Source organism: Acinetobacter sp. YH12138 (assembly GCF_015218525.1).
GTDB classification, from domain to species: domain Bacteria; phylum Pseudomonadota; class Gammaproteobacteria; order Pseudomonadales; family Moraxellaceae; genus Acinetobacter; species Acinetobacter amyesii.
Window position 1 is genome coordinate 115,344 of sequence record NZ_CP048671.1, and the last position, 92,106, is coordinate 207,449.

The 92,106-nt window shown below is 36.6% G+C and carries 75 protein-coding genes, 24 pseudogenes and 1 other annotated feature (1 of these 100 cut by a window edge); of the genes and pseudogenes, 35 read left to right on the forward strand and 64 right to left on the reverse strand.

Annotation, left to right across the window (positions count from 1 at the left end):
* The 7 genes and pseudogenes from G0029_RS16705 to G0029_RS18360 all read right to left on the reverse strand — a co-directional run.
* Nucleotides 1-263: the 5' portion of a hypothetical protein gene (locus tag G0029_RS16705; protein WP_180109938.1), read on the reverse strand. Its footprint begins 40 nt before the window's first position; the window shows 263 of its 303 coding nt (coding positions 1-263); it begins with the start codon at nucleotides 261-263; the stop codon falls past the left edge of the window.
* A gap of 844 nt (nucleotides 264-1,107) precedes the next feature.
* Nucleotides 1,108-2,171: pseudogene (locus G0029_RS16710) on the reverse strand (IS3 family transposase); the annotation flags it as partial.
* Nucleotides 1,924-2,041, reverse strand: a sequence feature (AL1L pseudoknot). It overlaps the preceding pseudogene by 118 nt.
* 226 nt (nucleotides 2,172-2,397) lie before the next feature.
* Nucleotides 2,398-3,762, reverse strand: a complete 1,365-nt coding sequence (locus tag G0029_RS16715) for an NAD(P)-binding domain-containing protein (protein WP_180036244.1) — start codon at nucleotides 3,760-3,762, stop codon at nucleotides 2,398-2,400.
* Between the two features lie 512 nt (nucleotides 3,763-4,274).
* The gene (locus G0029_RS16720) at nucleotides 4,275-4,760 is read right to left on the reverse strand and encodes a tetratricopeptide repeat protein (RefSeq protein WP_180109939.1); all 486 of its coding nucleotides are present in this window, start codon (nucleotides 4,758-4,760) and stop codon (nucleotides 4,275-4,277) included.
* 121 nt (nucleotides 4,761-4,881) lie between these two features.
* Nucleotides 4,882-5,886, reverse strand: a complete 1,005-nt coding sequence (locus G0029_RS16725) for a hypothetical protein (protein WP_180109981.1) — start codon at nucleotides 5,884-5,886, stop codon at nucleotides 4,882-4,884.
* Nucleotides 5,867-6,886, reverse strand: coding sequence for a DUF6708 domain-containing protein (locus G0029_RS16730; protein ID WP_180109940.1), 1,020 nt, complete (start codon nucleotides 6,884-6,886; stop codon nucleotides 5,867-5,869). The genes G0029_RS16725 and G0029_RS16730 overlap by 20 nt, the downstream gene beginning before the upstream one ends.
* A 13-nt stretch (nucleotides 6,887-6,899) precedes the next feature.
* Nucleotides 6,900-7,208 (reverse strand): hypothetical protein, encoded by a 309-nt coding sequence (locus G0029_RS18360; protein ID WP_227591933.1) that lies wholly within the window; start codon nucleotides 7,206-7,208, stop codon nucleotides 6,900-6,902.
* A gap of 615 nt (nucleotides 7,209-7,823) precedes the next feature.
* Here G0029_RS18360 and G0029_RS16740 point away from each other — a divergent pair.
* Nucleotides 7,824-8,774, forward strand: a complete 951-nt coding sequence (locus G0029_RS16740; protein ID WP_218948105.1) for a formylglycine-generating enzyme family protein — start codon at nucleotides 7,824-7,826, stop codon at nucleotides 8,772-8,774.
* 20 nt (nucleotides 8,775-8,794) lie between these two features.
* On the opposite strand, the gene G0029_RS16745 is transcribed toward G0029_RS16740, so the two are convergent.
* A complete protein-coding gene (locus tag G0029_RS16745) occupies nucleotides 8,795-9,181 on the reverse strand; it encodes a hypothetical protein (RefSeq protein WP_180109941.1) in 387 nt (128 codons plus the stop codon).
* Between the two features lie 317 nt (nucleotides 9,182-9,498).
* Between G0029_RS16745 and G0029_RS16750 the strand changes: the two are divergent.
* Nucleotides 9,499-9,867 (forward strand): annotated as a pseudogene (locus G0029_RS16750) (SUMF1/EgtB/PvdO family nonheme iron enzyme); the annotation flags it as partial.
* Between the two features lie 175 nt (nucleotides 9,868-10,042).
* Here the strand turns inward: G0029_RS16750 and G0029_RS16755 are convergent.
* The 14 genes and pseudogenes from G0029_RS16755 to G0029_RS16820 form a co-directional block, all read right to left on the reverse strand.
* Nucleotides 10,043-10,970: pseudogene (locus G0029_RS16755) on the reverse strand (IS5 family transposase).
* 374 nt (nucleotides 10,971-11,344) lie between these two features.
* Nucleotides 11,345-11,785: a hypothetical protein gene (locus G0029_RS16760; protein ID WP_180109942.1), complete on the reverse strand. Its 441-nt coding sequence runs from the start codon at nucleotides 11,783-11,785 to the stop codon at nucleotides 11,345-11,347.
* The gene (locus G0029_RS16765) at nucleotides 11,769-12,209 is read right to left on the reverse strand and encodes a hypothetical protein (protein ID WP_180109943.1); all 441 of its coding nucleotides are present in this window, start codon (nucleotides 12,207-12,209) and stop codon (nucleotides 11,769-11,771) included. Before G0029_RS16765 ends, G0029_RS16760 begins: the two co-directional genes overlap by 17 nt.
* Nucleotides 12,206-12,652, reverse strand: coding sequence for a hypothetical protein (locus tag G0029_RS16770; protein WP_001031991.1), 447 nt, complete (start codon nucleotides 12,650-12,652; stop codon nucleotides 12,206-12,208). The genes G0029_RS16765 and G0029_RS16770 overlap by 4 nt, the downstream gene beginning before the upstream one ends.
* Nucleotides 12,645-13,028, reverse strand: a complete 384-nt coding sequence (locus G0029_RS16775) for a hypothetical protein (RefSeq protein ID WP_180109944.1) — start codon at nucleotides 13,026-13,028, stop codon at nucleotides 12,645-12,647. Before G0029_RS16775 ends, G0029_RS16770 begins: the two co-directional genes overlap by 8 nt.
* A 40-nt stretch (nucleotides 13,029-13,068) precedes the next feature.
* Nucleotides 13,069-13,452 (reverse strand): hypothetical protein, encoded by a 384-nt coding sequence (locus G0029_RS16780; protein ID WP_373685878.1) that lies wholly within the window; start codon nucleotides 13,450-13,452, stop codon nucleotides 13,069-13,071.
* A gap of 40 nt (nucleotides 13,453-13,492) precedes the next feature.
* Nucleotides 13,493-13,924 (reverse strand): hypothetical protein, encoded by a 432-nt coding sequence (locus tag G0029_RS16785; protein WP_180036255.1) that lies wholly within the window; start codon nucleotides 13,922-13,924, stop codon nucleotides 13,493-13,495.
* A gap of 2 nt (nucleotides 13,925-13,926) precedes the next feature.
* Entirely contained in the window at nucleotides 13,927-14,823 is an 897-nt protein-coding gene (locus G0029_RS16790) for an RHS repeat-associated core domain-containing protein (RefSeq protein WP_373685879.1), read from the reverse strand.
* Nucleotides 14,803-14,880, reverse strand: a pseudogene (locus G0029_RS18590) (RHS domain-containing protein); the annotation flags it as partial. The gene G0029_RS16790 and the pseudogene G0029_RS18590, both read right to left, overlap by 21 nt.
* A gap of 136 nt (nucleotides 14,881-15,016) precedes the next feature.
* A complete protein-coding gene (locus tag G0029_RS16795) occupies nucleotides 15,017-15,274 on the reverse strand; it encodes a hypothetical protein (protein ID WP_180036256.1) in 258 nt (85 codons plus the stop codon).
* A 90-nt stretch (nucleotides 15,275-15,364) separates the two neighbouring features.
* A complete protein-coding gene (locus G0029_RS16800; RefSeq protein ID WP_180036257.1) occupies nucleotides 15,365-15,697 on the reverse strand; it encodes a hypothetical protein in 333 nt (110 codons plus the stop codon).
* Between the two features lie 369 nt (nucleotides 15,698-16,066).
* Nucleotides 16,067-17,189 (reverse strand): annotated as a pseudogene (locus tag G0029_RS16810) (RHS repeat domain-containing protein); the annotation flags it as partial.
* Between the two features lie 60 nt (nucleotides 17,190-17,249).
* Complete coding sequence (locus G0029_RS16815) at nucleotides 17,250-18,074, reverse strand: tetratricopeptide repeat protein (RefSeq protein ID WP_180109946.1); 825 nt, start codon at nucleotides 18,072-18,074, stop codon at nucleotides 17,250-17,252.
* Between the two features lie 100 nt (nucleotides 18,075-18,174).
* The gene (locus tag G0029_RS16820; RefSeq protein WP_180036260.1) at nucleotides 18,175-19,122 is read right to left on the reverse strand and encodes an IS5 family transposase; all 948 of its coding nucleotides are present in this window, start codon (nucleotides 19,120-19,122) and stop codon (nucleotides 18,175-18,177) included.
* Nucleotides 19,123-19,134: 12 nt separating this feature from the next.
* On the opposite strand from G0029_RS16820, the gene G0029_RS16825 reads away from it, so the two are divergent.
* Nucleotides 19,135-19,725, forward strand: coding sequence for a formylglycine-generating enzyme family protein (locus G0029_RS16825; protein ID WP_306669724.1), 591 nt, complete (start codon nucleotides 19,135-19,137; stop codon nucleotides 19,723-19,725).
* A 467-nt stretch (nucleotides 19,726-20,192) separates the two neighbouring features.
* Here G0029_RS16825 and G0029_RS16830 read toward each other — a convergent pair whose 3' ends face one another.
* Nucleotides 20,193-20,636 (reverse strand): hypothetical protein, encoded by a 444-nt coding sequence (locus G0029_RS16830; RefSeq protein WP_180109947.1) that lies wholly within the window; start codon nucleotides 20,634-20,636, stop codon nucleotides 20,193-20,195.
* 53 nt (nucleotides 20,637-20,689) lie between these two features.
* Nucleotides 20,690-21,115, reverse strand: a complete 426-nt coding sequence (locus G0029_RS16835; protein WP_180036304.1) for a hypothetical protein — start codon at nucleotides 21,113-21,115, stop codon at nucleotides 20,690-20,692.
* A gap of 253 nt (nucleotides 21,116-21,368) precedes the next feature.
* Between G0029_RS16835 and G0029_RS16840 the strand changes: the two are divergent.
* Nucleotides 21,369-22,315: pseudogene (locus G0029_RS16840) on the forward strand (IS5 family transposase).
* A gap of 857 nt (nucleotides 22,316-23,172) precedes the next feature.
* Nucleotides 23,173-24,120: pseudogene (locus tag G0029_RS16845) on the forward strand (IS5 family transposase).
* A 149-nt stretch (nucleotides 24,121-24,269) separates the two neighbouring features.
* Here G0029_RS16845 and G0029_RS16850 read toward each other — a convergent pair.
* Nucleotides 24,270-24,725, reverse strand: a complete 456-nt coding sequence (locus G0029_RS16850) for a hypothetical protein (RefSeq protein ID WP_180036300.1) — start codon at nucleotides 24,723-24,725, stop codon at nucleotides 24,270-24,272.
* A gap of 7 nt (nucleotides 24,726-24,732) precedes the next feature.
* Nucleotides 24,733-25,113, reverse strand: coding sequence for a hypothetical protein (locus tag G0029_RS16855; RefSeq protein WP_180036299.1), 381 nt, complete (start codon nucleotides 25,111-25,113; stop codon nucleotides 24,733-24,735).
* A 41-nt stretch (nucleotides 25,114-25,154) separates the two neighbouring features.
* On the opposite strand from G0029_RS16855, the pseudogene G0029_RS16860 reads away from it, so the two are divergent.
* Nucleotides 25,155-26,103: pseudogene (locus tag G0029_RS16860) on the forward strand (IS5 family transposase).
* Here the strand turns inward: G0029_RS16860 and G0029_RS16865 are convergent.
* The 3 genes and pseudogenes from G0029_RS16865 to G0029_RS18515 form a co-directional block, all read right to left on the reverse strand.
* Nucleotides 26,053-26,313 (reverse strand): hypothetical protein, encoded by a 261-nt coding sequence (locus G0029_RS16865; protein WP_180109948.1) that lies wholly within the window; start codon nucleotides 26,311-26,313, stop codon nucleotides 26,053-26,055. The pseudogene G0029_RS16860 and the gene G0029_RS16865 sit on opposite strands and share 51 nt — an antisense overlap.
* A gap of 338 nt (nucleotides 26,314-26,651) precedes the next feature.
* A complete protein-coding gene (locus G0029_RS16870) occupies nucleotides 26,652-26,990 on the reverse strand; it encodes a hypothetical protein (RefSeq protein ID WP_180036296.1) in 339 nt (112 codons plus the stop codon).
* A 492-nt stretch (nucleotides 26,991-27,482) separates the two neighbouring features.
* Nucleotides 27,483-27,698: pseudogene (locus tag G0029_RS18515) on the reverse strand (RHS repeat-associated core domain-containing protein); the annotation flags it as partial.
* A 513-nt stretch (nucleotides 27,699-28,211) separates the two neighbouring features.
* Between G0029_RS18515 and G0029_RS16880 the strand changes: the two are divergent.
* Nucleotides 28,212-29,160: pseudogene (locus G0029_RS16880) on the forward strand (IS5 family transposase).
* Nucleotides 29,161-29,226: 66 nt separating this feature from the next.
* On the opposite strand, the gene G0029_RS16885 reads toward G0029_RS16880, so the two are convergent.
* The 4 genes and pseudogenes from G0029_RS16885 to G0029_RS18365 all read right to left on the reverse strand — a co-directional run.
* Nucleotides 29,227-29,730, reverse strand: a complete 504-nt coding sequence (locus G0029_RS16885) for a tetratricopeptide repeat protein (RefSeq protein WP_180036306.1) — start codon at nucleotides 29,728-29,730, stop codon at nucleotides 29,227-29,229.
* A gap of 604 nt (nucleotides 29,731-30,334) precedes the next feature.
* Nucleotides 30,335-31,078 (reverse strand): tetratricopeptide repeat protein, encoded by a 744-nt coding sequence (locus tag G0029_RS16890; protein WP_180109949.1) that lies wholly within the window; start codon nucleotides 31,076-31,078, stop codon nucleotides 30,335-30,337.
* 43 nt (nucleotides 31,079-31,121) lie between these two features.
* Nucleotides 31,122-32,000, reverse strand: a complete 879-nt coding sequence (locus G0029_RS16895) for a tetratricopeptide repeat protein (protein WP_163146125.1) — start codon at nucleotides 31,998-32,000, stop codon at nucleotides 31,122-31,124.
* Between the two features lie 606 nt (nucleotides 32,001-32,606).
* Nucleotides 32,607-33,317, reverse strand: a pseudogene (locus tag G0029_RS18365) (RHS repeat domain-containing protein); the annotation flags it as partial.
* Nucleotides 33,318-33,328: 11 nt separating this feature from the next.
* On the opposite strand from G0029_RS18365, the pseudogene G0029_RS16905 reads away from it, so the two are divergent.
* Nucleotides 33,329-33,658, forward strand: a pseudogene (locus tag G0029_RS16905) (transposase); the annotation flags it as partial.
* Nucleotides 33,659-33,718: 60 nt separating this feature from the next.
* Here G0029_RS16905 and G0029_RS16910 read toward each other — a convergent pair.
* From G0029_RS16910 to G0029_RS16945, 9 genes and pseudogenes are all read right to left on the reverse strand, one after another.
* Nucleotides 33,719-34,180: a hypothetical protein gene (locus G0029_RS16910; protein WP_180036286.1), complete on the reverse strand. Its 462-nt coding sequence runs from the start codon at nucleotides 34,178-34,180 to the stop codon at nucleotides 33,719-33,721.
* Nucleotides 34,180-34,704, reverse strand: coding sequence for a tlde1 domain-containing protein (locus tag G0029_RS18370; RefSeq protein WP_227591947.1), 525 nt, complete (start codon nucleotides 34,702-34,704; stop codon nucleotides 34,180-34,182). Before G0029_RS18370 ends, G0029_RS16910 begins: the two co-directional genes overlap by 1 nt.
* Nucleotides 34,696-36,633 (reverse strand): annotated as a pseudogene (locus tag G0029_RS18375) (RHS repeat-associated core domain-containing protein); the annotation flags it as partial. The gene G0029_RS18370 and the pseudogene G0029_RS18375, both read right to left, overlap by 9 nt.
* 101 nt (nucleotides 36,634-36,734) lie before the next feature.
* On the reverse strand, nucleotides 36,735-37,583 hold the full coding sequence (locus G0029_RS16920) for a tetratricopeptide repeat protein (protein ID WP_180036288.1): 849 nt from the start codon (nucleotides 37,581-37,583) through the stop codon (nucleotides 36,735-36,737).
* 652 nt (nucleotides 37,584-38,235) lie between these two features.
* Nucleotides 38,236-38,996: pseudogene (locus tag G0029_RS16925) on the reverse strand (RHS repeat domain-containing protein); the annotation flags it as partial.
* A 46-nt stretch (nucleotides 38,997-39,042) separates the two neighbouring features.
* Nucleotides 39,043-39,321: a hypothetical protein gene (locus G0029_RS16930; RefSeq protein ID WP_180036263.1), complete on the reverse strand. Its 279-nt coding sequence runs from the start codon at nucleotides 39,319-39,321 to the stop codon at nucleotides 39,043-39,045.
* Nucleotides 39,322-39,339: 18 nt separating this feature from the next.
* Nucleotides 39,340-43,020: pseudogene (locus tag G0029_RS16935) on the reverse strand (RHS repeat-associated core domain-containing protein); the annotation flags it as partial.
* 77 nt (nucleotides 43,021-43,097) lie between these two features.
* Nucleotides 43,098-44,321 (reverse strand): WD40/YVTN/BNR-like repeat-containing protein, encoded by a 1,224-nt coding sequence (locus G0029_RS16940; protein ID WP_180109951.1) that lies wholly within the window; start codon nucleotides 44,319-44,321, stop codon nucleotides 43,098-43,100.
* 66 nt (nucleotides 44,322-44,387) lie between these two features.
* Nucleotides 44,388-45,284, reverse strand: a complete 897-nt coding sequence (locus G0029_RS16945) for a hypothetical protein (protein ID WP_180109952.1) — start codon at nucleotides 45,282-45,284, stop codon at nucleotides 44,388-44,390.
* A 251-nt stretch (nucleotides 45,285-45,535) separates the two neighbouring features.
* On the opposite strand from G0029_RS16945, the pseudogene G0029_RS16950 reads away from it, so the two are divergent.
* Nucleotides 45,536-46,051 (forward strand): annotated as a pseudogene (locus G0029_RS16950) (transposase); the annotation flags it as partial.
* A 241-nt stretch (nucleotides 46,052-46,292) separates the two neighbouring features.
* Here G0029_RS16950 and G0029_RS16955 read toward each other — a convergent pair.
* From G0029_RS16955 to G0029_RS16980, 6 genes and pseudogenes are all read right to left on the reverse strand, one after another.
* On the reverse strand, nucleotides 46,293-47,783 hold the full coding sequence (locus tag G0029_RS16955) for a hypothetical protein (protein ID WP_180109953.1): 1,491 nt from the start codon (nucleotides 47,781-47,783) through the stop codon (nucleotides 46,293-46,295).
* Between the two features lie 8 nt (nucleotides 47,784-47,791).
* Nucleotides 47,792-48,115 (reverse strand): hypothetical protein, encoded by a 324-nt coding sequence (locus tag G0029_RS18520; RefSeq protein WP_180109954.1) that lies wholly within the window; start codon nucleotides 48,113-48,115, stop codon nucleotides 47,792-47,794.
* The gene (locus tag G0029_RS16965) at nucleotides 48,096-50,210 is read right to left on the reverse strand and encodes a type VI secretion system Vgr family protein (RefSeq protein WP_320109248.1); all 2,115 of its coding nucleotides are present in this window, start codon (nucleotides 50,208-50,210) and stop codon (nucleotides 48,096-48,098) included. The genes G0029_RS18520 and G0029_RS16965 overlap by 20 nt, the downstream gene beginning before the upstream one ends.
* A gap of 30 nt (nucleotides 50,211-50,240) precedes the next feature.
* Nucleotides 50,241-50,453 (reverse strand): annotated as a pseudogene (locus tag G0029_RS16970) (IS5/IS1182 family transposase); the annotation flags it as partial.
* Between the two features lie 233 nt (nucleotides 50,454-50,686).
* Nucleotides 50,687-51,598, reverse strand: a complete 912-nt coding sequence (locus G0029_RS16975; RefSeq protein WP_180109956.1) for a ParB/RepB/Spo0J family partition protein — start codon at nucleotides 51,596-51,598, stop codon at nucleotides 50,687-50,689.
* Nucleotides 51,599-51,609: 11 nt separating this feature from the next.
* Complete coding sequence (locus G0029_RS16980; RefSeq protein WP_130075507.1) at nucleotides 51,610-52,386, reverse strand: ParA family protein; 777 nt, start codon at nucleotides 52,384-52,386, stop codon at nucleotides 51,610-51,612.
* 942 nt (nucleotides 52,387-53,328) lie between these two features.
* On the opposite strand from G0029_RS16980, the gene G0029_RS16985 reads away from it, so the two are divergent.
* Nucleotides 53,329-54,507 (forward strand): replication initiation protein, encoded by a 1,179-nt coding sequence (locus G0029_RS16985; RefSeq protein ID WP_104442428.1) that lies wholly within the window; start codon nucleotides 53,329-53,331, stop codon nucleotides 54,505-54,507.
* 481 nt (nucleotides 54,508-54,988) lie between these two features.
* Here the strand turns inward: G0029_RS16985 and G0029_RS16990 are convergent.
* Nucleotides 54,989-56,159, reverse strand: a pseudogene (locus G0029_RS16990) (IS3 family transposase).
* A 252-nt stretch (nucleotides 56,160-56,411) separates the two neighbouring features.
* Here G0029_RS16990 and G0029_RS16995 point away from each other — a divergent pair.
* The 7 genes and pseudogenes from G0029_RS16995 to G0029_RS18595 all read left to right on the forward strand — a co-directional run bounded on the left by G0029_RS16995 (nucleotide 56,412) and on the right by G0029_RS18595 (nucleotide 63,659).
* Nucleotides 56,412-56,708, forward strand: a complete 297-nt coding sequence (locus G0029_RS16995) for a hypothetical protein (protein WP_180109957.1) — start codon at nucleotides 56,412-56,414, stop codon at nucleotides 56,706-56,708.
* A complete protein-coding gene (locus G0029_RS17000) occupies nucleotides 56,708-56,884 on the forward strand; it encodes a hypothetical protein (protein ID WP_180109958.1) in 177 nt (58 codons plus the stop codon). The genes G0029_RS16995 and G0029_RS17000 overlap by 1 nt, the downstream gene beginning before the upstream one ends.
* 138 nt (nucleotides 56,885-57,022) lie before the next feature.
* Complete coding sequence (locus tag G0029_RS17005) at nucleotides 57,023-57,481, forward strand: hypothetical protein (protein ID WP_019383657.1); 459 nt, start codon at nucleotides 57,023-57,025, stop codon at nucleotides 57,479-57,481.
* A gap of 4 nt (nucleotides 57,482-57,485) precedes the next feature.
* On the forward strand, nucleotides 57,486-59,831 hold the full coding sequence (locus G0029_RS17010) for a hypothetical protein (protein WP_227591935.1): 2,346 nt from the start codon (nucleotides 57,486-57,488) through the stop codon (nucleotides 59,829-59,831).
* Complete coding sequence (locus G0029_RS17015; protein ID WP_180109960.1) at nucleotides 59,828-62,995, forward strand: site-specific integrase; 3,168 nt, start codon at nucleotides 59,828-59,830, stop codon at nucleotides 62,993-62,995. The genes G0029_RS17010 and G0029_RS17015 overlap by 4 nt, the downstream gene beginning before the upstream one ends.
* Nucleotides 62,996-63,156: 161 nt before the next feature.
* A pseudogene (locus G0029_RS17020) lies at nucleotides 63,157-63,490 on the forward strand (class I SAM-dependent methyltransferase); the annotation flags it as partial.
* On the forward strand, nucleotides 63,432-63,659 hold the full coding sequence (locus tag G0029_RS18595; RefSeq protein ID WP_373685880.1) for a hypothetical protein: 228 nt from the start codon (nucleotides 63,432-63,434) through the stop codon (nucleotides 63,657-63,659). The pseudogene G0029_RS17020 and the gene G0029_RS18595, both read left to right, overlap by 59 nt.
* On the opposite strand, the gene G0029_RS17025 is transcribed toward G0029_RS18595, so the two are convergent.
* The 3 genes from G0029_RS17025 to G0029_RS17035 all read right to left on the reverse strand — a co-directional run bounded on the left by G0029_RS17025 (nucleotide 63,656) and on the right by G0029_RS17035 (nucleotide 65,806).
* Nucleotides 63,656-64,144, reverse strand: a complete 489-nt coding sequence (locus tag G0029_RS17025; RefSeq protein WP_180109961.1) for a GNAT family N-acetyltransferase — start codon at nucleotides 64,142-64,144, stop codon at nucleotides 63,656-63,658. The two genes, G0029_RS18595 and G0029_RS17025, sit on opposite strands and share 4 nt — an antisense overlap.
* Nucleotides 64,134-64,400, reverse strand: a complete 267-nt coding sequence (locus G0029_RS17030; protein WP_026094019.1) for a DUF1778 domain-containing protein — start codon at nucleotides 64,398-64,400, stop codon at nucleotides 64,134-64,136. Before G0029_RS17030 ends, G0029_RS17025 begins: the two co-directional genes overlap by 11 nt.
* A 188-nt stretch (nucleotides 64,401-64,588) precedes the next feature.
* The gene (locus G0029_RS17035) at nucleotides 64,589-65,806 is read right to left on the reverse strand and encodes an RNA-guided endonuclease TnpB family protein (protein ID WP_180109962.1); all 1,218 of its coding nucleotides are present in this window, start codon (nucleotides 65,804-65,806) and stop codon (nucleotides 64,589-64,591) included.
* 39 nt (nucleotides 65,807-65,845) lie between these two features.
* On the opposite strand from G0029_RS17035, the gene tnpA reads away from it, so the two are divergent.
* Nucleotides 65,846-66,244 (forward strand): IS200/IS605 family transposase, encoded by a 399-nt coding sequence (tnpA, locus tag G0029_RS17040; protein ID WP_152873595.1) that lies wholly within the window; start codon nucleotides 65,846-65,848, stop codon nucleotides 66,242-66,244.
* 115 nt (nucleotides 66,245-66,359) lie between these two features.
* Here tnpA and G0029_RS17045 read toward each other — a convergent pair whose 3' ends face one another.
* Nucleotides 66,360-67,109, reverse strand: coding sequence for a metallophosphoesterase family protein (locus tag G0029_RS17045; RefSeq protein ID WP_019383650.1), 750 nt, complete (start codon nucleotides 67,107-67,109; stop codon nucleotides 66,360-66,362).
* Between the two features lie 581 nt (nucleotides 67,110-67,690).
* Here G0029_RS17045 and G0029_RS17050 point away from each other — a divergent pair.
* The 4 genes from G0029_RS17050 (at nucleotide 67,691) to G0029_RS17065 (ending at nucleotide 72,020) form a co-directional block, all read left to right on the forward strand.
* Entirely contained in the window at nucleotides 67,691-69,325 is a 1,635-nt protein-coding gene (locus G0029_RS17050) for an HNH endonuclease (protein ID WP_180109963.1), read from the forward strand.
* A gap of 79 nt (nucleotides 69,326-69,404) precedes the next feature.
* Nucleotides 69,405-69,989 (forward strand): class I SAM-dependent DNA methyltransferase, encoded by a 585-nt coding sequence (locus G0029_RS17055; protein ID WP_180109964.1) that lies wholly within the window; start codon nucleotides 69,405-69,407, stop codon nucleotides 69,987-69,989.
* Nucleotides 69,982-70,989, forward strand: coding sequence for an HNH endonuclease domain-containing protein (locus tag G0029_RS17060; protein WP_180109965.1), 1,008 nt, complete (start codon nucleotides 69,982-69,984; stop codon nucleotides 70,987-70,989). The genes G0029_RS17055 and G0029_RS17060 overlap by 8 nt, the downstream gene beginning before the upstream one ends.
* 17 nt (nucleotides 70,990-71,006) lie before the next feature.
* Nucleotides 71,007-72,020: a competence protein CoiA family protein gene (locus G0029_RS17065; RefSeq protein WP_180109966.1), complete on the forward strand. Its 1,014-nt coding sequence runs from the start codon at nucleotides 71,007-71,009 to the stop codon at nucleotides 72,018-72,020.
* 330 nt (nucleotides 72,021-72,350) lie between these two features.
* On the opposite strand, the pseudogene G0029_RS17070 reads toward G0029_RS17065, so the two are convergent.
* The 8 genes and pseudogenes from G0029_RS17070 to G0029_RS17115 form a co-directional block, all read right to left on the reverse strand.
* Nucleotides 72,351-73,282: pseudogene (locus tag G0029_RS17070) on the reverse strand (IS5 family transposase).
* 49 nt (nucleotides 73,283-73,331) lie between these two features.
* Nucleotides 73,332-74,552: pseudogene (locus G0029_RS18380) on the reverse strand (IS3 family transposase); the annotation flags it as partial.
* 15 nt (nucleotides 74,553-74,567) lie between these two features.
* The gene (locus G0029_RS17090; RefSeq protein WP_180037005.1) at nucleotides 74,568-75,221 is read right to left on the reverse strand and encodes a 3-oxoacid CoA-transferase subunit B; all 654 of its coding nucleotides are present in this window, start codon (nucleotides 75,219-75,221) and stop codon (nucleotides 74,568-74,570) included.
* 21 nt (nucleotides 75,222-75,242) lie between these two features.
* Entirely contained in the window at nucleotides 75,243-75,911 is a 669-nt protein-coding gene (locus G0029_RS17095; RefSeq protein WP_180102730.1) for a 3-oxoacid CoA-transferase subunit A, read from the reverse strand.
* Nucleotides 75,912-76,050: 139 nt separating this feature from the next.
* Nucleotides 76,051-76,971: a catechol 1,2-dioxygenase gene (catA, locus tag G0029_RS17100; protein WP_180109969.1), complete on the reverse strand. Its 921-nt coding sequence runs from the start codon at nucleotides 76,969-76,971 to the stop codon at nucleotides 76,051-76,053.
* Nucleotides 76,972-77,096: 125 nt separating this feature from the next.
* The gene (gene catC, locus G0029_RS17105) at nucleotides 77,097-77,387 is read right to left on the reverse strand and encodes a muconolactone Delta-isomerase (protein WP_180079175.1); all 291 of its coding nucleotides are present in this window, start codon (nucleotides 77,385-77,387) and stop codon (nucleotides 77,097-77,099) included.
* A gap of 30 nt (nucleotides 77,388-77,417) precedes the next feature.
* Nucleotides 77,418-78,527: a muconate/chloromuconate family cycloisomerase gene (locus G0029_RS17110; RefSeq protein ID WP_180037009.1), complete on the reverse strand. Its 1,110-nt coding sequence runs from the start codon at nucleotides 78,525-78,527 to the stop codon at nucleotides 77,418-77,420.
* A gap of 260 nt (nucleotides 78,528-78,787) precedes the next feature.
* Nucleotides 78,788-78,883 (reverse strand): annotated as a pseudogene (locus G0029_RS17115) (IS5/IS1182 family transposase); the annotation flags it as partial.
* Nucleotides 78,884-78,924: 41 nt separating this feature from the next.
* Between G0029_RS17115 and G0029_RS17120 the strand changes: the two are divergent.
* Complete coding sequence (locus tag G0029_RS17120; protein WP_180109970.1) at nucleotides 78,925-79,089, forward strand: hypothetical protein; 165 nt, start codon at nucleotides 78,925-78,927, stop codon at nucleotides 79,087-79,089.
* Nucleotides 79,086-79,391 (forward strand): hypothetical protein, encoded by a 306-nt coding sequence (locus G0029_RS17125; protein WP_218948106.1) that lies wholly within the window; start codon nucleotides 79,086-79,088, stop codon nucleotides 79,389-79,391. The genes G0029_RS17120 and G0029_RS17125 overlap by 4 nt, the downstream gene beginning before the upstream one ends.
* 77 nt (nucleotides 79,392-79,468) lie before the next feature.
* Here the strand turns inward: G0029_RS17125 and G0029_RS17130 are convergent.
* Nucleotides 79,469-80,400, reverse strand: a pseudogene (locus tag G0029_RS17130) (IS5 family transposase).
* Between the two features lie 468 nt (nucleotides 80,401-80,868).
* On the opposite strand from G0029_RS17130, the gene G0029_RS17135 reads away from it, so the two are divergent.
* The 10 genes from G0029_RS17135 to G0029_RS17180 all read left to right on the forward strand — a co-directional run bounded on the left by G0029_RS17135 (nucleotide 80,869) and on the right by G0029_RS17180 (nucleotide 89,224).
* Nucleotides 80,869-81,753, forward strand: coding sequence for a transporter (locus G0029_RS17135; RefSeq protein ID WP_180109971.1), 885 nt, complete (start codon nucleotides 80,869-80,871; stop codon nucleotides 81,751-81,753).
* Nucleotides 81,754-81,798: 45 nt separating this feature from the next.
* Nucleotides 81,799-83,133, forward strand: a complete 1,335-nt coding sequence (locus G0029_RS17140; RefSeq protein WP_180109972.1) for an acetamidase/formamidase family protein — start codon at nucleotides 81,799-81,801, stop codon at nucleotides 83,131-83,133.
* A 109-nt stretch (nucleotides 83,134-83,242) separates the two neighbouring features.
* Nucleotides 83,243-84,445 (forward strand): aromatic ring-hydroxylating oxygenase subunit alpha, encoded by a 1,203-nt coding sequence (locus G0029_RS17145; RefSeq protein ID WP_180095325.1) that lies wholly within the window; start codon nucleotides 83,243-83,245, stop codon nucleotides 84,443-84,445.
* Between the two features lie 11 nt (nucleotides 84,446-84,456).
* Nucleotides 84,457-84,810 (forward strand): hypothetical protein, encoded by a 354-nt coding sequence (locus tag G0029_RS17150; RefSeq protein ID WP_180095328.1) that lies wholly within the window; start codon nucleotides 84,457-84,459, stop codon nucleotides 84,808-84,810.
* A gap of 11 nt (nucleotides 84,811-84,821) precedes the next feature.
* Nucleotides 84,822-85,313 (forward strand): nuclear transport factor 2 family protein, encoded by a 492-nt coding sequence (locus tag G0029_RS17155; RefSeq protein ID WP_180109973.1) that lies wholly within the window; start codon nucleotides 84,822-84,824, stop codon nucleotides 85,311-85,313.
* A 34-nt stretch (nucleotides 85,314-85,347) separates the two neighbouring features.
* Nucleotides 85,348-86,619, forward strand: a complete 1,272-nt coding sequence (locus G0029_RS17160) for a styrene monooxygenase/indole monooxygenase family protein (RefSeq protein ID WP_180109974.1) — start codon at nucleotides 85,348-85,350, stop codon at nucleotides 86,617-86,619.
* Entirely contained in the window at nucleotides 86,606-87,130 is a 525-nt protein-coding gene (locus G0029_RS17165; RefSeq protein ID WP_180024911.1) for a flavin reductase family protein, read from the forward strand. Before G0029_RS17160 ends, G0029_RS17165 begins: the two co-directional genes overlap by 14 nt.
* Nucleotides 87,127-87,897 (forward strand): SDR family oxidoreductase, encoded by a 771-nt coding sequence (locus G0029_RS17170; protein ID WP_180109975.1) that lies wholly within the window; start codon nucleotides 87,127-87,129, stop codon nucleotides 87,895-87,897. Before G0029_RS17165 ends, G0029_RS17170 begins: the two co-directional genes overlap by 4 nt.
* Nucleotides 87,894-88,226, forward strand: coding sequence for a non-heme iron oxygenase ferredoxin subunit (locus G0029_RS17175; protein WP_180109976.1), 333 nt, complete (start codon nucleotides 87,894-87,896; stop codon nucleotides 88,224-88,226). Before G0029_RS17170 ends, G0029_RS17175 begins: the two co-directional genes overlap by 4 nt.
* Before the next feature lie 5 nt (nucleotides 88,227-88,231).
* Nucleotides 88,232-89,224, forward strand: coding sequence for a 2Fe-2S iron-sulfur cluster-binding protein (locus tag G0029_RS17180; RefSeq protein ID WP_180109977.1), 993 nt, complete (start codon nucleotides 88,232-88,234; stop codon nucleotides 89,222-89,224).
* 34 nt (nucleotides 89,225-89,258) lie between these two features.
* Here the strand turns inward: G0029_RS17180 and G0029_RS17185 are convergent, their stop codons facing one another.
* Entirely contained in the window at nucleotides 89,259-89,906 is a 648-nt protein-coding gene (locus G0029_RS17185; protein WP_180079184.1) for a response regulator transcription factor, read from the reverse strand.
* On the reverse strand, nucleotides 89,897-91,378 hold the full coding sequence (locus tag G0029_RS17190; RefSeq protein WP_180109978.1) for a PAS domain S-box protein: 1,482 nt from the start codon (nucleotides 91,376-91,378) through the stop codon (nucleotides 89,897-89,899). Before G0029_RS17190 ends, G0029_RS17185 begins: the two co-directional genes overlap by 10 nt.
* 363 nt (nucleotides 91,379-91,741) lie before the next feature.
* Between G0029_RS17190 and G0029_RS18600 the strand changes: the two are divergent.
* A pseudogene (locus tag G0029_RS18600) lies at nucleotides 91,742-91,904 on the forward strand (ISNCY family transposase); the annotation flags it as partial.
* Nucleotides 91,905-92,106: the final 202 nt, after the last annotated feature.

Genomic DNA, 92,106 nt, shown 5'->3' on the forward strand with positions numbered 1-92,106 from the left:
CCTATAGCAGCAGCTACGCTATACGTAATATAAAATTGAGTTTGAAAAAGAGCTTCTCTTGTTATTATCCAGATAATAAAAATTATTAAACTCGTAGAGATTATTGCAAGGCTAAAATTTTTATAAGGAGCTAATTTATATGATAAAAAACCATATCCTAATAAGCCAAAAATATTTAAGTAGTCTTTCCCATCTAGCAAATATACATCCATTACAACATTGACGATTAAAAACAATAAAGGAAAAAAAAGAAATTTAAACATGAATATAAAAACCTATATTTTTAAGATAGTTACAATTGGCAATTGTAGTTTAAATGAATGACATGCATTTTATAATTATCATTATTTCTTTATTTGAATTTGAGTATAGTTCTGGATTTTGTACTTCACCATCATATTTGGTTAAATATTCTCTAAAATTAACATAATACACACTATACAAAGCTCTATAAATAACATTAACCTAATGATTTAAAATAGTTTTTCAATAAAAAAGCCCGACATCCTGTCGGGCTTTTTCGTATTGGTTCGCTTGGCATAACTCCTGTCGTGCCGCCGATCCTTGTGCAATTATTTATTTTTATTCTGCGGAACGTCCTGTTCTCTTATGACTTCATGATATTGAATACAAGGGGTTATGAATATCCGCAAAATCCCTAAATTCATGTGCGCTCAGGCGTACAAAATTGGTGGATTTTTATCCCAAGAGTTGTCCGCAGAAATTGGGGATTATTTCTAAACTGTGACCCTTGAGAAATCAGGAAAAAACGCAAAAAAGAATATTTTTTGATCAATTTTATTGGCTAAAAGTATCAAAATTGCTTAAAAAGAAACCGACTTGTTTCCAAGTCGGTTTTTTGTTGTTTTTCAGGGGGATGAAAATTTTTTAACTATATGAAAAACAAGGATATTTTAAAAAGCATTTCGTATAACCTCTATTATGTTAAATTAAGTATACTTGAATATTAGCGTTAGTGTATCAAGCATTAAAATTTAGCGCCTACATTCAAAGGCGCTTTTTTATTAAAACTTAATTTTTTTTCACTATAGAGGCTTTCATTAAATTTGAAGCGTACCGGGTTTGTCGGAGACATTTTTATTTAAGTTAGGCCACCTGACCTAACGGGTTAATCTTATCATAGTACATTGCTTCAAACTCAAAAGGAGGTACATAACCCAATGCGCTGTGTACACGCTTTTTGTTAAACCAATCTACCCAATTTAATGTCGCAAGTTGTACATCCGCTAAACCTTGCCAGTCTGCTTTTAAATATTCAATCACCTCTGTTTTGTATAACCCATTCACTGTTTCAGCCAAAGCGTTATCGTATGAATCACCATTTGTACCGACTGACGCTCGTAAATTTGCTGCTTCTAGACGATTGGTATAGCGACTGGAAAGATATTGCACACTTCTATCGGAATGATGAATCACATTCTTTGGCATCCCTCGATCATGCAATGCTTGCTCAAGTGCATCGAGCACCATATCTGTATTCATCCGTGTAGATACTTTCCATCCAACAATTGCTCGTGAGAACACATCAATAATAAAGGCGGTATAGACCCAGCCCGAATGAGTTTGAATATACGTAAAGTCACTCACCTGAGATACCGTCTTGGTAGTCAATCAGGTTTTGAGATTATTCGACCAATAAATAATCTCTTTGATAGGCAGTCAGATGTTTTAAAACGCCATAACACCTTGTATACCTAGCTTCTGTATCAATCGAGCAACTGTACAACGTGCGATAACATAACCTTCACGTTTCAATTGTTGCCAGACCTTAAGCACACCATATCGGCCTGAACTTTCTTTCCAAATTCGTTTAATTTGTTCAGCATGATGCTCATCATGTAGATCTCGTTTCGCTCGATGTTCTGGATTGTCAGCGAGATCTAAAGTTCGTTAATAGGTTGAAGCTGAGATCGGTAAAATCCTACAAATCGCATCAACACCGTATAACACTTTATTATTATGGATGAAATCCATCATTATTTGTGTGGGCGGTCGAGCTCCGCCTGGGCGAAAGCACGCTTTAATTCTTTAATTTCACGTTCCATTTGCTTCATTTTTTCTTGATCAGATATCTGTTGTACTTTAATAGGATTTTGCTGATCTAAATGCTTTTGATGCCAGGCACGAAGTGTTTCAGGAGTACAACCAATCTAACGGATGGCTCTAGTCCTCCTATTTTTCAAGTCAATTTCTTATCCGCGATTCGAGTTATATAGAAACTTTTTAGATGAATATTCAATCTTCTAATATTTTATTAGCAATTTTCAAATGTGATTCTGTACCTTTTAGATAAACTTACTCGTGTATATGAATTTTATCGTATAAAAATGGGAGCAAAGCTCCCATTTGACTTCTAGCTACTTTTCTAAATTTTGGCTAAATAAAATTTTTCTCTTTAGCACCTTCTGAATCTAAATAGTTCTCTAAAGAATCATCGAGAGCTTCTAACCAAGGCGTATGATGTGGTCTTGCCATTTTTCCAGTCATAACTGAACGATACGTTTTATCTCTAAATTCCATAATATTTTCTTTCTTGTGCTTTTTCCACTGCATGAAAATATTATGCACCCCATCAACGTCAAAATTAGGGTAATCTGTTTCACTAATTAAATATTTCACATATTCACCTTGGAAACGTGCTTTCTTTTCATCTGTACTTAGAGCTTTCTCTTCTAAATGCTTCTTCTCAGTATGATGTTGCATTTCCATGATATTTGGCAAAGAAATTTTACCTAATATGATATCTCTAACATACCAAGCTTGGGCATCAAACATATTGAAGGTATACCATTGATCTTGCATACCTAGATAAAATAAACGGGGATTTTTTTCCCATACCACACCTTGGTAAAGATCTAGTGGATATAAACAATTGTGTGTTCTTAAACGCAATTTATCTTCGATAAATGGGAAATGATGAAGATAACCAGTACACAAAATAATCGCATCAACTTTTGCCGAAGTACCATCTCCAAAATAAGCTTTACGTTCATCTACACGTATTAGCTGTTTTTTCTCAGACCAATTTTTCGGCCATCTAAAATCCATCGGTTTGTTACGATAACAACTATAGATTTGCTTCGCGCCATATTTGTAGCATTGTGAACCGATGTCTTCAGCCGAATAGCTACTGCCCACAAGCAGTACCGTTTTATCTGCAAATTCACGGGCATCACGAAAATCATGGGCATGTAAAATACGACCATGAAAACGATCAAAGCCTTTATATACGGGTACTTTTGGTGTCGAAAAGTGCCCTGAGGCTACAATCACATAGTCAAACTCTTCCACATAGTGTCTTTGGTTCTTGTAATCTTCTACTTCAACAGTAAATTTCTTTTTATGTTCATCGTAGCAGACATGCTGCACCGCGGTATTGAATCTGACCAAATGTTTGATCTTGGCTTTTTCCGCACGACCCTTAATATAATCCCACAACACTTCTCTTGGTGGGTAAGAGGCGATGGGCTTTTTAAAATGTTCGTCAAACGTATAATCCGCAAACTCTAATGCTTCTTTTGGCCCATTAGACCACAAGTAACGGTACATACTACTATGAACGGGCTCTCCATTTTCATCTACACCTGTACGCCAAGTATAGTTCCATTGCCCACCCCAATCACTTTGTTTTTCAAAACATATAATTTCGGGAATTTCTAGACCTTTGGCCTTTGCTGATTGGAATGCTCTTAATTGTGCCATGCCACTAGGACCTGAACCAATAATTGCTATTCTAGTCATCGCTATCTCCATTAGTTTTAATAGCTTCGCCTATCTCCAATTTTGATTTTATTTAGGATCGTAAGAATAGTTTATGTACAAACCTAAATTTATAGATTAAGGATAATCCACTCAAAATAGGATGCGAAGTAAAAAAAAATATTGTAGGCTACATTTATATTGGATATATAACATACAGAAAAGAATAAAAACTATATCATAAAAACTCATATAAAAATATAATATAAATAATAATATTAAATATAACAATTTAACTTCTAAATTTTTTTAATTTAATTTTGAATAACCTGAAGATCAGTGTAAAAAATCCTTACAATATAAAGCTTTAATGCAGAAGATTATCAAACAACGTTTCATATCCTAGAATTTTAATCGTATATTTAACATAAAATCTCTTATGCGAAATTAAAATTGTAACTCCAAAAGGCTTTGTTGCATAAATATGTAAGCATCTGATTTAAATAAATTTAATTTTGGATCAAAAAATAATCAAAACTTTTAAAATCATATAGTTATGAAATCTTTGTGCAACAAAGCCTTCCTAAAGTAAACTGAGCTTCTGAAAGTTCTTTTTTTGACGACTCCTCAAAATATTTTAATGCTTGTACATCATCCTGCTTTACGTACTTACCTTCTTTATACATAACTCCGAGGTTATACAAACCTATTTCATCATTTTTCTTCGCTGCTTTTTCAAACCAATAAAATGCTTTTTCATAATTTTGATTCACCCCTACCCCATCATAATACATACGAGCAACTTCAGTTTGAGCTTTTGAATGGCCTAGCTCAGCTGACTGCATCAGTAATGAAAAAGCTTTTTTATAATTTTTTTCCTTACCATTAAGACCTAGGTAGTAATCACCAGCTTCAACATACAACTGCTCTGAACTTTTATTATCTACATGTGTACCTTTTTGAAAATTACTTTCTTTAGTACAAGCGGCAAAAAATAGACACATTATTGTACAAAATAATATCAATCCAATTTCTTTCATACTCTTAACCTAACCTTTAATCTGCACCAGATGGGTGATTTTCTAATCCAGGATCTTTTTCAGTAGCAGTCCGATTCAGCAGTCGCCTTAAGTTCTTTATAAAAAGCCCGGGTGGGCTTTTTTATTTATCCATCATTTTAAACATCGTAAATTCAAAATTATCTTTTGCGCTGACTTCCTCTGGGCGCTCTAAATCCATTTTGTTTTTTCGTACTACATCTTCATGCCAAACGGGCAATGGTTTGATATGCAATAAAATTCTTCGTGCAACAAAGTTACACACATCAAATGGATAAGCAAATAAAGCTGGAACCCAATTATAATGATAAATGATTCGAAATGATTTCCATGTATCTCTCCAACTTTCTTTTGCACCCACGACCTTTTGACAATAGGTTAGTTGGGTAAACGGATCGATGGTACCGTACATAGGATGCGGTTTGGGGTAAAGCTCCTCTGGTCCTTTCATCATAAAATGACAAATAAAAGTCCATAAACCTTGAGTACGAAATATTCCAATCATTGGAAAGCCAATCACAAAGGTATGTTTTAGGATGCCGTCTTCGATGATATGTGCCCGAAGCTCTCGTAATGGAATGCCAGACAACCCAAAACTACTGCCCATAATATAAACTACATCTGTCCATTTCTTTTCTATATATTCTTGATCATTAATATAGAAAAAAACTTTACCTGTTTTTCTATTAAAAAGAACAGGCTTACAAATAGGTTGTTTATGATCATATTTAAAGTAAGGACGTAGAAATGCAACACAAGGAAGTCCTATTACAAAAAGTACAGCTATAAGGAAAAAAAAAGCCTCTCCTACACTAGAATTATCAAGAAAAGAAAGAATACCAATGTAGTAAAATAAAAATAAAAATAAAAATAATGGAAACATTGGAATTAATAAACTTATTCCTTTTCCTAACCTTGCATAAGATTGATCAATCAATTCAATATAGTCATCATTCAATCTGATAAATGACCAATTATGATTACGTTTATATTTGGTCGTATCGTCAGGTTTGAGTAAAACATCACCTTCTTCCAACTTGGAAAAGGGAATGTTCTGTTCAAAAATATCATAACCAAAGATATGTTTTTTAATTTTCAATATCTGGATCTTTTATATACACTTTTCTTGACTTCGCATCGTAATGAAAATGCCTATTGATGTCAGCATTAACGATATAAGGATCATCCTTATCAATCGTACAATCGTTTAAAATTGATTCTGGCCACATTGGCACTTTGCAATCCCACATAGCATACACTCTTCCCCACTTCCAGAATACAGACTCTAAGATAAGGAAACGTAAATAGTAAAAGAACTTCGAACCAAAACTATTAATATCCACACGGTAATAACTAAATTCACGAGATTCTTTTTTTCCGACAATGTCATTACAAAATGTGACTTTAGAAAAAATCTTATATTCATCATTTTCTAGTGATTTTATATCTTTGGGATAAAGCTTTTCTGGCCCCTCTGCCATATAGATACAAATCATCCCCCAGAAAGACTCTAACAATTCTATTGAAGGTACAGGTGGACCAATCGCTACAGTATGTTCAATGAGTTGAGATTCTTTATTTAATATAAAACCCCAAATTTCATAATCACCTTGGAATGAATTTGGTTGAACAATACAAAATTTCATATCTTGCCAATTTCCAGATTGAAATTTTCCCTGCATATCTAAAAAATAAACACGTTGATTTTTACGATTAAAGCGAATAGGGAAATGTGTAAAGTTATTATTATCAGGTTTGTAGTTAAAAAATAAAGGATATATAACAAAAAAAATGGAACCACCGAGAAAAGCTGAAAAATAATAAATAATATTAAATCTTTCAACTGATATTTGATATATTAAAATCAAAATCATAGAAATGAGAAAGAAAAAAAGAAAATAAAGATTTTGTGCATTGAAATGCCCTTTATGTGTATAAAATTTATTTTCGACATCTAAAAAAGTACTGTTCATTTGAGTAATTGCAAACAAATGATTACAGTGTTCAGCATCAATCCTAGGACTTTGTTGTAAATTTTTTTCAGGGTTTAATTTATTTATTAGGATATTTTTTCGATATTTAGGCCATTGACCTACTGATGTTGGCATAACTCATCAACTCTTATGAAAACACTTTAGAAAAATCTTTTTGTTGCTGTGCATAGGATGTATATGGAACGCCTTTTAACCCTTCTTTATTACCAACGAAAGATAATCGAAGCCACTGCTGAAGGCTACTTTCTTTAATTTTAGCATTCCAATATAAACCACCGCGAGCAATTCTCGTGGCCCAACCTTTTAAATATCTTAATTTTGCTGATTCACCAACCTGCAATACTTTCATTTGAAGCTGACGGTCTAACACATCCGCAACGTTGCCAAATGTTGCCGCAATTACACCTATAAAATTAGTTCCCGTTTGTAAATTCACTCCTGTAACCATGCCTTACGTAGTGCTAAACCATCTAGATGGCCAAACACTACAAATGGGAGAGCGCTTAACCGTACGGCATAGTCATGCTCACCCAGTACAACCAATAGATTTTCCTGAAAGATTTAAAGGGGTAATTAATCCAAACTTTGACAACTCTGTCCGCTGAGTAGTAAACCACACTAAAAAAATTATGTAGTCTCACCCAATACAGCTATATCATGCTTGATGGAGTTGTATTTCCTGATTTTCAAATAATGCACACGTTAAATGACATTCATTCATTCCCGAGTCGAGACACAGGTTTTAAATATATTAATAATGGCATTTTACATGTTACAAAATACTTGATCTTTACGTCCAAACCACTCATGCTAATTGTCATATCAAACAAACAAGCAGTTCGAGTTGTCCAGTGTAATCCCCTTATAGATCAATATCCCCTTGGTTTCGAGTTAAGTCGAGTTTGAGATAATGCTTGCATGACCTTGATGTAAACTTAAGCTGTTAGACCTATTCAGAGTGGCTCAATAAATAACAAAAACTCTCTTTTTGAGATATTAAATTTTCTTTATTCTTTGGCAATATTTTAACAACTCTATAATTTTTAAGAATATGATCAATCAAAACCTAGCCATTATTTTACTATCAACCTTTGCTTTAAGTGCTTGTGCAAAAACCACCAACGAGACTCAAGCTCCTTCTACTCATCAAAAAAATGTTTCTCCCGAATTACAAGCACAAATTCAAAAATTGCTAGAAAAAACCAAGAAGAATATGATTTTTGTGGAAGGTGGTACTTTTATGATGGGAGATTTTGATCATTACGACAGCAAGATTGATAGCAAACCTGTTCACAAAGTAACTCTAGATAGCTTTAGCATGTCTGCTTATAAAGCCACCTATGCAGATTTAGACATATACAGTGCTGCAACCAATACACCCAAAGTGGTCTCAACTGAATCCTTATCTTCAAAAGCAAGATATCCTAACTCGTCTGCTGGTGTCTCTTGGCAAGAGGGACGAAATTATTGCCAGTGGTTAGGTATACAGCTAAAACTTGACATAGACCTCCCGACCGAAGCCCAATGGGAATATGCTGCTCGTAATAGAGGTCAAAAAATTCATTTTCCAACCAATACAGGAAAAATTGAGAATGGTGTAAATGTATGGAGTTTTGAGCAACGTATACAGTTACGTAAAAAATATAAAGCACCTAAGTCACTTATCTCTGAAGTAGGACAATACCCACCTTCAGCTCTAGGTTTTTACGACTTAATGACTGACAACTATGAATGGATGCTCGACTGGTATGCAGCAGATTATTATCAATACTCCCCAGAAAAAAATCCGCAAGGCCCTAAAGCAGGAACCAAGAAAGTTCTACGTAGCGCTAAACCTCTAGATGGCCAAACACTACAAATGGGAGAGGGTCTAACCGTACGACGTAGTCATGCTCACCCTAATCAGCCCCTCGATTTTGACGAAGAATTTAAAGGGGTAATCAATCCAAATTTTGAAAATTCTGTACGCTGTGTAGTAAACCAAACTAAAAAAATTATGTAGCCTCACCCAATACAACTCTATCAAGTTTGATAGAGTTGTATTTCCTGATCTTCAAATGGCGCTAGAATATCTAAATTTGACGCTAAAATTGCTTCATTTCCTACGTAGCCGTCCATATAATCCAATTGCTTGAATTGAATATCATCTTGATTTTTTTCAATTAAATGATTCAAAGGATAGCCTTGTATCGGTTTTGCCTGCTTACGGTATTTCAGGAAATCTTTTAACCATTGGTTCTCTCGACCACCTGCATAGTCTTGCCGCGAATTGAGCGCAATAATAATATCTTCAGCAATACTGACATATTCACCATAGTTTAAAAAGCGAATAATCTCCCCTTCAATCTTTCTCATCGCTTCTGGTGTGTGCTTATCTCCATCAGGGCTAACATGTTGAAGCACATTCATCCATTCCCCGAGTCAAGACACATGTTTTAAATATATTAATAATGGCATTTTACATGTTACAAAATACTTGATCTTTACGTCCAAACCACTCATGCTAATTGTCATATCAAACAAACAAGCAGATCGAGTTGTCCAGTGTAATCCCCCTATAGATCAATATCCCCTTGGTTTCGAGTTAAGTCGAGTTTGAGATAATGCTTGCATGACCTTATTTTACTATCTACTTTTGCTTTAAATGCTTGTGCAAAAAGTGCGAATGAGCCACAAACTCCTTCAATGGCAAGTATGAAACAGGTCGTAATGTCTGGAGTGATGAGCAAAGAGATCAAGTCAGTAAAAGTTTAAATTTTAGTGCTACTGTTCCTTTGCTAGGTCATTTCCCACCAACACCTTTGGGGTTCTACGATATGGCAACCGATAACTATGAATGGATGTCCGATTGGTTTGATCCACAGTATTATAAAAACTCACCTGAACTCAATCCACAGGGTCCTAAGTCGGGTAAATTAAAATCCGTAAGGAGTACACGTCAAGAAGGAGCAGCACAAAGTTTAGCTACGGGAGGCAGTGTTACTACGATTTATAGGGATGGAATGGAACCAAATCCTCAATCAACTAGCCCCAATATAAATCAAAATAATAGTACATCTGTGCGCTGCGCTTCCAATTCAACGAAACCTTTTTAAAGCAATAAATTTAAATTTTCCAACATCGGATGGCTTATGCCATCCGAGTTTTATCAACATCTTTGTGACTATACATAGCCACATCCAAATCCTCAATTGGTTTTGGTGCTTGTACTAAAAAACGGCTTTGTTGCACAAAGATTTGAAATGCAAAGCGCCCCTAATGGAGCCAAATTTAAGGCGTAACTTGGGTAAGTGGTCGACCTAATTCCGTAAATCTGTTAAGGACTGCTACACGTGCATGGATCTCATTCACTTGGCTATCAAAACTCCTTGCACAGAGTTTATCTCCTAATAATTTGATGCAATGCATCTTAGTTTCAACCAAACTTCGCCGATGATAGCCTGACCATTTTTTCCATAGTGTCCTGCCTAAACGTTTAATTGCTCGAAGTAATTCATTTCGCTCTAGCGAGCTACTCTTTGTATCTTTCCATGGTTTCGCATTTTTTCTAGGTGGAATCACCGCATGCCCTTGCCGATCTGCAATGACCTGGCGGCATTGCTTGGTGTCATAAGCTCCATCAGTATAAACAGAGTCAATTCGTTCATCTAAGTGAATTTGAGAAATTAAATCACCGAGCACTTGCGAATCATTCACATTGTTTGTAGTGAGTTATGTTGCACATATTTGCAGGGTTTCAGCATCGATACCAATATGCAGCTTACGCCATTGGCGACGATATTCAGGTCCATGTTTCTTGCGTTTCCATTCGCCCTCACCTATAAACTTCATGCCTGTAGAGTCTATGAGTAGTGCAGCCCATCGCTACTTTTTTGGTAGCTGATTACAATATCAATATGCTTTTGTCTTTTACAAAGCGTGGTGTAATCTGGAGCTATCCAATTTAATCCGCAATAATCAGACTTTGCACAAAGCCAGTGACCATACGTAAAGACAGACGGAATAAGGATTTAATCATTAAGCAGCATTGGATGGCTGCGTCGGAGTAGGTTTGATTTCGCCCTTGTTTGCCTTTTGATGGCGCATACCATTGCGTAGCAGGATCAAACCAAATGGCAATATTTCCGCGACTCATGAGCGCTCGGTTATATGCGGGCCAATTGGTTGTACGGTAGATTTTGTGTGCAGGCTTCTTCATTTGAAAATTATATCGCTGAAAAACCCTTTACAGATAGGTTTGTGCAACAAAGCCTTTACGCCTATACAATAGGTTTCAGAACCTATTCCAGCTCCTTTATAAGTCCAACCATCTTTTCTCAATAATTCAATAATTCAATAATTCAACAATTTTAGAGGTCTTATCTGACTTTAATGGCAATTCCAAATAAGCTAATTGAGCCTCCGCACGGTTTAACGAATTAACAATTTTTACATCATTACCTACTACTTGTTTCATTTTAATCAAGAACATATATTTGTCAGCATCTTCTTTATGAGTTCGTTTATAACAACCAACTTGCAATATAAAAAAAAAGCAGAACTAGCACTGAAAATATTTTTTTCATTAGGAATTTATTCACACATATCTATTCCCCATTTATCATACATGTAAGACACACCATTCATATTATAGCCCGTTATATTTAATTCTCTTCCTTTATAGTCATAAACATTATTTGATATAGGAACAACAATATTCATTTTATTATGTAAGCCTAAACAGTAAGTATCTATGCCTTGACCATGTCCTTTTAGTACCCAACCATCCTTTTTTAACTGACTAACTACTTCATCTATCTGATTAGTATTTTTTGGTAAATCAAAAGAAGAAATTTGAACTTCTACTTTACTCAATGAGTTCACAATTTTAAGATTATCACCTAATAAAGCTTTCATTTTTACTTCAAATGGATACTTATCTGAAGGCTGCTCATATATTCTATTAGAACAACCTATTTGAATTAATAAGGAAGAAATTAATATAATTTTCAAAAAATCATTCACACAAATCATCCCCCCACTTATAGTAACGATACAAAACCGTATTAACATTATAGTTAGTTATTTTTAACTCCCCACCTTTATAATCTTTAATTTCTCCAAAAATTGGATTAACTATATTAATTTTATTATTTAGACCTAAACAATATGTATCAACTCCTTGTCCCTTCCCCTTTAATACCCATCCATCTTTCTCTAAATACTTGACTATTTTATCTAATTTTCTAGAGTCTTTAGTAAATTCAAAATAAGAAACTTGTGCTTCATATTTATTTATAGAATCTATAATTTCAAGATTATTCCCTAATAATACTTTCATTTTTTCTTCAAATGGATATTTATTAGAAGGTTGCTCATGTACTCCATTAGAACAACCTATTGGTATTAACAAAGAAAATGAAGATATTAATTTTAATAAATTTCTCATATAAATCATTTACATATATCCAAACCCGATTTATTATAACTATAAGAGACTATATCTTTATTATAATCAGTCATATATAAATCACCGCCTTTAAATGTAGTCACAGTTTTAGAAGTAGGGCTAACAATATTTATACTATTATTTACGCCTATACAATAGGTTTCAGAACCTATTCCAGCTCCTTTATAAGTCCAACCATCTTTTTTTAATAATTCAACAATTTTAGAGGTCTTATCTGACTTTAATGGCAATTCCAAATAAGCTAATTGAGCCTCCGCACGGTTTAACGAATTAACAATTTTTACATCATTACCTACTACTTGTTTCATTTTAATCAAGAACATATATTTGTCAGCATCTTCTTTATGAGTTCGTTTATAACAACCTACTTGCAATATTAAAAAAAGCAGAACTAGCACTGAAAATATTTTTTTCATTAGGAATTTATTCACACATATCATCTCCCCATTTATCATAGGAATATAAAACAGCATTCACAGAGTAATCTATTCGTTTTAATTTCCCACCTTTAAAATCATAAAGTCCACCAGAAGTTGGTATAACAACATTAATTCTATTATTTCTCCCTAAGCAATAAGTATCAACGCCCCGCCCTTTTCCTTTCAATATCCATCCATCTGTTTTTAACAGACTAATTACTTTGTCTATTTGATTAGTTTCTTGGGGTAAATCAAAAGAAGAAATTTGAACTTCTGCTTTACTCAATGAGTTCACAATTTTAAGATTATCACCTAATAAAGCTTTCATTTTTACTTCAAATGGATACTTATCTGAAGGTTGTTCATATATTTGATTAGAACAACCCATTTATATTAATGAAAAAAATATAAATATAATTTTCCAAAAATCATTCACACAAATCCTCACCCCATTTATTATAACTATAAGATATAGCATCAGAATTATAATAAGTTATATTTAGTTTACCCCCTTGATAGTCATAAACACCAATTGCAGTAGGACTAACAATATTAATACTATTATTAGCTCCTAAACAGTATGTATCTACCCCTTGTCCATGCCCCTTTAATACCCAACCATCTTTTTCCAATTGATTAATTACTTTTTTCAATTTATTAGGATCTTTTTCAAATCTAAAAGAAGAAATTTGAACTTCTGCTTTACTTAATGAGTTCACAATTTCAATATTATCGCCTAATAAAGCTTTCATTTTTACTTCAAATGGATACTTATCTGAAGGTTGTTCATATATTTGATTAGAACAACCCATTTGTATTAATGAAAAAAATATAAATATAAATTTCCACAAATCATTCACACATATCATCTCCCCATTTATCATTGGAATATAAAACAGCATTCACAGAGTAATCTGTTCGTTTTAATTTTCCACCTTTAAAATCATAAAGTCCACCAGAAGTTGGTATAACAACATTAATTCTATTATTTCTCCCTAAGCAATAAGTATCAACGCCCTGCCCTTTTCCTTTCAATACCCATCCATCTTTTTCTAATAAACTTACTATACTTTCAATTTTGTTATTATTCTTAGGTAATTCAAAATATGAAATTTGTACCTCAGCCTTTTTCAATGAATTTATAATTTCTATTTGATTACCGAGTAATTCTTTCATTTTATTTTCAAATGGATATTTATCTGAAGGTGGTTCATAAACACTACTACTACATCCGACTAATAGTAAAATAGTAACAATTCCAAAACTCAATTTATTTAATTTCATATTTAGTCCTTAATCGTTCCCGTAATAGTTCTGCCTTGCGCCTCAACACCATATCCAAAATTAAAATCTGCACCAGGTGTACCTATACCAACCTCGAAACCTTTCATAGTCTTTGAGGTAAAATATGCTTTTATCTTATCACTTACAGAACCAGAGTCTGTATCAATAGGGAGTACAACACCCACTCGCACTCCCCAAATCCCTCCACTAGCACTTCCAGCTAATCCACTTAAGAATCTATCAGTACTATTAACATCTGTATCATCAACAGGTTTATTAAAAATATAACCCGCCATACAACTTGCTGAAAATTTACCTTTTAACTTGGAAAGATCAGAAGCACCTAATTTTCGGCTACCATCAATTATCGAAATCGCGTTACGACCAATTGCTTTCGCTCCTTTTGCATCTGGCGTCGAAGCAGCGCCTACTTGAAAGACTTTACCATTATGTAAGTTCGTGATTTCTGCATACGCCAAAGGCCCCACGCCACCCGAACAATAAACATAGTCAAACAAAGGAGCAGCTTGAAGCCTACACGTTTCACCTGTTTTTAACCAACAGTCATAATTGCGATAGGCTTCATACTCTAAATTGGATGCAGCTTGCGGACTTAAACCTATGAATTGTCCACCATAAGTCGGATATAGACCAAGTGCATCCACCCATAAAGTAGGGTTCAATACGTAGGCATGATGGTTTAAACCTGCATATAAATCGATTGGGTCTTTAGTTATATATCTCGCACTATGTGGTTCATAATAACGATAGCGGTTATAGTGCAATCCTGTTTCCTGATCATAATATTGCCCTTGAAAACGTAAATTATTTTGTTCAAATGGATTATCTTGATTTACTGCTTTAATTTCTAATGCCGTTCCCCATGTGTCTTGCTTAATTTCCCATATACATTCACCTAACTCATTTGTTAAAGTCTGCGGTGTTCCAATTTGGTCACAGTGATAAAAGGAATCAGCTAAAGTTTAGCTCTATTTTTACAAGTAACTGTAGATCAAATTTATGTCTTTTGTGCAGTTAATCGGTTCCTTTATGCTTTTAAAACCGTCACACCAAGCGTTTATGTTATTAGTATTATTTTTTAGTGAACCAAGTAAAAAACATAAAAAATAGCCCTCCTATTATTCCTATACCAATGCAAGTAATGAAATATAATATTATCAAATATGTTTCCATAACTTTATCATTAATAACATCAATCAACATCCCCAAGAGGAAAGCTGATATACCTAAAACTATTCCCTTTATAAAACCTACTAGATAAGGATAATTTTCAGATTCATAATTGGATATAAAAAATGATAAAATTACTTCAACTAGAATTGTTAACATTTTATTTATCCTGCTTCTTATCATCAGAGGTGCTACTATTAATTGCTCTAGATGATGTTTGTTGTAATGCAAATTGATTTGCCCAAATTACTAATCCACCAGTATTTTTCCAGCAATGGCTGTAGGCACACCCGTTGTACCAACAAATGGAACTTTAGCTGTTTGTGCCATCGCCTCCCCCCAAGCTCCAAAAGCAGCTCCCGTACCTACGGCAACTAAAGATCTAGATCCATCCCATTGTAAACATTTACATTTATACATATCTTTTGCTTGTAAACTACTATCCACCAGTACACTACCACCAGTTGTTTTTACCACAGCCTGTCCCACTGGCGTTGCCGATATATTTTTCGCATTTTGTAAAACCGCTTTCGATAAACTCGGTATACTTTTTATTCCTTCTCGACCTACTTTTAAAACCACTGGTGCTGCCTCTTTTCCACCTACAATAGCATAAGGGGCATAACCCGCTCGGCTACTGCTCCTAGGTTATTTATTTCTCATAGCACCTTGAGCCTTTAAATCCTGAGCGAATTGCGGATCTTTAGCCAAAGGTGACATAGTATTTGGAAGTAATTTTGCTAATACTCCACCGTTACTGCTAACTCTACTATTATTGATTACAGGAAAATCATTCCTTTGACTTTCTGTAGAACTTACAGCAGGCATCTTTGCTCTTAAAATCCTCCCTCTTTCTCCATCACTTTGTATTAATTCTAGTTGAGTTTTATTATTTGATTTTTTTCTAGATTGCTGCACCATATTCTTAATTTGATTGTTGCCTTCCTCGCTGGCAGAATCAGTTAACCAAAATAATCCATTATCTTTCCCACCCATCAACCCCATCGGATCTACCCACTGATTCGGATCACTTACCTAACTACTGTTATTTTCTCCCCCAAACAAGCCTATTGGATCCTTACTCAAATACCTTGCACTATATGGCTCATAATAACGATAACGGTTATAGTGCAATCCTGTTTCACTATCGTAATATTGTCCTTGGAATCGGATATTGGTTTGTTCAAGTGAGTTTTCACTCGCTTTGATCTCTAAATAAATGCCCCATGTATCCTGTTTGATTTCCCAAACGCACTCACCTAACTCATTACTGAGTGTTTGTGGTGTACCCACTTAATCACAATGATAAAACATAACGCGTTCTAACTCTGCTTTATTCTTTCTCGTTTCTACTTTCCATACAGGGTCTTTATAGATGGAATAAGGTTCTGTTTGGAACCTTGAGTAGTCTGGTGTTTCAATTAATTTAATAAATCCTGTATAACCCGTTTGCAGCAGCGGTACAAAACTCTGCGGTTCATAGACATAATGCTTAGTGTAGTTTTCTTCAACGTCATTAGATTGCTGTGACTCCCAAATCATCAGGTCTCCGTCCCAGCCGAATAAGGTCAGGGTTTGCGCATTTTGATTTTTCTTGTATAAACGCCTTCCAAATACATCATAACCATATTCAGTCGCCTGACCATTAAGCTCACTTTGGATCAAACGGTTCAGGTTATCCCACGTCAGTTTTAATGTTTTACCTGCATGGCTGCTTTCAATCACATTGCCTTGCGCTATGCACACTTTGACTCTGTATCAAACGGCCAACCGCATCATATTGATAATTCAGCTTGCATAAATGGCTGTCGTCCACCTGCGTGAGTAGATAATTTTGATCATAATGATACTGCCGTTCCGCCTGATGCTGTACTCGCCCTAGAGTCTCTTGCTCTGGCTGAATCAACTGCGAACTGAGTAAGCCTACATCATTATAATTCTTGACTTGAATTAAACCATTTGCCAGTATCTGCGCCGTTTCACGGTGTAAATCATCACGATGGAATGCCATCATATCTTGTTGATTAAAAGTAATTCCATAGCTATGTCTTGAACTAATAATAAGGTTGGTTTTGATTTTTCAACGGGAAGAATAAGGATACTTAAGCCATCCTAACTCCTCCCATTCATAATTTTAATATTTTTCTAGTTCTGAATAGTAATTACTTTTATTCAGATCTCGATACTTATGATCACCTTTGTAAAAATCGGCTATAATTTCATATTTTCTCGGATCATCTATAAGAAGAATTATAAGATCAATATATTTTTTTGCCAAATCTATATCGTAAAATTCTGAATCTTCATATTTTGAATATAAATTTACACATCCATCATAATACTCTAATAAATAACCATATTTCTTTAATTTTTCAAAATCATTCTTAGCTTCATAAAAATTACCTTCACGTAAATTAATTTCTCCCAACCCATAATAACCATTCATAAACCCCAAGCTCACAGCCTTTTTAAAGTTAAATCTAGCAGTTGATAAACTCACAAAACCATCTTCAAATAAATATATTTCCCCTAGATTAATATAAGAACTCAAATATCCAGCTTCAATTGATAAATTGAAATATTTTATTGCCAGCTCAACATCTTTTTCGTCTTCATTATAATTATAAAAATAACCAAGCCGATAAAAAGCCTCGGGATTCCCAGCCAAAGATGCATCCTCAAAATACGATTTTGACAACTTATAATATCCATTTGAATATAATATTGCTCCCACTCCAACTTTTTCATCTACATTAAACTTATGTGAATAACTAGAAATCAAATAAAAAGCCTCTTTGGTTTTTTTTGCATGAAATAAATCATTTATTTCATATACAATTGATTCATTTTTTTTAAAATTATACATTCTAGCCTCCTCATCCAAGATATTATTTTCACCTTTAGCACCAGAAAATAATGGAATAATTAAAATAATAAAAATCAACTTAAATAAATTCATATCAATTAACCTTTCATTTGTTTTTTTTTCTTTTCTTCATCTTTCATCGGCTTTGTTGCACAAAGATGTAAAAATTAAGATTGCCCATATCTACTCAAATTTAAGGCATAACTTGGGTATGTGGTTGACCTAACTCGGTAAATTTATTTAACACGGCTATACGTGCATGGATCTCATTGACTTGGCTATTAAAGTTCCTTGCACTGAGTTTATCGCCTAATAATTTGATGCAGTGCATCTTGGTTTCCACCAAACTTCGGCGATGATAGCCTGACCATTTTTTCCATAGTGTCCTGCCTGAGAAGCACTGCTTCGCAAGATTAACAGTACGAAGTAATTCATTTCGCGCTAGCGAGCTGATCTTTGTATCTTTCCATGGTTTCGCATTTTTTCTAGGTGGAATCACCGCATGCGCTTGCCGATCTGCAATGACCTGACGACATTGTTTGGTGTCATAAGCACCATCTGTATAAACAGAGTCAATCTGCTCATCTAAGGAAATTTGATCGAGTAAATCACCAAGTACCTGTGAATCACTTACATTGTTAGTTGTAAGCTGAACTGCACGTATTTGGAGAGTTTTAGCATCTATACCAATATGTAATTTACGCCATTGACGACGATATTCAGGCTGATGTTTCTTCCTTTTCCATTCACCTTCACCTAAAAACTTTAGACCAGTAGAGTCTACGAGTAGATGGAGACCACCACTACTTTTTTGATAACTAATCGCAATATCAATATGTTTTTGTCTTCTGTAAAGCGTACTGTAATCTGGTGTGGTCCAATTTAATCCACAAAGTTTAATCAGACTTTGCACAAAGCCAGTGACCATACGTAAAGATAGACGGAATAAGGATTTAATCATTAAGCAGCATTGAATAGCAGTATCGGAGTAAGTTTGATTTCGTCCATGTTTGTCTTGTGATTGTGCATACCACTGGGTCTTAGTGTCAAACCAAATTGAAATATTTCCTCGATTTATTAATGCTCGATTATAAGAAGACCAATTGGTGGTACGATAAATTTTAGGTGCAGGCTTGTTCATTTGGAAATTATATTGTGGAATAAGCCCTTAACGATAGGTTTGTGCAACAAAGCCGATTATTGTCAATGGTTAGGTAAGCAAGTCGGCATTCCTATGAATTTACCTACTGAAGCCCAATGGGAGTATGCTGCTCGAAATAAAGGACAATATATAATTTCCACCACAGATAATGGGAAGTATGAAGTGGGTCGTAATGTTTGGAGTGATGAGCAAAGAGATCAAGTCAGTAAAAGTTTAAATTTTAGTGCTATTGTTCCTTTGCTAGGTCATTTCCCAACAACACCCTTAGGGTTCTACGATATGGCAACTGATAACCATGAATGGATGTCTAATTGGTTTGACCCACAGTATTACAAAAATTCACCTGAACTCAATCCACAGGGGCCAAAGTCTGGATTATTAAAATCCGTAAGGAGTACACATCAAGAAGGAGCAGCACAAAGTTTAGCATTAGGAGGTGCAGCAACCACTATTTATAGAAGAGGAAAGGAACCAAATCCTCAATACGAAAAAGGTGATGACAGTATAGATTATATTAACATTAATAACAGCACATCCGTGCGCTGTGCTTCAAACTCACCGAAACCTTTTCCTAAGCCATAAGTTTAGATTTTCGAATGTTGGATGGCTTATGCCATCCAAGTTTGATTAACATCTTCGTGACTTATACATATCCAAATCTAACTCTTCGATTGGTTTTGGTGCTTGTACTAAAAAACTTTCAGGTTTTTCTAAGCCTTCAGCTATTTGTATTTGTCTAAACTCAGGCGAGTCAATACAATGCTTATGACTTTAATGCAGGCTTGGGTGGTAGTCCGATTCAGCAGTTGTCTTGATTTATATTAAAAAAGCCATGAGGGGCTTTTTATTTCATTCTTTATCAAATTTGTAATTAAGACCACTAAAAAAATAAAATCTTTTCAATGTAAATTCCCAGAATATTAATACCATCAAGATTATGGCATATATCGAAAGATTTGACTTAATACCAGACATCATTTCACCAGCATAAAATTCAAATGGTGAATTAATGACTATAAAATACGGTCCAATAAAAAGCATATATGAAACTATAGCCATTTGTGAAAAAAGACTACCCCCCAAACTTTTCCATTTTTTTCTTCAAAATCAGCAGAATAACCATCTAAATTACCATCCACAACAAAATTATCATTTTTATATTTTTTCTGCATTTTTTTTATCTTACTTAAACTTAATAATATATCCAGTATAAAAAACAAGAACATATATTTTAAAATGGCTACCCAACCATTATTTAAAGTTAAATATACAGCACCTAGCATTAACAATGAAATCATAAAAATAATTAAATATAGAAAAATAAAATATTTATTATTGTAATTTAAATGACCAAAAAACCAAAAAACACAAATAGTTAAAATGCCTAGAAAAAGAATCCAAAAATAACCATAATAAAGATAAGACCAAAATGGCAACAGAAGGAATGCTACGGTTGCTAAAAGGGATTTATTAATTAATTCAAATTTTTTCATTACAATCTTAATTCAAAATAAAACCAAAATTATACCTTTCAAAAAAAACATAATTAAATATCACATATCTTTTTATTAAATGGAATTGTAATCAATTCCTTGTTTTTTAAATTAACATATTTATACTCATACACAATATCCAAATTAGATAAGATAGCAATTGATTCACAAATTTCATCTATCTTTGGCTTAGAATAATAATATTTCCTCATATCAGCCGCCTGATAATCACTAATACTTTCAAATGAAACCATGTAAATATAGGTTAATTTATTATCAGAAAATTTAAAATCCACCCATCTAGTATAATTATCTACATTCACAGGTAGTTTATTCTTCTGTTCACCAACATACTCTCTTACTAACTTTAACTCATTTTGTACCTCTTTTCGATCAACATCAACACCGTTCACAACCTTATTTTCAACACACGCGCTAAATTGAAGACCAATAAGAATAAGCATTATTACTTTATTCACAACATTTAAACCTTTTGAATTTTTTCCCAAACACACCATCTTTAATAAAACCTAATAAACACCAATTCAAAATATAATATGCCCCAGATATAGAAAATAAAAAACAATTCCTTTTAACAACCCATTAAGTGTAAAATATATCCTCAAACTTAATCATGCAATCAACTCCCTTAAATTTCTTAATTTTTTATGTTACTATGGCTTTGTTGCACAAACCTATCGTTAAGGGCTTATTCCACAATATAATTTCCAAATGAACAAGCCTGCACCTAAAATTTATCGTACCACCAATTGGTCTTCTTATAATCGAGCATTAATAAATCGAGGAAATATTTCAATTTGGTTTGACACTAAGACTCAATGGTATGCTCCATCAAAAGGCAAACAAGGGCGAAATCAAACCTACTCCGACGCAGCTATCCAATGCTGCTTAATGATTAAATCCTTATTCCGTCTATCTTTACGTATGGTCACTGGCTTTGTGCAAAGTCTGATTAAACTTTGTGGATTAAATTGGACCGCACCAGATTACAGTACGCTTTGCAGAAGACAAAAACATATTGATATTGCGATTAATTATCAAAAAAGCAGTGGTGGGCTTAACTTGCTGGTAGACTCTACCGGTCTAAATTTTTTAGGTGAAGGTGAATGGAAAAGGAAGAAACATGGACCTGAATATCGTCGCCAATGGCGTAAACTTCATATTGGTATAGATGATGAAACCCTTCAAATACGCGCCATTCAACTCACTACAAATAATGTGAGTGATTCACAAGTGCTTGGTGATTTACTCGATCAGATTCCACAAGATGAGCAGATTGACTCTGTTTATACCGATGGCGCTTATGACACCAAGCAATGCCGTCAGGTCATTGCAGATCGGCAAGCGCATGCGGTATTCCACCTAGAAAAAATGCGAAACCATGGAAAGATACAAAGATCAGCTCGCTAGCGCGAAATGAATTACTTCGTACTGTTAATCTTGCGAAGCAGTGCTTCTCAGGCAGGACATTATGGAAAAAATGGTCCGGCTATCATTGCCGAAGTTTGGTCGAAACTAAGATGCATTGCATCAAATTATTGGGGGATAAACTCAGTGCAAGAAAATTTGATAACCAAGTCAATGAAATTCATACACGTGTAGCAGTCCTCAACAGATTTACGGAATTAGGTCGACCACTTACCCAAGTTACGCCTTAAATTTGGCTTAATTAGGGGCGCTTTACCTTTCAAATCTTTGTGCAATAAATCCTATGCACCATCATAATTATTATTCTTTAAAAGCTCACAATATTTAGAAAATTTTTTATATTTTTTAAATATACCTATAGATAGAATTTAACGTAGACACTCCAAATTCAAATCTAAGAAATAAAAAAACGATAAAAAAAATCCATTTATACTGCAATTAACCCCAAAATATAATTAATCAAAAAACAAGTATGTAAGAGAAATTAAAAACAATAAGACACTCGAAACAAAAATAATAAAGTTAGATTTTATAAAACTGTAATTTTTTTCTAAGAAAAAAATTATCTCGCCTTTATTAAAACCCTCTAGCAAAAGACTATCCTCAACCAATGGAAGTGATTGATTTTTTTATACTTTAAATTATATTGAACAAATAAAGCATAAAAAAAGGCCTGAATTTCAAATAATTCATAAATATCATATTCATTATTTTTCGGAGGGAAAATTTTCTCAATAAAACAATTCTTTTTAATAAATTTTAAAAAATTTATATAACTAAATATAAAAAACAATACAAACTTTAAAAAAATACCAAGATATATAAAATTCATTTACACAACCCCATTCCTTTATATAAAGCTTTATCGACTAGAAGAGATCCACCTACTGCTCCTCCCATGCCTAAAACTGTCATTAATACCTGCCCCGCTCTAGCATATGGATTTATGCTAACGGCCATATAAAGGACTCTACCTGTAAATGTCCCAGCAGCTCCACCAACAAGTGCGGCTTCAACTTTAGCAGTTTCTACAGGCTTTGTTGCACAAACCTATCTGTAAAGGCTTTTTCAGCGATATAATTTTCAAATGAAGAAGCCTACACACAAAATCTATCGCACAACCAATTGGCCCGCATATAACCGAGCACTCATGAGTCGCGGAAATATTGCCATTTGGTTTGATCCTGCTACGCAATGGTATGCTCCATCAAAAGGCAAACAAGGGCGAAATCAAACCTACTCCGACGCAGCTATCCAATGCTGCTTAATGATTAAATCCTTATTCCGTCTATCTTTACGTATGGTCACTGGCTTTGTGCAAAGTCTGATTAAACTTTGTGGATTAAATTAGACCGCACCAGATTACAGTACGCTTTGTAGAAGACAAAAGCATATTGATATTGCAATCAGCTACCAAAAAAGTAGCGATGGGCTGCATCTACTCATAGACTCTACAGGCATGAAGTTTCTAGGTGAGGGCGAATGGAAACGCAAGAAACATGGACCTGAATATCGTCGCCAATGGCGTAAACTTCATATTGGTATAGATGCTGAAACCCTTCAAATACGCGCCATTCAACTCACTACAAATAATGTGAGTGATTCACAAGTGCTTGGTGATTTACTCGATCAGATTCCACAAGATGAGCAGATTGACTCTGTTTATACCGATGGCGCTTATGACACCAAGCAATGCCGTCAGGTCATTGCAGATCGGCAAGCGCATGCGGTGATTCCTCCTAGAAAAAATGCGAAACCATGGAAAGATACAAAGATCAGCTCGCTAGCGCGAAATGAATTACTTCGAACGGTTAATCTTGCGAAGCAGTGCTTCTCAGGCAGGACATTATGGAAAAAATGGTCCGGCTATCATTGCCGAAGTTTGGTCGAAACTAAGATGCATTGCATCAAATTATTGGGGGATAAACTCAGTGCAAGAAAATTTGATAGCCAAGTCAATGAAATTCATGCACGTGTAGCAGTCCTCAACAGATTTACGGAATTAGGTCGACCACTTACCCAAGTTACGCCTTAAATTTGGCTCAATTAGGGGGCTTTGTATTTCAAATCTTTGTGCAACAAAGCCAGTGTAAAATATATCCTCAAACTTAATCATGCAATCAACTCCCTTAAATTTCTTAATTTTTTATGTTACTATTAAAAAACCATTAGCTAAAATTAAAATCAATCAATTGGACAACCAGTTAATTGCTTATTTCTATCAACATCTTTATAGAAAGCAACCCAAACATACACCCTATTATTATCTAAATCATCCCGGAAATAATTACCCTCCCTATCTTTTAATACCTGTTGGTTGGGATATAAAACTCTTATAGATTCATTTTTACCCCTACAAAAAACCCAATATTTATTATCTATTATGTAGTTTAAATACCATCCATTATTTAAAATTTTTTTTATTGTTTTATCAAACCTTTCATTTGAAAAATTTTTCTTTTCCAAACTTAAGGTAACCATATTATAGTATGAATTACCACTATATGATTCAACAACATAGCCATCATTAAAATTTTCTTTTAAATCTTTAGAAAACCTACCATTATATTCTTTTTCATTGGTAATGCATCCTACCTGCAGAACACTACAGAATAATATAAAAATTAATAATAATTTCATTTTAACCTCAAAAAGATTTATGCCATTGATCAAGAACATTCCCTATACTAGCCCCTTCAGGTGCCTTATTAAGAATACGTTCTATTTCTTTTGCTTCCACTTCTCTATTTATTTTTTTCAAATAGTCTACAGGAGATAAGTTTTTGTCACTTACTCCTCCGAAACTTAGATCCCATCCTGGTGTACCAATACCTAACTCAAATGCAAATGGTTGTTTTCCATTTATAGTATTCGCTACCATATCTTTATTTACAACGGTACTTCCCCCAAACTTAATTAATGCACCAGCATTTCCAGATAAAGATGCTCCTTGAATAAAGTTATCTGTAATTTCTGTGTAATTTGAGCCTTGACCATTAAATATACGCCCCATCAGGCTTTGTTGCACAAACCTATCTGTAAAGGCTTTTTCAGCGATATAATTTTTAAATGAAGAAGCCTACACACAAAATCTATCGCACAACCAATTGGCCCGCATATAACCGAGCACTCATGAGTCGCGGAAATATTGCCATTTGGTTTGATCCTGCTACGCAATGGTATGCTCCATCAAAAGGCAAACAAGGGCGAAATCAAACCTACTCCGACGCAGCTATCCAATGCTGTCTGATGATTAAATCTCTATTCCGTCTGTCTTTACGTATGGTCAGAGGCTTTGTTCAAAGTCTCATTCATCTTTATAGATTAGATTGGACAGCCCCAGATTATTCCACTATTTGTAGAAGACAAAAGCATATTGATATTGCAATTAACTATCAAAAAAGCAGTAATGGTCTCCATCTACTCGTTGATTCTACTGGCTTAAAGTTTTTAGGTGAAGGCGAATGGAAACGTAAAAAACATCAGCCTGAATATCGTCGCCAATGGGGTAAATTACATATTGGTATCGATGCTGAAACCCTTCAAATACGCGCTATTTAGCTCACAACCAACAATGTGAGTGATTCACAGGTGCTTGGTGATTTACGGGATCAGATTCCACAAGAAGAACAGATTGACTCCGTCTATACAGATGGGGCTTATGACACCAAGCAATGCCGCCAGGTAATCGCAGACCGACAAGCGCATGCGGTGATTCCACCAAGAAAAAATGCGAAACCTTGGAAAGATACAAAGACCAGCTCGCTAGAGCGAAATGAATTACTTCGAACAGTTAAACGTTTAGGCAGGACACTATGGAAAAAATGGTCAGGCTATCATCGCCGAAGTTTGGTAGAAACCAAGATGCATTGCATCAAATCTTACGAAGCAGTGCTTCTCAGGTGATTGGCTTAGTACAAGGAATTTCAAAAGCCAAGTCAATGACATGCATGCACGTGTGGCAGTATTAAATAAATTTACGGAGTTGGGCGGACCTCACACCCAAGTTGTCACTTAAATTTAGATAACTTGGGGAAAGTTTAGCTTTTGAATGTTTGTGCAACAAAGCAATTATAATCTGAAAAATTAAGCTCATTTCATTCAAATATAATGCTTCGCTTTTATTCACTTCATTTTTCAACTGACTTAAGATCTGCCCTCTTTCTATTTTATTCTTTTCACAACTACATAAGAAAAAAATTACTGTAATCATTAAGAATAATTTCATATTATAGCCCTCCAAAAGAGCGCATTAATCTAATTGCATAAAGCTCGGTATCTTTAGTATTTCCTATTAATTTACTGTGTGAAAAGTCAAAATACGTTAAACTAGGTGTGGATATAAGCTCCTGTATTTACTTGAACTTCACCACTCGAAACAGGCACATCAGCACCGACAGCAACTCCACAAGGAAAACCAAATGAATTTCCATCTAAAGTTTGATCTGTTAGATATTCTCTATTCACCTTGGAATCTAACTCAAGTTATTTTTAGCGACAGAACCAGTGAGCTAGCAGCCTAAAATTTCCTAAGTGGAAGTCTCCTGTTATTTCAGCACGCATCAATCATTTAAAATACCCCAAAGCTTTTAACTTAGGAACAAATTTTTTATTAAAATAAATTATTGAAAAACTACAAACTAATGCAAAAGAAATCAAAGTAAAAGCAAAATAAATATTGTTTTGATCAAAATATATATGGAAATCATCTACAAACTCATGAATATGAAAAAAAGGAAAAATAAAAGCAATAGCAAACAGTAAATATAATAAAGAACTAAATACCACTTTAAAAAAATGACCAAGTATACTTACTTTAATTAAAGCTTTAGCATAAAAATTTAAAATTAAAATCATATAAATCATATATAACAAGAAAAACATAGCCGTTTTAAACCAAATCATTAACTATCTCACTAATTATTTTGCACAAGATGGCAAGGTTATTTTCCCAGTACCCATTAATTCACCAGCACCTGTTATTTTACCCTCTAGTAATGCTCCTGCTAGTTTGCCTGGAGTTCGATTAATTCCAGAAGTACCCAATGGTTTATTCATCAAATCTACTCTCATATATGGAGCCCTTTGAATTACTGCCTTATTCACAGATCCTCCAATGCCACCACCAACCATAGCTCCTACTACAGCACCAGCATCATAATTACACATATTCGCAACTTCCTTCTTCGCAGCAAATAATCCCACACCTTGACCCAGCACTGAAGAAACTCCTGCACCTCCTGCTGCACCTACAGCATGTGATGCCCAAGGATTTACAGCCCCCACTGCACCTCCTGCAACACACCCAATTGCAGCACCTTTCCACTCTCCTGTTGTATAACCACCAACAGCACCAGCTATGCAGCCATATGCAGCACCAGCAGCATTTAAGGGAGTTAATCCCAATTGATCGACCCACAGATTCGGATCACTGACATAAGCAGAATTATTTAATCCACCAAATAGTCCAATCGGATCTTTACTCACATACCTTGCACTAAACGGCTCATAATAACGGTAACGGTTATAATGTAATCCAGTTTCACTATCGTAATATTGCCCTTGAAAACGAATACTTGTTTGCTCTAATAAATTGTCACTAGTCTTAATCTCTAGCGAATGGTGCAAGTGGTATTAGTAAGCTTATTGCAGCAACAATTGCGCAGAAAAAAGCTGTCGATAACAAAATTTTACTCCATCCAGCAATTAATCCCCCCATTAATGTGCATATATCAGTATCATCACCTGCTATGTACTCCATAATTTCACCCAAAGTCACACAAACTATTCCTACAACTGATGCTTTAGCCAATTTAGCAAAGTTTTTAAGTGTGCCAAGTGATTGTTTTACACCTAGCTGCGATACTCTCTGACCTAAAGCTTATTAATGATGTATTAAGTAAAAGTTTTAACCCTAGCATGTGCTAAAAGGCCTATAAGCTTATGTCCATTAATTGTTTGTTGTACTACTATTTTAATTTCATCTTTCACGATCCCACTTAAACTAAAAAATGGAATTATTATAGTTTGGACTAGGGTCTTTGCATGAATTTCATCATTTATATATCCAACGGCTTTGTTGCACAAACCTATCTGTAAAGGCTTTTTCAGCGATATAATTTTCAAATGAAGAAGCCTACACACAAAATCTACCGCACAACCAATTGGCCCGCATATAACCGAGCACTCATGAGTCGCGGAAATATTGCCATTTGGTTTGATCCTGCTACGCAATGGTATGCTCCATCAAAAGGCAAACAAGGGCGAAATCAAACCTACTCCGACGCAGCTATCCAATGCTGCTTAATGATTAAATCCTTATTCCGTCTATCTTTACGTATGGTCACTGGCTTTGTGCAAAGTCTGATTAAACTTTGTGGATTAAATTGGACCGCACCAGATTACAGTACACTTTGCAGAAGACAAAAACATATTGATATTGCGATTAATTATCAAAAAAGCAGTGGTGGGCTTAACTTGCTGGTAGACTCTACCGGTCTAAATTTTTTAGGTGAAGGTGAATGGAAAAGGAAGAAACATGGACCTGAATATCGTCGCCAATGGCGTAAACTTCATATTGGTATAGATGCTGAAACCCTTCAAATACGCGCCATTCAACTCACTACAAATAATGTGAGTGATTCACAAGTGCTTGGTGATTTACTCTATCAGATTCCACAAGATGAGCAGATTGACTCTGTTTATACCGATGGCGCTTATGACACCAAACAATGTCGTCAGGTCATTGCAGATCGGCAAGCGCATGCGGTGATTCCACCTAGAAAAAATGCGAAACCATGGAAAGATACAAAGATCAGCTCGCTAGCGCGAAATGAATTACTTCGAACGGTTAATCTTGCGAAGCAGTGCTTCTCAGGCAGGACATTATGGAAAAAAATGGTCCGGCTATCATTGCCGAAGTTTGGTGGAAACCAAGATGCATTGCATCAAATTATTAGGCGATAAATTAATGGCAAGAAGCTTTCCTAGTCAGGTGAATGAGATTCATGCACGTGTAGCAGTCCTCAACAGATTTACGGAATTAGGTCGACCACTTACTCAAGTTACGCCTTAAATTTGGCTCAATTAAGGGCGCTTTGCATTTCAAATCTTTGTGCAACAAAGCCGTAAATAGACCAAACTACTTATCACTCTCCATAAGAAGTTTTGTATCATCTGGTATTTCATTATTTTTTATTTTCTGTAAATAACTTTTAGCAATTTCTTCATTATTACTTGCAGCAAGTGTTAGCCACTTTTCTGCTTTTACCAAATCTTGAGTTACTCCATTAGTTCCAAAAAAATAGGCTGTACCTAAATTAAGTTGAGCAAGTGAAGACCCCTTAGATGCAGCTAACTCTGACCAATAAATAAATTTCTCTCCACTTTTTGGTACGCCCTCACCAAATGCATATAATCCAGCCAATTCATTTTGGGCAATTACATCCCCACTTTCAGCAGACGTTTCTAAAAGTTTTAAATAATTTTCCTTATCGCCAGCTTCAGAATATTTCTGTATTTTTTGATATGAATCTTGCTCCGTTGATGTAATCTTTTCTGAATCAGGAAGTGTATTCGTTGATGTACCATTACTACAACCACTTACCATCAATAGGCTGAAAAAGATAGAATAAGAATATTTCATTTACTAACTCCAAAAATTAAAAACTTGACGGAAACCATTGAGAACTCGGAGGTACATTTAAATACACAGGATTTTCTTCTTGATATCTTTTCCCCAGTTCTTGTAATCGCTTCATTTCAGTACATTTGCCACTTGAGTTGCATTAGGCATAACTAATGCAGCGGTCTTTTGCTTCATCCAATAATGTAGATGCGCCGACAGGACTTGTATTAGTATAGACTACCCACCCATCGAAAATGCTTATGGTGAGGCAGGTAAACTATAATTAGCTAATGCTGGTACTGCTACTCAGCATGCTGAGTTATATTTTCTTGCACACTGCTTTTTTGGTCATTATCACTACACCCAGTTAACCCCAATAAAATTGCTAGTAAAAGTATTTCTTTCATTTATTTCTCCTTATTTTCAGTTATTTTACTTTTTAATAAATGACTATAATTGGTAAGAAATAAAAAAACCTGCTAATACTTTTCTCTTTAGTTACAAAAACAAGAAAATAATTTTATTTAAAAAACCTATCAAACAGTATCTTTTCATATAACCCCGGAAAATAAAGCTTCATTATTATAAAAATGATTACATAATGAAGCCTTTCCATTTATTTTTATCTAAGAATATTTAAATTATTAATTGCGTTCAAATGTCCTTGCTTAGCTGCTTTTTCATACCAAAACTCAGCTTGCTTTTTATCTTTTTTTACATACACGCCTTGCTCAAAGAAAACCCCTAAATTATATTGTGCTTCAGGATTACCTAGTTCAGCAGCTTTTCCAGAGAAACTAAATGCCTTTTCATAGTTTTCCTGATCCAAGTACATTTTTGATAACCCCTCATATGCCCGTGAAGGATTATCTTGGACTCCTAATAAATACCAACGCTCTGCTTTTTCAAAATCTGGTGATCGACCAAAATCTTTAACTCTATATAGTTCTGCCAAGTTCAATTTAGCATCTTTGTTACCATACCTATTTGCTTCTAAAAAACATTCTTCAGCCTTTTGAAAATCCTTATCTTTTCCTAACCCAGCAAAATAAATCATACCTAATGAATTTATAGCTTCATGGTTATTAGCTTTTGCAGCCTTTTCAAACCAATAGTAAGCTTTATCATAATTAGGTTTGATATTATCTAACCCATTTAGATAGACCCATCCCATTAGATTCTCTTTTTCATCTAAGGATAAATCTTTTAAATTAAGAATTTCACACTGCTTACTACTACTTCCTGCTAATTTACACTCTTCCTCGAGCGTAGGGAACTTGTCCTGTTTATTCAAATTTGTACAAGCAATTAAGCTACATATAACAATGCTTATAGCGGAAATAAACAGAACTTTATTTTTGAGCATTATTATGCTATCTCTTATAAATTACAGAAAATTATTTGAATACTTACTGTTTTATCTTTTCTTTAGCACTTGAGATGCCTTGCTCATATGCTTTATTAAAGTAAAATTGAGATAAACTTTCATTTAACTTATTATAATCTGGAGATGAATATATGACCCCTAAGTTATAAGATGCTTGTCCTTTACTCATTTTACTAGCTAATTCAAAATACTTAATAGCTCGATCCACATCTTTAGTGATACCATTACTATTTATCAAATTAATACCCAAATTTAAAGCAGCCTCAGCATTATTTAATGATGCAGATTTTTCCCAGTAATTATTACAAATTTTATAGTCTTGTTTAACAACCACACCTTCGCAATATATCAACCCTAACTCAAATAATGAAAGAGCATCATTTTTTTCGGCTGCACTTTTTAAATAATTTAACCCTTCTTCAATATTTCCTTCTTCAATATAAATAGAGCCTATAGAGCCCATTGCATCAACATCATTCAACTTAGCAGCTTTAAGATAATATTTTTTTGCATTTTCTATACTTTTTTGAACTCCAGTTCCAGTGTAGTACTTAAAACCAGTATTATACATAGCGGAGACATTTCCATTATCTGCCGATTTTTTTGTCCACTCAAATGATTTTTTAGTATCATAAGTTCCACTCAGCGCTTTAAAATAAATATCTGCCAATATTAGTTGAGCATCACTATTACCCTCTTTTGCCAAGTTTTCATAAATAGGTTCGAGTCTTTTATAATATTCTTTCTTTTCATCAGAGTTTGATGGTGCAGCTTCTGCTTGTGATCTTAACTGCTCAGCTTGTTCAAATGTCATATTTAAATCAGATGATGTATTTGAAGCATTACAAGCAGTAATACATATACTTACAGCTAGACTCACTAATAATTTCTTTTTCAGCATTTTGTACATAACCTCTTAAAAACTCATTTTGTTAAAAATGTCATTAATGTTGACATTATTTGGCGGAATATGTGCATGAGAGCGAGGATCATACTCAGGAATGGTTTTGGGATCGATATATGATCGAGGCTTTGGTTTAGGTACACTTTTTTCACATCTACCATTTCGACCATTACAAATGGGCCCACGTGGGTCATTTGTAAAACAAGCTTCAACCTTATAGCTAGATAAACTAGGTATAACATGTCCACTTGAAACTCCAGCACTAGCAGCGACTCCTCTATCATATGTCGACATTAAGCCATCACTAGATGCTTCACCTAAACCAGTTTTACCAAAACCTATACCTCTAAATAATACAACACTAGCACTTACATCTCCCCACCCACCATTCAATGCGTCTTTATAAACACCATCATATGGGTCATGAAAAGTTACTGATCTACTTCCTGCCGCTCCTAAAGTGCCCCCCCGCCCATATGAGCCACCACCAACAACTATTGATGCGACACCTCTTTCATTATTTAGGCATTGGGATCTTAAATCATATTTAATTCCTGTTCCGGCAAGAACACTAACTTGATAACTTGAACCAGTCCATTCAGTTAACCCCATCGGATCAACCCACTGATTCGGATCACTCACATACGAAGAGTTATTCAACCCACCAAACAATCCAATCGGGTCTTTACTTACATATCTTGCACTATACGGCTCATAATAACGGTAACGGTTATAATGTAAGCCAGTTTCGTCATCGTAATATTGGCCTTGGAAACGAATATTAGTGTCTTCAAGCAATGCATTAGTGGCTTTTATTTCTATAGCTTCACCCCATGCATCCTGTTTTATTTCCCAAACACACTCACCTAACTCATTAGTCAATTTTTGTGGCGTACCCACTTGGTCACAGTGATAAAAAGCAACTCGTTCCAACTCAGCTTTATTCTTTCGGGTTTCTGTTTTCCAAATCGGATCTTTATAAACCGAATAATCCTGATGCTGAAATTGGGCATAGTCAGGCGTTTCTAAAAGCTTGATAAACCCTGTATAGCTTGTTTGCAGTAGTAGTACAAAACTCTGTGGTTCATAGACATAATGCTTAGTGTAGTTTTCGTCTAATTTATTAGATTGCTGTGACTCCCAAATCATCAAGTCACCATCCCAGCCAAATATAGTCAGGGTTTGCGCATTTTGGTTTTTCTTAAATACGCGTCGTCCAAATACATCATAACCATATTCAGTCACCTGACCCTGATGATCACTGCAAATCAATCTATTCAGGTTATCTCATGTCAGTTTTAATGTTTTGCCTGCAGGGCTGCTTTCAATGCAGACAAGTCATTTTAGATCGAGATGCACATGCGATCATTCCACCTAGGAAGAATGCAAAGCCGTGGAAAGATCAGCAAGCGAAGTCAGTAGCGCGGAACGAGTTATTAAAAACAGTCAAACAGCTAGGTAGATCGCTTTGGAAAAAATGGTCAGGCTATCATCGGCGAAGTTTGGTTGAAACTAAGATGTACTGCATTAAATTATTAGGCGATAAACTCAGTGCTAAGAACTTTCAAAGCCAAGTCAATGAAGTACATGCCCGTATAGCCATTTTAAATAAATTTACAGACTTAGGCAGATCACATACCCGAGTTGTCACTTAAATTTGAGTTGCTTAAGGGAGTTTTACTTTTTAAATCTTTGTGCAACAAAGTCATTACTTACTAATTACCTTGTAAAATAGCTTTTATGTAGCTTAGTTTCTCTAGATCTTCCAAACTTTTGGTTTTCATATAAGTGCTATTTTTCATAAATTCTTCTATTTTTTTTTCAACTTCTGACTTTTGCACTGTACTTAAATTATCAAGAATAATTGAAAATTCAGGTCTATTATAATAAAAATTCATTACAACCACTGCTATTAATTCAGTAAATGTTTCATCATCTACTTTATACGGTAGTCTATTAATTTTATACATAAAATCATCAGAATCTTCACATACAAAATTATACCCTGTATCTTCAAACACTTTTATTGATTTTTCACTAATATTCAATATTTTACTTTGAACTTTGAATTTTTCAATAGAAATTTCACACTCTTTATCGATAAAATACCCACTACCAATTAAATATATAAATAAAATAGTGCAGCAAAAAATAACAGTTATAAAAAATTTTTTCATTACTCAACATCCAATATTCCATAAAGGTCAACAAAATCTGGCTTGTGTCCAAATTTCCTTTTGCTTTCTAAATCCCCTCCTTTAAAAACAAGCGCTTTATGCTTGTTCGTTTTTTGTATAAAACTAGATAATTTATCCCACTTCACATTTCCATTTTTTGCTCCCATTGAAGAGGGAATAGTCACACAGCCTGTACTATAAGTTCCTGGATGAAGTCTAAAATAGCCTCTCATTTTCTTGTTATTAAAATCATAAGTAAAATCATCTGTATGCATATCGACTGCATAAAGCTTGTACCAATGCTCTTTACCTTCACCCTCATGTGGGATTATCCAATATCTCCCTCTTGGAATAGCTTGCGACTCATCTAGTGATAAATTAGTTACTTGTTGAGTCATATGATCTACACTTGCATATCCACCTGTGAAAACGCCATTTATACCTATTGTTTCTTTTGAATCTAAATCAGAACCTTTAATTGTTCCATTCGATTTGTTAAAAACAATATGTACAATTAGTCCCATAGGATCCACCCACTGATTCGGATCACTGACATAAGCTGAATTATTTAAGCCCCCCATCAACCCAATCGGGTCTTTACTCACATAACGTCCACTGTACGGCTCGTAATAACGATAACGGTTATAGTGCAAGCCTGTCTCAACATCATAGTATTACCCCTGAAAACGGATATTACTTTGTTCTAACAAATTGTCACTGGCTCTGATTTGCTGCGTATTGCCCCACGTATCCTGCACGATCTCCCAGACACATTCACCACGTTCATTACTTAAGGTTTGCGGTGTTCCCACTTGGTCACAATGGTAAAAAGTAATACGTTCAAGCTCAGCTTTATTCTTTCTCGTTTCAGTTTTCCAGACTGGATCTTTATAAACTGAATACGGTTCATTTTGGAATCTTGAATAGTCTGGTGTTTCGATCAGCTTGATAAAACCTGTATAGCCTGTTTGTAGCAAGGGTACAAAGCTATTCGGCTCATAAACATAATGCTTGGTATATTGCGCTTGTTCATTACTGGATTGTTGTGACTCCCAAATCATTAAGTCACTATCCCAGCCAAATAACGTTAAGCTGTTTTCTATCGGGCTATGTTTATATAAGCGTCGCCCAAAAACATCATAGCCATAAGTCGTGACTTGGCCATTATTGTCACTTTGAATCAGGCGATTCAGGTTATCCCAAGTCAGTTTTAGCGTTTTGCCTGCATGAGTCGTTTCAATCACATTGCCCTGTGCATCGTATTTATAGTGTTTGCCTTGATATTGCGTAATCAGGTTATTTTTCACTTGTGATGATTGTGTTGCAATCGGATCAATCAAGTTGCCTGCTGGATCAAAGCTAAAGTTTTCTGTATGTTGTGGGCTTTGGCTTTTGATCAATCGTCCAATTGGGTCATATTGGTAATTGAGTTTACCTAAACGGCTATCTTCTACTTGGGTCAGTAAGTAGTTTTTATCGTATTGATAATGACGTTCTGCCTGATGTTTTGGTTGTTGTATTGGGTTTGGAGTCTCTTGTTCTGGTCGAATGATTTGTGAACTGAGTAAACCAACTTCATTGTAGTTTTTAGTTTGAATCAATCCGTTTGCCAGCATGCGTACTGTTTCACGGTGTAAGTCATCTCGTTGGAATGCCACCATGTCTTGTTGGTTAAAGGCAATTCCATAGATATGCCCTGAACCATAAGTCAGATTGGTTTGAACTTGTCCATCTGGGCGGATAGTCTTGCTTAAGTTGCCCAGCTCATCGTACTCATAACGAAGTACTGCAGTTACCGGTTTCAACTTGGGTACTTTATAGTGCTGATGTTCGCGTACCAACTGCCCGAGCGGATTTCGATAAAAGTTGATTTAGCTTTCTTTGTTTGTCGCTTGGCTGAGTTGGTTATTGATATTGTATTCGAATTCTTCGGTTTGGCTATGTCGTGTTTGTAAATGGGTATAGGTTTTTGAAGCAATTGAACCATCTGCATGATAACCCAATTGGGTCAGGATATTCGGTTGTCGGATTTGGAGCAGTTGTCCATTTTCATTGTAGCTATAATGCTTTTCTTCACCATCAAAGCTTTGTTCATGGATTAGTTGTCCAAAGCAGTTAAACTTGTACGATAGGTAAAATCACCTAAGTCAAAGTAAGTAGATTGCAACATCATAAACATAAACTTGACATAGGAGAGAATGCCATTCTAAGCGAGTTTTAAAAACCCCATCATCCGCCCATTCTGCAATAGCTTTGGTTATGACCTCTGTTGCCCCATAACGAAGATATACCCACGTCCAGCCTGATCTGTAAACGTATCAGTTGTGTACTTGGTTATATTCATAAGTGCGTACATATCCATTTTTATCAATCACTTTCAGCAAGTTACCTTATGCATCATATTCATAATGTGCCAAAGGTTCTGGCTGTTCATCAACAAAGGCTACTATCACTTTAGTTTGGTCATTAAAGGCAAACTAAAGCTGTTGTTTACCACGTTTTAATTGGAAGTCGATTGATTTTAAATAATCGAATTGTTCGAATAAAATATAATTTAAAATAACTTTTTAAGACTCATACAAGCTTTTTCTTCTTTCATTGAACATGACTCTTCCAACCATTTTCTAGATAGCTCATAATTTTTTTCAAAACCAAATTTACCTTCGAAATAATATAAACCTATATTAAGTTTTGCTAAACTATCCCCATTATTTGCGGCATCATTTATTAATTTTCGACCTTCTTTATAATTTTTGTTTACACCTAAACCTAAAAAATACATAGTAGCTAAGTTAGTTTTCGCTTTAATATGCCCAAGGCTAGAAGCTTTCAAAAATAAATTGAAAGCCTTTTCATAGTCTATTTTATCTGAAGTATAGTAAACACCCAAATTAAATAAAGCCTCAGGATTATTTTTTTTAGCAGATAGCTGGTATAGCTCTAGTGCTTTATCAATATTTTTATCCACACCTTTACCTAAATCATACATTACTCCTAAATTATACTGAGCTTCATCATTCCCACTTTCAGCAGCCTTTAAATATAAATTAAAAGCCTTACTATAATCTTGTTTAACATATATACCGGCGTCATACATTTTCCCTAAATTCAAACTTGAATAATAATTCCCTTGTGATGCTGATTTATTATACCAATAAAATGCTTTCTCATAATCTACATTAGCGCCTAACCCATTAAAATACATCACACCTAAATAATATTGAGAATTACTATCTTCTGAATGACTATTAAAATAATTTAGCGCTTTATCGTAATTTAAGCTTTCACTTTGTAAAATTATATTTTGTGCTTTTTCAAAATTTAAAGTCTCAGTATTTGAATTATAGCTACAAGCATTTAATATCAAAATAAAGAAAAAAATAAAAATAAATCGTAAACCCATAATTAACCTCCTCCTAGATAGATAATCTACTTCATTTTCCTTTATTACTAATTTTAACAGGCTTATGGTACAGCTGAGTATCTGCTTTATGATGGGTAAATCCACCACCAACTTCTGTTAAAGGACTAACTCCATAACCAATTTTTTGTTTAGTATTTGAATTTTGGTGAACACGGAAACAAACAATTATTGCACAAGTTTCAGATGTATCAGCTCTACCTGTAAATCCTGAAATATCAGTATCATACCAATCAATACCAGCACCTAAACTTCCACCAGTACCAATTGTTTTACTTCTAGTTCCACTAGAACCAACAAATACTCCATTTTTTTCTTGTGCTAAATAAATACTTGATGATGCTCCATAACCTTTGATTGCACTTGAATCTCCACCAGCAGAAATTGCTATCACTGAAGGTTTAAAAGGCTTATCATTTTCTGGATAAACATACCCTGCAACACCTCTGGAAACAATAACCCTTGATGGAGTCCTAATATTATTTTCCAATTTTTTATATGCTTTATTTTTTTCATCCATATCTCTTTCCATCGCAGCCATTCTTCCCCTTGCATCAGCAATTTTTAATTTGTCTAATTCAGGCTGCAGCCAAGGTGATGAACCTTCAGGAGCTTTATAAATATCTTTTGCCATTAACCCCATCGGATCTACCCACTGATTCGGATCACTTACATAAGCTAGGTTATTAAATCCACCTTCTAGTCCTATTGGATCTTTACTTACATACCTTGCACTATGTGGCTCATAATAACGATAACGGTTGTAGTGTAAGTTTGTTTCTTTATCATAATATTGACCTTGGAATCGAAGGTTGGTTTGTTCAAGTAAGTTTTCGCTCTCATTGATCTCTAAAGCTGTGCCCCATGTATCTTGTTTAATTTCCCAAATACATTCGCCTAACTCATTACTCAATGTTTGCGGTGTGCCGACTTGGTCACAGTGATAAAATGCAACCCGCTCTAACTCAACTTTGTTCTTTCTCGTTTCAGTTTTCCATACAGGGTCTTTATAAACTGAGTACGGTTCTGTTTGGAACTTTGAGTAGTCTGGTGTTTCGATTAATTTAATAAATCCGGCATAGCCTGTTTGTAGCAAGGGTACAAAACTATTTGGTTCAAAAAATAATGCTTGGTGTAACTTGTATGCTGTAAGTTCTCTTGTATTTTATTATTGCTTTGAGTGTAATGTTGCGACTCGAAAATCGTCAAATCACTATCCCAACCAAATAATGTCAGGCTGTGTTCCACTTAATTTTGATTAACTATTTGACTTTGTTCAGATATTCGTCTTCCAAATATATCATAACCATAAATGGTGATTTGACTATTGTGATCACTTTGGATTAAGCGATTAAGGTTTCTGCTTATTTGGCTGGTTTCAATCACATTTTTTTGGTAAATTTAATACACATATTTTTCAAACACCTACACCTAAAATATTTTAAAAGTCTTCGTTTTTTTTATCTGGAAACAAATATTCAATTATAAGAAAAATTACTGAAACTACAATACCTATCGTTTGAGTTATTAAAAAGAAAAACATTAGATCATTAAAAGGCATTATATAATCATCATTAAAATAATTATAAATAACGGCTAAAAAAAATCCTGTCAACCCCAGTAAAACCCCCTTTATAAAACAAAACAAATAGGGATGATTATCTGCTTTCAGATTAGATATAAATGTACCTAACACAATTTCAATAATTATATTGAACATATAAAAGTACTTCCTTTATTATTTACTGTACTGTGGTTCATCTAACTTTAGACTCGGATTCTCTTTAATAGGCTTTGTTGTAATAGATTTTACTGCTGTTTGACCATAAAATATTCTTTTTCCAATAGTATTTGTAGTATTTTTATAGAAATTCATAGCTGTAACATATTCTACTCCATTTGCTTTTGCAAGATTTGCGCCAACTCCTCCTGCTAATGCTCCCACACCAGCTACACCAAGAGTTCGCTTATAATTATAGGCATTGCATTTACATCTAACACTATCAAATGTTTGAAAACCACCGTCTACTGCAGCAGAACCAACAGCACCCATTATTGGTGCCTTTGCACCTGCTCCAAAACCGCCACTAATTACTGTAACTCCATATGGTAAAGTAGCGGCGGCAGCTCCAACTGTACCTACATTTCTCATTCCTTGCTGATTTCTTAAAACATTTGCATCTTGCTTATTTTTCGCAACACTTGACATAGTTCCTGGCAATAATGCACCCAATATTCCAGTACTTGGTCTATTTTGTTGTTTGGATCTTGCATCTTTTATTTTTGAAACTTGCCAAGCAGCTTTTTGTTGAGCGAATCTTTCAGCTGCATGCTTTTCAACTAACGCATTATTCGCAGCAACTTTTTCCCTTTCCCCTTGTGCCATCAACCCCATCGAATCGACCCATTGATTCGGATCGCTCACATAAATTGAATTATTTAACCCACCAAACAACCCAATCGGATCTTTACTCACATACCTTGCACTATGTGGCTCATAATAACGATATCGGTTATAATGCAATCCAGTTTCATGGTCATAATATTGACCTTGGAAACGGATATTGGTTTGCTCTAATAAATTATCACTAGTATTAATCTCTAAAGCACTACCCCATGTATTTTGTTTGATTTCCCAAATACATTCGCCCAGCTCGTTACTCAAAGTTTGTGGCGTCCCCACTTGGTTGCAGTGATAAAACGCTACTCGCTCTAATTCAGCTCTGTTCTTTCTCGTTTCGTTTTTCCATATCGGGTCTTTATAGATTGAATAAGGTTCTGTTTTAAACTTTGAGTAGTCGGGTGTTTCAATTAGTTTAATAAACCCTGCGTAACCTGTTTGCAGCAGCGGTACAAAGCTATTCGGCTCATAAACATAATGTTTGGTGTAGTTTTTATCATGCTGAGAATTGTCTTGATCTTTGTTTGACTGTTGCGACTCCCAGATCATTAAATCACCATCCCAACCAAATAAAGTTAAGCTGTATTCTGGTTTGTTAATCTTAAATAAACGTCTTCCAAACACATCATAACCATAGCTTGTGATTTGACCATTGTGGTCACTTTGAATCAGGCGGTTTAAGTTATCCCATGTCAGCTTTAAAGTTTTACCTGCTTGGGTCGTTTCAACAACATTCCCTTGTGCATCGTATTTATAGTGTTTGCCTTGATATTGGGTGATCAGGTTATTTTTCACTTGTGATGACTGTGTTGCAATCGGGTCAATCAAGTTACCTGCTGGATCAAAGGCAAAGTTCTCAGTTTTTTGTGGGCTTTGGCTTTTGATTAAGCGTCCAATTGGATCATATTGGTAATTCAATTTTCCTAAGCGATTATCATCCACTTGAGTCAGTAAGTAGTTATTGTCATATTGATAATGGCGTTCGGCTTGGTATTTTACTTGTTGCAACTGGTTTGGCGTTTCTTGTTCAGGTCGGATGATCTGCGAACTGAGCAATCCAACTTCATTGTAGTTTTTGGTTTGAATGAGACCATTTGCCAACATCCGTGCCGTTTCACGATGTAAGTCATCGCGCTGGAACGCCACCATGTCTTGTTGGTTAAAGGCGATGCCATAGATATGCCCTGAACCATAGCTGAGATTAGTTTGCACTTGTCCATCGGGGCGGATGGTTTTAGTTAAATTGCCTAACTCATCATATTCATAACGCAGTACTGCAGTCAGCGGCTTTAAATTTGGTACTTTGTAGTGCTGATGTTCACGTATCAATTGCCCCATCGGATTACGATAGAAATCGATCTGACTGACTGCATTTTTGGCTTGGCTTAGTTGGTTATTCAGGTTGTATTCAAATTCTTCAATTTGGCTATGTCCTGTTTGTAAATGAGTATAGGTTTTTGAGGCAATAGAGCCATCTTGGTGATAGCCGAATTGAGTCAAGATATTCGGTTGGCGAATCTGCAATAATTGCCCCTTATCATCATAGCTGTAGTATTTTTCTTCACCATCAAAAGCTTGCTCAAAAGTTAATTGCCCAAAGCTGTTATAAGCAAATAAATATTCTGCGTGGTTTTGATTGATGAGTTTTTGAATCCGACCTTGCTTGTCCCATTGGTAGCCAATTTGATGCCGATTGGCGTCAATCCGTTGTTCTAATAGACCGACTTGATTGTAACGATACTGAGTGATTAAACCTTTGCTATCGGTATGCTTTAGTAAACGTCCTTCTTCATCATGTTCAAACTGTTCTTTTAAACCATCAGGATAGACAATTGCTCTAAGCTGACCTTTGTCTTTACCTTCTGAGCTGTAGATATATTTAATTTGCTGCGCATTAGCAGACTGCTGGGCCGTCAGTGCGCCTTCTTCATCGTATTCCCATGCGCTTTCTTTACCTGAACAATCGCTATATGCGGTCATTTGTCCCAAATCATTGTATTGAATTTTTTTAGCGCCGCCTTTGGCATCAATGATTTCTACAACTTGATTATCGTTGTTGTATTTATATTGCGTGCTATAACCTAAAGGATTAATTTCCTTCGTTACATTACCGTCTGCATCGTATTCTTTTTTCCAAATATGACCTTCTGGATCTTTAGTTTCCGTCAAATTTCCTGCTTCATCATAGGCAAAACGGATGATGCCTCCATTCGGCTGTACAATTTTAATCAGCTGATCTTGCTCGTTATAAACTTGTTCGGTTTCTAGGCCTGCAAAATCAATTTGACGGGTAATACGTTTTTGACTGTCACGCGATAGCCATTTTTCACGGCCATCGGCTAAGCGTGTGCGATAGGTAAAACCATCTAAGTCAAAATAGTAATAGGTCGGCACATCATAAGCATCATATACAGCAACTTGGCGCAGTCTCGGGTGCCACTCCAAACGTGTTTTAAAACTACCATCATCTGCCCATTCTGCGATGGCTTTGGCATTCGCCTCTTTTGATTCATAACGGATATTTTGCCCACGACCAGTACGGTCGGTATAGCGAGTCAGTTGATGCGCATCATTATATTCATAGCTGCGTACATGGCCATTTTGATCTACAGCCTTAATTAAATTGCCTTGCGTATCATATTCATAACGTGACACTGGCTCTGCCTGTTCATCCACAAAAGCAGCGATAACTTTTACTTGATCATTAAAGGCAAACTTGAGCTGGTGTTTGCCTCGCTTCAGTTGAAAATCAATACTTTGCAGATAAGCCTGCTGTTCAAATAGTAAATAACTTAAAGCAACTTTTTCATCTGTTTCTTCATTGAATTGCTGAATCAACTGATAGTGTTTTCCGCCATTAAAGCTGTGAAAATGAAAACTCCATGCTGAACCAAAATTCAGCAGCAAGTCTTCATTTTCTAAAGGTTCTAACCTAAAGCCTTCATAGGGTGCAGTATGGGCCTTATACAAAGTGGGATTAGATAGCTGATATATATAAAAACGATCAATAAATTGATAATTCCCAGTATTTCAATTTTTTAACTTAAAAACTTTATAACCAAATATATATTAATTAGATAGCTTTTAAAAATATATCAAGGCAATAATGAACTAAATTTAGTTAACTCTCTCGATGACACTTTTCCACCTTTAAGTATAAAAACTTTATTAGTTTTATTATCAAAAGTAGAAGCCTGAATCATATTACCTTCTTCATCAATTTGCCAACTTCGACCTTTATCAAAACTAACCGCTGCTATATCTCTTTGATAAGGGTAGCTATTTGAATTTTTAAAACCTGAACTGTATAAAACTCGATTCTGACCTATATATAATTTACTCAACTGTAATGCATTTCCAATTTTTACTTTTTCAAGCCATTGATATTTATTTTGTTCATTTGGTACGGCAACTAAAAAGGTAGTTTCAGTATCTACATGACCATAGGTTTTTTTCTCAAAATCATAAACCATCCCTAAAACGTAAAGTTTTTCCCCTTCACTATTAATATCCACAATATCTGATTTTGGTAGAGTGAGGATAGGTGAATATTGATCTATACGATTATCTTTGGGATCATCACTCCACGGAAACTTATAAACCACACTTTGATATTGGCCTTGATGATCGAATAAATTAGAAAAATAAAAATCTTTGGTTTTCTCATCAAAATGATAGGAGTTAAAAAACTCATCCATTCTAAATTCATATTTCATCGCATTTAATTGGTCAACAATTTGCTTTGGCATATGGATTTGTATCCATGTTTTTCCTGCATCAGAGGTACGCCACAACGTCTTTTGCTCACCTATGGCATATCCATATACACCAGTTTCATCGAAAAGTACTTGTTTAACTTGTCTAAATGGCGGCCAATTTTTAAGTTGAGTAAAAGTTTCTCCACCATCTATCGATTTAAATATTTTATAACGTCGTGCTTTTCTAATTTGATCTTGTTCAGGAATCGTATCGACGAGTACATAATCTAAAAAATAGGTATTAATATAAATCGTGTTAAGATCAGCTGATTGCCACCATTGTCCAGTCTGAGCTGGTTCTTTAAATACTAATTTGTCTGGCTTTCCTTTTCCCCCTGATAACACCTCAACGGTCATACGGTTTAAAACTTGACTATTGTCTCTCATCCATTCTTCTTTATACTTTGAATCTATAAATTCACCTTTCTCATTTAAGATATCAACAAACTCAATTTTTTCTTGATTGATATAAAATAACAATGCTTTGTCTTTGTTTGCGTTAATCGCTAAGATCCCGCCATTAAAATTATTTTTAGCAAACTCAAATTCAGTTGCCCACATTAGACTGCATCCTGTAAAGAAAAAAAGACTGAGGAGAAAGATAAAGTACTTATTTTTGATCATGGCTTAATCCACAAAAATTGATCGTATGCGTTTTATGGTGTTATCAAATAAGAATTTAGCCGTTCCACCTATAAAGGGATAAACCACCTCTGCTACCTGTACCGCTTGATCCCATGTTTCAAAATCCATCCATTCTTGAAGATTCGGCTCAGCAATAATACGAAGTAAATCAGTAAACGGAATTTCTTGAATGCCACCATCTATATATGCTGGAACATGCGAATTAAATGCAAAAGTTTTAAAGTCTTTATCACTAAGTTCAACGGTTTGCTTTTTAAAAGTCATGTTCTGACTGGCTTTCGGTGCTAACTTACAAGGCAATTTAATCACATCGCCTTTATTATTTTGATCTAAACCAAGATCCATATTTTTTTGTAAATATTTTCTGGCATTGACTAACCATCTTTTCCCCTCAGGGCTTTTCATACTTGGGAGTAAATAAGCACCAAAACGTGAACAGTAATAGTATCCATACGCACGATAATAAGTAGGCGGCAGATGCCCGCAAGTGGCTGTATGACGCTTCATAAAGTCAACGTAACGTGACCAGTTTGGATCAGACCCATCTAATTTAAGCAAAGATTCTCTATTTTTGATGACCTTTAATGCAACCTCTAAAGCGAGTTGCCAACGTTCTTGTGTTTTTGTAACATCGATTAATACATCTGCATGATTTAAGAAATATCGGATATTAATTCCATTTTTATTAACGGTTTCGCCTTTTTTTATAGGATCATCTTTATAAGGAACATAGTAATAACCACAATTTCCATAAACATGGTCTAGTGCCATATTCACAACAGTATTGCATTTTTCTTGTGGATTCACATAGACCTTAGCAACACTATTATTTCCAACTGGTGTCAAACTTTGATTTATACTTTTCTTTTGTTCAGACATCTCATTTCCAGAACTAATTATGATCGTCAATAAATTCAATAGAGTTTATTTTTAACTGTTTAGAAGACAAAGCTGTCTCTGTGTAACCCTTGTCGTCAGTAGTCCCCTCTAACTCACTGCCATCACTTAACGTTAAGAGACATTTAGTATTTTTAACTGCAATATTTTTTACTTCATCAAATACCTTAACTTTTAGAGGCTTTGTTGCACAAACCTATCTGTAAAGGCTTTTTCAGCGATATAATTTTCAAATGAAGAAGCCTACATACAAAATCTACCGCACAACCAATTGGCCCGCATATAACAGAGCCCTCATTAATCGTGGGAATATTGCTATTTGGTTCGATCCAAAGACCCAGTGGTATGCACAATCACAAGGCAAACATGGACGAAATCAAACTTACTCCGATACTGCTATTCTTGGTATCGATGCTGAAACCCTTCAAATACGTGCTGTACAACTCACCGCAAATAATGTCAGTGATTCACAGGTACTGGAAGATTTAATTGCTTAAATCCCTTTAGATGAACAAATCGATTGTGCCTATACAGATGGTGCTTATGACACAAAACGATGCCGTCAGGTCATTGCAGATCGGCAAGCACATGCGGTGATTCTACCTAGAAAAAATGCGAAACCATGGAAAGATACAAAGAGTAGCTCGCTAGAGCAAAATGAATTACTTCGAACAGTTACACGTTTAAGCAGGACACTATGGAAAAAATGGTCAGGCTATCATCGGCGAAGTTTGGTTGAAACGGCTTTGTTGCATAAATATGTAAGCATCTGATTTAAATAAATTTAATTTTGGATCAAAAAACAATCAAAACTTTTAAAATCATATAGTTATGAAATCTTTGTGCAACAAAGCAAACCTTCGTTATAATCAAATAAAATACATCTTGAATATTCAGAGTCATCATCCAAATTATCTAAAGAAGCGCTTAGATAAACAAGATTATCAGAGATCACGCATGCACTTTTAAATGTTACTGGAGATATTTCTGTCATAGTTTTTTCCCACCACTTTTCATACTTGTACCAATTTTTCCTAAATGACTTTTATCAATAGTCAATTTACCACTGGGATCAGCGCGTACTTTGAAGTCTCTACTCATACCCATAGATTCGTGATAAATCCGGAGGGTAGCTAACATTTTTGCACGATCACATTTTAAAACTTTTGAAACAGAAACAGCTGCAATATATTCTAATTGCCATAATTCTGTGCCCCCAACAGGATTTGAAGTTTTCCCCATTACCCTTTCTTTTTTATCATAGTATGCATGAACTTGACCGTGTTGTAATTGTTTACCAGCACCGGTTACACATACTACTAATCCATTGTTTTCAGATATTGCTCCTGGAATTCTCTTATTAGTTTCACTTCTTTTTCCATATTTAAAAGCTCTATCTGGTACGACATGATGACCTTTTTTACCGAAATCACCACATGTGTCTGGTCGGTATGGTCTTAATCTACATGGATCATCCTTATCTTTAGATGGTTTTTCTTTATCGGGTGTCTTTTCTTTTTGGGTATGAGTCGTTGAGGTAGATTTACCCGATTGTATATTTACATCATATCTACCGGTGGGAATGTTGGCCCCATTCGCACCAGCCATACCCAATTGAGGTTGAGGTAGTAATTCCTGAAATTTTCTCTGAATTTCATTGCAGAGATCGCTAATGTATTTTTTTATCGCATTCTTTGCATTAGTAATCTCAACTTTGAACTTTTCCAAAGCCGATTTTAAACTACCGCGAACTTTATTGAGGAAACCATTAATAGCTTGAATTAAACGATCAATACATTTGTTTAATGCATTTAATGCTGTTTTTCCCATCTTTTGCCATGGCTTAGACCTGAGCCATGCTTCAGGAGCATTGTTCCATGGGCTTTTTATTTTTAGTTTTTTGAAGGCACTCTCAAAGCCTTCCATCAATTTAAAAATTTTTAATTTATTAGCTTCCTTTGATCTTGCGGCTTTGACAATGGTTTTAACAGCCGAACCAATTTCAGGAATGACTCCAAATGCAGTAAGAGCCAACGCTTTATAGTTATCAGATGATTTACCATTTTCTTTTGAAAGGTCTATTAGATTCGCTATTAGGTCTCTAACATCACAAACCTGATCAACCACAGGAATCATACTGATTAAACCACTAACAATGATTTGTGACATCGTAGGATTCTTATTGAAATCACCCTTTAACATTCCCCAAATCCAGCTACTTTTATCTATTACAGCCACCGCAATATTATGATTTGTCACACTCTCGTTAATCGCAGCTTGACCTTGATAAAACAATATTTTTTCCCACCACGATAGATTCGGATCTGGTTTACTTGTGTCATATTCTCTATATGTAAGATAGTTAGCTGGGCTATCCTGAATATGTTGTGCAAGTTTTTCAGCACCGTACCAAAACTGTTGCTGTATATCAGTAGAACGGTTAGCAATTTTATTCCAAAAAGCTTGATTTTCTGTCGACATTTTATTCACTAATTTTCATTATTATTCGATATTTCTAAGTCTTGTTGAATAAACCAATCATCAATTTCATGAGGAGGAAAGTCATCTTCAGACTGATCTTCTCCATATTGAATTTTGGCTCTACCAGCTGGAACACCTTTAACAACAGCTTTGCCTTTATCGTCTAATTTACCTTTTTTTCGACTTCCATCTGAAAGTAAAACTTCAAATTCAGCATCTTTTACAGGTGAGCCATCACTATGTAAATATTCTAGAACTAAGTCATCCTTTTTGATTTCAGTAAGTGGTAAGTGTGGTAAAACATAATTTGTTTTACTCCCCCCCCCCCACAAACTTATGCTGTCCAGCTTTTACCTCAAACTTGCCACTAGTCGTAGGAAATATACCTGAACCATTAATCTTGAGCTGTGAACCGCCTCCAGTCAGGATGAGTTCTTTCGGACTAGTGATATAAACCGTATCTTCTGTTGAAATAATTTGAATCCCTTTACGGGCAATCAAATCCGCTCCATCCCCCTGAGCTTGTATTTCAATCTCCCCCTTACCAGCAAACAATCTTGCACCTTCGTGAGCTGCAAATAAACTGATTTTACTTTGTGCATGTACAAGTAGACTCTTTTGTGTACTCAAGTTAATACTATCACCAGCGCTATGACTGATTTGACCATCTGCTGATAGATGTACATCTTCATTGGTCGTTAGTGCAATAGAGTTTGGTGAAGTTAATACCATAATGGCTTGTTTAAAGGCTTTTGCTTTAGCCTCACTTTCTTGTTCAATTTGTTCTATAAATTGTTTCAGATTGTCTAATACTTCTAAAGGATCGGTTTGTTGATTTTTGGCTACTTCACTGAGGGCTTTAGAATTATTGAGATTGGATTCCAATTGCGATTTGGTTTCTGCTACATCCAATTGATTGCCTGATGCATTGTCTTGTTTATAGGTAGAAAGGAGTAATCCTTGCTTAGCTCTCAGTGCTCCCCATTGATCTGTTCGCAATTCAAAACCTTCACCACGTCCATCACTCGTGTCTGTCTCTTTCGGATGGCTAAGATTACCTAGATTGAGCTGTGATGCCTCATGACTACTTTGTAGTTGTGTGCTGATCTGTCCAGTCGTATCGTCAAAACGAAGTTGGCCAAAGCCATCGCCTTGGACTTCTTTGGAGCGAATCCCTGAAAGCTTCATGGTATCGGGAAGTTGTCCTTTTTGATCAAACTTAGTTGGACTACGATGTGCTTCATGAATGCGACCAACGACATATGGTTGGTCGATATTGCCATCAAAGAAATTAATCACCACGATCTCACCAATACGCGGTAAGAACCGTGAACCATAACCTTCTCCTGCCCAAGGGGTGAGCACATCTACCCACGCTGAGTCAGTGTCAATATTATTCGCGCCTGAACCATTGTCATGCATATGGTCATCTGTTCGAGTAAACAGAAAACGGATTTTAATCCGTCCCCATTCATCGACATGAATTTCTTCACCCTCGACGCCTACGACTTTGGCACGTTGTGGGTGGGTCTTAGGGCGATCTTCAAGTGGCCTGTAAGGTGGAACAATGTCAATGTTTCGACGTTGTAAAATAAGGTTATTGGCTTGGCGCTCATCTTGATTGTTGGTATGAATTTCGGGCTGTTGCCAATGGCTTTCTTTGAGTAAGGCGGTGACTTGGTCAGATAGATCTTTAGGCAAATTATTTTGGTTATAAAAGGTCTTTGCTGTGATTAGAAACTCTTGATCGGAACCTTCATGTTGATCAATTTCAGGATGTTCTTTTAACTTAAACCAATACCCGACATGTGCATCACGTACTGTTGAAGTCGCACTAAAGTACTTGGCTTGCGAATTGAAGTATTTGCTTAAATTTTCATTCAGTTTTTCAATTTGTTTGTTGCCAGACTGAGTTGCACCATCTTCACCTTTGAGGTCTTGTATCCATGCAGGACTGATGTGAAAGGCTTGTTCTAAGCCTAAACTTACTACATCTTGATTATCTGAATGCTGATGTTTTGTGAGTACCGAGCCTGCACCTTTTTCTTGTGCTAAAGCATCTGCTTGCCATCTTTGAAGGTGTACCGCAGTTGGTTGTAGAGAACGCAATCCTGTGAATGCTGTGATACTGTCTTGTCGTTCTGTAGCACTACTTCGATGAAAACGAATATTGCGACGATCTAATGCTTGAAATTGGGCATTATCATCAATTAAGCGTAGCTTTTGTGGTTTGATCTGTTCAGATGAACTCCATACTTGATGCTGTGCTTCATCAATCAGTGTAGTTACACCTTCAGAAGCTAAAAGTCGTTTAATAAAGTCGTAGTCGGTTTCATTGCTCTGCATGATGAAGGGACGAACATCATAGCTTTTGCTTAATCCGCTTTTATCTACGGTTAAGCTAGAAGCGAGTAATGGGCTTTTCACTTAAACCCAAAACATCAAACAAATCAGATGCACTTTCACATCATGGGTCTTGCTATCATTAATAATAAATTCAGTGGGATTTCCATCCGCATCCACAACTAAATGGATTTTAGAACTATTTCCACCAACGTTATTAGAAATAGCTTGGTCTTTCACTCCGGTCGTATGTTGATGCACTCGCATATGAGATGCATCAATAGAAACCTATTCTAGATTTGCATCATTTGATAATAATTTAAAGACTTAGACCATTGATTATGCGCCAGCATTGTTGTAATACATAACAAGAAGGAATGTGGTTTGTCGATTGAATTTTACTTTCTCACTATTTTTTATACAACAAATGTCAACAGCATCTAACTTTTATAAATATATATTATAAAAAAATTGTTTTTAATTAACATTAATTTTATTACTAGGTATCACCAAGATTATACTATCAGACATATTTTAAAGAAAAGAAGTGTAGCAAGTTGCTACACTTCTTGATTTTTCTCTACCAACTCTTTCAATAGATTTTCTAATTTTTCTAAACTAGCATCATCAAAATGAGAAATTTTTAAAGAAACCTTTAATAACTTATCATTAAATTTAATATTCCCAGCAACTTTCCCAGCATATTCAATTTTTTTTACAAGCGATGTTGATGGAGAATCGTTATTATCTTGAACTAGATATTTCGTAGCTTGTGTAACAGCCTTAGTTTGCTCAAGTTGGCCATTCTTTACTTTTGTCCAAACAGTTAACAAGGCTTTTTCAGCACGTTGTTTTATTTCATCGTGATCTGCAAGAAATTTTTTAAAAGCTGTTGCAGCAGTTCGACCTAATAATTGGGGTTCATTTACCAAATCATTCAAGATGGCTTTAGGCAACTTTTCAAAAGATAAATATTTATACATGTCTTCGCGATTTAAGCCTAAAGACTTCGCTAAACGTTGTTTATTTTTCTTTAAATTTTCATCCAAGCCTACCAGACCAATATAGATTTCGAAGTCTGTTAAATCCTGGCGTTTTAAATTTTCAGCTAGTGTAAGTAGTGAAGCTTCTTCATTATTTGCATCAATAATAATGGCTTCAATGGTCGATTTTTTTAGAATTTCATGCGCACGTAATCGACGTTCACCTGCAATCAGTTCAAATTTTAAATTTTCAAGTTTACGAACAGTGATGGGTTGCAACAAACCAACTTCATCGATCGATTCAGCCAGTTCTTTGATTTCCTGCTCATCAAATTTTCTACGCGGTTGATAAGGACTCCGTGAAATGTCTTCAATAGGGACATTTCGTCTAAATTCCTTTAATTCCTTGATATTATCTTTTTGAGCTAATTGATGCTTTTGAGTATTTTGTTTCAGCTTTTGAGCTAAAAGTTCTTTTGCAGTTGCCATAAAATTCTCAATCAGTTAACTTTAGCCAAAACTTCTTTAGCTAAACTTTCAAAAGCCTTTCGGACCTTTCCACTTTTGTCTAGCTTAAGTAAAGACTGCTGCATAATTGCGGCTTGATTTACTTTTGTACTTTGTGGAATAGTCGTTTCCATAATATAGCCCACTTGCTTAAATGCTTCATCACGAATGAGTTTACAAACATTTTGTCTCTCATCGTGCTTAATAAGTAGTGCACCTAATAATTGTAGCTCCGGATTGATTCGCTTTATTTTTTCTAAATGATTAAGTAAGTCTGTAACACCATATAAACCATATTGTGAGCCAGATTCAATCGGGATAATTACATGTGTTGAAGATGCTAAAGCATTACTCGTCAATAGTTTTAAACTTGGAGGGCAGTCAATTAAAATAAAATCATAAAGATCTTTTAATAGTTCTAATTTTGTAGTGAGTTCTTCTGATGGTCTTGGCGCATCTTCTTTTAATTGGTCCTCAGTTTTTCCTAAATTGAGAGAACCATAAATTAGTGAAACATTATCAAAATTAGTATCTTCTTCTAAAGCGTCAGTAAGTAATGAGACATCACCTACTAATAACTCAGCGGTTGTTACTCCAATTTCACTTGGATGTTTTAAACCAATATGCAAGCTAGCATTTGCTTGAGGATCTAAATCGATTACAAGCACTTTTTTTCCTAAGTTTGCTAGCTCAGAGGCTAAATGAACAACTGTTGTTGTTTTACCACAACCACCCTTGTGATTCGCAACAGCAATAATTTTTGCAGACATACTTGTCAAATCATTCTATATTTACAATTACTATTAATATAAATAACTTTGGGCTAAGTTACTACACCTTTTAAATTTAAAACAGTCATTTGTATAACGCTAAAGCAATTTTAAATTTAAAGTTTTATATAGCTAGCTTATTTAATAATTAATAGTAATTAATAATTAAGTAAATTAATAATTAAGTTGATATTTTTCATTTAAAAACAATAGCATATCAGCTTTAAGGTGGAGGGTTTGTCACCTTAAAGTGGAAGAGTTGTCCTCTATAAGTGGAAAGATGATCACTTAAAAGTGGAATATCTGTCACTGTAAAGTGGAATATTTGTCACTTAAAAGTGGAGTATTTGTCACTATGGTGGAATGTTTTTCACTGTTAATTATAAAATATATGTATTATCATTTAAAATATATATAAAACAATTACTTATAATGTTGATAAGTTAGTGAATTTAAGTGCAAGAGTGGAAAAAAAATCACTTACAAAAATAATATTGTGGATAAAGTTGCAAGGCTTTTTTTTACTACACCATTTTTTGATATATTCATTGATCTAAGAGTGGAAAGAATTTCACGCACTCACCCTAGAATGCAGAAATTTTGTTCTTATGACTAAACTCGATATTTTTTTTCAGTGATCTGCGTTTTTAAAGGTGGAAAACTTGTCATATCGAAATAGGTTAATTGATTATTTAAAATCCATTATGGGTATTTATTCATCAATCCGTATTTCTATAAAGAATCAAAAACATCTAAAAGTGGAGTATTTGTCATCTTGGGGTGGAATTTAAAAATATATTTCCACTTTAATTGATTTTTACCTAAATTTGGTGACAAGTATTCCACCTTAGGTTTTTTAGGTGAAAGTGTTGAATCTTTTTCCACTTTTTTATATAACATGCATAATCAAGTTAAGCACACTTAAAATAGTTAATACACTTTATGTCAGAACTAAGCCATAACAAAGAAGAGCTGGATTCAATCCCGTACTGCATAGGTAATATTCGTCACAATGGGGTTGTAAGTACTAGCAATCGTTTGATACGACCTATTGAATTGTCAGCGAATGAATATAAAGCACTTTTATATGCGATGGCTGTTGCCAATTACGGTGAGAAGAATCATATCGATAAAGAGATTAGTGAACAAACATACATTTATCTGTATAAAGATGATTTAGCTGAATTACTGGGATTAAGTAAGCGAAATTCAATTAATGTAGCCATTGATCGAATTTACAAAGAACTTTCATCCCGTGTGGCGCACTTTGTAATTGAAGAACCTGTAGATGATATAAAGAAAAAGACTAAAAGAGTTCACTCGGTTGTCCCTATTATCCGTGAGTTAAGATGGGAAGATGATTCAAAGAATGCACTTCAAATCAGATTTACCAGTGAAGTATTACCTTACTTTACTCAATTAGCTGGTGGTAATTTTACTACATACCAACTAAAACATTTATTTGCTCTAGATTCAGTTGCAAGTATGAGTCTTTATACCTATTTCATAAAAAACGAATTCAAATTTAAGACTCAAGAAATCTACGAAGTTCCATTATTATTAGAGAATCTCAAAGCTCTAATTGATATAAATGAAACTAAATATGACCGTTGGGTCGATTTTCGACGTTATGTATTAGATAAAATTGTAGCTGAAATTAATGAAAACACTGATCTACAGTTAGAATATGAAACAATTAAAAAAGGACGCCCTATTGTAGGCGTAAAATTTAAACTACATCATCGTGGTTTTGAAAAGCCTGTAATTGAAAATAAAAAGGCCGAAAAATTAAAGATCTACTTAGATGTTCCATTTGAAGATAATGCTGAGGTAAAAGATCTAGGTGCAAAATTCGATACCACTGTACGTTCATGGTATATTTTTAATGATGATGCTAATTATTTACAGCTTGAAAAGTGGTTTAAGACTGTAGGTTGCCTCACAGACTCTCAAGCAAACGTTGTTATCAATGATTCATTATTTCAAATGGATTTTGCTGAAGTTGGAATGAGCTTAAGTGACTTTAAGAGAAAAATGAAAAATAAATTGAAAACTGATAGTAAATTTGTGGAAGACATCAAGGATCGTCTAAATGAAATTTTCGGAAAGGATATTATCTAGGAGTGTAGCAACTTGCTACACTTTTATCGGCTATTCTTAGTTCAAGAAACCACTTATAACTTTAATTAGAAAAACAATTTTACGACATGTTGATCTAATTCATAAACGATCTGTAGGTTAAAGGTGATAAGAGTATTTTTTGAAATAAATATTGAAATTAGATAAAGTGGATTTTATCATCGATATGATTGAATATTAAATTTAAGATGAAAAATGGCGATCTAGTAGTTAATATGTTGAAGGAATTCTATTTAAATCACCATTTTTCTAAAGAATTAATTTATAAATCTTAGATTCTCAAATGAAGTGCAACAGAGATTAAATTATTGTAAAGAAGCAAGATAAGCTAGCATTTTGCTTCCGACCGACCAAAGTCAAAGTTGTATCATGGACTATACTCATCTTACCCAAGAAGAAAGATATCAGATTTCTACATTGTTACGTGAAGGATTTTCTAAACGTTACATTTCTTGGAGTGATCCTAGACAGTATCGTGGACAAAAAATCCCTCTAAATTCTTGAAATATTTCTGTTCAAAGGCTTCTGGGCTTAACCAGCCGTTTGCAGAATGTCTTCTGATCCGATTGTAATAAATCTCAATATAGTCAAACAAGACAGTATTCGCTTCTTTTCGAGTGGCAAACACACTGCCATGGACCACATGACCTTTCAATGTATGAAAGCTTTCGGTCACTGCATTATCCCAACAGTTCCCCCTGCGTGACATACTTTGAATACAGTTATTAGTTAATAATAGCGCCCTAAAATCACGACTACAGTACTGTGAGCCTGAGAAGCACTGCTTCCAAGTGAATGTACCATGACACCCATTGGATACCCCTGACGAGCCATTGCATAATGAAACGCATCACACACCAATTGACGGTCTATTCGATAGCTGGTTTGCCAACCGACAATACGACGGCTGAATAGATCCAGCATCACACATAAATACAGCCAACCTTGCTTAGTACGGATATAGGTAATATCCGTTGTCCAGATCTTATTGGGTTCATTGACCGTAAATTGACGATCCAACAAGTTAGGCGCTGTAGGCAAACGATGTTTTGAATCTGTCGTATGCTTGTATTTACGTGCAATCCTGCGACGTAAACCAAGCTTTTTAAGCATTCTTCCAACGGTTCGTTCGCTCATGCTGTAACCTAAATCATGCATGTCATGTACCAATGAAGGTGCACCCAATCGTGCATGATGCTGCCAATATACGGCTTTTAAATCATTATATTTCTGCGCTGGATTGGCCTGGCGTTTTCGCCAGGCATAATAGCCTGAAGTGCTGACACCCAGGCATTTACAGGCAGAAGATACAGTGACTTTATTCACATCCAGATCTTGAATTACCGTGTACTTTTCTTGGCATGATCTGTCAGAAAGTACACATGCGCTTTTTTTAAGATGTCATTGGCTTCCCTGAGCTGTTTGACTTCTTTCTCTAATTCTAGGATCCGCTGTAGTTCTGGTGAAAGTTGACGTTTGCTTGAACCTGCCGGATTGGTTTCACGAATCCGTTTATCTAATGTTGAATAACCCACACCTAATTTCTGGGAGATTGCAGCTACTGACTCGTGTGAGTTTGAAAGTGCATAATCAATTGCTTGCTGTTTAAATTCAGGACTAAAACGTTTGCCCATTTCTTGTATCTCCAAAGTTAACGTTACGTTATCTTTAGAGGGAAGTACTGTCCATTATTTTGGCTAGGATCAAAAGAGCTTCTAGGCGATTCTAAAGATAAAAATGGTGCAGATAAACAACAGGCAGCTACCTTTGGGGGTACTGGGCGTAGAAACCGAGGTGGTGGATCAACTACTAGTTTAAACTCAGGAGGTGGCATAAAAGATATTAGTGGAGAACGCGGCCGAAACACTGATGGTTATGTTACACAAATGAGTCATAACTGGATCAGAAGTAGGCTTCTCAAAGCTGTTTCACAAAAGCAGTCAGTTTTTTCACAAATAATGCTTCATGGATATTTTAGGCTGGTAGTTTTTTTTAGTATTCCGCAAGTAGTTAGCCACGCATATGTATTGATTGAATATGGAGCAAAAAAAGTTCCAAATGATGCCTTACATACTACACACCAACCTACTCGTATTTGGGGAGACTCTGATATAAGTAAAGTTGTTGATAATGAAGGTGGTTTAACAGGTTCTAATCGAAGTAATTTAGGTAATCGAAGATAATGACTTTACAACAATTTGAACGAAGACAACAATTTCTGACACCTCAAATGTACGAAACTTTAAAGGCGGAAACTCTGAACACTATTGAAACTTTTAAAGTAAATCCTACAGGTGTTGGTGATTCAATAGAAGAAAGAAGGGTATACTCTTATGCTATCTTAGCAGAGAATAACTAAAAACTATAAAAAATTGGAAGAATAAAATTTAAAAAGATATTTTATTACAAATGCTTACTAAATTTATTTTGATTTGTGAAATAAAAAATAAAAAAAGTGTTATAACTATTTGTATTAATATTTTGAGCTAATTTTGTCATGAGTTTTGATCAAACGATAAAAAATACTCTCGTATTTTTTTATCAATTTGTTCTACCCTTATCAACCAAAACAGAAGACTTGGAATACATCAAAGCTAAGCTGAAACAACTAGAAAAAATCAGGCCAGGCAACAACAAGAGTAAGCAGAATAATTTTAAAAAAATTTATGTAAAACTCTGGCATCGTATTTTAGAACTTTTGAAAACAGATAGAGCAGTACGTGCAAATGTCCAATATATTCCGCAGATTCAGCTTATTTGCGATATGGAAAAATATATCGATTCAAAAATGGCATTAGAAATTTTTAATACACGTAAGGAACTCACTACACCATTACTACTTCAATTTTTTGACATACGTAACGATGAAACGAGACAAAAAGTCATGGAGAAATGTTCTAAGAAGCAGCTTGGTATGATCGAGACTTCAACTTTAATCAATGCAGAGCAAGAGTGAACGAATGGAAGTTCAAAAAAAGAGAGAACGGAGACAAGATCTCTTTTTAACACAATACCAAGAGTACAGAACAAAGTTTATTTCGCATGCTGTATTTGATGATTTAGATGAAAGTGATAAGCAGACTTTTAGTGATTTTGGAAAAACTGCGCATAAGGTTTTTCACGAGATAATTAAAGCGCGTAAACTGGGTGAAGAATATCGAGTTGCGGCCTTAAGCTTTTTTGCTTCGGGTGATGTATTAGACCATGCTGGATGGTCATACCTCATTTTGAGAACGAGTTATTTTGTTGAAGCGCTTTATATAAAATTAGCCGTTATCCCAGATTCCCAAGCTAAACAAAAAGAAATTTTTGATTTATTTCGATATATTGCAAAATCAATTCTACAACAAAGTGAAGGAAGTTCTTTAAAAGACGAGAGTCAAAGGCTCTTAGAATACTTTATAGAATATATGTTAGAACTCGAACAGGACAAGGTGACGAGTGACTGGGAGAGTTTCCTTAAGAATAAAATAAATCAAAATTTGCCCGAGTTCACTCAAACTAAGGTGCTAAATTATATAAATGACTTAAAAATTATCTTTAAACGATTAAAACAAGGGAGGATTGTAAAACGCTCGCGTCGTAAAAAAATAAAAATTTCAGATTGGCCGACAAAGAAAAAATTAAGAAGTTTCCAAAAGAAGAGAGAACAAAGACAGCTTATTAAAGGATATCCAGCATATATTCAAGCTCGACAGGAGATCTTTTATGCTGATGATGGAGATGTTGAATTTATAGATGAGGGGATTGCTGTACATACAACATCTAAATCTACAGCTCGTTTTAATACAGTATTGAACAATCATAGTGAACATTTGATGAGGCATCGTCAAAGACGTCTACAACCGTTTGTAACCAACACAAATTACATGAGCAAAGATGTGATTCAACATCTTATCTATATTTTGAAGGGTGAGTTATATAATGCTCCTACTCAAGATTCAGCGATTGCAGCAGCATGCTTATTGAGTTTAGCGACGGGTTTATCACCAAGGCATTTGCTTCAATATAAACAACTGATTGATGAGGGAGTGCTTATTAAAGGTGGTAGTTCTAAAAAGCCGGAGTATCGACTCAGATTACATTTAGATATTACAAAACAAAAAGTTGAAACTTTAAAGATTCACCAACTGAATAAAACAGTGACGCATGATCTCCATGTATCAAGCAGTTGGTTTGAATATCTTATTTTGAATGGATCACAACAGGTACTTACAGTACAAGAGATCAATCAAAGACTCAAAAAATGGACTCAGAATCAGGGGCTAGGTTCAATTACTGTTGAGAAACTCCAAGCCCAGCTGTATTTCTATATTTTTCACCGTACTTTTAATGAATATATTGCCCATGTGCTATCGGGCAAAGATAGCACCCATGAGCTACCGAGTAGTTTCTACAATGGTGTGAGCGCATCGGAATTGAATCAGCATTATTTGATCTACTTAGAGACACTCAGTGTTGAAGAAACGAAAACAGAAATTGAAATGCTTAAAGAGCAGTTTGTTAAACATGAACCTGCGTCTATATCACGTTTTGGTAGCCAATTAGCACTCAATCAAAATTATGTTGGTCAATTTTTTACACGATTACATGCCATTTGCGTTGATAAAATACAGATACATCAACATATAATTGAGCGAATTAATGCCTATAGTGCTTGGATGTGGCATATCAGCTTATTGTGTCTAACACGCCGTCCTCGGGAAAACTTATTAGGGAAGTATAGTGACTACGATTTAAAACTAAAGTTGTTGTATGTAGATGATAAGCAAAACAGTCAATCACGAAAAGATGGTCGCTATATACCGCTCCCAGCATTTTTTATCCAAGCTTTTAAACGTTATACGCAATTTTTAAATACGGTCACTCAGCAGTATGAAGAGCTCCTCCGATTTGTGTTTGGGAAAAAGATTACATTGCAAGATTTGTTTGGCCAAGTGATCCATTACCCGAAATCGTTACCGACCACTGCTGAGGAATGGGCAAGTAAGAAAATTAAGATTGCTGCGCTTAACCGAAGTTGGATTAATGACTATATTGAAGGTCATCAACTCAGCAGTTTATATAATAACTGGCTACGACACTTTGATATGAATATGTTGATGAAGCAAGGTTTGGCTTTTAATGTCATACAAGCAGTTTATGGGCATGATCAGCGTAATCAGGAGCTCTTTTATCGCTATTCATCTGCATCTTTACCACAATATATCAATCAATTTACCCAAAATATTGATCGCATGATTAAGCAATTGCAGATTGAGCATCTGTCATACATTTCAGTACTTCAATCTGAGGGCTTATCATGAGTATAGATGAGTCATTGATTCAAAAAATTCAGGTTCAGGTTGATTCTGTATTTGCCGAAATGAAAAGTCAGATTAAGAGTTTAAGAGACCGACCTGAATTATTAGATAACACACTAAATAGCTTGTGGTACGAGTTTTATGATGAATTTATTTGTTTTTTAGAGCAGAAGAAATTTACTCGGAAAGATGCTCAAAAACCGTATATTCAAGCTATTGAAAAATATTTTTTATCTTTGCGTCAGACCTATTTATCTCAAGCAAAGAATGCGTATCCAATCAAAGTATGGCCTAAAACTACTTTTCTAGAACCTATACCCAGACAACTTCGTAGTACTGAATCACATCTTCGGCAAGGACAAAAACATTATCATATTGCTATAGCCTTAAAATCCTATTGGAATTGTCCATACAAGGATGAAGTTACTCCGGCATGGTTATGGGGGAATTTTTATTTAAGTCTGATGTACTGCTCTGGCTGTACTGATCTAAGTCAATTAACAGCAATTGGTAATACCCTGGTCAACGCTATTGTCAAAGATGAACTCCAAATCTGTACTAAACTTTATCATGCTGGATATAAAACAATCATCCAACCACTCGCACTGCATTATCGAGTACCACAGCGTGCTTATGGTAATCAAATCGAAAATAGACAGGTGTATCAGTGGCGTTATATTTGGCTTAATCCCTATGCACAGTTGTTTATACAAGGGATAAAACAGCATGGCTCTCAAGCCTTGAATCAGCAGATGCCACGATATGTTTTGGAGTCTATCTCTACTGTATTAGGGAAATTACCTAAAGAAATTGATCTGAGTCATCAGTTCGTAGGTCTGAAAAAACTACTACGCCGTAATGATAAACAGTTAGCAGAGCTTCGTTCACTTACACCTTTTGATCATTCAAACTTAGCCATTGAGCTTGACTCTTATTCGGGCTTAGATATGTGCTTAAGCGAGGTTATGCGAGGTCGTCTCAAAACGGTGTCGTTAACACCTATTGATCAGGCGAGAGCATGGTTAGATCACAACATCTTGCAGACGCAGTTAACACATATTGAGCGGTATATACCACTACAGACAGAAAAGGCGGTACCAGACTTAATTACAGCTCACCAGCAACTCAAAGAAATTCCATTTGAATTGATGCTATTTGAAAAAGATCAGACTGAAGTTGATAAGCGTCAGAAACGGCAGCGTAAAAGTGAACGTGTGAAATGGATCAGATGGACAAGCATTCAGAAGCGACTAGAAGAAAAGAAGCCTCACGTTGGCCTGTATGAAAAAAATCTAATAGAAGCACAGCTCAGGCTACTGGGTTGGATTTTTCATCTTAAGTCTCAAAAGATGAAACTCAATAGTATCGAGCGGTATTTAAGTAGTATCGCTAAAGATTACTTATTCCATGTCTATATGTTCCCAGGTGATATAGATAACATGGATCAAGAAGATTGTGAGGAACTGTACGACGCTATCTTAGATAGTATTGATGATCGAGATCAAGCCAAACGTGAGACTGATCCTAAGGCCAATCACGGACGTGCACAGTATGCATTTGGCAGACTTAAAGCATTTCATCAGTTTTGTATGAAACAATACCGTGTCCCTAAGGTCGGTACCTTTCAATACAATGATTATCATCGTGTACAATTTTGTCATGCCAAATTAATTAGCCCAAAATTGTTCAATCAGCTTAAACAGGTACTAAGTTTAAAGATTGAAAAATGTCAAACAACTAAAGAGCAAGCGTATCTTTTTCAGCTACAGCTCATGTATTTACTCGCATTTCGTTTGGGGATGCGATTGAATGAAATTAGGGGACTTACATTGGCAGAGGTCATTTGTCCTGAACTGATTTGGCGTAATGATACGCTGACCAAACCTGTGCAGATCCGTTTTAATTTACGTAACAATGTTTATCGGAAACTCAAAAGCCAAAACGCAAAGCGTCAGCTTGATCTGAACGCCGTCATGCTCGATGAAGAGTTGGCATTGGTACAGCAATATCTAAAACAATGTATTACACATAATCCAGCGAAAACTAATCATGCGGACAAATTGATTTTTGCCCAAGATGGCGAAATTTTAAGTGAAGCTTATATTAGTGAAATGACCCAAGTGATTTTTGATGAGATATTGGGTGAAGGGCATGGTTATACTTTCCATAACTTTAGACATAGTGCCGCGAATCATTTAGCAATCGCTTGGTTAGGCTCAAAAGAGATGATCATGACCTATACGGATTACACTTGGAGCCGGTGTAAAGTCATGCGTCAGCATTTATTTGGAGAAACTGCAATTCAGCATGAAGCTGTCATACAGCATAAGTGGCGGTTACTAGCTGACTGGATGGGGCATGCAAACATAGAGCAAACAGCATCTCACTATCTACATGTGCTGGATTTGTTGGTGATAGATCGAATTTATCATTTGCCTTGTACAATTCATTGGGACACGATCAAACTGATACTTCAAAATGACTTAACAAGTGCTAACACAGAAATTGTGGATCTTAATCATATAATACGAAAAGGCCAGTATTTCGATTTTTATCATGCCACATATGCACTCAAAAAAGTGGATTCAGTTAAACCTGTTCAGCCTAAAATAAGTAAAAATGTATCTGTATCTACCATCATACATGATTACATTAAATATAGAGCCTATGAGGACCATGATTGGGTATTACGCAGTAAAAAGCTCGCTACTAAGTGGATGGCGGTAAAAAAGCCTCAAAATAATGAGGATTTTAGTGAAGATGAACTCATCTCCTTATATGAAAAAGCCTTAAAGAAAGGTTTTGAAGCAAAGCAATGCGTAGAGATTTCAGCACTGCCAAAGCGGGTTCAACATCAGGTTTTAGAAGCCTTGAGTATTTTAATTGAACATGGAAAGCTGAGAAAAAACTTTATTCATTTTCAATATCGTTTTGATAAGCAAAATAGGCCACGTGTCGATTGGTCCATTCAACATCTGATTACGGGACTGAAATATTTACTCCCTGAGGATACGCAGCTAAAAGTTGATAATGATCCACCGGATAAGTCACAAAAAAGTCGTGAAGTGAAATTAAGCTTTATCAATGAAAACAATAAAAATACGACACTTTGTATTGCGTTTATTATGTTGATACATGCGATTCAGCAAGAAAAATTGAGCATTTAAAATGAATTGTTTTAATGTGTCTAAGGCGAGCTGTATTGAATATAAATCAATATAGAAAGGGACGAGCGATATCGTCGCTGAAGTTGTAGGTTAAAATCGTTTCTCAATGATAAGCGAACTCTGATATCGTATATATACATGGCTGAGATGTATCCAACTGAATGAAAACAATAGATTATTACAATAAACAGGCTGATCAATTTATAAAGTCGACCTTGAATGTGGATATGGAAGCACTATACCAACCTTTTTAGAGCAATTAGCACATGATGCCTACATTTTAGATTTAGGTTGTGGCTCAGGTCGGGATACTTTGGCTTTTAGAAAAAAGGGCTATTACGTAGATGCGATTGACTATTCTGAAGAACTTGTAAAAAAAGCGACTGAACTTACAGGGTTGAAAGTACGTTATCAAAGTTTTTATGACTAGCAGAATATGAAACATATGATGGTATTTGGGCATGTGCCTCTTTACTACATTGTGCTCATAATAGACATCTCTGATGTTTTAAAACGTATTCATGCTGCATTAATGAATAGTTCATCTTCATATCAGCATGTTGAAGAGCAAGATCTTGAAAAATTTGCAGATTATTGGATAGGTCTGTCACCAATTCTCATTCATAGTTTACCAGTTACTTGTATTCCTAGTAGACCACTTTAATTAAAATTAGGCATTTCATTCACTGGATATATTAATGTTAATGGATTTGATGTTAAAGAAATGAAGCCAAAACGCTGATAAAATTCCATCGCTTTTTGATCTTTTGCATGTATTACAACAAAATTTACACCAATAATTTGAGCAACTTTTGAAACTTGTTTGAGAGCATGTGCTAAAAGCACTTTTCCAATTCCTTGCCCTTGAGTCACTTTATCAACGGCAAAGCGACCTACAACAACACAAGGGAGTGGATAACGAGGTAAGCGTTTGGTGAGTACGGTATCTACTAAATCGAATCCAATAGAGGTACTAGATAGACAGTAAAACCCTATCACATTTGAAGCATGATCAACAGCAACATACGTTTTACTTGTCCCTGATTTCTGATGTTGGGACGCATATTGTTTAATGAACTTATTTAAGTCATCTTGCCCACAATTAAATGATTTTCTTTGGTGATGAGTTTGTAAAATCTCAATTCTCATCTAATAAACTCATTAATTTCTTCATTTCATCGTTTGCAGGGCGTGGATTTTCAAGCAAATTCATTAACATATCACGATCAGCATTATTTACTTTCAACTCATGGTTAGATTTAAGTAAGTCTTTTGCTCGTTCAAAGGAGGATTGCAGCATAAAAGAACTTACACTGAGGCCTAATAAATTCGCAGCTTGCTCAATCACATTCTTTGCATCTGCTGTTGAACGAACATTAATTCGTTCAGTTGCTAAATTAGCCATTTCTTCACCAATAAGTACATCATTTTGATGTACAAATTATAACATATCAAGATGTAGCATCAAGACTTGACATACTCCCACCACCAAGCTAAGAGCTATGGTGGGGGAATCTTTGCGACCCATGCAATCTTAGAGATTGCACCTTTCGATACCGCACTGCGCTGACAGTATGGCGGTACAGGAACTCTTTATACAGCACTATGTCCTAGTGCATCAGCTAAAGCGAAATTGCGTATATTCAAGCTTGCATTCAAATCACGATCATGCACTGTTTCACAGTCAGGACATTGCCATTCTCTTATGCTTAGTGGCAATTTTGTCATAGTATAACCACAACATGAACATGCTTTAGAACTTGGAACGAATCTTCCAATTTGTAGCACATTCTTACCGAACCATTTTGCCTTGTATTGCAATATCGTAAGAAATTGACCCCAAGCCACATCCGAAATGGACTTGGCTAGTTTTCGATTTCTTACCATATTTTTTATCCCTAAATCTTCTACAGCATACGTGGTCGCTTGGTTTTCACAGATCAAGTAATGCGTGAGTTTGTGATGTAGGTCTAAGCGTTGCAGGCGCACTTTTTCATGGATGAATGCAACACTTAATTTTTGACGTTGATAATTCTTTGATTCTTTCTTCTTTCGAGCAAATATCTTCTGCTGTATGGATAGTCGGTTTTGAGCCTGTCGCAAGTATTTTGGATTTTCAACCTTATTACCATCGGATTGAATGAGCATGTGATTCAAACCCATATCAATTCCGATGGTTTGATCAGCTTGAATTGTTGTTGATGCAACAAGTTCTAACTCTGACTCGACCAAAATCGAAGCATAATACTTACCTGTCGCTGTTTTGCTAATGGTGACAGTTTTGATTTTCCCATTAAATACCCGACTAAATACAGTTTTTATCCCTTTAATTTTAGGTAGATGAAGTAATCCGTTCTCAAAGCTCACTGTTGCGTGCTGAGGGCATTGATAAGACCGTTGCGGTATTTTCTTGGATTTGAGCCGTGGGTAGCCGACAAGATGACTTAATGGGCGTTTTTCATCAGGATTTGGTTTATATCCTTTGATCTTTCTGAATTCAACCTTGCCTTTCTTTAATCGCTGAAAAAAGTTGTTGTAAGCAGTGTGTAGGTGAAGTAACCCACTAAGAAGTGATTGACTATTCACCTCGTTCAACCATTCGAATTCAGGTTGTTTTTTCATGGCAACTAATTGGTCTTGAATATCCTTTTTTGATAATAATTTTTGAGTTTCAGAATGAGCTTTAGTTTGAAGTGCTAAAGCCCAATTGAAAATAAAGCGAGTGCATCCGAAGTGCTTTTCAAATTGCACTTTCTGCTCAGAAGTAGGATAGATGCGATATTTATACGCTTTCAAAAAAGGTTGTTTCATGGTTATAATTTAGCAAATTAATTGCTTAGTGTAAATGTAATGAAGTCACATTATCACTGTGTTTATAAACTTACATATCATTTAGTGTTGGTAACAAAATATCGCAAGAAATGCCTTTCAAATGAGATGATCAATCGGCTTGAAGAAATTGTAAAAAAGAACTGTGCTGATTGGGAGATTGACTTGATTGAGTTCAATGGTGAAGCTGATCATATTCACTTATTGTTAGATATGCACCCGAACATCATGCCAAGTAAATTCATCAATAATCTAAAAACTGTATCAAGCAGACTGATACGCAAGGAGTTCGGTGAAGAACTAAAACCTTATTATTGGAAACCTGTGCTTTGGACGAGGGCATACTGTCTACTTACAACAGGTGGAGCGACAATTGATGTAATTCGAGAATACATCCAAAACCAAGAGAGACCCGACTGAAAAGGCGTGCTATCCATCTCCATCTAAATCACAGATTATAGATGGAGAATTCCGCACATTTAGTTAAAATCGAGTTATCTGACGCTTTAAAAAAGTTTCAGAAAAATATATCTATTTAAACTTCGATGATCAAATTTTCTCTAAACCCATTTTTACCTTGCTCTGGTGGATAACCCAAAGGATTGATCACTAATCTACATCCATCGACTACAGTATCCACTGATGTATGCGTATGTCCTGCAATCCATAACTTAAAGCCTTTTACATCTAGGTCATTAATAAAATAGGGATTGAGGGCTGATGCAACAGGATGCGTACCCCAATATGGATCAAGACAAGCTAAATGAGGTGGAAAATGCGTAATAACAATCACATGATCTTGCCCTCTAAACTGCAAAATATTTTGATGATATTTTTTAAATAGTTTTATGTAGTCATCGGCGGTTATAGGTCTATTTTCATTGCTAATCATGATTTGATCAAAATCATAAATCGATTGTTCAGCATCTTTTTGGGACTGTAAAAGTACCTCAGGAGATGTAAGTGGTGAATTGGAGCGAAAGTTCGTAAACAGCGTGCCACCTACAAATATTTTATCTTGAATTTTGATATGGTTGTCATCAACTAGTGCATTTTTTGGGTAGTTTTCTTTCAAGAAATTCACGACTGAACTATAGTTAGAGCTGTAGTAATCATGATTACCTAAAACAAAGATAAATTTTTTATTCAGAGATTTACATTTTTCGGCAAACTCAATTGTACCACTTAAGCGATTAGAAAAATCGCCAGCGTGAATAATGACATCAGCTTGCTCTGATATTGAATATTTAGAATTGTGAGTATCAGATAAAATTTGCAGTTTCAATCTACTTCCTTTATTAAATCACGCTGCTTAAATATATAGAGTTTCATTGCGATCAGTTTACAGCAACTAAATATAGTAGAAATTATAAGATACTTATCTGTATTCTTAAGCCTCTAAAAATATAGGTAATTATTTTTGAATCAATTGATTAAATATTGATCATAAAATTTGACCAATTGAATTTATGCACATAAGATAAAGATGTTACAGCAAAATCTGTGACCAGGCGTGGAAACCTGTTACTCAACGAACTAAAGAGTCGCTTTTAGTGGCTCTTTTGTGTCTACATGGCGCTTTTATGGTAAGCCAGGTAGGGCAGTCTTTGACTGGCCGTTTCGTTGAGCGGTATTTCCACACCCTATTTGGTTTGCCTCCATCTCGTGGAAAGGATATTGGCAAACGACAATCTATCAACGAGGTTTAAAATGCGTCTTTATATTATTTCTATCTGTTTTTTCTCTAGCAAAAAGATACTTCTGAGTTAATGAGTTTTTAATTCATTTATCACTGATTTTAATTTTAATTACTTCTAATTTCGTAATCTCACGAGATCTAGAGAAGTATTGCCTAGAGAAAATAAAATGGCTCGTACTAAGCTTTTAACCAATATTATTCAAAGAAAAATGATGCTGCTTGACGAAATGTCACACTCAAATCTGCACAATAATTTTGAAATATCACTTTATGACTTCGCCAACCATGAGATTCTAGAAAAACTATATAAGGCAGACAATCAACGCTCCACAGAGTGTTGGAGCCCTGCTGAAATTCAGAAGTTTATTCTAAAATGTTTGAATGATCGTAATGTCAATTTATGCGTTCGCTATTGGAAAGATGCCACTGGCAATATTTATATTATCGATGGTGGGCACAGGATTTCAATCATTTATGCTTGGATCAAAAGATACTTTATTGATGAGCAAGTAGCAGGAGCCCCAAAATTCACGGCACCACAAAAACGAGATATTCGTCAGATTCGTAATCGATTAGGTGGATTAGCTGATTTTCAAGAGTTATGTAGCGATTCTGAGTATCAGCAAAAATTAAAATCAACCAAAATTAATTTTATTAAAGTCATTGGGACACCTGAGGAAGCTCGAAAAGCCTTTTGTTCAATCAATTCGGATACGAAACGATTAGATCCAGATGAAGAATCTCATTTACAAAATAGGGGAAGTGATGCTTTTTATGTGATTTATGCGTGTTGTTATATAAACGATAATAAATCCAACTTGGCTGAACTGAATTACGAGCGGATAAATGAAGTGATTACTTTGGGTGAGCAAATTCATGATCATCTTTTTAAGATAATACTTTTAGAGCCAGATTTAACACACGGTAAAAAAATCGGCTTGGTCAATGAACTCCTGAATATCATGTTTGGTGATACTTGTCAGAATACTGTGAGTATAGACCAAGGTCAGCGTGTAGAAAATTTAATGCTAAAACTTAGAGTTGTGCTGTGTCGTATCGCTACACCACCAATTAGTATTCGGATTCCAAGTTTGGGTCTACACCCAAAACTATATTTTTATAAAGATAATCGTTTTCAAGTGACATCCTTTTTGGCCTGGTTCTCTATCGTCTGTGAAATTGAAAAAGACTGTTTTGAAATACAGAATAAAAAGATAGATTTTATTGGATTTACTCGAGCACGCCGTGGTGTTGAAAGTTTAATTGAAAAAATTCCTGTGGCGATCAAAGAAACTGTAGGTAAGTTTGGTAGCGGGATCAGATCACATGAGCGATTGAAGAACGTGTATCAAGCCTTTATCTGTATTGGACTCAATATGAATTTAGATTTTGAAGATGAAGTTTGTTTGAACACGGTCATTCTTTCGATGAGTCAATCATTTGATTATATTAATTTTAATGATTTTTACCTTGACCGTTTTGGTGGTGATTATGATGAGAGCATTGTGGATGATGTTGTGAGCTTTGTGAAATCAGTAAGACTAACAAAGAAGAAAAAACCTCTAAATTTTTCACTCGCGACCAAAAGAAATCTTTATCAACGTGAGGAAAGGAAAATATGGAGCTATTGCGAAGTATGTGATAGCGCTTTATACCTTGAGTCAACTGAAGTAGATCATCGAGAATCGAAAGCAGAAGGTGGTTACGGTGTTTTAGAAAATGGAGCAATTATTCACCCGATATGTAATCGCTTTAAGTCAGATCGTGCTTTGGAAGAAGTAAGAGCAGATTTATTTGACTAAAAAGATAAGGGAGCAAATGCTCCCTTATTTTTTTGTTTTTTAGTAGACTGGGGGTCAGTGTTTAGCCTAAGCAACCAATATGAAAACAATAGACTATTACAACCAATACGCAGATCAATTTTTACAAGCCACGTTGTATGTGGATATGGAAAGCCTATACCAACCATTTTTAGCTGAGTTACCAGATTCAGCACGCATCCTGGATTTAGGCTGTGGCTCAGGGCGTGACACTTTGGCTTTTAAAAATAAAGGCTATCAGGTAGAAGCGATTGACTATTCAGAAGAGCTGGTCAAAAAGGCAACGATACTGTCGGGTGTTAAAGTGAAACTCCAAAGCTTCTATGATTTAAGTGGGGTTGCTATCTATGATGGAATTTGGGCATGTGCATCTTTGTTGCATTGTGAGCGCAGTCGATTAGTTGAGGTTATTGGAAAATTAATCTCTGTTTTAAAGCCAGGCGGTGTGCTGTATATGTCATTTAAGTATGGCAATAGTGATCGAGAAAAAGAGGGGCGTCAATTTACGGATTTAGATGAGGCTCAAGCAAATGATTTACTTGAGCAGTTTGATAATGTTCAACAGATACAGCAATGGATCACGGTAGATCAGCGACCTGATCGACAAGAAAAATGGCTTAATCTTCTTTGGAAAAAACATGCCTGACTTTATTCCTACTGCGCTGGAACAGCTTAAGTTCCTTAAAAATATTCAGCTGATTTTACAGTCAGGTAGTTTTAGTAGCACTTATAAATTTGCATTGCTAATTAGCCTAAGCCGATTGGCAATTGAAAAAGGTGAAGACTTAGGCGAGAGCTTAGCTCTTGAATATACCGATATTGCTGAAAAATTTATTGAGTTGTATTGGAAGCAGGCTGTGCCATATACCTTTAATGATGAAGGGCAACTCATCTTAAATCAAAATAATGGTAAACAAGCTGCCATTGTGAATCGCATTATACAGCTTCGGCAAAGCTACTCTTCTCTGGGGTTATTAAGACGAGATTCATTGGTGTGGTTGAAGCTAGTTAAAGATGTCGCTCGCACTGTAAAAGACATGCCAGTCCGCTACTTGCAAAACATCAATGGTCAAAATTTTGAGTTTTTATATCAGCTTGATCGGTGTGGAAAGCAGCTCATCCTTTTGCCTCAAGTCATGTTTTGCTTACGACAGTTCAGTGAAATCATCGAAGAGCTTTGCCAGAAACGTTGGATTGACTATATCCGTAAGAACAGCAGCAATGCACCTATTTTGAATCAGTTGCCGAATCTTGAACAATTCATGTTTGAGCCGAGTCGGAACCAATTAAATGCTGTGGCTAATGTGTTGGTCGAGCTACAGAACTGTAAATGCTTCTACTGCAATAAAACGATGCGCAATGGCAATTACGCCGTTGATCATTTCATTCCATGGTCTATGTATCCATCAGATACAGGGCACAACTTTGTACTTGCTGATTCAAGTTGTAATTCTAAGAAAAGTAATTTACTGGCATCAGATGAGTTTTTGCATAAGTGGCTAGAGCGTAATGAAGAACAGGATTTGATTATTGTGGATCGGATATCAGTGCTCGGTTTTTTGACGGATAAAGAGCGGTCGCATAAGGTGGCTGAGTGGGCTTATGCACAAGGAAAAGAAAATAATTATTTGATGTGGACGGGTTAAATTTATAAGGAAGTGAAATGGCACGGTATCAATATGCAAAAAATGAACATGGTGAAATTGTCAAAGCAGTTGATTTAGTCGGACAAGAAGAAAAATCTGAATACATTTGCCTTGGCTGTGACAATCCTTTAATTGCAAAGGTAAATGGAAAAATCAAGAAACCGCATTTTGCCCATAAGACGGTACTCGACTGTAATGGTGAAACGTATTTACACCGTTTGGGAAAGCGTGCTTTTTTTGATACTTATCAAAGATGTTTAACTGAAAACGAACCATTTTATATTACGTTCAACGTGCCCAAGAAATGTCATAAATTTAAAAGATCCATCCGAAAACATTGTGATCTTGGATATGTGGTGAAACGTTTTGATCTCACAAGTTACTTTTCAAAAATACAAGTTGAAAAAAGGCACGATCATTTTATTCCCGATCTATTGTTAACTCGTCAGAATAATGTCGAAGATTGTATTTATATTGAAATTGCTGTGACGCATTTTTTGAGTGAAAAAAAGGAAAACTCAGGCAAGCGAATTATTGAAATACCATTGGACTGTGAAGAGAATGTCGAAAAAATTTATCAGGCAGACTTAAAGCAAAGTGATGCTCTTTTTATTGGGTTCAATCAGGAAAGTGCTCCAATTGTAGATGCTGATTGCAAGTGTATGCATAAGCGGTATTTCTTATTTCTAGTTTGGGATTCAGGTAAGGCTTGGCTGGGTTTGGAATATTTAGCAGATATAAAAGCTAAATTATCGAAGTATCAAGATAAAATTGAATATAGCAATATTATTGAAACTGATTTGGAATTTGAAAACTCAAATGTACTCATGGGCTATGCACATGGAGATATGTTTATCTCGCAGTTAAAACTTGTAGTTGAAAAGAAAATACCTGTGAAGAGTTGTTTTCTGTGTAAATACAGTGGTGATAATTACAACTATACAGAAGGGTTACCTATTTATTGTAAAGCCAAAAAGAAAGCGTGTAATTCAAATCAGGCTGCGGAATGTGATTGGTACCGATTAGCATAAAATATTTTCTTGATTACTTTTTATACTGATTTGAATCGTTTACGGCAAAATTAAAAAAATACTTCTTCCATAATGCCTCGATCAGCTCGATATGAAGCTGAATCTACATGAACTAAGGAGAACATAATGAGTAAAGCAGGCTGGCCAAGTACAACAGGGAATCCTTCTGGCGGTGGTCGCGATAACAATCCACCACGTAAGTAAGGAGTAAAACAGATGCACTTAAGATTACAGGTTTCAGGGCCAAAAGGCGTCAGTCTTTTTTCTCCTGAAACGGCTTTGTTGCACAAAGATTTGAAATGCAAAGCGCCCCCTAATTTTGAGCCAAATTTAAGGCGTAACTTGGGTAAGTGGTCGACCTAATTCCGTAAATCTGTTAAGGACTGCTACACGTGCATGGATCTCATTAACTTGGCTATCAAAACTCCTTGCACTGAGTTTATCTCCTAATAATTTGATGCAATGCATCTTAGTTTCAACCAAACTTCGCCGATGATAGCCTGACCATTTTTTCCATAGTGTCCTGCCTAAACGTTTAATTGTTAGAAGTAATTCATTTCGCTCAAGGGAGCTACTCTTTGTATCTTTCCATGGTTTCGCTTTTTTCTAGGTGGAATCACCGCATGCCCTTGCCGATCTGCAATGACCTGGCGGCATTGCTTGGTGTCATAAGCGCCATCAGTATAAACAGAGTCAATCCGCTCATCTTGTGGAATCTGATTAAGTAAATCACCAAGCACCTGTGAATCACTGACATTATTGGTTGTAAGCTGAACTGCTCGTATTTGTAGGGTTTTAGCATCTATACCAATATGAAGTTTACGCCATTGGCGACGATATTCAGGTCCATGTTTCTTGCGTTTCCATTCGCCCTCACCTAGAAACTTCATGCCTGTAGAGTCTATGAGTAGATGCAGCCCATCGCTACTTTTTTGGTAGCTGATTACAATATCAATATGCTTTTGTCTTCTACAAAGCGTGGTGTAATCTGGAGCTATCCAATTTAATCCGCAAAGTTTAATCAGACTTTGCACAAAGCCAGTAACCATACGTAAAGACAGACGAAATAAGGATTTAATCATTAAGCAGCATTGGATGGCTGCGTCGGAGTAGGTTTGATTTCGCCCTTGTTTGCCTTTTGATGGAGCATACCATTGCGTAGCAGGATCAAACCAAATGGCAATATTTCCGCGACTCATGAGTGCTCGGTTATATGCGGGCCAATTGGTTGTGCGGTAGATTTTGTGTGTAGGTTTCTTCATTTGAAAATTATATTGCTGAAGAAGCCCTCAAGAACAGCTTTGTGCAACAAAGCCGCTGAAAGAAGCTTTCTGCAACAGCATTGTCATGGCAATTGCCTCTACGACTCATACTACTTTCAAGATTATGATGCCTGAGAAATGTCTGCCATTCATGGCTGGTATATTGGCTACCTTAGAAGCATTGCTTCGCAAGAGAATGGATTAGGACTTTGTTCTTTGGATTCCTTCGCCACAAAGCCATCAGTAGTGCATCTAAAACTAGATCTGTTGTGATTCTAGATTTCATTGACCAGCCAACAACAATACGTGAAAACAAGTCAATCACAACTGCCAGATATAACCATCCTTCATGAGTACGGATATCTTGCGAAGCAGTACTTCTCATGTCCGTCACCCATAATTGGTTCGGCTCAGTTGGATTAAACTGTCGATTTAAGCTGTTTGCGGCAATGACAGCCGGAGTACCAGCGTAAGCTCTAGGCTTACGATAACCACGCTGTGATTTAAGACCATCTGCTTTCATCAGCCGATGTACTCGATTAATCCCACAACTTTCGCCAACATCTTTCAAATCACAGTGAATCTTGCGATAGCCGTAAACTCCACCAGATTCCAGCCAGAATTGTTTAATCAATCCTGAAAGCTGTTGCCGTTTCTTGGCAGTTTTACTGGTGGGTTGCTTTAACCATGCGTAATAACCACTGTGATGAACATTTAACGTTGAACATAAACGACGAACAGGCCATATGTGCTGATTGTCCTGAATAAAGGTGTACCTCATTTGGATTGGCTTGCGAAGTACACCGTGGCCTTTTTTAATATGCCCCTTTCTTCAGTAACCCGTTGTAGTTCTTTTTTTAACTTTGCTAATTCTGCGCTTGGATCATTAGATTCTATTATCTTGGGCTGCTGTGGATCATAACGTTTAATTCAGGCATACAGACTATGGGTGAGTGGTTCCTAAACGTGTAGCAATGGCTACCGCATCGAGTGATGAACCGCATAGACGGTTAATCGTAGTTGCCGGTACCTGATAAGGCACACCTGCCAGCAGGGCTGACATACGACCCACGTTGCGGTTATCTTCACCGGCCTGGTTGGCACAGCCATAGATGACGTCATCTACTTTTTTCCAGTTGATACTTGGGTTGCGTTCCATTAAGGCTTTAATCGGGATCGCGCCAAGATCATCAGTACGAACAGGCGCCAGTCCACCCGCATAACGGCCAAAAGGGGTGCGGATAGCATCGATGATATATGCGTTTTTCATATGATCTTTCTTCCCTTAACTTTGTGTCGCATCAATCAGCTTCGCACCTGTCATAGACTGTAATTCTTCAAATGAGAGGCCCTCGACTTTTTCAATGACTTTCATGCCATCAGCAGTGACATCAATCACACATAGGTCGGTATAGATCCGATCGACACATTTCAAACCAGTTGCAGGATATGAAAGCTCAGCCACAATCTTGGGTTCACCTTTTTTGGTCACATGGTCTGTTGTAATGAATACTTTTTTAGCACCTACAGCTAAGTCCATGGCCCCACCAACAGCAGGAATTGCATCCGGTGCACCGGTATGCCAGTTGGCCAGGTCACCATTTGCAGCGACCTGGAAAGCCCCCAAGACTGCGATATCTAAGTGACCACCACGCATCATCGCAAAAGAATCCCCGTGATGGAAAAAAGCACCGCCTTCAAGCATGGTGACGAATTCTTTACCAGCATTGATCAGTTCAGGATCACGGTCTTCTTGAGCAGGGGGTGGACCGAAAGCGAGTAAGCCATTTTCAGAATGCAGGAAGACATCTTTGTCTGAAGGCAGATAACTTGAAATTTTGGTTGGTAAGCCAATGCCTAAATTGACATAAGCCCCATCTGGAATGTCCTGGGCAACACGTTCAGCGATCTGGTCACGGGTTAGTTTGGTATAGCTCATCTTTTATCTCCTAATCCGTGATTATTGTGCAGGCTGTACTTGTACAACGTGTTGAACAAAAATACCCGGGGTAATGATGTGTTCAGGATCGAGTGTACCGAGTTCAACCACTTCAGATACTTGAGCAATGGTCACATCTGCCGCCATCGCCATGATTGGGCCGAAGTTACGGGCAGATTTTCGATAAACAAGATTGCCCCAACGGTCGCCTTTAGAAGCCTTGATCAGTGCAAAGTCTGCCTTGATTGGATTTTCCAGCACATAGTCCTTACCTTCATAGTTTATGGTCGGTTTACCTTCAGCCAGCAAAGTACCAAAACCGGTTGGTGTGTAGATTGGACCTAGGCCCATGCCAGCAGCCTGGATACGACAGGCCAGGTTACCTTGTGGTACTAGTTCCAGTTCGATCTTGCCGGCACGGTATAACTCGTCAAAGACCCAGGAGTCTGACTGACGAGGGAAAGAACAGATAATTTTGCGTACTGCTTCAGCTTTAAGAAGCTTTGCAAGACCATAGTCCCCGTTACCGGCGTTATTATTGACAATGACGAGATCTTTAATGCCCAGCTCAATTAAGCCGTCGATGAGTTCAGCTGGTTGACCTGCTGTACCGAAACCCCCAATCATGATGGTTGAACCATCTTTAATTTGGGAAAGAGCTGCTCGTAATGATGCTGATTTATCAATCATAAAAATTACTCAAACAAATATAACTGTATATTTAAATCACTATTAATCATTATCTTATTAATAGTGATTAGTAATGATTTAATTGAATTAGAGTAGGGGGAAGAATGGATAGTGGAGACTACCCATTCTTGGAGAATGATTAAGCGCTTACGCGGCGACGCTCGATTTCTGTAGTCGGTGCTGATTCAGTTTCTTTCACAAGTTCAACGTTGAATTGGATAAACTTAAACGGTTTATCAACACCACGACGTGCGATTTCTGCTTCATCAGTAACATCAACAGCAGTAGCAACTAAGCCATCACGTGTAGCGAATGCAAAGTCGTCCCAAAGATATTCATCACCTTCAATATTAAATTGAGTTGTTAATTTTCGATATCCAGGTGCAGATACGAAATAATGAACATGAGAAGGGCGATTACCGTGTCGACCTAGTTTATTCAACACAAATTGGGTGGTCCCTTCTGGAGGGCAACCATAACCGACTGGCATAGTCGTTTGAGCGACATATTTACCATCTTGATCAGTAAAAATTGTACGACGGAGATTAAACTCTGATTGAGACTTATCAAAGAAGGAATAATTCCCTAAGCTGTTGGCATGCCATACTTCAACTTTGGCACCTTCAATAATATTTCCCTCAGCATCCGTTACGGTACCTTCAATAAATAAGGTGTCGACTGTATCTAGTTCTGATCCATCGTCCATACGTGCGAAGCCTACAGATTCAGGTGCCCCAGCAACGTATAGAGGACCTTCAATTGTACGTGGTGTACCCCCAGTAATACCGGCTTTTGCATCAGCTTCATCCGCACGAAGGTCTAAGAAATGTTCTAAGCCTAGACCTGCAGCAAGAAGTCCAAGTTCATTGGCTTGGCCAGCATCTGTAAAATATTCAAGACCTTTCCAAACTTCTGATTGAGATAAGTCTAGATCTTCAATTGCTTTAAATAGATCTGAAACCAAACGAACAACAACTTGCTGTACACGTGCATCTACAGATCCAGTTGCAGTGTCTACGTTCATTTTTTTAACTAAAGCATCGATTTCTTGATGGTTCATGCTACTTACTCCTTAAGTATTTTTTGTTAATTAGGACAATTCTTACTTTTGAAAAAATCTTGTCCTAGTCCTTCTTGCTAACTGTTTTTCGTGTTTATAAATTGATCTCAAAATTTTGAAATAAATTAAGTATCATCATCTCGAATTGAAGATGGATGACGATTTAATGCCATGACTTCAATCTTCATAAACGGATAAAGTGGCAAACCTTGTAAAAGGTTATGTAGCTCTTCATTAGTTTCGACATCAAAAATACTGATATTCGAGTACTGACCTGTAACTCGCCAAATATGACGCCATTTGCCTTGGCGTTGCAGCTCTTGTGAGTATACTTTTTCATTAGCTTTAATTTCGTTGACTTGTGCTTCAGGCAAGTCACGAGGAATATTTACATCCATTCGTACATGAAACAGCATATTTCACTCCTTAATCCGTTACAGTGTCGCTTATTTGCGGCGAAGGTTATCGATTTTGTCTTCATCCATTTCAATGCCGAGTCCTGTGCCTTGAGGCAGGTGTAATGCAAAGTCATGGTATTGCAATGGTGTTTTCAGAATTTCTTCAGTGAGCAGTAATGGGCCAAACAGTTCGGTACCAAATGCCAGATTTTCAAAGGTCGAGAACAGGTGAGCAGAAGCAATCGTTCCTACAGAACCTTCTAGCATGGTGCCGCCATACAGGTCGATCCCTGCAAGGTTAGCCACAGTGGCTACATCACGGCCTTCAAGCAAACCACCCGATTGCGCCACTTTGACTGCAAATACCGATGCTGCATTGGTACGTGCCAGTTTATAAGCACTACTTGGCCCCATCAGTGATTCATCGGCCATGATGGCAATATCAAAGCGACGAGTCAGACGTTCCATGGCATCAATATTGTCAATAGCACATGGCTGTTCGATCAGATCGACACCACCGTCTTGCAGCAGGGTAATGCCTTTAATAGCATCCAGTTCTGACCAGGCACGGTTCACATCAACACGAATAGAGACTTCATCGCCGAGAGCTTTTTTGATCGCTAGTACATGTTCAACATCGGCTTCAACCGCACGAGAACCAATTTTTAGCTTGAAGAAGTTATGGCGTTTCGCTGCCAGCATTTTCTGTGCTTCTGCGATATCTTTTTCTGTATCCCCAGAGGCCAGTACCCAAAGCACTGGAACGCTATCACGTAAACGGCCACCGAGTAGTTCAGATAAAGACAAACCTAGACGCTGTGCCTGAATATCTAGCAGGGCTGTCTGAATAGCACATTTTGCAAAACGGTTGCCATTGATGTTCTTTTTTAGAACTTGCATGGTTTGTGCAATATTCTGTTTATTCAGCGACTTCAGTAGTGGGCTAAAATATGTATCAATATTGGTTTTGATACTTTCTGGGCTTTCTTCACCATAGCCTAAGCCACCGATTGTGGTTGCTTCCCCCCAGCCAATCAACCCGTCCTGAGTTTCAATTTTGATCAGCACCAATGTTTGGGTCTGCATTGTGGCTACTGCCATTTTGTGAGGGCGTATGGTTGGGATATCGATAAGCAACGTTTCTATTGATCTGAACATATCGCTATATAATCCATTATTCGATATCACATACCATATTTGAATTTATTTTGCGAAAATAGGCTATAAATAGTATTTTAATATACTTAAAAAGTATTTAATGGGGCGGTTCAATGGAACTGAAAACTTTAAAATATTTTGTAGCGGCTTTGTTGCATAAATATGTAAGCATCTGATTTAAATAAATTTAATTTTGGATCAAAAAATAATCAAAACCTTTAAAATCATATAGTTATGAAATCTTTGTGCAACAAAGCCGTGTCAAACCAAATTGAAATATTTCCTCGATTTATTAATGCTCGATTATAAGAAGACCAATTGGTGGTACGATAAATTTTAGGCGCAGGCTTGTTCATTTGGAAATTATATTGTGGAATAAGCCCTTAACGATAGGTTTGTGCAACAAAGCCTATATGAGTTAAAAGTCGAATGTGGGCGTGCTAAGCAGAACAAATATAATAAAAAAAATTTATTAATCGATGGTAAATGGGTTGCAGAAGATGAATGGTTAATTCCAGGTTACATTCGACCAAGTGAAATAGTAGGAAAGAAAAAAGTATGATTAAGGTGATAAAGACTAAAGATCTTAGTCTAGAGGATATCCCAGATTCCTATCATTGGGATAGCTTTGTTAAACTTGCATTAAGCTTTGATTCATCATTAGAAAAAAAAGATTGGATTCAAAGTGATTACATAGATAGGACAAGACTACCTATATTATCTGATTCTATTATAGGTTTAAGAGAGTATCTATATAGTCTGCAACGAATAAACAATCAATATATTCGAGATGAAAATGAATTAAAAGAGAGAGTAGAGTATGTATACAAAATTTTAAGAAAAAAAATTAGAAAGCTAAGATGAATAAAGAATAATTGTATTAATCATCGGCTTTGTTGCATAAAGATTTTAAAGATAGAGCTTTCATAAGTTGTTCAAATTTAAGTGACAACTTGGGTATGAGGCCGGCCGAGCTCCGCAAACTTATTTAAGATGGCCACACGTGCATGAATCTCGTTGACTTGGCTGTCAAAATTTCGAGCACTGAGTTTATCGCTTAATAATTTGATGCAGTGCATCTTGGTTTCAACCAGACTTCGCTGATGGTAGCCCGACCATTTTTTCATAGTGTCCTGCCTAAACGTTTAACAGTGCGAAGTACTTCATTTCGCTCTAGCGAATGAACTTTTTTATCTTTCCAAGGCTTGGCATTTTTTCTTGGTGGTATCACTGCATGTGCTTGCCGATCTGCAATGACCTGTCGACATTGCTTGGTGTCATAAGCTCCGTCTGTATAGGCTGAATCAATCTGCTCTTCCACCGAGATTTGATCCAGTAAATCACCAAGTACTTGCGAATCACTCACGTTATTGGTTGTAAGCTGAACAGCTCGTATTTGTAGGGTTTTAGCATCTATACCAATATGTAATTTACGCCATTGGCGACGATATTCGGGCTGATGCTTTTTACGTTTCCATTCACCTTCACCTAAAAACTTTAATCCCGTGGAATCGAGAAGTAGATGGAGCCTATCATTACTTTTTTGATAGCTAATTTAAATATCAATATGTTTTTGTCTTCTGCACAGTGTGGAGTAATCTGGCGCTATCCAATCTAATCCACAAAGCTTAATCAGACTTTGGACAAAGCCAGTAACCATACGTAAAGACAGACGAAATAAGGATTTAATTATTAAGCAGCATTGGATGGCTGCGTCGGAGTAGGTTTGATTTCGCCCTTGTTTGCCTTTTGATGGAGCATACCATTGCGTAGCAGGATCAAACCAAATGGCAATATTTCCGCGACTCATGAGTGCTCGGTTATATGCGGGCCAATTGGTTGTGCGGTAGATTTTGTGTGTAGGTTTCTTCATTTGAAAATTATATCGCTGAAAAAGCCTTTACAGATAGGTTTGTGCAACAAAGCCCTTTTGAGTAGTTCATGCAACAAGGATAACCGAATACAGCTTATAGATCGGTACGAAATATAATCACCGAGTTGGTTGTTTTTGATTTATGCAAGATGTCTATTAAAAACTTTATAGGAGTTTTTTTGTTATATCAGGACATTTTATTGGGAGAAATAATTTCCAAAAAATCAGGTGTGGTTCAGTTAGTCATTGCTGATCATAGGTATATCTACCTATACAAATAAGTATTCTTATAGATTCTGTCAGTTTTTTTCTTATCACATTACACGATTTTGACTATTACTCCTTAGCTTTTGCCTGATAAAAGCACAGATTCATCCTTATATTTCCCTGCCATGTTTCAGGTCTAGATTAAGTCATGAGCTTAAAGTCCGATAAACAAAGACTTTAGAAATTAGGGGAATGCTGTAAATGGTAAGAAAATATCTGAAAACAGTGGCATTGACCACATGTCTTTTCAGTAGTGCAAGTTTAGCGCTTGCCGCTGAAAATGGCGGAAGTGCTTATCCTGATGGAACAGAGAGTTTTTTTGGTGGAGCAATGCCACCACCTGGGATGTATCTCGTCAGTTATAACCAATACTACAACGCAGATAAATTTAAAAATGATCATCCAGTATTTGATGATTTTAAAATTGATACTTTTGCCACAGTTGCTCGTGGTGTCTATGTCAGTGACAAAACATTTTTAGGCGCGACATGGGGCATGCATGCATTCCTTGTATATGCCCATGCAGATCTTACATTAGGTGGTCGTCAAGATGATCACATGGCAATGGGTGATCTCATTATCGATCCATTCTTATTGGGTTGGCATAAAGGAGATTGGCATGTAGCGACAGGTATCGACTTTTATATTCCAGTTGGCTCTTACAACAAAAATAGACTCGCGAATATTGGACGTAACTATTACACCATTCAACCAATTATCTCAACCACATACTTAAATAAACAAGGTATCGAAGTCAGTACAAAGTGGATGTACGACATCAATTTCGAGAATAAGGATACCAACTATGAATCGGGCAACGCTTTGCATGTCGATTACTTAGTCGCTAAACACATGGGACCTTTGGCGGTTGGTGTTGGTGGTTATATCCACCGTCAGATTGAAGGTGACTCAGGTGAAGGTGCTGTTTTAGGTGACTTTAAAGCTAAAGCAGCCAGCATAGGTCCGCAAGTTCGCTATCAATTCCCTAAAGGGTATGCAATCGCAGCGAAATATCAAAAAGAATTTGATGTTGAAAACCGACCAGAAGGTCAGAAGTTCGCAATTGATATCACCATCCCATTTTAAAACATTGTTACCTAAACATTAGAGCAAGCATATAGAGGTAAGGCCATGAAAATTAAGAATCAAGAATATGCAGCAGGCAGTGCTGGAGCTGTCGATTATTTAGTGGTGAATGAGTTTTCAGGCGGTATTGTGGGACCAAGCCAACGTATGCTGGGACCTTTAAAAAATGGTGGAACGTTAAAAACAGGCACACCGCCTGGCTGTTGGGGTCCAATGATTACACCTGCATTCCAAGGTGGTCATGAAGTGACACTCCCTGTCTTTATTGAAGGTGCAGAGGTAGGTGATGCTGTTGCTTTAAAGATTAAGGATATGCATGTCACTTCTACAGCAACCTCATCGGGTGTGATGCAATTTGTTGAAGGGCGTTATAAAGGAGATCCATTTGTCGCGAAATATTGTGAGGCATGTGGTACTGAACAGCCTGCAAGTTATGTAGATGGGATTGGCGACGATGCGATTCACTGTAAAAACTGTGGGGCAGAAGTCAGTGCTTTTCGCTTTTCACATGGTTATGTGATTGTGTTGGATGAAGAAAACAAAGTGAGCTTGACGGTCAACCAAGAGATTGCCAACAAGTTAGCTGGTAATGCCAATGAGCTTTCTGCATTACCTGAACATGCAGCGCAACATTCAATCTTGTCGCTTGCACGTGCTGACATGCCAGGGGTTGCTGCGCATATGCGTCCATTCCTCGGCAATATTGGTACGACACCTTCACGTGACTTACCAGACTCTCACAACTGCCATGACTTTGGTCAGTATTTGATTGATGCACCGCATAAATTCGGAATGACTGAAGAAGAACTTATCGCAGCCAAAACAGACGGTCACATGGATACCAATTCGATTCGTCCAGGCTGTATTTTGATTTGTCCTGTGAAAGTACCAGGTGCAGGTGTCTACATGGGGGATATGCATGCGCAACAAGGCAATGGTGAAATTGCAGGACATGCCACGGACGTTTCAGGCGAAACAGAATTACAAGTAGAAGTGATTAAAGGCTTAACAATTGACGGCCCAATTTTACTTCAAGCACCAGATGACTTACCACCAATGGCACGTCCATTTACCAAGGAAGAGCGTGAAAAAGTGAAAGCTTTAGGTGCGCGTTGGGGACAAACTGAGATTGAGGAAAGTGCTCCAATCACATTTATGGGAACAGGTAAGAACCTCAATGATGCAACGGACAATGCTTTAAATCGAGCGGCAAAAGTCACAGGTTTAAGTGTGGATGAGGTCATGAACCGTTGCACCATTACAGGCTCTATCGAAATCAGCCGTTTACCAGGAATGGTACGTGCAACCTTCTTATGCCCAATGCCAATTTTAGAAAAACTGGGGATCGCAAACTTAGTTCGCGAACATTACCAACTTTAATTCATCACGTGAATGGTGGTTGATTAGCGTGTTTCAAACGCTGTTCACAAATAAGCATGAAATTTACTGAACTTAAAACTTAGAAAGAGAACTTGAACAGGAGTGTCCTATGAACAGTAATGCAAAACTTCGTTGGGGCGATTTATATCCAGAACTTGGTATTGAGCCGATTCCAACCGAACCATGTATTTCACCAGAGATCTATCAAGAGGAAATTGAAAAGGTTTTCTCAAAAGTCTGGTTGAAAGTGGGGCGTGTAGAAGAAATACCAAATAAAGGTGACTACAAAGTTAAACGCTTAGATTTTGCTAAAACCTCAGTCATTTTAATGCATGGCAAAGATGGTGAAATCCGTGGATTTCATAACATTTGTTCACACCGTGGCAATAAAGTTGTGGTGGAGACTGGCAATGAAACCTTTGGTTCAAATAAAGCTGCAGTCGTGACTTGCCGTTTCCATGGCTGGGTTTACGATGCTAAAGGGGATTTGGTCAGCGTGCCGGAAGAAGAAAAATTCACATCTTGCTTTGACAAAGGTCATAACGGTTTAGCACCAGTACGCACCGAAGTGTGGGAAGGTTTTATTTTCGTCAATTTGGATAATGATGGCACTCAATCGGTAGAAGAATTCTTAGGTGGTATGGGACAGCATTTAGGCGGTTATCCATTCCATGAAATGGAAGAATGCTTTGCCTATAACACCTTATTAAATTGTAACTGGAAAGTCGCTCATGACGCATTTGCTGAAGCCTATCACGTTACAACCATTCATGCTGGCTCTTTCCCGAATGTCTTTGCTTCAGGCCTACAGGAAGTACAGTTGTTTGGTGATCACCGTACCTGTGCAGTGTGTCTGACCAAGAATGCCAATCCAAAACCTGCTGCAGCATTGTCGGGCGAGATTACAGGTGCCTCTTTAGTCAATCACTATGAACGTGTTCAGTTACCAAAAACAGTCAATCCAAATGATCGTGATGACTTCTCGTTTGAATTATCTGTCATTTTCCCGAATATCTTGGTGCATGTGACTGAAGGTGTATGGTTCACCCATCAGTTCTGGCCGGTCGGTCATAACCAAACACGTTGGGAAGGTCGTTATTACATTCCTAAAGCGAAAACTTATTCGGAGCGTTGGGCACAAGAATTTGCACAAATCTTACAACGTAACGCTTGGTTAGAAGACACTGCAACAATGGAAGATACTCAAGCAGCTCTTGAATCTAAAGCGAAAAAAGTGATGCATCTCCAAGATGAAGAAATCTTGATTCGTCACGGTTACCACGTTCTTGAACAATATTTAAATCGCGCATAAGGAGAATGCACATGTCAAACATCATTTCACAATTGCCTGCTGACTTTGCAAGCTTAGAACCTTTTGTCGCGAAATGGGCTCTAGGGACATCGAAACAACGTCATGCAGCACGCTTAAATTCGACTACAGCCGAACTGCAAGCTTTTTACGATGCTATTTTGCCTGAAATGCGCAAGCTCCTTGCAGCACTTGACCAATACGCTTTAGGCACATTGCCTGAAGATCTCCATAAATTGTATTGGTTAAGCCTGAGTTTCGCTGAAGTTGCTCCACATATTGAGCTTTATAAAGGTTCAGTGGGTGTGCCGTATGCATTTGAAGAAAACCGTTTCATTTATGAAACAGGCAACGTAGTTAACGTTTAAAGGAATGTCTGATGAGCCAGCACAATCTAGAACAGCGTTTGCATTATCTGGAGGCCTGCGAGGCGATTCGTGGCCTGATCGGTCGCTATGCAACAGCGGCTGATCAGCGCAACAATTCAGCCATTTTACAGCATGTATTTCATGAGGATGCCATATGGTGTGCAAATGGTTTTGGAGAATATCAAGGACGCCAAAATATCTTGAATGCATTGTCAGAGATTGCAGAAGCACAAGTGCTTTGGAGCTTACATATCATGGCGATGCCAGATATTGAAGTCATTGATCAAAATCATGCAAACGCGTCATGGATGCTTTGGGAAGTCTGTAATTTAGCCGAGGAATCAACAAAAGCAGCAACAGATCAAGTTAAATCTGCAACGACCTGTTGCTTAGGTGGATTTTATAAAACGGAAGTACGTCGGAATCAATGGGGTGAATGGAAATTTGATCGTGTCGAACTGAATCTGACCTTCAATCAACCTTATCCGAACACAGCAATATAGGCACTGTATCAGTACGGCCTAAGGGGAATTCAAGATGAGAAAAATCGCAATTATCGGTGGTGGACAAGCAGGCTTATTACTCGCGTTCTCGCTACTCGAAAATAAATATGATGTCACTTTATATGTAGATCGCCCTGCGGATGAATTGTTACACGGTCGTATGGTCAGTACCACGATGTTCTTCGCCAATACATTAGAGTTTGAACGCAAACTTGGTTTGAATTTCTGGGATGGTAAAGCCCATCATGGTCAAGCATTGCATGTCGATTTTCGTGCACCAAACGGCGATATCATGTTACCTGTGACAGGTTTTTTACATAATAATGACGGTATTGCCATGGACCAACGAACCAAATATCACCGTTGGTTAGAGGAATATCCGCGCCGTGGTGGCAAGCTCATCATTCAAAATGTCAGTCCAGAAGATTTGGAAGTAATCACTGTTGAAAATGATCTGACGATTTTGGCAGCAGGTAAGGGCAATATCACCAGTTTATTCAAACGCAACGAATCACGCTCAGTACATCACACTCCTCCTCGCAAATTGGCTGCAGCACTCGTCGTAGGTGATGATTTATGCGGTCCAAACAGTTGGCAAGGTCAACCATCTCAGACTTTGCATTTTAATTTTGTTGCAGGTGCAGGCGAATACTTCAGTATGCCGTTCTATAGTCACACGCATGGTCCATGTCGTAGTTTCTTATTTGAATGTGTACCGAATGGTCCAATGGATATCTTCGATGATGTGACATCTGGCGAAGAAATGGTCCAACGCATGAAAGAAGCGGTTGCCAAAGTAACACCAGATCAAAGCTTCCGTATGGTCGATAATATGGAATTAAGTGATCCAAACGCATGGCTCAAAGGTGCATTCCGCCCTGAAGTTCGAGATCCTGTTGCAACCTTAGATAACGGTGCAAAAATTTGGGGGATTGGAGACACTGTCATTGTAAATGATCCAATCGCAGGACAAGGCGCAAACAATGCAACCCGTATGGTGGAGCATTATTTAGCTGCGATTTTAGCACGAGGTGATGAAGACTTTAGTGCAGATTGGATGACAGAAGTATTCGAGCAATTCTGGGAAAAGTCAGGTCGCTATACGACTGAATTCACGAATCTATTGTTAAATCCACCAAGTGAGAGCTTATTACAAGTATTAGCTGCAGCCTCGCAGAACCAAGCGATTGCGGATGACTTTATGGGGCATTTCAACAACCCGTGCGGTTTCTGGCCAGCCGTAGATGGTGCAGAAGGGGCTAAAGAATATCTGTCACGTGAGGAGTTTCAACATGCAGCTGCCTGAAGTTTTGTGGCAGGACGTTGACCTAGCTGAAGCGAAAGCGCTTCGGCAGGCCTTCGGCGGTTTTGCCACTGGTGTCGCGATTGTCACTTGTCTAGATGAACAGCAACAACCTGTTGGTCTTACGATTAATTCTTTTAGCTCGGTATCTCTTGATCCTGCGCTGGTGCTCTGGAGTCTAGTCAATCATTCACCAAGCCGTACAGTTTTTGAAAATTCAGAATACTTTGCCATCAATATTCTGGGAGCCGATCAGCAAGAAATCGGACTCAATTTTGCTAAGCCAATTCCAGACAAATTCCAGCATGGGAGCTGGAATCTTGAAACTACTAAAGCACCGCTACTGGAAGGTTGCGTAGTGCAGTTTATCTGCCGCCGGGAACAGCAGATTGAAGCAGGCGATCACCAGATTTTCTTGGGGAAAATTGAACAGTGCCGACATAGCAATCAACGCCCATTACTGTTCTGCAAAGGGCAATTTACCGAATGGCCACAATACAAGGAGGTTTCATGACCAATCTGAATAATAAAGTGGTTCTGGTCACTGGGGGCGCAACTCACATTGGCCAGGCAGTAGTCAAAGAATTAAAAAGTTTGGGGGCGGACGTCATTATTGCTGACATTAACGAAACTCAAGGCAGGCAGGTGGCAGCTGAAACCCAAAGTCGTTATGAATATCTAGATCTCGCTAATGATGAAAGTATTCAAGCTTTGGTTAGTAAGCTGAATAGATTAGATATTTTAGTGAATTTGGCCTGTCTGTATGAAGATCATGGCTCACAATCGACCCGTAGTGATTGGCAAAATACATTTAATGTGACCGTGTTTGGTCATGCAGCTTTGGTACAGGTATGTAGACCATTGCTGCAGGCCAGCAATGATGGGGCTGTCATTAATATTAGCAGTGTTAGCGCCCGCATTGCCCAAAAAGAGCGTTGGGTTTATCCAGCCTCTAAAGCAACCTTAGAACAACTGACCAAAAGCATGGCATTGGATTTGGCTGCTGATGGTATTCGTGTTCATGCTTTATCCCTCGGATGGACCTGGTCGGTGCCGATGCAGATGATTTCAGGTAATGACCGTCCTAAAACTGATCGAGTTGCAGGCCGTTTCCATGTGCTAGGCCGTATTGCCGATGCTGAAGAAGTGGCTGAAGCCTTAAGCCTATTATGTAGCCCGAAAGCGAAACTGCTGACCGGCAGTGTGATTCATGCTGATGGCGGTTATCACACTTTGGGGCCTGAAGCGACAGACTCACCGATTGAGGAGTTAAGCAAATGAATATCAAAATGGCCAATATTGCAGAAAAATTCCTTTGCGTGACTTCCGCTATCGAACAAGGTGAAGGTTTACAGGTGATTATTGATGGCTATCCACCATTGGCGGTGTTTCACCTAGAAGATGGCGAATTTTATGTCACTGATGATACCTGTACCCACGGTGATGCTTCATTGGCTGATGGTGAAATTGATGGCTGTGAAGTGGAATGTCCGTTTCATGCTGGTGCTTTTGATATTAAAACCGGTGAGCCTTGTGGAGCACCTTGTACCATCCCATTGAAAACCTATCAGTCTATCGTCCGCGAAGATCGGATTTATCTTGTGGAGTGATACCGATGTATAAAATCCAAATTGAAGGGCAAGGGGAATTTCATTGTGCAGCAGACGACGTGCTGCTGCGCGGCGGCCTTCGTCAAGGTCTTGGTTTACCTTACGAATGCAATGCTGGTGGCTGTGGGACTTGTAAAATAGAAGTGCTATCTGGTGAAGTAGATAATCTATGGGCTGAAGCACCTGGATTGAGCGATCGTGATAAACGTAAAGGTCGGTTACTGGCGTGTCAATGTCGTCCTAAATCTGATTGTGTTATTAAAGTCCGTTTGGATGAAAAATGCACGCCTAAAATTCTGCCAAAACAACAGGCCGTCAAGCTCAAATATGTACAGCCGATTACACACGATATTTTAGAAATCCATTTGCAGTCAGAGAAACCAGCGCAGTTTATTCCAGGTCAATATGCTTTGCTTTCAGTAAACCAGCAATTATTACGTGCTTATTCGATGTCGAATTTGCCGAATGATGAAGGCATGTGGGTATTCCAGATTCGCCGTGTAGTAGATGGCAAAATGACCAATCTGCTATTTGATGAGCAACAGCGACAAAGTGCCGTGATTCAGATCGATGGCCCATATGGTTTGGCACATTTACAAGAGCAGCCACGACCAATTGTTTGTGTCGCTGGTGGTTCAGGTCTAGCACCGATGTTGGCAATTGCCCGTGGAGTCGCAGTTAATCCACAACTACAAAATCATAAGGTATGGTTCTTTCATGGTGGACGTGAACAGCGTGATCTACTGACAGAAGATCAGTTAAGGGATTGGACTGAATTAGGTTCACGCTTGAATTATGTTCCAGCAACTTCATCTGAATTGATCGAAGGTATTCGATCAGGCTTTATTCATGAAATCATTCATGATGTTTTAGGTGAGCAACTGATCCAACATGAAATATACTGTGCTGGGCCACCGCCAATGGTAAAATCTATTGAACAAATGGCGTATCAGGCAGGTATTCCACTTCAACAAGTGCATTTCGACCGTTTCTTCTAAATCCTTTATTAATCTTCAAAAAACAGGCGATAGGTTAACCCATCGCCTGTATAGTTTTATCTCGACACATCAATACCATATTTACAATTTGGGCAATGGATTCTGTACCTAACTTCTGCCGAATATGCGTGCGGTGAATTTCTACTGTTTTATGGCTGATATTCAACATTTGTGCGATATGTTTACTCGAAAGTCCATCGACCAATAAATTGATAATCTCACTTTCTCTTGGTGATAAAGATTTCAATTTAATCATCTGTTCTTGACGTTTTTCTTCTTCAATAAAGTCTTGTTCAGCAAGTTGCAGACAGGCTTGGATTTGATTAAGCATATGCTGTGGATTAAAAGGTTTTTCTAAAAAATCAAATGCCCCAGCTTTCATCGCATTGACCGACATTGGAATGTCGCCGTGACCAGTCATGAAAATGATTGGCATACGGATTTTTTGTTGATTCAATTGTTGTTGTAGTTGCAAGCCACTCATCCCTCGCATACGAATATCAAGGATTAAACATGCAGGCGTTTGCGGGCGCTGAAAATTCAGGAATTCAGTAGCACTATTGAATGTTTTAGTTTCGAGTTGCACTGAATCAAGCAACCATGTGAGTGAATTACAAATGTCTTGATCATCATCTATTACATACACAATGGGCTCGGGAACATGAGAATTAGTTAAATACATTTTGCACGCTCCTGTGCTGCTAAAGAGATATTAAAAATGGCACCAGACTCACCTTCACAGACCCATAAGTAGCCATGATGATTTTCAATAATGCTGCGGGATAGCGTCAGACCAATACCCATACTGTCTTTTTTGCTAGAATAAAATGACTCGAATAATTGTTCAGGATTTTGACCCTGTAATCCTGGGCCGTTATCAGCAATTGCGATACGGGCATGTTGGTTGTGCTCCCAAGTACGGATAAAGATGTCGCGTTTTCCTTCTGGGTTACGTTGTAAAGCATCTACAGCATTAAAGACCAAATTAATAATGACCTGACTAAATAAAGTTTCGTCGGCAGAAATATAAATAGGTGAAACGCTTAATTCATAATGTATGACACAGCCAATTTGATCTGCTTTTAAGCCTATCAGTGGATGTAGATCCTGAATCAGCTTATTTAGAGAGTGAACTTGAAAATTGGCTTCGCCCTTACGTAAAAAGCTACGCATACTGTGAATGATTTTATTGACCCGCTGGGTCTGATCTAATGCTGCATTCATAGCGTCGAGTGTTTCAGTGGTATTTGCCAAACCTTTCTGAATCCGAATAATGCTACCACCAACATAGTTGTTTAAAGCTGCAAGTGGCTGATTCAATTCATGTGCTAAAGCAGTTGCAAGTTCTCCCATGGTTTTGCAGCGTGACATATGACCCAGCTGTTTTTCCCTTGCTCGAGCCATTTTTTCTGCTTCGATTCGTTCGGTAATATCTCGATAATTGACGAGAATGCCCTGAATTTCAGGATGATCAAGCAGGTTGCGATAGGTGGCTTCATGATGTCGCCATTTGCCATTATGATGCATGATTTTATAGTGAATCACACCAGCAGCTTGGTGAGAGGATTTTCTAAAAAGTAACTGGCGTACATTCATGCGGTCATCAGGATGAATCACATTCAAGATATTTTTGTTGAGTACAAAACGGTCGTGGTAACCGAGAATACGTTGTAGAGAAGGGCTGGCATAGAGCAACTTACCTTGCAAGTCGAGGATAGCAATACCATCTCCCGAGTGTTCCAGAAGCATCTTGAAATATTGATCTCTAGATTGTAGAGCATACTGATATTTTTTGATTTCGCTAATATTACGGACAAGTGCTAATAGCTTAGGTTGATGCTCAATCTCAACTGTTTTTAAACAGACTTCGACCGGAATTTTTCGTTGATCTTGGGCTTGGATAATCCACTCAAACGTAATCGCTTCGTGGCTAGCAGCCTGCTGAACCTTTTTTAAGGCATGAAAAAAATCAAAACCATGGCTATGTGCGCTGATTTTTTCTACACTCATTTTCGTTAATTCGGATTTACTGTAACCGGTGAGGTTTTCAGCTGCTTCATTTACGTCCATAAATTCGACACTGCCGATATCATGCACAAAAATAGCATCACCCGCTTTATCAAAAATGGTTTGATAATAATTTAAGCTGGTCATTATGTTCCTTACCTTGGATGGCGTCCGGCTATCTGGTAGAGGTATGTTTGATCTTCACTGATAAACACTTTTTATTATTGCATTTGATATTGCAGCAAAACGTGCTGTAGTGCAATTAGACTTTGAGTCTAATTACATACTTTAAACAATATACAAATGCTCATTTAAGTGTTTATCTCTATCCCTATTTATTAAGCAAGGTTAGTACCATATTCACGTTTTATTTTGACTAATAAAGGTAAATAATTTTTTATTATTCCTAAATATAAAGAAACTTTTAGATATAAGAAGGTATTCTCTTTTTAAAAAGACACCAAGATTACCCAGTTTGGACGTGTTCTGAGCAATTTCAATATCGATATCATTTTCGCTAACTCCCCTCAAGCCAAAGGCCGTGTAGAACGCGCCAATAGAACGCTTCAGGACCGTCTGATCAAAGAGATGCGTCTAGAAGGCATCAGTTCAATTGCAGATGCCAATAAGTGGCTGCCGTGCTTTATTGAGCAATTTAATCGTAAATTCGCCAAGATGGCCTTTAATCCCAAGGATCTGCACCGGACTATCACTGAAACAGCCGAAGAATTAGATGATATTTTTACCTGGCGTGAACTCCGCAGGGTTACGAACAGCTTGACGATTACTTATGATAAATGCGTATATATCTTGGAAAACAGCGAAGAAAATCAAAGATTGGTCGGCAAGTATCTTGAGTTCCTGGAATATCCGGA

Coding starts and splice junctions, on each gene's coding strand:
- G0029_RS17090 (WP_180037005.1), bottom strand. CDS start 75,221: ATGAGCTATACCAAACTAACCCGTGACCAGATCGCTGAACGTGTTGCC.
- G0029_RS17190 (WP_180109978.1), bottom strand. CDS start 91,378: ATGACCAGCTTAAATTATTATCAAACCATTTTTGATAAAGCGGGTGAT.
- G0029_RS16745 (WP_180109941.1), bottom strand. CDS start 9,181: ATGAATGTGCTTCAACATGTTAGCCCTGATGGAGATAAGCACACACCA.
- G0029_RS17050 (WP_180109963.1), top strand. CDS start 67,691: ATGGCTCGTACTAAGCTTTTAACCAATATTATTCAAAGAAAAATGATG.
- G0029_RS16785 (WP_180036255.1), bottom strand. CDS start 13,924: ATGAAATTAAATAAATTGAGTTTTGGAATTGTTACTATTTTACTATTA.
- catA (WP_180109969.1), bottom strand. CDS start 76,971: ATGAACCATCAAGAAATCGATGCTTTAGTTAAAAAAATGAACGTAGAC.
- G0029_RS16930 (WP_180036263.1), bottom strand. CDS start 39,321: ATGTTCAATATAATTATTGAAATTGTGTTAGGTACATTTATATCTAAT.
- G0029_RS17025 (WP_180109961.1), bottom strand. CDS start 64,144: ATGAGAATTGAGATTTTACAAACTCATCACCAAAGAAAATCATTTAAT.
- G0029_RS17125 (WP_218948106.1), top strand. CDS start 79,086: ATGATTAAGGTGATAAAGACTAAAGATCTTAGTCTAGAGGATATCCCA.
- G0029_RS17000 (WP_180109958.1), top strand. CDS start 56,708: ATGACTTTACAACAATTTGAACGAAGACAACAATTTCTGACACCTCAA.
- G0029_RS16765 (WP_180109943.1), bottom strand. CDS start 12,209: ATGATTTATATGAGAAATTTATTAAAATTAATATCTTCATTTTCTTTG.
- G0029_RS16795 (WP_180036256.1), bottom strand. CDS start 15,274: ATGTTAACAATTCTAGTTGAAGTAATTTTATCATTTTTTATATCCAAT.
- G0029_RS16890 (WP_180109949.1), bottom strand. CDS start 31,078: ATGCTCAAAAATAAAGTTCTGTTTATTTCCGCTATAAGCATTGTTATA.
- G0029_RS17110 (WP_180037009.1), bottom strand. CDS start 78,527: ATGTTCAGATCAATAGAAACGTTGCTTATCGATATCCCAACCATACGC.
- G0029_RS17140 (WP_180109972.1), top strand. CDS start 81,799: ATGAAAATTAAGAATCAAGAATATGCAGCAGGCAGTGCTGGAGCTGTC.
- G0029_RS17170 (WP_180109975.1), top strand. CDS start 87,127: ATGACCAATCTGAATAATAAAGTGGTTCTGGTCACTGGGGGCGCAACT.
- G0029_RS16760 (WP_180109942.1), bottom strand. CDS start 11,785: ATGATTTGTGTGAATGATTTTTTGAAAATTATATTAATTTCTTCCTTA.
- G0029_RS16780 (WP_373685878.1), bottom strand. CDS start 13,452: ATGGGTTGTTCTAATCAAATATATGAACAACCTTCAGATAAGTATCCA.
- G0029_RS16975 (WP_180109956.1), bottom strand. CDS start 51,598: ATGGCAACTGCAAAAGAACTTTTAGCTCAAAAGCTGAAACAAAATACT.
- catC (WP_180079175.1), bottom strand. CDS start 77,387: ATGCTGTTTCATGTACGAATGGATGTAAATATTCCTCGTGACTTGCCT.
- G0029_RS17035 (WP_180109962.1), bottom strand. CDS start 65,806: ATGAAACAACCTTTTTTGAAAGCGTATAAATATCGCATCTATCCTACT.
- G0029_RS17095 (WP_180102730.1), bottom strand. CDS start 75,911: ATGATTGATAAATCAGCATCATTACGAGCAGCTCTTTCCCAAATTAAA.
- G0029_RS16910 (WP_180036286.1), bottom strand. CDS start 34,180: ATGAAAAAATTTTTTATAACTGTTATTTTTTGCTGCACTATTTTATTT.
- G0029_RS16730 (WP_180109940.1), bottom strand. CDS start 6,886: ATGCCAACATCAGTAGGTCAATGGCCTAAATATCGAAAAAATATCCTA.
- G0029_RS17160 (WP_180109974.1), top strand. CDS start 85,348: ATGAGAAAAATCGCAATTATCGGTGGTGGACAAGCAGGCTTATTACTC.
- G0029_RS17005 (WP_019383657.1), top strand. CDS start 57,023: ATGAGTTTTGATCAAACGATAAAAAATACTCTCGTATTTTTTTATCAA.
- tnpA (WP_152873595.1), top strand. CDS start 65,846: ATGAAGTCACATTATCACTGTGTTTATAAACTTACATATCATTTAGTG.
- G0029_RS16720 (WP_180109939.1), bottom strand. CDS start 4,760: ATGAAAGAAATTGGATTGATATTATTTTGTACAATAATGTGTCTATTT.
- G0029_RS17155 (WP_180109973.1), top strand. CDS start 84,822: ATGAGCCAGCACAATCTAGAACAGCGTTTGCATTATCTGGAGGCCTGC.
- G0029_RS16995 (WP_180109957.1), top strand. CDS start 56,412: ATGAGTCATAACTGGATCAGAAGTAGGCTTCTCAAAGCTGTTTCACAA.
- G0029_RS16870 (WP_180036296.1), bottom strand. CDS start 26,990: ATGATTTGGTTTAAAACGGCTATGTTTTTCTTGTTATATATGATTTAT.
- G0029_RS17055 (WP_180109964.1), top strand. CDS start 69,405: ATGAAAACAATAGACTATTACAACCAATACGCAGATCAATTTTTACAA.
- G0029_RS16820 (WP_180036260.1), bottom strand. CDS start 19,122: ATGAACAAGCCTGCACCTAAAATTTATCGTACCACCAATTGGTCTTCT.
- G0029_RS16815 (WP_180109946.1), bottom strand. CDS start 18,074: ATGAATTTATTTAAGTTGATTTTTATTATTTTAATTATTCCATTATTT.
- G0029_RS17175 (WP_180109976.1), top strand. CDS start 87,894: ATGAATATCAAAATGGCCAATATTGCAGAAAAATTCCTTTGCGTGACT.
- G0029_RS17180 (WP_180109977.1), top strand. CDS start 88,232: ATGTATAAAATCCAAATTGAAGGGCAAGGGGAATTTCATTGTGCAGCA.
- G0029_RS16895 (WP_163146125.1), bottom strand. CDS start 32,000: ATGCTGAAAAAGAAATTATTAGTGAGTCTAGCTGTAAGTATATGTATT.
- G0029_RS17030 (WP_026094019.1), bottom strand. CDS start 64,400: ATGGCTAATTTAGCAACTGAACGAATTAATGTTCGTTCAACAGCAGAT.
- G0029_RS16775 (WP_180109944.1), bottom strand. CDS start 13,028: ATGGGTTGTTCTAATCAAATATATGAACAACCTTCAGATAAGTATCCA.
- G0029_RS16740 (WP_218948105.1), top strand. CDS start 7,824: ATGATCAATCAAAACCTAGCCATTATTTTACTATCAACCTTTGCTTTA.
- G0029_RS16920 (WP_180036288.1), bottom strand. CDS start 37,583: ATGGGTTTACGATTTATTTTTATTTTTTTCTTTATTTTGATATTAAAT.
- G0029_RS16985 (WP_104442428.1), top strand. CDS start 53,329: ATGTCAGAACTAAGCCATAACAAAGAAGAGCTGGATTCAATCCCGTAC.
- G0029_RS17145 (WP_180095325.1), top strand. CDS start 83,243: ATGAACAGTAATGCAAAACTTCGTTGGGGCGATTTATATCCAGAACTT.
- G0029_RS17165 (WP_180024911.1), top strand. CDS start 86,606: ATGCAGCTGCCTGAAGTTTTGTGGCAGGACGTTGACCTAGCTGAAGCG.
- G0029_RS16715 (WP_180036244.1), bottom strand. CDS start 3,762: ATGACTAGAATAGCAATTATTGGTTCAGGTCCTAGTGGCATGGCACAA.
- G0029_RS16940 (WP_180109951.1), bottom strand. CDS start 44,321: ATGTGGGCAACTGAATTTGAGTTTGCTAAAAATAATTTTAATGGCGGG.
- G0029_RS17010 (WP_227591935.1), top strand. CDS start 57,486: ATGGAAGTTCAAAAAAAGAGAGAACGGAGACAAGATCTCTTTTTAACA.
- G0029_RS17135 (WP_180109971.1), top strand. CDS start 80,869: ATGGTAAGAAAATATCTGAAAACAGTGGCATTGACCACATGTCTTTTC.
- G0029_RS16955 (WP_180109953.1), bottom strand. CDS start 47,783: ATGTCGACAGAAAATCAAGCTTTTTGGAATAAAATTGCTAACCGTTCT.
- G0029_RS17060 (WP_180109965.1), top strand. CDS start 69,982: ATGCCTGACTTTATTCCTACTGCGCTGGAACAGCTTAAGTTCCTTAAA.
- G0029_RS16945 (WP_180109952.1), bottom strand. CDS start 45,284: ATGTCTGAACAAAAGAAAAGTATAAATCAAAGTTTGACACCAGTTGGA.
- G0029_RS17015 (WP_180109960.1), top strand. CDS start 59,828: ATGAGTATAGATGAGTCATTGATTCAAAAAATTCAGGTTCAGGTTGAT.
- G0029_RS16885 (WP_180036306.1), bottom strand. CDS start 29,730: ATGAAATATTCTTATTCTATCTTTTTCAGCCTATTGATGGTAAGTGGT.
- G0029_RS18595 (WP_373685880.1), top strand. CDS start 63,432: ATGAAACATATGATGGTATTTGGGCATGTGCCTCTTTACTACATTGTG.
- G0029_RS16980 (WP_130075507.1), bottom strand. CDS start 52,386: ATGTCTGCAAAAATTATTGCTGTTGCGAATCACAAGGGTGGTTGTGGT.
- G0029_RS16850 (WP_180036300.1), bottom strand. CDS start 24,725: ATGAAATTATTATTAATTTTTATATTATTCTGTAGTGTTCTGCAGGTA.
- G0029_RS16865 (WP_180109948.1), bottom strand. CDS start 26,313: ATGAAATTATTCTTAATGATTACAGTAATTTTTTTCTTATGTAGTTGT.
- G0029_RS17065 (WP_180109966.1), top strand. CDS start 71,007: ATGGCACGGTATCAATATGCAAAAAATGAACATGGTGAAATTGTCAAA.
- G0029_RS16830 (WP_180109947.1), bottom strand. CDS start 20,636: ATGAAAAAATTTGAATTAATTAATAAATCCCTTTTAGCAACCGTAGCA.
- G0029_RS17185 (WP_180079184.1), bottom strand. CDS start 89,906: ATGTATTTAACTAATTCTCATGTTCCCGAGCCCATTGTGTATGTAATA.
- G0029_RS17150 (WP_180095328.1), top strand. CDS start 84,457: ATGTCAAACATCATTTCACAATTGCCTGCTGACTTTGCAAGCTTAGAA.
- G0029_RS18370 (WP_227591947.1), bottom strand. CDS start 34,704: ATGGGACTAATTGTACATATTGTTTTTAACAAATCGAATGGAACAATT.